Here is a 115,343-nt window from a genome sequence, read left to right as displayed (position 1 = left end):
AGAGTGAATCCTTTTTATGCGTTTAATTCGTGAGGAAAACGGATGTGCATGGGCAAAATGAAATGTGCTAAAAATAACCTTGTAAGTGTATTCATGATAGGGATTTCGTTATCCCAAAATTTGTGTTAGGATAGTACATATTATAACGACCATCAGGCTGTATAACCTGTAGGGTCACGACCATTTAAGGGGGATCTATCGTAATGCCAGCAGACAATCTTCAGAAATTATGCTCAGAGTCCAGAGAAAAGTTGAAATCTGCTATTTCGATTATGGAAACGTTTTTGAATGAACATGCTTTATCCCAATTGGTAACGGAACAGGACGATGAAACCGTTCATTTTTACAAAGGATTTCTGTCGGATGTTCGCCATTTGCTTGTATTTTCTGAAGTTTCCTATGAGAAGCTAGGTGTTGTACAGCGTCGCCCTAATTTTGATATCGATTTTGCCGAGAAGGCTTTGTATAATTTGTATCACCGCTGTGTTAACAGTTTCTTCTATCCCAAAAATGAAAGTTATTCCGAAGATGGTCGTTACGCCTATACTGGACAGGATGCGATTCGTTTCCGGAAGAAGCCGGTTCGTCCTGCCCGTGATGTCATTATGAACATTACCAAGATTTATGAAGAGCTCCGTGATGATCTTGCTTACTACGAAAGCGATTATTTAACGGAACGTCGGATGCAATCAGAGAAAAGCCACGCCTAGCATATAAAGGAATACGTAAGAGATGCCAACCATTGGCATCTCTTTTTGCGTTTCGCTCCTTAGGCACCAACTGACAATCGTTCTTGTGCATACCGGCAGTAAACTAAGGAAAAAATGTTGACGAGGTGATGCTAAAATGGCCAACGAAGCCAAACCATTAGTGAAGTGCAGTGTCAGCAATTGCCATTACTGGGGAGAACAGAACTTATGTCATGCCGAGATGATCATGATTGAAATTGACCGTCATGCGAATGTGAAACTCAATGAAGAGTATGGAGCAGAGCCTTATGTAGACGACCATCAGGATGTTGCTGACAAGTCTTCCGAGACCTGCTGTTTGACCTTCAAGCCGAAGGGCTGACGGGAAATAAGCCGGATAAAGTCCGGGTGCTGGGCACTTTAGGATGATGGAAATGGAGGAAGCTAGTTTATGGATAAAAAACATCGCAAGCATAAAATGAAGGTTGTTGAAGGCAAGCGAAACAGGGTAGACTTCCCGCGCAAAGATCACCGTGAAGAATATGCAGCCGAGGTTGCTCCCCCTATGGATGCCTCGGCACGAAGAGTAGACGAGGATAAGGCAGACGTGTCTACGGGTCGCACCGTCGGATATGTGGGCTTGGTATTAGGCATTGCCTCGTTGTTCATGTGGTCGGTAATTCTGGGGCCAATCGCAGCCGTTGTTGGATATTACGCTTACAGCAAAGGCAGCAGAACGACAGGCGCGTGGTCGATCGGACTCGGCATATTGGCAACGCTCAGTTATTTTATCTTGATTCCTTTCAGTAGATAATTCATTTTGTAATGATGAAAATATGGGCGGGTCAACTAGTGAGAACGGTTGATTCGCCTTATTTTTTTGCCAAATAGGTATAGCAGATTGTTCCAGTTCCATGATAAAATAAAGGACAAGTTTGAAATTTTGCTGCAGAAAGTGAGTTAAACGATGCAAATAGATCCGATATCATGGAAGCAAATGACGGATATACCACAGATGAATACGAATTCCACCGAGTCGGCAACCGGATTTGTCAATGTGCTAAGCAGCCTGCTTACCGAAGATTCCGCCTCCAAGCCGGTTGAACGTTCGATTACCCAGCTTGCGCCTGGCGTAACCTTTAAGGATGGACTGTTATGGCAGCAGCTGGGTGCTGTGGATGAGTCCGCTTCGTCTTTACCAATCGAGGGGGCCGTGCATGACACGGGGGCAACAAAGCCAACGACCTTTGAGGATTTAATTACGGCGGCCGGGGAACGATATGGAGTGCCGGTATCGCTGATCAAAGCGGTCATTGATGCGGAATCTTCCTTTAATCCGAATGCCGTGTCCTCCGCGGGAGCCAAGGGGCTGATGCAGCTGATGGACGGAACAGCAAGGGGACTTGGGGTAAGCAACCCTTTTGATCCGGCTCAGAACATCGAAGGCGGTACTAAATATCTGTCCAATCTGATTCAACGGTTTGGCGGAGAAATGGCTATGGTACTTGCAGCGTATAATGCAGGTCCAACCCGTATCGCGAATATGGGTGTATCCAGTGATGAAGAGCTGATGTCTCTTGCTCATGAATTACCCGAGGAAACCCAGGCATACATTGGTAAAGTCATGAATGCACGATCCAAATACACTTTATAAACCCGCAAGGGGATAAATAGTAACCTGATAGAGGATCAAACGATAAACGCCACTTTGTCCGATCTAAAGATGGAGTGCGGCTTTACCGTTTGGTCTTTTTGTGTAAATATAAAGGTCTGGACTAAGTTTTAAAACGTGCGATGCGTATGATGGAAAGGGGAAATTACCTTGATATATTGGGACCACGCTGCAACGACCCCTCCCTATGATGAAGTAGTGGACACGATGGCGGAAGTGATGAAGATGCATTATGCGAATCCGTCAGCACTTCATCGTTCAGGCGAGGCTGCCGCTAAACTGCTGAAAAAAGCAAGAGAGGTGAGTGCAGCCGCGCTGGACGTTCAGCCGACGGAGATCGTATTCACATCCGGGGCAACCGAAGGCAATAACATGGCGATAAAAGGGGCTGCGATGCAGTATAGCAGCCGGGGCCGGCATATCATCACAACGGGGACAGAGCATCCTTCCGTATATGAATGCTGCAAGCAGCTGGAAACACTCGGATGGGAAGTGACCTATCTGCCGGTTGATCACGCCGGCGTGGTGGATCTGGCTGCCCTGGCGGATGCTGTGCGCAAAGATACCGTGCTTGTCAGCATCATGCATGTCAATAATGAGACAGGGGCCGTTCAGCCGCTGACTGAAGTGGGGCGTATCGTCAAGGAGCGGAATTCAAGAACGCTGCTCCATATCGATGGCGTACAGGGATTTGGAAAGCTGCCGGTGACACTTTCCCAGTGGCAGGCCGACTTATACAGCCTGTCTGCACATAAATTCAACGGTCCGAGAGGAATGGGCGTGCTGTACGTCAAGCAAGGCGTGCAGTTGTTCCCGTTGGTATCGGGCGGATCGCAGGAGAATGGGCACCGGGCAGGAACGGAGAATGTTGCCGGAGCAGTAGCGATGTCGAAGGCCATGCGATTATCCAGAGAACGTCAGCCCGAGCATTATGCAAGGATGACGGAATTAAGGGAGCTTTTGCTTCAGGGCATCGAAAAAATTCCGGGATTGGTCTTAAACAGCAGCGAGCAGAATGCACCTCATATCATCCATTTTTCGTATCCGGGATTAAAACCCGAGGTGATGGTCCATGCTCTGGAAGAGATGGGGATGCTCGTATCGACCAAATCCGCTTGCTCCTCTAAATTAAGCGAACCGAGCCGGGTCCTGTTAGCGATGGGGAAGGACATGAACGTTGCTTCCTCCGGAATCCGCATCAGTCTTGGCAAAGAGCATCAGCTGGGCGATGCAGCGCGACTCGTCGAAGTCTTGGCTAAAGTTTGCGGGAACCTGCGTCCCATTATAGAAAGAGAGGGTAACCGAAGATGATGACTTACGATAAACTGCTGCTTCGCTTTGGCGAATTTACCCTAAAAGGCAAAAACCGCAACCGATTCGAGAGATCGGTATTGAATCATATTCGAAGCGTGCTAAAACCGTTTCCGGGAGCGAAAATCGTTAAGGAGTACGGCCGCTTGTACGTCGAGCTTAACGGGGAGTCTCCCGAGGCTCTGATCCATGTCCTTAAAAAAGTATTTGGCCTTGTGTCCATCAGTCCGGTACGCGTATGTCCTTCCGAGCTTGACCGCATTATCGAAACAGCGGTTGATTTTATGGGGCAGAAGGAACTAGCAGACCCGTCGACCTTCAAAGTCAACGCGAGAAGGGTGTGGAAACAATTCCCTCACTCCTCGCAGGAGATGAACCATTTAGTCGGATCGCCATTGCTGCGAACCTATCCCCAGCTTAAAGTAAAGGTAAAGCAGCCCGATATGGAGCTTCGTGTGGAAATTCGGGAGAACGAGACTTATCTGTATTATGAAGTGATTCCCGGCGCCGGCGGGTACCCGATTGGTACGAATGGGAAGGCAATGCTGCTCCTCTCGGGCGGGATTGACAGTCCTGTAGCGGGCTGGTCGGCTATGCGCAGAGGGCTTGAAATTGAGTGTGTTCACTTCTACAGCTTCCCTTACACCAGCCAACTAGCGAAGGAAAAGGTAATGGAGTTAACAAGGCTGTTATCGGGCTACACGGGCAAAATCAAGCTGCACCTCGTTCCGTTTACCGATGTACAGACTTCATTTGTCGGCATCGGCCAGGATAATCTGATCATTACGTTTATGCGCAGAGCGATGTTACGGATTGCTTCCTCGCTTGCTGAGCGGGAAGGGGCATTGGCGATCGTGACGGGGGACAGTCTCGGACAAGTCGCCAGTCAGACGCTGCCGAGCATGAATGTGATCGGCAGAGCTACCGAGCTGCCGCTGCTGCGGCCGCTCGTCATGATGGATAAGAACGACATCATCAATATCGCGATGGACATCGGCACATTCGAGACATCGATTTTGCCGTATGAGGATTGCTGTACGTTGTTTGTGCCTAAATCGCCCACCACGAATCCGAATTTGAAGATCATCGAGAAGGTGGAGGCTTCCATTACGGAGCTTCCTGCACGGATCCAGGCAGCGATTGAAGGTACGGAGACCGTGATCATAACCCCGGATAGTACAATCGGTGAGCTTGGCGAGAAGCATGCGGAGCCCGTGGTAAACGAAGACTGGTTTTAATCGAGTATCGAACGAAGGTCAACATGATGTTGCGGCGAAGCGAACGAGTGTGCACCGTTCGATGATCTGCTAACTTAAAACACCCCAAGGCTTCTCAGAAGCCTTGGGGTGTTTTGTTCTACTCATAGATTTTGGTTATGACTGGCTGGATGACTGACGGCGCCCAGCGGATCTTTTTTTCAGATGTCCTGCAGTCAGAACACCGATAATGATGGCAGCAATGAAGAGATATTTAATGATCTGGTGCGCTTCGAAATATCCCAGAAAGTGCTTTTCCTCGGTAATCATGGAGGACGCCGTGTACGCAAGTACCGCAGAACCTACATAGATAATCCATGGGAAACGGTTGATCAGTTTGATAAACAGCGTGCTGCCCCATACCACGATAGGTACGCTGATGAGCAGGCCCAGCGTTACAAGGATCATATTGTGTTTGGCTGCGCCGGCGACGGCAATGACATTGTCCAGGCCCATAGCGGCATCCGCTACAATGATGGTACGAATGGCAGCACCGAGGCTTTTGCCGGCCTTTATATTGCCGTGATCTTCATTGTCGTCGGTCATCAGCTTGTAGGCAATGCCGATCAGGAGTACGCCTCCCACAAGCAGCAGCCAAGGGATGTTAAGCAGCCAGACAACGAGGATGGTGGCAATGATACGAAGAATAACAGCTCCGGCAGTGCCGTAGATAATTGCTTTTTTCTGGGTTTCCTTCGGAAGATTGCGTGCTGCAAGACCGATTACAATGGCGTTGTCCCCGGCCAGGATCAGATCCAAGAATACAATGTTGATTAATGCAAGAAAAAATTCAGCGGTTGTGGTTTCCATGAATGTCACTCCTCTTAGAATACGGTTCCACCACTTAAACAAAGTGGATTTATTATAGGCCTATTTTTCCCGATGTGCAAGCATAGCCTGGACAATTACCACATATGTGTAGAGTGGGGGTGTTGTTCTGGTGGAGACGATTTTTTTGTTGGGACAGATCTTGATGATCAATCTTGTGCTCAGTGGCGACAATGCCTTGGTCATCGCGATGGCCAGCAAAGACCTTCCGGAAATACACCGCAGACGGGCGGTCTGGATCGGGACTGCAGGGGCTGTTCTCTTACGGTGTATTCTGACTTTTTTGGCGGTTTTGCTGCTAAAAATCCCTTTCTTACAGGCTGGCGGCGCCTTACTGTTGATCTGGATCGCAGTCAAACTCATGATGCAAAAGGAACATGACCATGCAAACTTGGCCAAAGCTTCAACGATATGGGCCGCAGTCAATACGATATTGATTGCCGATTTCGTGATGAGCCTGGATAATGTCTTGGCCATTGCGGGGCTGGCAAAAGGCGATCTCGCCTTAATTGTCATCGGAATATTATTAAGCATTCCCATCGTTGTATGGGGAAGCGGAATGATCTCCAGCCTGCTTCGCAAGTTTCCGGTGCTGCTTTACATAGGTGCCGGTATTCTAGCTTTTACAGCAGGCGAAATGCTCATACAGGATTCCCGCGTAGGGCTGCTTCTGGCTTACTGGATGCCTTATGCCCACAGTCTGCTGCCGATTGTCATTGCAGGAGCTGTCATTCTCATTGGCGGATTACAGACGGTAAGACGGCCTAGCACGTAACGGGGTTTTATTTAAACAACCCATTGGCGTAAGGGAGTGCGTGGAAAGATGGATGACTGTTTCGTGCAGTTGTCCATTTTTTGTTGGGTTCAGGCAGGTATATGGGACGGGCCAAGGTTATTTCAAGTGGAACAAGCTCGGGATATGGTTTTTTTTGTCGGTTTGGGCTAAAATTAACGTAACTGCTTCTTTTAGAAACCGCTATTTTTGGTGATACATATATTGAAGAGAGAGGGTGATCAAATGTCCTCCAGAAAAGATTTGGCGCTGGGTATTTTCATCGTTGCTGCTGGAGTTGTTATTTTGCTCGGTAAGCTTGGTGTGTTTGGATTTCTGGGAAGAACGTTATGGCCGCTCGTCCTGCTGCTGCCGGGTATTTTTTTGCATATCATGTTTTTTGGTCGCCGTGCCTCTGCCGCAATTCTCATTCCAGGCGGAATTCTGACGGTATATGGCCTTCTGTTCTTCATATGTAATATTGGGGGATGGGGGCTGATGGCTTCTTTATGGCCTGTCTTGATTCTTGGCGTGGCTGTCGGCTTGTATGAATATTATCTGTACGAGAGCCCGCGACCTGGCGCAGTTCTGCCGGTTGCGCTTGGACTGACGGTGCTTTCCGTTTTGATTTTCATCTTTACCTGGCTGGAGACTGGGGCGTTCTACATTATTGCCCTGATCTTGATCGCAGCGGGCATTTGGATGATCTTCGGCCGCAATCGTTCCGGGCGCAATAATAAATGGAGCAGAGGTTGGTAATTGGTAAGAGGTAAAAGTTGCTGGAAGTTTTCTGAAAAGACTTGATTTTCCCGCTCGTTTACCTATATTATAGGATGTATGTTGAAGCGTCGGCATGTCGTCCGGCGCTTTCTTTGTGGCTCATTCGAACAGAAGGGATTTGAGATATATTTATGCAATCAAGAGATCAGATTCGCAACATTGCCATTATTGCTCACGTTGACCATGGCAAAACAACACTTGTAGACCAACTGCTGCAGCAGTCCGGTATTTTCCGGGAGCATGAGACACTGCAGGAACGCGCGATGGACTCCAATGATTTGGAGCGCGAACGCGGAATTACCATCCTAGCCAAGAATACGGCTATTACGTATAAAGATTTCTTGATTAACATTGTAGATACGCCTGGACACGCCGATTTCGGTGGTGAAGTTGAGCGTATTATGAAAATGGTCGACGGCGTTCTGCTCGTTGTTGACGCTTATGAAGGATGTATGCCTCAGACCAAGTTTGTGCTTGGTAAAGCACTTGCACATAACTTGACTCCAATCGTCGTTGTGAACAAGATTGACCGTCCGGCCGCCCGCCCAGCAGAAGTGATCGATGAAGTGCTTGATCTGTTCATTGAACTTGGAGCGAATGACGACCAATTGGACTTCCCCGTTGTATATGCATCAGCCTTAAACGGTACTTCAAGTATGGATCCAGAGAAGCAAGATGATAACATGCTTGCTCTTTATGAAACCATTATTGACCATATCCCTTCCCCTACTGAGAAAGTGGACGAGCCTCTCCAGTTCCTCGTTACCTTGATGGATTACAATGAATATCTGGGCCGTATCGCCGTCGGCCGCGTGAACCGCGGTGTAATTAAGCAAGGCCAACCGGTAACCGTTATGCTTCGTGACGGCTCCACCAAGAATGCCCGTATCGAGAAGCTGTTCGGCTTCCAGGGACTGAAGCGGATCGAGGTTGCCGAAGCAGGCGCCGGCGACATCGTGGCTATCGCAGGGATCAAAGATATCAACATTGGAGAGACCATTGCGGATCCACAGCATCCGGAGGCACTCCCTGTCCTTAAAATTGACGAACCAACCCTGCAAATGACGTTCCTTGTTAACAACAGTCCTTTTGCCGGACGCGAAGGCAAATGGGTAACATCCCGTAAGCTGCGTGACCGTCTCTTCAAAGAACTGGAAACGGACGTAAGTTTGAGAGTGGATGAGACGGACAGCCCTGATGCTTATATCGTATCGGGACGCGGTGAGCTTCACCTCAGTATTTTGATTGAGAATATGCGTCGTGAAGGCTATGAGCTTCAAGTATCCAAGCCGGAAGTTATCGTTAGAGAAATTGATGGCGTCAAAATGGAGCCGATCGAACGTCTTATGATCGATGTACCAGAAGAAAGCATGGGTTCGGTTATGGAAAGCCTCGGAACACGCAAGGCTGAAATGGTGAACATGGTGAATAACGGAAATGGACAAGTGCGTTTGGAATTCCTGATTCCTGCTCGTGGACTTATCGGTTACCGTACCCATTTCCTGACTCTGACACGCGGTTATGGCATTATGAACCACGCATTCGACAGCTACGGTCCGCTTATCGGCGGTCAAGTGGGTGGACGTCACCAAGGCGTGCTGGTTTCCACGGAGAACGGATCTTCAACGTTCTATGGCATGATGTCGGTGGAAGACCGCGGAACCCTGTTCTTGGAACCGGGGACTGAGATTTATGAAGGCATGATCGTCGGGGAGCATACCCGCGATAACGATATCGTCGTTAATATTTGTAAAGAGAAGCAATTGACCAACGTTCGTTCGGCAACGAAGGACGACACGGTTAAATTGAAAACACCGGTTATTTTCTCACTGGAGCAAGCACTTGAATACTTGAACGATGACGAGTATTGTGAGATTACGCCGAAGTCCGTTCGTCTCCGCAAGAAGATTTTGAACAAGAGTGAGCGCGAACGTGCAGAAAAACATCGTAAAATGGCGCAAGCAAATCTATAATAGATAGAGATCTACTTGTCCAAAAGGAGTGAACCTATCATGCAAGAATGGTTTGCCGCGCACCCACTCATCTCTTATATCGTGATTTTTGTGCTGATCACCTACGTTTACAACAAGGTATTCCGGGTGAAGCAGAAGCTTCCTCTGTTGAAGGAGATTCTCCTGTATATCTTGATGGCCTTGGGTTCGGCGATACTGCTTGTGTTTCAGATTGATAAGCTGCCGATTATCCAGTGCTTGTTAGTAGCTGTGGCATTGATGCTGATGGTGCGTATTCGATATTTTGTTGAAGATCGTCAGAAGAAGAAGGCTCAAGCCGAGCCGAAGTCATAAGCTTTGTAGAATTTTAGCAGCTCAGGTAACAACAATACGGCAACTTTTTGTCAGTCCCCATCGTTTATAAGAGAGAGAAGTCAACCATGGTCCGGTAAATGCTTCGAAATTTGAAGCGTTTATCGGACATTCATCTAATTTGAATGAAATCAGGTGTTATGATATGAATCCTACTCATACCAATCTCCCTCCGAGAGCCAAAAGTGGGGGGAAGGGCAAGAAACAGCCAGTTCCAAAAAAGAAAAAAAGCGCATGGAAATCATTTTTTAAATTCATTCTGATCGTCTTGTTAATCGCAGTTCTGGCTGCAGCAGGTTATGCCGGATACTTGTACATCAAGGGCAATGAGATCATTGAAAAAAGCGGGATCGACAAACCTGTAGCTCCAGGGCAATCCGCTAAGGAAAAACCGATTACGGTGCTTCTCTTGGGAACGGATCATCGCCCGGAAACGGGGACTTACTTGACGGATGTGGTCATGGTCGCCACCATGCATCCGGAAACCAATACGTCGACGCTGGTTTCTCTGCCGCGGGATACGCTCATTGAACTCGATGGATATAAAGCGACGAAGCTGAACGCTTATTACCCAAGGTTTAAAGCGGCCTACAATGCTGCCGAGAAAAAGGAACCGGGCAGCGGCATTCCGGCTGAAGAAGAAATGAAAGTCATGATGAGCAAGTACCTTGGCGTTAATATCGACTATGTAACGGTAATCGATTTCCAGGGATTCCGTGACGTTGTGGACACCTTCGGGGGAGTGGATGTTAACGTTCAATACAATATGTGTTACCGCGATACTGCGGACAAGACCGACATTAACCTCACTGTGGGTCCTCAGAAGCTGGATGGCAAGAAGGCGCTGGATTATGTTCGTTACCGTAAATCCAGTGACAGCTGTTCGCCGAGAACGAAGGAATCAAGCGATTTTGAGCGTAATGCCCGCCAAAGCGAAGTATTGCATTCCCTCCTCGATAAGATGAAATCGCTCGGGGGCGTTGCGAAGGTAGGCAATGCTCTGGATGCGGTCAGCGATAACATGACCACCGATTTCGAGCAGGAGCAGATCCGAAATTTGCTTGCGACTTATTATGATATTGGAAAAGATGACGTCAAATTCATGCCGGTCACAGGCAATTGGAAGAGTCCTTATGTGTATATAAGCAGCAGCGAGCTGGACGCGGCCAAACAAGCGCTGCAAGACGAGCTTGCCGGCAAGCATAACGCTGGCGGGCAGGGGACAGAAGCGGAATCTGCAACAACTCCGTGACAATTGAAGGCAAGTTTTATTGTATGCTATAATACAATGTATCAGATGGAGATCATTGTACAGGAGGCCGAAGGCATGTCCTACCTTATGATGCATACGACACACCCATTGATCTGTAATCGGCAGACGGATTACCTTGCCCATGCATTTGTGCGAGCAGATTCCATTTGGGGATGGGAGCCTTTCAGATGTCATCCTTCTGATTCCATGTCTTCTCAGGCGTGTTCATTCGACATGGGTGTCCATTTCACACCAAACAGACAACAAAACTCTGAATATGATAGGGGTCATGTCTCTGACGAAGCAGAAATGCTCGCTAGTGGCGTTGTTATGACCTTAAAAAAAGCCCAGTGTGCTTCACTGGGCTTTTTTTGTATGAAATTTGGAGATGGGTGACGGACAAACTCGGGTTATGACCGGATTTGTCTTCCGCTTATAGGCGGGTTTACGCTCAACATGGGTCTATTTATTATGGTGTGGATTGGCTGGTGCGTTGCTTCGGTTATTCGGCTTTACTGTTTGTGCACCGTTATCTTGTGCATTACGATCTCGAGGTGTTACATCTTTAGGCAGCTGAGGAATGATGCGGCCCACGATGTCAGCGAGTTCACTGGCAAGTCCTGAAATGGGGTTTCCTTCCTGAATATGCCGGCCAAGATCGGCAATCCGGTTTGTAACGTCTAAATCAGCCGTAACAAGTGCATTGGCACCTGCCGGATCGGATTGAAGGGCTTCAGCGACTGTGTATTTAATGGTTCCGACTTCTGCCCGATCTAAATTTCCATCTACATTAAGTCCAACAACAGCCGTATTTCCCATGACAACACAGTTGGCGTTTTTTACGCCGGGCACACTCTCGGCTAGTGATTTTAGGTGATTTGCGGTTGTAGCGTCAACTTGTCCGTTGTTATCATTTGCGTTGCCGACTCGTCCCGTATTCGCATTATCCGGAGCCCAACCGTCTACATTGTTAGTGGTATAACCTCTGTTCCCATTCATGTTGGGAACATTGTTAGCAGTAGTTCCATTGGTTTGATTACGAGGAGAGGGTGATGCATTCTGATTGGCGGTCCCGCAGCCTGCGAGCAACAACACCGCTAGTATTATGGATAGAGCAGCTCTCATGGATTGATCTGTCCTTTCGTAGTAGAGTTCACTAAATTACTCCAGTCGCTACGCTTATTATGTCCGGGACGGAAAGGTTTATGTGTGTACCTGATGAAGAAGCAGTGGAGGGATAAGATGAAAAAAATATTTGTGCTGGATACGAACGTATTGCTGCATGATCCTCAGTCGATCTATGCATTCGAGGAGCATGAAGTCATCATTCCTGCGGTGGTTCTTGAAGAGATTGACTCAAAGAAGCGAAATGCTGATGAAATCGGCCGCAACGCCCGAACGGTCTCCCGATTGCTCGATGGGCTAAGAGAACATGGTCATCTTCATGACGGGGTTCTTCTGGAGAATGGCGGGACATTGAAGGTAGAGCTTAATCATCGCAGCTTCGTCAAGGTACAGGAGTTATTTAGCGAAGCATCCAACGACAACCGAATTTTGGCTGTCGCGTTAAATTATAAATTGGAGGAGGAGCCGAAGGAGGACGGAAGCCGCGTCGTTCTGGTCAGCAAGGATGTGCTTGTTCGAATTAAAGCGGATGTGCTCGGACTCACAACACAGGATTATTTATCGGACCGTACAGCCGATCCAAGTGAATTGTATCCTGGATTCTCTACAGTAAAGGTACATCCTTCGGTGATCGATGAATTTTACAGCTATCGTTACTTGCCGATTAAACCTCTTCAATTGCCTTATCCGCTTTATCCGCATGAATTTGTTATTCTGAAGGATGAGATGGGGACAGGAAAGTCAGCTCTCCTTCATGTGAATGAGGATGCAACTAGATTGGAGCCCCTCCATTTAAGCAATGAACCTGTATGGGGCATCAGCGCCCGTAACGCCCAACAGCGCATGGCGATTGAACTTCTTCTGAATGACGATATTCCGCTTGTCACCATTACCGGGAAAGCCGGAACGGGAAAAACCTTGTTGGCGTTGGCAGCAGGCCTCTCCAAGGTGGAGGATGAGCATAAATACAAAAAACTGCTGATTGCCCGTCCGGTTGTTCCGATGGGGAAGGATATCGGTTATTTGCCTGGCGAAAAGGAAGAGAAATTAAGACCATGGATGCAGCCGATATATGACAATCTGGAGTATTTGTTCGACACCAAAAAATCGGGTGATATTGATAAAATATTGATGGGACTCGGCAGCATCCAGGTGGAAGCACTGACTTATATCCGGGGCCGCTCGATACCAGGTCAGTTCATCATTGTGGATGAGGCGCAAAACTTATCCCGTCATGAGGTTAAGACGATTGTATCCCGGGCGGGAGAAGGGAGTAAGGTGATCCTGATGGGAGACCCGGAGCAGATTGACCATCCCTACCTGGATGCTGTGAGCAATGGGTTGACCTATGTGGTTGAACGCTTCAAGCAGGAAAATCTGAGCGGGCATATTACGCTGACAAAAGGGGAACGATCCAAGCTGGCTCAGCTGGCTGCAGACTTGTTATAATCATATATTTCCCGAGAAATGATTACGGCAAAATAACTTGCAGGATAAAGACTGTTCAAGATTCATAGGACAGTCTTTTTTCCTTCCTAGCGTTATTAGTAAAATCTGGACTAGATTATTAACAAAAAAGATAGGACAAGAGCACTAGAAGTTTGGTAAAATAAGGACATGCGACTATTTGAAGGAGTGAAGATGGGATATGAAGCGGAAGAAGTATTGGTTCTTATTTGCCATTTTACTGTTGTCTTTATCCAGTTTATCTCCCAGCTTTGACTTCACTCACCATACTAGACGAGAGCCCCCGGGGGATGAACCTAGTCCTCCGTTGCAAAGGCCGGAGGTACCGGAGACCGATCTGGGTCCGATCAAGGTCGGTGTTCAGTTAAACCCGGATGAACTGAGACAACTAAAAGCTCTTAATGAGCGTTATATGGAAGAGACCGGTGCTGAGATTGAAATTACGCCTCTGGAGATCAGTGAAACACACAAAGAGTCGTTTCTGCTCGAGATGTCTCTTGGTGAAGGTCCTGATATTGTATTAACGGATTCACACTTTATTAAAGCGCTTGCAATGAATGGATGCTTACTGCCCGTTGATTCTTCCCAGGGCACGATGCCGGGTGAAGACATCTTAAATGGCCTTCTGCCACCGCTGCAGTGGAACGGATATCAATGGGGAATGCCGTTTGATATAGACCCCTATATTATGACCTGGAAGACCAAGGGGAAGGACGGCGAACCATTTAAAGTGCCGGAGAGCCGTCAGGCATGGCAGGAGTATTTGAAGCTGAATAAGGTAAGCCCTGCCCTCTCATTTGATTGGAATGATCCTTACGCGTTCGGTGCGGCGGTTCATTTGCTCGAAGGTGATCCCTCCAAGCCGGATCATGAGGTGCTTGATATGCTGATTCGTAATCACGGAACACGGGCAGAATCCGTGCAAGACGCGACGGATGCAGAGGATAACGGCCAAGCGTCGACCACCTCCGGTAAGGCGGAAGCAGCCGTGGTGATTGAGCCGTATTCGAGCTTTTCAGATCAAGACACCGATGGAGTGTCGCTTGCATTGGCGATGGGGAAGGCGCAACTGGATACGCCCGTTGTCCGAACCCGAAGTTTTGCGGTAGCCGCACACACGGAATCATCGTCGCTTGCCATGAAATGGATTACGTATATGACTGGCAAAGAAATGCAGCGCGAATGGAGCAGAGCGGCAGGAACGCTTCCCGTTATTTCTGAGTTGTATGTCACGGGTACCAACCTAAGTGAGCGGGGCATTTGGCAAAAAGCAGCCGTTCCAGCCCAAGTGCTGCTCTCTCGAAACGAGCCGGCAGCATTGGATTTCGGCGATTCGGAAGGCTTTCAAACGTACAGCGAAGCAGCGAATCGATTGCTGCATGGCGAAATCACGATAGAAGAATATAGAGAATTGTACAAGTCTGCTCAACCATGAAAGAAAAAGCTGCCCAGCGAGGGGCAGCCTTTTTTCTATAAATCCAGCTCCATTTTGACCACTAATCGTTGTTCTTGGCTGGAGACCTGCGTTGCTTTTAAGAAAGACACCAACTGCTTAGGATAAAAGTTCATGTCGAATTCTTCCTGCAGCGCCTTGCGTGTGGTGTCAGGCAATTCCAGCCGATTGAACACAAGTTTGTCGACTTGAAACATGATGGCATTCTCCGGTTCGTTAATCACGGTGTATTTTCCTTCAATCAGCAGCGACAGATTTCCGCTCTCACCTGAAGCTATTACTTTTCCATTGTCAAAATGGAAAGCAAAGCTGTTAAAGATTTCATCTTCAGATCTTAAAAATGCGTTGAGATCATCCTCATGGATATCGATGGTGTACTCCTTGCCGTTTGTTTTCAACATATTCTTGCTTCCTTGGACGAATTGCGGCAGATTTTCCATGGCGCTAGCCAGAGCCTGGAAGTGACGCTTTACTTCGTACAGCCCCACGTTCTCCCAGTAGAGGGTGAATTCCTCAATCAACTTCTTCATAGCATCCGGGTTGCCGCTGGCTGTCAGTGCTCCGTTAACCTGCTGTTCAAGCGCCAGCACCCGTTCACGCTGCTTGACAAGGCTGTCTTTCACTTCGGCGAGCTGAGCTGTATTGCGTTCCGCTTCAGCCTGAGCGGAGGCAAGTGAGCGGTACTGATTGTTATATACCGCAAGGGTATCCCGGTCGTTTTGAATGATCATATCGTAAAAGTCCATGACCCGGAAAAAACCGGCTACGTCTTTTGCAGACAACAGCATGAAGAATAAATGATCCCGTTCACCCATGTAATAAGACCGAAGAACAGCTCCCGCCCGATCGCGGCGGTCTTCGATACGCAAGCCCATATCCTGAATTTTGATTTGCAGTTCGCTCTGGAGAAGCTGCAATTCGGCGATGCGTTTGGTTATCCGTTCGATTTCATGATCAATCTCGACGATGGAGAGGCTGTCCTCCAGAAGTTTGCGGGCCTCTTCCGAATCAGGCATAACCGGGCTTAGTTCCTGCTCGGAATATACGGAAGCGGGCGTCCCTATGAAGCAGAACAACAGGGTTATACACAGCATGACCGGGAGGAGAGGTTTTTTTACTCGTACATTCAAACGGGAGTCCTCCTTGAATGGTTGTTAGTCGAAAGGAATCCAACCGCTGTTTGTCCCTTCATTTTAACCAATATATGACGTATACGACTCAATTATCAACCTTTAGGCATTAAAAAAGCGATCCGGCAGCTAAAGCACCTGATCGCTCTTTTAAGTACTCTCGTTCTCTAATTGCAAGGAAAAACCACCAGCGTTCCTCAGTTTGTCCAAGTTGAGCCGGCGGATTTCAAGCATCGCTTGCATGGTTTACCTATTAGAGTGGTTTGCCCATAATGAAGACCGTCCAATAGCTAAAGCCTGTGAAGGTCACGATCATATAAGCCCAGAAGAGAAGAATATAGGTTCTCTCCGTGAATTTCAAATATCCCAGGATCACGAAAAATGCAGTCTGCAGGAAGAAAAGCAGTGCCATTTCAATATGATCTCCGGCAAAGGCCATCAACCCGATGGTCAGGGTAAAAAAGCCAAGGACTCGAAACATCCGTGCCACGATTATATCCTCCTCTCGTATGTACGCACATAATGCTGCTATGAACATTATAGCGTTATGGGAAAAACGTGTAAACGCCTAACTCGAGAAAACCCTTTATTTTTTATTATTAACCAGAAACATGACATTGAATTCGCGAATAAATTTGGACGAATCTTCCCTTTTCCCTTCGTAAGAGTATGATCTGTAATCAAAATGGAAATACATTTTAGTATCAAATAGATTCTATGAACTCTATGAGAGGCATAGAAATGAATTAAGCAGTTTTTATACCCTATTCAGCAGCCGATTTACGGTATTGAAGACGGTTATTTTAGGATGTCGTTAGGAGGGTTTTATGGTATGTCAGCAGTGAGACAGGATGCATGGAGTGCAGAGGACGACCTGATATTGGCGGAGGTGACCCTTCGTCATATTCGTGAGGGCAGCACCCAATTGGCTGCCTTTGAGGAAGTGGGAGAAAGAATCGGCCGGACATCGGCAGCTTGTGGGTTTCGTTGGAATAGCTGCGTTCGCAAGAAATATGAGGATGCTATCAGCTTGGCGAAATCTCAGCGTCAAAAGAGAAGTTATTATAAAAAACAGCCTTCGGTAAGCGGACCGCAGGTTGCCGGCTTGGCTGCTCAGGAACTGGAGCACGATGTCTATAAGAATGATGGTGCAAGTGAAGAGACACTGTCCATCGATGCCGTTATCCGTTTCCTTCGGCAGTGGAAGGGCGGGCTTCAGGAAAGTTCACGTCAGTATAAATTGCTCGAGAAGAATTTGCGTGAAAAAGAGGAGGAGCTTTCAAGGCTCCGCAGTGAGAATCAACGGTTATTGAAGGAAGTCAGCGAAGTGAAAACGGACTATCATGTGGTCAATGACGATTATAAGGCACTGATTCAGATTATGGATCGGGCACGCAGGCTTGCTTTCTTAAATGAAGAAGACGAGGAACTGAAGACGCGCTTCAAAATGGACGCAAACGGTAATCTGGAACGAATTGAATAGGTAAAGGTTATCTTGCTCTAGCCGTAACCCGCATTAGTGCATTTCATGCGCTTTGGCGGGTTATTTGTGCGTATAGGAGATTGTTCTGATATATACTAGGACTAGTACTTCGTGTTCGATTACAATAATGGGGGATTATCATGAATATCCATATTATCGGAGCTGGCTCATTGGGGCTATTATATGCGGGCAAACTTGCGGCGTCAGGCTGCCGTGTCACGTTATGGTGCCGCAGCGAGGAGCAGGCGGACAAGCTTCGGGCTTCCGGCATAACCATCGAGGACATGGGTCAACACCAGGTCGTTGACGCCCATACTTTCTCGATCTGCTCATGGTCATCCTTTTCCGAGTCGGGTGGCGCGGCGGATGCGGATTATCTTTTCCTCATGATGAAGCAGCAAGGGATCGAAGAGATGGCAACGGAGATGCTGGCTCTATTTGGGCAAGATCACCGCAGACTCCTATGTTTTCAGAACGGTACAGGCCATTTGGAGCGGCTTCAAGGCCTGCTGCCGATGTGGACGATCTACGCAGCCATTACTACGGAAGGGGCCAAGCGTACAAGCAGCGTCTCTGTTTTGCACGCCGGTCAGGGAACGACGACAATCGGCAAAATGAAACCTGCCGGGAGCCCATTCGATGCTTTCTCTCAAGAAGATCATGAAATTGAGCTTGTTAAACAGCTGAATAGAGCAGGATTTGAAGCTTTTTTGTCGAATGAAATGGAGGAGATGATTTATCGCAAACTGCTGATGAACGCAGTCATTAATCCTTTGACTGCATTGTGGCGGATTCCTAACGGAGAGCTGTTATCTTCCCCTGAACGAGTCAGGCTTATGAGGCAGTTATATAATGAAGGGATCGCCGTATATGACGCGGGTGGAATTCCTTATGGAAGCGGGCTGTGGGAATGGATTGTATCTGTCTGCCAATCGACTTCAGGTAACACGTCTTCCATGCTTAAGGATGTAATGGACGGCAGAACGACGGAAGTTGCCTGGATTAACGGCAGTATTGTCCGTTTGGGTCAAAAATATGGCGTTTCAGTGCCAACACACGAGCTGATAACGCAGCTCATCGAGGGGATGAATACATAGGGGGTCTTAGCATGGGTTTCTTGCAGGGGCTGTTTCACACATTAAGTCTTTTTCCGTTCATTCCGTTTTTACTGGTTTATTTCATTGTCTTGCAACGAAATAAAAATCGAAAGCAAGCGCTGGAGCTGGCCATGGATGTCACCACATTTTTTATGCTGTTTTCGGTCTCCGCCTTGTTTAATAATACATTCCAGTCCAAATTCGGTTTCTATCTCATTCTCCTCATGCTGCTCATTGCAGCGGGGCTGATCGGCAGTGCGCAGAACCGCTGGAAAGGCAAGGTTAACGGTAAAAGACTGCTGCGCGCCGTGTGGCGTCTCGGGTTTGTCAGCATGAGCTTCGGGTACATAGTATTCACATTTTTTGGCATCCTCTCCTACATAATTAAGATGATGTAAGAACAATCTAATAACTAGAATTATATGATAAATCTGTTTGATCATTGGGTCAGGCAGATTTTTCAATTTATTGATTTCTGGATTTTTTTGACCACTGGTTGTATAATCGATAAGCATATACCTAAAATCTATGAGGGGGATACCGCAAGATGAAGAAACAAAAGAAATTACTGCTTCTCATGACGCTAATTCTTGCTTTCAGCTCAGTTTTGGCCGCGTGTGGAGCTGACAAGAACGAAGGCGCCAATAACGGCGGAACGGCGGACAAGCCTAAAGAGCAAGTCTTCCGGATGAACCTTGCTTCCGACCCTCCTACATTGGATCCGGGCTTGGCTCAGGATAACACGTCGAACACGGTAATCAGTGCTGTGTTTGAAGGTTTGGTTCGCAAGGGTGCAGATGGTTCTGAAGAGGCCGGCGTAGCCGAAAAATGGGATATTTCTGAAGATGGATTGAAATATGTCTTCACCCTTCGCAAAGATGCCAAATGGAGTAACGGCGATGCAGTAACGGCAAAAGATTTTGAGTATGCATGGAAACGCGTACTTGATCCGAACTTTACTCCTGCATCACCATATGCGTATCAGCTCTATTACATCAAAAACGCTGAAGCTTACAATCTTGGAGAGATCAAAGACGCCAATGAAGTCGGCGTAAAAGCAACCGATGATTATACGCTCGAAGTTACGCTGGCAAACCCAACGCCATACTTCCTCAGCTTGATGTCATTCCAAACTTATTTCCCGATTCACAGCTCCGTTGAAGGTAATGCTTCTTGGGCAACCAAACCGGAAACGTTGATCGGCAATGGTCCGTTCAAAGTTTCACAAATGACCAAAGGTCAAAAGATCGAGCTTGTGAAGAACGACCAATATTGGGATAAGGATTCAATCAAACTTGAAAAAGTTCAAATGAGTATCGTGAACAGCTCTGCAACGGAACTTTCAAGCTACCGTAACGATGAATTGGATTATGCAGGACATCCAACAGGAAATATTCCGACGGATCAGCTGAATGCGATCAAGAAGGAATTGGGCGATGAACTGATGATCAAAGGGATTTCATCGACGTATTTCTATATCTTTAACACAACAGAAGAACCATTTGACAATGTGAACATCCGTAAAGCATTTGCCATGGCGATTGATCGTAAGGCGATCGTAGAGAAAATCACGCAAGGTGGACAGCTTCCTGCCTTTGGATTTGTTCCTCCTGGCATCAAGGGTGAGTCCGACGAGTACCGTAAAGAGGTAGCGGATTCTTACTTCGATGAAAATCTTGAAGAAGCTAAGAAACTGCTCGAGCAAGGTATGAAGGAAAAAGGCTATACCACATTACCGGAAGTTACTCTGATCCATAACTCCGATGACAACCACAAGAAAATTGCGCTTGCTATTGCTGATATGTGGAAGAATAACCTCGGTGTTACTGTGAAGGTACAAAACCAAGAGTGGGGCGTATTCCTGAAGAACCGTACGGATTTGAACTATCAAATTGCCCGTTCCGGTTGGGGAGCAGATTATAACGACCCGATGACTTATATCGATATGTGGACATCCAACGGTGGTAACAACGATACTGGCTTCAAGAACGAAGAATATGACAAACTTGTGAAGGATGCTTATGCAACTAGCGATAACGCTAAACGCATGGAGCTGATGTCCAAAGCTGAGAAAATTCTCGTTGAAGACAACCAAGTTGTAATGCCGATCTACTATTACTCTAGCGTGTCCCTGGTTAAACCATGGGTGAAGAACCTTCATCTGGATTATAAGGGTGATATCGATTTCACACGTGCATATATCGAGTAGTCTTTTGTAAGCCATTTATAAAAGGTTACGGTTCGGGATATATATGTGGGGCATTTAAACCTCATATATATCCCGATTTTTTTGTATGAGCACAAGGTTTCCAAATCTTGTGTCCGTTGGTGAAAGTTAAGGGATGCCAGTTCCGTTCTAGAATAATACAATTATATAGACGGCTTGGTTTAGAACAACTGATCAGGAGGCTAGCGAAATGCTGAGGTATGTGGCGAGTAAGTTTTTTTATATGCTTGTATCGTTGTTCATACTGATCTCAGCCACTTTTTTTCTTATGAAAGCCATACCGGGCGATCCGTTTATGGGAGAGAAAAAGCCATCGCCTGAAATTTTGGCGAGGCTGATGGAGCAGTATGATTTAGATAAACCGGTATTTCAGCAATATACGAAATACTTGGGCAATATCGTTCAGGGTGACTTTGGTTTGTCTATGAAGAAACAGGGGCAATCCGTCACTGATATTATTGTTGATACATTTGGCCCTTCACTCCGATTGGGTCTTATCGCGATCGTAGTATCCGTTATCGTGGGTGTCCTGCTGGGGATGCTTGCAGCTCTGTATCACCGCAAGCTGATTGACAACATCGCCATGATTATCTCGGTTCTCGGCATCGCAGTACCGAGTTTTGTACTCGCGTCATTGTTGCAATTCGTTCTCGCAGAGAAAGCGGGCATTTTCAATGTCATGGGTTTTGAAGGACCGCTAGACTATGTGCTTCCTGTAATGGCCCTATCTGCTCAACCGATTGCATTTATCGCGCGATTAACGCGATCCAGCATGCTGGAAGTACTGCATTCGGATTATATCAAGACGGCGAAGGCCAAGGGTCTTAACTGGTTCGCCATTATGTTCCGTCACGTTATCCGTAACGGCATCTTGCCGGTCGTAACGTATGTCGGCCCAATGACAGCGAACATCATTACCGGTTCGGTCGTTATTGAACAGATCTTCGGTATTGGCGGCATAGGCAAGCAGTTCGTTGAAAGTATCACAAACCGCGATTATACAGTCATTATGGGGATTACCATATTCTACGGCATCTTGCTGATGCTGGCGCGTTTCGTTACAGATATCGTGTATGTATTTGTGGATCCACGCATTAAATTGACCGGCGGAAAGGAGAGGTAGACATGGAGAAAGAACAACGTATGCCTCATCCTGCGGCACTCAACTTGAAGCCTGAAGATTTTCAGAAGATTGGTCCTGATGAGAAACAATCCGAGGTAATACAGCGTGAAAGTTTGTCCTCCTGGAGAGATTCCTGGGAAAGATTGCGCAAGAACAAGCTTGCTATGGCGGGCTTGGTTATTATGATTCTGATTGTCATCATGGCCATTATCGGCCCGATGATCTCTAACTATGATTATGAAACGAATGATTTGATGAATACGAATATGCCGCCTTCATCAGAACATTGGTTTGGAACCGACGATCTGGGCCGCGACGTTTTTGTACGTACCTGGATGGGAGCTCGGATTTCCTTGACCGTTGGTCTTGCAGCAGCTGCGATTGACTTGATGATTGGTGTAATATATGGCGGCATCATGGGTTATTTCGGTGGCCGTGTCGATGAGTTCATGAATAAGTTTGCAGAAATTTTGTATTCCATTCCTTATCTGCTCGTTACGATTTTGCTTCTGGTTGTATTTGAACCAAGTTTAGGAACGATCATACTCGCCTTAACCATCACCGGGTGGATTAACATGTCCTGGATTGTGCGGGGCGAGATTATGCAGCTTAAGAGCAGAGAATATGTCCTCGCTTCACGTTCGATGGGTGCGGGCACTGCGCGTCTATTGTTCCGGCATTTGATTCCGAATGCAATGGGGCCGATTATCGTTACATTGACCCTGTCGGTTCCAAGTGCGATCTTTGCCGAGGCTTTCCTGAGCTTCCTTGGTCTTGGAGTTCAGGCACCGGTTGCTTCATGGGGCTCCATGATTAATGATGCCCTGTCCGGATGGATGTACTATCCATGGCGGATGTTATTCCCTGCTCTATTTATCAGCTTGACGATGTTAGCATTTAACATTTTCGGTGATGGATTGCGTGATGCCCTTGATCCGAAATTGAAAAAATAGGAGGTGGGAAGGTATGGAACCGATCTTGCAGGTGAAGGACCTCAACGTATCGTTTCGTGTTCGCGGCGGTGAAGTAAAGGCAGTCCGCGGCATGAATTTTGAAGTCGGCAAGGGGGAGACGGTTGCCATCGTCGGTGAGTCCGGAAGCGGTAAAAGTGTTACCGCCCAGACCATTATGCGATTGATTCCGTCCCCGCCCTCAGAAATAAAAAAGGGTGAGGTCATTTTCCAAGGACAAGACCTTCTCAAAAAAACGAATAAACAGATGGAAGCGATTCGCGGTAAGGATATTGGGATGATTTTTCAGGATCCGATGACGTCGCTGAATCCGACCATTAGAATAGGTAAACAAATCACGGAGGTGCTGATTAAGCACCAGGGGATGTCTTTCTCCGAAGCCAAAAAGCACGCCATTGAAATGCTGAAGCTGGTAGGTATCAAAAATGCGGAGGAGCGCTTCAATCAGTATCCGCATGAATTCTCCGGCGGTATGCGGCAGCGTGCGATGATTGCCATTGCGCTTGCATGTAAGCCGACCCTGCTGATTGCGGACGAACCGACGACAGCACTCGACGTGACCATTCAGGCACAGATTATGGATGTTATGAAGGAAATGCAGGAACGCTTGGGCACCTCGATCATTCTGATCACGCATGATCTCGGCGTTGTGGCCGGCATGTGTGACCGTGTCATCGTGATGTATGCAGGTGAAGTGGTGGAAACGGGAACGAAATGGGAGATTTTCAAAAATCCGCAGCATCCTTACACCAAAGGATTGCTTCGTTCCATGCCGCGTCTGGATCAGAAGAAAGACGAACCGCTGATTCCGATTATCGGAACACCTCCGGACCTTATTAAACCGCCTGTAGGCTGTCCGTTCGCCGCCCGCTGTGATGAAGCTATGCGAATTTGTGAACGAGTGGATCCGGGCGCAACAGAATTCAGCGACACGCACATGGCGCGCTGCTGGAATCTGCATCCGATGGCGAAGGAGGCGCAAGGTTCATGAAGGATAACCACTTGATTGAGGTAAAGGGCCTGAAGAAGTATTTCAACGTAGGCAAAGGCCAGGTTCTTAAAGCGGTTGACGATCTGAACTTCTATATTCGTGAAGGCGAAACGCTTGGCATGGTGGGTGAGTCGGGTTGTGGTAAATCAACAGCAGGACGGACGATTCTCCGTCTCTATGAACCCACGGCTGGAAGCGTTAATTTTAACGGAACGGATATTTACAAGCTGTCTCCGGGCAAGATGAAGGCGATGCGCCGCGATATGCAGATGATCTTCCAGGATCCGTATGCCTCGCTGAATCCAAGATTTACGGTGTCGGATATTATCGGAGAAGCTTTGGATATTCACGGAATGGCCGGCAGCCGGGCTGAACGCAAGAAGCGGATTGAGGAACTGCTGGATATGGTCGGCTTGAATAGTGACCACTCCACACGTTACCCGCATGAATTCTCGGGCGGTCAGCGTCAACGGATCGGGATTGCACGTGCTCTTGCGGTAAACCCTAAATTTATCATATGTGACGAGCCGATCTCGGCGCTTGACGTTTCGATTCAGGCGCAGGTGGTCAACCTGCTCAAGGATTTGCAGGATCGTCTTGGCCTGACCTATCTCTTCATTGCGCATGACCTGTCCATGGTCAAGCATATCAGTGACCGGGTAGCGGTTATGTACTTGGGCAAAATGGTGGAACTGGCAGACAGTGAAGAGCTGTATGCGAATCCGATCCATCCTTACACTAAAACCTTGCTGTCCGCGATTCCGATTCCGGATCCGGAAATTGAGGCTAACAAAAAGCGTCTCAAGCTGGAAGACGATACGCAGGGTCCGATCTCGGCCGCCAAAGGCGAAGACGGAACGGTTCAACTGGACGTGAAGGATTCGGAATTGGTTGAAGTGTCCAAAGGACACTGGGTTGCAAAAGCCTACGCTTGAGTAAACGAACCTCAATATGAGGAAGCTGCTTCAAGAATAGCCGCTGGCATCGTGCCGGCGGCTATTCTTTTCCTTTGACGCAGAATGCCAACATTCGGTACAATCAAGAAAGGCAAAATGATATAGAAGAAATTAAATTCCATGCACAATCTAGATTTGGTTGCGACGTAGAATAGGAGGCATACCTCATGAATATCGTTCCGGAACCATTATCCCTCGCTTCGCGTCTCGCTCAGGATTATATTCATCATTTCGACCGGGTAAGCGGGTTCTACGGTGAAGATTACCGCGGCGAGCACAGCTATGCAGAACGGGTACAATGGCTGGATCTTTCGGAAGACAAACGAATTCAGCGTAAAGCGCTGGCGGATTGTCTTCGGACGTACAATCAGAAACACAATGATCATCCCGCTGTACATAAATCCCTTCAACTTCTGGAGCAGCCAGGAACGGTTACCATGGTTGGTGGACAACAAAGCGGTTTGTTCACCGGACCACTGCTTGTCATATATAAAGCAATTACCGTCATTCAAGCGGCCCGCGAAGCGGAAGAGCGCTTGAATCGTCCTGTCGTGCCTGTATTTTGGATCGCCGGGGAGGACCATGATTGGGATGAAGTCAACCATACGTACTTTCTGAGTCAGGATCAGCAGCTGTCCAAGATCAAGCTTGATGCCAAGGACGGACTCAGGACGTCGGTTAGTTATACCGACGTTGCTGCGGAAGATTGGAATGCGATGCTGGCAGCACTCCAGACCCAGTTGGCAGACAGCGAATATAAGGCCGATCTGCTGAAAATGGCGAAGGAATCGCTTCACGGTTCGGCTGGGCTCAGCGAGGCATTCGCTAAACTAATCAGCTGTATGTTCGGCAAATATGGGCTAATACTCCTGGATTCCGCCGACCCGGGACTTCGGGCGTTGGAAGTGCCCATATTCGAATCGCTGATTACCCGCAACGAAACCCTGGGACTTTCGTACCAGCAGGCGGCAAGGGATATCGCGGGACGGGGTTACGAAGTCCAGGCTGATGTATCCGAGAATGGGGCCAACTTGTTCTACTTGCATGAAGGCAGACGCTTGCTGCTTTACCGAGAAGGACATGTATTCTCAGACCGGAAAGGCATCGTTAAGCTGACGGAAGAAGAACTGCTTCAGGATTTGCATCAGCATCCTGAACGCTTCAGCAACAATGTGCTGACCCGTCCGATCATGCAGGATTCGCTGCTGCCCGTTCTCGGGACGATACTCGGTCCAGGCGAGATTTCCTATTGGGCGATTACACGCTATGCATTTACCGACTTGGGTTTGCAGATGCCGTTGATCATCCCGAGAATGTCATTCTCCATCGTAGATGGAACCGTCCATAAGCTTATGGAGAAATACGGATTGTCCTTCGAGGATGTTCAGCTTCGCTTGTCTGAAAAGCGTGAGGCTTGGCTTGCCAGCAAGGATGAGTTGAATCTGGAAGAACGATTCAGTCAAACCCGGGAACAATTTGAAGCATTGTATCAGCCTTTAATAGAAGATCTTGGCAAAATGCAAAGTGGACTGTTAAAATTAGGTCTAACCAATAAAGATAAAATATTGGAGCAGATGGATTACCTGTTAAGTAAATCCCGGAATGCCTTGGAACAGCAGCATGAGGCCGCACTGGCACAGTGGAAGCGCATTGAACAGACACTGCTGCCGGAAGGGAAACCTCAGGAGAGGGTGTACAACATCCTGGAATACATGAATCGTTATGGATTGAATCTGGTGGATCGCCTGATGGAAATCCCTTACGAAGCTTCGGGCATTCACAGGGTCATTTACGTATAACGATCAGGAATTCAATCATCAGATCATAGGAGGCTGTTAAATGAGCTCATCATCAATACAAACCAGCAATATTACCGACTTGAAACTGGCACCGGAAGGTCATCTGAAAATTGATTGGGTCCAGGCACATATGCCGGTACTGAACCGGGTGCGTGAACAATTCGAGAAAGAACAGCCATTCAAAGGATTGAAAGTCGCCATCTCCTTGCATCTGGAAGCCAAGACCGCATATCTGGCGAAAGTCATTCAGGCTGGCGGAGCCGAAGTGACGATTACGGGCAGTAATCCGTTGTCCACTCAAGATGATGTATGTGCCGCTTTGGTAGAAGACGGGATCACGGTGTTTGCCAAATATAACCCGGATCCTGAGGAATACAAGCAGCACCTCATTTCAACACTGGAAACCAGACCGGATCTGATCATCGACGATGGCGGGGATCTCGTAACGATCCTGCACTCCGAGCGTACGGATCTGCTTGAAGGAATTCGAGGCGGAGCGGAAGAGACAACGACAGGCATCCTGCGCCTGAAATCTTTGGAGAAAGAAGGCTCTCTGAAATTTCCGATGGTTGCCGTGAATGATGCATATTGCAAATACTTGTTTGATAACCGTTACGGTACCGGACAATCAGTCTGGGATGGAATTAACCGGACGACCAACCTGGTGGTTGCAGGCAAGACGGTCGTTGTCGTAGGGTATGGCTGGTGCGGCAAGGGCGTGGCCATGCGTGCCAAAGGCCTTGGAGCCAACGTCATTGTGACCGAGATTGATGCGATTAAGGCCGTTGAGGCTTATATGGACGGCTTCCGCGTTATGCCAATGCGCGAAGCAGCCAAATTGGGAGACTTCTTTGTGACCGTCACGGGTAACCGCGATGTCATCAGTGGGGAAGACTTTGATGTCATGAAGGACGGTGCCATTTTATCCAATGCCGGTCACTTCGACGTGGAAGTCAATAAACCGGATTTATCAGAACGTTCTCAATCGGTTCGGACGGTTCGGCGCAATATCGAAGAATATCATCTGAAAGATGGCCGTAAGATTTATTTGCTTGCCGAAGGCCGTTTGGTAAATCTGGCGGCAGGTGACGGACATCCGGCAGAAATTATGGATATGACGTTTGCGCTTCAGGCCTTGTCGCTCAAACACGTGAATGATCAGTACAAGAGCATCGGTAACCGCGTAGTTAATGTTCCTTACGAATTGGATGAACAGGTTGCCTTATACAAACTGGAAAGTCTAGGTATTGCCATCGACAGCCTGAGCGCTGAACAGAAGTCGTACTTGGACAGCTGGGCTCAGCACTAAACAGCAGCAGCTTTAGATCATTTCCAAACCTCCTTTCCATCCCCGAGCGGGATGAAAGGAGGTTTTTTATGCGATTGTTCTGAGAGAAAGTTCCAAAAAAACAACTAGTCGTTAGAAGGTATTTGATTCTTGACGCCGAATCTATTATCCTAAAGTGGTGGAAAGTGGTGCAAAGTGGGGAATCGGGGTTAAGGGGTGGAGTGCCTGATGTTCATGGGGGAGTTTCAACATAGCATCGACGATAAGGGGAGAATCATTATCCCTGCTAAGTTTCGTGACCTCCTGGGCACCTCGTTTATCGTAACCCGCGGATTGGACAATTGCCTCTTTGTATACCCCAAAGATGAATGGGCCATCATGGAACAGAAGCTCAAATCCCTCCCACTCATGAAGTCGGATGCACGCGCATTTACACGGTTTTTTTTCTCCGGGGCGACGGAATGTGAATGGGATAAACAGGGAAGGGTAAATTTGCCGGGCAATTTGCGCGAGTTCGCCAAGCTCGAGAAGGAATGCGTCGTCATCGGCGTATCGAGCCGAGTGGAGATCTGGAGCAAGGAGCAGTGGCAGAATTACTATCAGCAGTCGGAGGAAGCATTCAACGACATTGCTGAGAAGCTGGTAGACTTTGATTTTGATTTATGACAAGCGTAGGAACATCGTATTGAAATGGACAAGTTACACTTAAAATCATGAATGAGACACAATGGAGGGCTGCAGCTTTGTTCCATCACATCACAGTGCTTAAGCAAGAAGCGACAGAAGGGCTGCGCATCAAACCAGACGGTATATATGTTGACTGTACGCTCGGGGGAGCGGGGCACAGCTCGCTTATTGCTTCCCAACTAAGTTCAAAAGGCCGGTTAATCGCATTGGATCAGGACGATTGGGCATTGAATAACGCCCGGGAAGCCATGAAGCCTTATGTGGACCGGATTACTCTCGTCAAAACCAATTTTCGTGATTTGGAGGAGGTGCTCCGAAACGAAGTGGAGGTTGACGAGAACGGGCAGCCGCAAGTTGACGGTATACTGTTCGATTTGGGCGTATCCTCACCGCAGTTCGATGAAGGGGAGAGAGGGTTTAGTTACAATCACGATGCCCCGCTGGATATGCGGATGGATCAGTCCGCTGAGCTTACCGCAGCCAAAATTGTAAACGAATGGCCGGAACAGGAAATCGCACGAATATTGTATGAATACGGCGAAGAGAAATTTTCAAGGCGAATTGCCAAGGTCATTGTTGAAAGAAGGGCACAGAGTCCTATTCAGACAACCGGCGAGCTTGTCGAAATGATTAAGGAAGGGATTCCGGCCGCAGCTCGGAGAACGGGCGGCCACCCAGCTAAACGAAGCTTTCAAGCGTTTCGCATTGCAGTAAATGATGAGCTTGGCGCATTCAAAGACGCGCTTCACCAAGCTGTGAGATGTCTTGCACCAGGAGGAAGAGTCTCGGTTATCACATTTCACTCGCTCGAAGACCGAATATGCAAACAGATTTTTAACAGCTATATTCCCAAGTGTACGTGCCCCCCGGATTTTCCGATGTGTGTATGCGGAGGCGGCCAAGGTGATCTGAAGCTGGTTAACCGCAAACCGCTGATCCCATCGGCGGAAGAGATTGAGAGTAATCCAAGGGCGCGTTCGGCAAAACTGCGGATTGCGGAGAAACTGTAGAAACATAAAATCCCTGAAAGAAGGAGAATCAGCTATGGCTTACACGCGCGGCAATTTAGCCGTACAGGAGAGACAGAAGGAAACGCAGCAGTCCGCTTATCTTGAGAAGACAAAAGTCGTCAAGCGTCGTTCCCAGCTTCCGCAAAAAGAAAAGCTGTTGTATTTGTTGTCCGTGGTGTTTGTGGTAGCCATCATGGGCGTCATTGGCATGAGTCATGTTCATTCCTATGATTTGAACCGGCAGATCCATGATACCGACAATAAAATAGTCAAGGCGAAACGAGATATTGATCAGCTTCAGGTGGAAAAGCAAACACTGGAGACGCAAATATTGGACAAGGCGAAAGAGTTGGGGTATGTCCCTATTGAGGACAACCATACGATCCAGCTATCACCCGTCTCGGGGTCATCCGAGACACAGAATTCGGACTCGGGACAAAATGATTGAAGTGTGAGGTTTTGACCGATGATAAAAAAAATCAAACTGCGTACCGTGCTAATAGGGGGATGTATAACCCTCTTTTTTGCTTTATTGATTGGTCGGGTGTTTTGGCTGCAGGTGATCGATAACGACTTCTGGAAGGAACAAGCTTTATCGAAATGGTCGCGAAAACAGGATCTTCCGGCCACGCGAGGAACGATTACGGACCGGGACGGCGATATTCTTGCTATGGACGCGCCTGCCTTTACGGTCATTGTGAACCCTGCGGTCATTCAGGCTAACGGCTTGGAGAATGAGGTAGTTAAAGGGCTGCATGAGATTCTTAGCAAGGATGAGGACGAACTCCGTGAACTGGTTAAGGCTAAAGACGATAAGGGGGAATACCTCAAGGGCCGCGAAGTCCGCAGCGAAGGATGGAAGATTGACCAGGAGAAGATGGAAGAGGTTAAAGCGTTTAGTGAAAGCTTGAATCAAAAATTAAAGGCTGCCGGTAAAGTTCCCGATTCGGGCATAGGCTTTCAGCGAGAGTCCAAACGATTTTATCCCAAAGAGACATTGGCTGCACATATTTTGGGTTATACCGATCGTCAGGGTAAGGGAATCGGAGGCATTGAGCAACGTTATGATGAGTTCCTGAAGGGAACCGACGGATTCGCTTCTTACAAGAGTGACAAGAAGGGGGTCAAGCTGCCGAGTGAAGACGATTTATACCAGCCTGCAATAAATGGGAAAAATTTAGTGCTGACGACCGACGATACAATCCAGTATTATATCGAGGAAGCGATGCGCGACACGTATAACCAATATAAACCAATCAGTATGACGGTAATCGCAGCGGATCCGAACACGATGGAAATACTGGGGATGGCCAACATGCCGACTTTTGATCCCAATACATATTCGGAATGGAATCAAAAGAGTTTTATCAATCATGCCGTAAGTTCAAGATATGAACCTGGCTCCACCTTTAAAATCGTAACCCTGGCAAGCGCCGTGCAGGAAAAGCTGTTTAATCCGAATGCTGCCTACCAATCCGGTTCCATTCGGGTAGGGGGAAGAACCCACCGAGACATTAATAGCGTAGGGTGGGGGCCGATCTCTTATCTGGAAGGTGTTAAGAGGTCCAGTAACGTGGCCTTTGTTAAGCTTGGATTCGAAATGCTGGGCAAGGAGCGTTTCACCAATTACATCAAGGAGTTTGGGTTTACGGAGAAGACCGACATCGATCTTCCGGGTGAGATTCTGGGTAGTCTTAATATGACTTATGATTCCGATATTTCAACCATGACCTACGGTTATGCCGTTTCGGTAACGCCCATTCAGCAAATCGCTGCGATCTCGGCCGTAGCGAATGGCGGTAAATTGATGAAACCGCACATGGTGAAGGAAATCGAGGATCCGAATACGGGCAAGATTGAGAAGATTGAGCCGGAAATGATTCGGCAAGTTATTTCTCCAGAAGCAGCCAAAGAGACAGGTAAGTATCTGGAACAGGTTGTTGCGGACCAATCAATTGGTACGGGTAGAAAAGCGTATATCGATGGTTACCGTGTAGCAGGGAAAACAGGAACCGCGATTAAATCCAATGGCGGATACGCAGATCGTTCCAAACAAATTGTTTCATTCATCGGCTATGCACCTGTGGAAAATCCGAAGATAGCCGTACTGGTCATTATTGACGAAGCGAATGATGAACAAGGTGGCGGTGCATTGGCTGCTCCGATATTTAAAGAGATTGTATCAAAGACACTAACATACTGGGGTGTCCCTAAATCGAATACGACCCAGCAATCAGACAAGTCCAAAACAGCGACGATTCCGGATAATGCTCGCATATCTCCTAACTTGAAGGGCATGAAAGTCAGCGAAGTGAAGACCAAGCTGCTTGACGAGGGCATGACTTTCGAAACGCTGGGGAGCGGCAGCACGGTTAAGCAACAGTATCCGCCTGCTGGTGTGCCTTTGAGCAGCGGACAGAATATCTATCTAATCACCGAGGACAATGCATCCATGGAAATCCCGCACTTACAGGGGGAATCCCTCCGGGATGCCATGGAAGTACTCACCTTGATGAAGGTGAAGGTAAGTGTACAAGGTGAAGGCTACGTTGCTGAACAATTGGAAACGACCGAGAATGGTCAGCGAACCGTACATTTGACCCTCAAATCGGCTCAAGAGTTGATAACGGGAAAGAGCAGTTCCGATGAAACTTCCTCCGTTGGCACCGAAAATGCGAACGGGGAAGAAACCGGTGGAAAAGAGTCGGAAGGAACTGCCGATAACGATGCCGAGGCAACCGACCAAGGGCAAGGCAATACAGAAGGGGAATAGCTTGTTCTAACCCGGGTTTGTCCCGAATACTCATGTGAAGAACGCATATCATGAGCTTTCGGGTTCAAACAGGGAGGGAAGCTTAGGTGAAAGTATCCAAGGTATCGCAGCGGAGAAGACTGCTCTGGAGCCTGCTGCTGCTGCTCCTGCTGTTCTCTGCACTGATCATCAGACTGGCTTATGTGCAGATTGGGAAAGGCGCGGAGCTGTCGGCGAAGGCGGAGGATCTTTGGCGCCGCGACATTCCGTTTGCGGCACAGCGTGGTGAGATTTTGGATCGTAACGGAACCGCATTGGTTACGAATATAACGACACCGACCATTTGGGCGATTCCCGTACAAATCAAAGATCCGGACCATACGGCCGAAACCTTGGCTGGGCTTATCAGCATGGACAAAGCCGATATCAAGAAAATCATTACGAAACGTTCGAGGTTGGAACGGATAAATCCCGGTGGACGAAAAATTACGATGGAGCTGGCTCAGGAAATTCGTGATTTGAAGCTGCCGGGTATCGTTGTTGCTGAGGATAACAAACGGTATTATCCCTATGGCGATCTCGCAGCCCATATTTTGGGGTTCACGGGGGCCTACAGCCAGGGACTTACCGGCTTGGAAGCCATGCATGACGATAAGCTGAAAGGCTTCGAAGGCGGAATATCCTATCTGTCCGATGCAGGCGGAAGAATCATGCCGGGCTCCTCGGAAAAGTATGTCGAGCCTCGTGATGGTCTGAACCTGGAGCTAACGATCGATAAATCCATACAGTCCATTATGGAGCGGGAGCTTGACCAGGCCATGGTGAAGTATCAGGCGAATGGGGCATGGTCGATTGCCATGAATCCCAAGACAGGCGAGATTTTGGCGATGGCCAGCAGGCCGGGTTATTCTCCAGCCAATTACCAGGAGTTTTCAGCCGAGACGTACAATCGCAACCTGCCGATCTGGATGACCTATGAGCCGGGCTCGACGTTCAAGATTATTACGCTTGCCGCTGCCCTTGAAGAGGACAAGGTCGATCTGAAGAACGACCACTTCTTTGACAGTGGAGCGGTAGAAGTCGGTGGAGCGAGACTGCGCTGCTGGAAAAAAGGCGGCCATGGCAGCCAGTCCTTCATGGAGGTTGTCCAGAACTCCTGCAACCCGGGCTTTGTGGCGTTAGGTCAGAAGCTGGGCAAGGAAAGCCTGTTCCAGTATATCCGCGATTTTGGTTTTGGGGCGAAGACGGGCATCGATTTGAACGGTGAAGAGAATGGCATCCTGTTCAAGCTTGATAAGGTCGGTCCTGTTGAGCTGGCAACAACGGCATTTGGGCAAGGGGTATCGGTTACGCCGATCCAGCAGGTTGCTGCAGTGTCCGCCGCCATTAACGGCGGCAAATTATTTAAGCCGCATGTGGCCAAGGCGTGGGTCAATCCGGAGACGGGCGAGACAGTCGAGGAAATCAAGCCGGAGCTCGTCAGACAAGTCATTTCGGAAGAAACGTCCAAGCAAGTGCGCGAGGCACTCGAAAGCGTCGTTGCAAAAGGGACCGGACGCCCGGCCTTCATCGACGGTTATCGTGTCGGAGGGAAGACGGGTACCGCCCAGAAGGTTATTAACGGCAGATACTCCTCAACCGAGCATATCGTATCTTTTATCGGATTCGCACCTGCCGATGATCCTGAGATTGTGGTGTACACAGCGGTAGATAACCCGAAGGGCATTCAGTTCGGTGGAGTCGTGGCTGCTCCCATCGTCCAGAACATCCTGGAGGATGCGCTGCATTACATGAATGTTCCGCCGCGCAAAGACCAGCTTGCCCGTGAATACAAATATGGCGAGACGCCAACCGTGACTGTGCCGAACCTGGTCGGAGCGACCGTTCAGGATCTGTATGAGGACCTGAATATGAATTTCATGCTGGCCAAGTCCGGAACCGGCAACACGGTCATTTCCCAGGCACCGAAGCCGGGAAGCCGGGTGGAGCGAGGATCCACCATTCGGATTTATATGGGTGAAGATCCGGAGGAATCCAAGCACGAACATTAAGGCATCATCCGATTCACGAGTGAGGACGGATGGTGCAGATATATAGAGAGAGGGATAACAAATGAAATTGAAGCAATTATCATCCGTATTGGCTGCTGCTGTTATCGAGGGGTCCGGAGATGTTGAAATAACAGGGATTGAGACAGACTCGAGACAAGTGAAGGCGGGGGATTTGTTCATTTGTCTGCCGGGCCATACGGTAGATGGACACCAGTTTGCAGCCCAGGCTGCAGACCAAGGCGCTGCGGCCTTGGTCGTTGAGCGGAAGCTTGAGATAGACCTTCCGCAAGTCATTGTGAAGGACAGCCGCTTTGCGATGGCGGGTTTGGCGAATGCCTTTTTTAATCAGCCAAGCTCCCGCATGAAGATGATCGGCGTGACCGGAACGAACGGCAAGACCACAACAACGTATTTGATTGAGTCGATCATGAACGATTACGGTTTGAAGACCGGGTTGATCGGCACCATTCAGATGAGATACGACGGCCGTTCGTTCCCGATGCCGAGAACGACGCCTGAGGCGCTGGAACTCCAGCGTTATTTGAACGATATGGCGAACGCAGGCACCGAGTGCTGCGTAATGGAGGTATCCTCGCACGCGCTCGAACAGGGGCGGGTGAAGGGAACGGATTTCCGGACAGCTATATTCACTAACCTGACGCAGGATCATCTGGACTATCATCATACGATGGAAGAATACCGCGGGGCCAAAGGGTTATTTTTCTCCCGGCTGGGCAACGCTTTTGCCAAGGATGAATCGTCGCGCAAATATGCCGTCCTGAATGCGGATGATGAGGCTTCAGCTTATTTTGCCAAGCAGACCGCGGCGGAAGTGATTACCTATGGTTTGGGAGACGATGCGGATATACGGGCAAGCAACATCTCGATCACCGCTCAAGGCACCTCGTTCCATGTGAATACATTCCGCGGCAGTGCGGATATTTCGATTCGAATGGTAGGGAAATTCAACGTGTATAACGCGATGGCGGCGATTGCTGCCGCGCTTCTTGAGGGAATCCCGCTCGAGGATATTAAGAACAGCCTGGAGTCCGTACCCGGAGTTGACGGCCGCGTTGAGGTCGTGGATGAAGGTCAGCCGTACGCCGTGATCGTGGATTATGCGCATACGCCGGACGGGCTCGAAAATGTACTGCGAACCGTTAATGAATTTGCTGAAGGCCGGGTGCTTACGGTATTCGGCTGCGGCGGTGACCGGGATCGGACCAAACGGCCGATCATGGGTAAAATTGCTGCGAAATATAGCGATGTTGTATTCGTGACTTCCGATAATCCCCGTACGGAAGACCCGGATTTGATCCTGAAGGATATCGAAGCCGGCTTGATTGAAGACGGAGTGTCAACAGAAAGCTACAAGCTCATCGTTGATCGCCGGAAAGCGATCGAAAAGGCTATTGAAATGGCAAGCCCGGGCGATGTAGTATTGATTGCGGGGAAAGGTCATGAGACCTACCAGCTGATTGCGGGCGAAGTGCTAGATTTTGACGACCGCATCGTAGCCAAAGACGCGATAAGGGGCAGACAATAGTGATCCATAAATCATTAAAGAGCATCGCCGACATGTGCGGCGGGACGCTCTCACGTAACCAAGATGACAACATTATCATTCAAGGGGTCGGTACCGACTCCCGAACCATACAGCCGGGAAATCTGTTTGTTCCGATTGTGGGCGAGAAATTTGATGGGCACGAGTTCGCGGAGAGCGTGCTCGCCAGCGGAGCTGGCGCAGTGCTCTGGCAGAGAGATCATCAACCGATTCCCGACCTCCCGCTCATTCTCGTTGAGGATACATTAACGGCGCTCCAGTCGCTTGCGGCGGCTTATTTGTCCGAAAGCAGCGCAAAGGTGATCGGCATTACCGGCAGTAACGGGAAAACCACAGTGAAGGACATGGTCTCCGCACTGCTTGAAACCACGTTTAACGTTCACAAGACGCAAGGCAATTACAACAATCATATCGGTCTTCCGTTAACCGTACTCGCGATGAAGGAAGATACCGATATGATCGTGCTTGAGATGGGCATGAGCGGACGTCACGAGATAGAACTGCTTTCGACCATTGCGCGTCCGGATATGACGGTGATTACCAACGTAGGGGAAGCGCATATGCTTCAGCTCGGCTCGCGTGAGGAAATCGCCCGCGCCAAGCTTGAAATCATCAGCGGCATGAAGCCGGGCGGCTTGCTGATCTATCACGGGGACGAACCGTTGATCCGTCAGGTGCTTGCTGAAGAAACGACGGTGAAGCCAGAAGGACTGCGAACGTTTACGTTTGGCAATCAAGAAACCAATGATGATTATCCGACGGGACTCATGTTCCATGCAAAAGGAATCATATTCACTTCGAACCGGCATGCGGGCGAAGGCTTCAGCCTGCCGCTTCTCGGCCGTCATAATGTAGTCAACGCGCTGGCGGCGATGGCTGTAGCGGCCCATATGGGAATCGGCGATGAAGCGATTCGCAGCGGGTTTGCCAATCTGAAGCTGTCGAGCATGCGGATCGAAGCCGTGGAGACTGCGTTCGGGGTCACCGTGCTGAACGATGCTTACAATTCCAGTCCTACCGCGGTTAAGGCGGCATTGGACGTGCTTGGGGATATGAAAGGCTACCACCGACGAATTGCCGTTCTCGGGGACATGCTGGAACTTGGTCAGCGGGAAGAGGAATTCCATGCCGAGATTGGAGATTACTTATCTCCGGACAATGCGGATTTTGTGTTCACCTACGGCCCATTGTCGCTTCACACGGCGAGGAAAGCGAAAGATCGCTTCCCTGAAGGGGCTGTGCTTCCGTTTACGGATAAAGAGAGACTGATCGAAGCCTTGCTGGAGCGGGTAACGGAGAAGGATATCGTATTGGTGAAAGCCTCGCGCGGCATGAGGCTGGAACATGTGGTTGACGCCTTGAAGGCCCTGCCTGGCGGCAACAACGGAGTGAGGGGGTGAGCAGATGGACTTTCAATTGCTGTTATTGACAATCGGTGTAGCGTTTGTGCTTGCGGTGATATCGGCTCCGCTGCTCATTCCGCTGCTGCGGCGGATGAAGTTCGGCCAGCAGGTCAGGAGTGACGGTCCGCAGAGCCACTTGAAAAAAGCCGGAACGCCAACGATGGGCGGCGTTGTGATTTTGCTTGCTTTTACACTGACTTATATTAAGTTTTCTCCTGTCGATACTGATTTCTATGTGATGATCGTAGCGACGCTCGGTTTCGGTTTGATCGGCTTTCTTGACGACTATATTAAGATCGTATTTCGCAGATCATTAGGACTCACGGCCAGGCAGAAGCTGTTTGGACAGCTTCTGTTTTCCGGTATTATGTGCTGGCTGTTGATCTCCAACGGGCATAGCACGGCGATAAGCGTTCCAGGGATGGATTGGTCCTTTGATTGGGGGCCTTGGTTCTACTATCCGTTTATCGTGGTCATGATGCTGGCGATCAGCAACGCGGTCAATTTTACCGATGGAGTGGATGGTCTTCTGTCCGGTGTCAGCGCGATTGCCTTCGGCGCTTATGCCATTGTGGCCATTCAGTCTACTTCGTTCGCGGCGGCATTTTGTGCAGCGGCGATGATCGGTGCGGTTCTCGGTTTCCTGGTATTTAACGCTCACCCTGCCAAGGTGTTCATGGGAGACACGGGGTCTTTAGGAATCGGGGGTGCTATTGGCGCCATTGCGATCGTTACCAAGAGTGAGCTGCTGTTCCTCATTATTGGCGGGGTATTCGTCATTGAGATGTTATCCGTTGTGCTTCAGGTGGTCTCCTTCAAAACCAGAGGCAAACGAATATTCAAAATGAGCCCGATCCATCACCATTATGAACTATCCGGGTGGTCGGAGTGGCGCGTCGTCTTTACATTTTGGGCCGTGGGACTGATACTTGCGGGACTCGGACTTTATATCAACAAGGGGTTGTAACATATGAAGCAGCTAGATGATTATCGGGATAAGAATATCGTCGTACTGGGACTGGCCAAAAGCGGAGTACAGGTAGCTAAAGTGCTGCATCAAGCCGGTGCCTCCGTCATTGTGAACGATAGAAAGGAAAGAGAACAGTGTCCTGAAGCTTCGGAGCTCGAGGCTTTGGGTATTTCTGTTATTTGCGGTGGACATCCCGATGATCTTATTCATCCCGGTGTGACGCTTCTTGTCAAAAATCCCGGGATTCCGTATTCCGTCCCGCCTGTCCAAAAGGCGCTTGAGCTTAAGATTCCTGTCGTGACCGAAGTTGAAATCGCCTATCACCTGTGTGAAGCTCCGATGATCGGCATTACGGGCTCGAATGGCAAAACAACGACGACAACCTGGGTAGGCAAAATGCTGGAAAGCGCAGGTCTTTCCCCGATTGTAGCCGGTAATATCGGCACGCCTCTATCCGAGGCTGCAGCAGAAGCAACGGAAAACAACTGGATGGTTGTTGAGCTGAGCAGCTTTCAGTTAAAAGGAACAGAGAAGTTCAGGCCGCGCATTGCCTGCCTTCTCAACATTGCGGAAACGCATCTTGATTACCATGGCGGTATGGATGATTATGTTGCATCCAAAGCCAAGCTGTTCGCTAACCAGACTGCGGATGATACCGCTGTGCTCAATTGGGATGATCCCGTGTGCAGAAACCTTGTTCCGTATATCAAGGCGCGCATCGTGCCTTTTTCGATGAGTGAGAGCCTTCGTGAAGGGGTTCACGTAATGCCGCCATATGTTGCCGGTGCTCAGGACTCGATTGAAGACGATCAGGGACGTACCCTGATTTATACAGATGGCGAAGGGTTTACGCATGAGATCATCCGTGTGGAGAACATCGGACTGCCCGGAAGATTTAATGTAGGGAATGCATTGGCGGCCTGTGCGATTGCGATAGCGGCCGGCGTTGCTCCCGATAAGCTGGAAGATGCTTTGTCCAGCTTCCGCGGCGTTGAACACCGCTTGGAATACGTTGCCGAACTTCAGGGCGTATCCTATTACAACAACTCGAAGGCAACGAACTCCAAGGCGACGCACATGGCATTGACTTCGTTCAAGGAGCCTATCGTATTAATCGCAGGTGGGCTTGATCGTGGGTCGGATTACGAGGAATTGATTCCTTCCTTGCAAGGAAGGGTGAAAGCCATTGTGCTTCTTGGCGAAACGAAGGAGAAAATCGCGAATGCTGCTGCCAAAGCCGGATTAAAGGACATCATCCTCGTCGATAATGGAGAGGACGCCGCCGCGACTTTGACCTCGGCTGTCCAGAAGGCTGCCGGGCTGGCAGAGAGCGGGGATATTGTTCTACTATCACCCGCATGTGCGAGCTGGGACATGTTTCCTTCCTATGAGGTACGAGGACGCATTTTTAAAGAGGCGGTGCATAACCTTTAAGTAGGGGGGTGGATAAGCCCCTACTAAGGATGTACGAGGTGGCCTTTCCATGAACAAGAACCGCCAGGCGCCCGATCTGTGGCTGCTTATCTGTATTTTGGCCCTGCTGGCCATCGGAATCGTCATGGTATACAGTGCAGGATCCGTCCTCGCTTTTCATGACTACGGCGATAAGTTTTATTTTGTGAAGCGTCAGCTGTTTTTTGCCTGTCTGGGGCTTGCTGCCATGTATTTCACATCGAGGATCGACTATCGGGTTTGGAAGAAATACAGCAAGATTGTACTGCTGGTCTGCTTTTTTATGCTGATTATCGTACTTATTCCAGGGGTCGGCGTTGTTCGCGGCGGAGCCAGAAGCTGGCTCGGCATCAGCTCGTTCGGCATTCAGCCCTCCGAGTTTATGAAGCTGGGCATGATTCTGTTTCTATCGCGCTGGCTTAGTAAGCAAGATTATGATATTACGTCTTTTACCAGGGGGCTTTTGCCGCCGCTTGGTTTAATCGGACTGGCCTTCGGATTGATTATGCTGCAGCCTGATTTGGGTACGGGTGCCGTTATGCTCGGAGCTGCGATGATGATCGTATTTACCGCAGGGGCACAGATGAAGCATCTGGGCTTTCTCGCATTAGGCGGGGTAGCCGGTTTCATTGGCTTGATTCTGGCAGCCCCTTACCGGCTGAAGCGGATAACCGGATTTCTCGATCCATGGTCCGATCCGCTTGGCGCAGGCTATCAGATCATCCAATCCCTCTATGCCATAGGGCCGGGCGGACTTGGCGGACTCGGACTTGGCATGAGCCGTCAGAAGTACGCTTATGTACCTGAACCGCAGACTGATTTTATTTTTTCGATCTTGGCCGAAGAGCTTGGGTTCATTGGCGGTTTGATTGTCCTGCTCTTGTTCGCTGCCTTGGTGTGGCGGGGCATGAGGGTGGCCATGACCGTATCCGATGGTTTTGGAAGTTTGCTGGCTGTTGGTATCGTAGGCATGGTCGCCATCCAGGTCGTTATCAATATCGGTGTCGTTATCGGTTTAATGCCGGTGACAGGGATTACGCTGCCGCTCATCAGTTACGGAGGCAGCTCACTGACGCTGATGCTGACGGCGCTGGGCATTCTATTAAATATTTCCCGTTATGCGAGGTGAAGGGTATGCGTGTCGTATTGACCGGCGGCGGAACGGGGGGGCATATTTACCCCGCCGTTGCCATTGCAAGACAATGTGAAAAGGAAGATCCGAAAACGGAGTTTTTATATATCGGAGGCCAGCGGGGTCTCGAAAGCAAGCTGGTACCCCAAGAGAAGCTGCCGTTTGAGAGCATCGATATCACGGGGTTCCGGCGCAAGCTGTCGCTGGATAACGTGAAGACCATTATGCGTTTTTTCAAAGGCGTGAAGCGATCGAAGGCCCTCCTGAAGGAGTTTAAACCCGATGTTGTGATCGGTACCGGAGGTTATGTGTGCGGTCCGGTGGTTTATGCAGCGGCCAAGCTCGGAATACCGACCATGATTCATGAGCAGAATGCGATCCCGGGCCTCACCAACCAGTTCCTCAGTCGATATGCGGATACGGTTGCCGTCAGCTTTGAGGGATCAGAGTCTTCTTTTCCTAAAGCCAAAAGAACGGTATATACAGGAAATCCACGTGCGACAACGGTATTATCCGCCAATCGTGAACGTGGATTTGCTACGCTCGGCATTCCGATGGACAGCCAGGTCGTACTGATCGTCGGCGGAAGCCGGGGGGCCAAGGCGATCAATAACGCGATGATCGGGATGGCGCCGTTCATACAGAAGCTGCCGGGCGTACATTTTGTGTTTGTTACAGGCGATACTTATTTTGAGAACACGCGGGAATCTATCCTGTCGCAGCTCGGTACCATGCCGAATCAACTTCATATCGTGCCATACGTTCATAATATGCCGGAAGTGCTTGCGGCTACTTCGCTGATTGTAAACCGTGCAGGAGCTTCATTCCTGGCGGAGATTACATCGCTTGGCATTCCATCCGTACTTATACCTTCACCTAACGTCACCAATAACCATCAGGAGGCGAATGCGAGGCAATTGGAGGAAGCGGGCGCATCCAGCATGATTCTTGAAAAGGATTTGACGGCTGAATCGCTGTTCGGAAAGCTTGAGGAGATCATGACCAGTCGCTCTACAAGAGAGGCGATGTCCGCGGCTTCGAAAAAGCTCGGCAAACCGGATTCGGCTACCGTCATTGTTCAAGAAATCCGCCGGTTAACCGGCAAACGCTAAAACGGCTGGGCGATTGTCACACACCTATGGAGCCTGACATAAGATACTCTATAATCGTGACACACCCATGAGGCCGGCATTACTGACAGCGGCCATCTCTTCATCAAGTTGAAGGAATGGCCTTTTGGTTTTGAAAGTCAAGGGGAGGTTTATTTAAAATGCAGCAGTGGAAATCGCTACTATCAGAGGCCAATATCGGAACAGTGTTATGGAATGAACCGCTGGCAAAATACACGACGTGGAAAATAGGCGGACCAGCCGATTGCCTAATTATTCCTGAGAACAAGGAACAGCTCAGGGAACTGGTCACTCTTCTCCATGCCCATCACATACCTTGGACACAATTGGGCCGCGGTTCTAACATGTTGGTTGCCGATAAAGGCATTCGGGGAGCGGTCATCAAGCTGGGCCAGGGATTTGAAGAGCTTCATTTTGACGGAGAGACGGTTACTGCAGGCGGCAGTCTGTCTTTTGTCAAGCTCAGTGTTCTGGCCGGAAAAGAAGGATTATCCGGTCTTGAATTTGCCGGAGGCATTCCTGGATCGGTCGGAGGGGCCGTCTACATGAATGCAGGTGCCCATGGGTCTGATGTGTCACGCATATTCAAGTCCGCTGACATTGTACTGGAAACAGGGGAATTGGTTACGTATGCTGCGAAAGATATGGCGTTTGATTACCGACACTCCATTCTGCATGAACGAAAAGGGATTGTGACTGAAGCGGTATTTGGGCTCCGTCAAGGAGACCGCAAAGAAATTTCAGCTGTTATGGCCTCCTACAAGGACCGTCGCCGGCGTACACAGCCGCTCCAATCCGCAACGGCAGGCAGTGTGTTTCGCAACCCGCCCGGCGATCATGCCGCGAGGTTGATCGAGGCTGCCGGTCTTAAGGGCCTACGGATCGGGGGCGCAGAAGTTTCTTTACAGCATGCCAATTTCATTGAGAACACCGGTCAAGCGACAGCAGAGGACGTGCTCGCTTTGATGGAACGCATCAAGGAAACCATCTCGGAAAAGAACGGAATTCATATGGTGCCTGAGGTGTACGTTCTGGGCGAGCGGTAAACTCGGAGGTGATACATTGGACAAATTGGTGATTGAGGGTGGAAGGCCCCTATCAGGAACCATTCGTATCCATGGCGCAAAAAATGCAGCTTTACCTATTCTAGCAGCAAGTCTTCTGGCAGAAGGGACTGTAAGGTTAAGCAATGTCCCGCACCTGCTGGATATTGAAGTGATGCTCAGCATTCTCAGCCGTCTTGGCTCCAAATGCAAGCATGAGCTGGAGACGGTTACCGTGGATACCTCGTCTGCCAATTCGTTTCATGTCCCGGAAGATTTAATGAAGCAGATGCGATCCTCCATCTTTTTGATGGGACCTCTGCTGGCCCGTTTTGGTGAAGTGACGATCTATCAGCCTGGAGGCTGCGCGATCGGAGAACGCAAGATCGACCTCCATCTTCAGGGGCTGCAGGCGCTTGGTGCGGAAATCGAGGAGAGTAACGATAAGATCCATTGCAGGGCAAGCCGGCTGGTCGGGACTGATATTCATCTGGATTTTGCCAGCGTAGGGGCAACGGAGAACATCATGATGGCAGCAGCAACGGCGCTTGGCACAACGGTGCTCACCAATGCCGCCAGAGAGCCTGAAATTCAGGACCTTCAGCATTTCCTGAACAAGATGGGAGCGAACATTATCGGCGCAGGAACGGATACCATCACGATCCATGGGGTGGAGCGTCTGGAGCCTTGCGAGTACGAGATCATACCGGACCGGATCGTAGCTGGCACCGTCATGATAGCAGCGGCAGTTACCCGCGGTAGTGTAACGCTTACGAAGACCAATCCATCTCATTTAACTTCCCTTATACATGTGCTAAAGCGCGCCGGTGTTCAAACCAGTATATGCAATGATATAATAAACATAAGCTGTATGAGCCGTCCTAAAGCGGTAGAACGTATTGTGACTTCACCGTATCCTTCGTTCCCGACGGATTTGCAATCCCAGGTCATGGTCCTGCTGTCCTTGGCGGACGGATTTAGCGTGATGAAAGAGACGGTATTCGAAGGACGGTTCAAGCATGTGGAGGAGCTCTCCCGTATGGGAGCGGACATTTCCACGGATCTGAACTATGCGTTCATACGCGGCGTTCAGAGAATTTATGGAGCTACTGTGGAGGCAACCGATCTTCGGGCTGGAGCGGCGCTCGTCATTGCCGGTTTGGCCGCGCAGGGAACGACCGTGGTGGAGCAAGTTCACCATATTGATCGCGGTTATGATCGTATTGAAAACATGTTCCAAGGTTTAGGCGCACGGATCTATCGTCAATCCCCGGTGCCAAAACCGCTTGATTTAGCCAATTGAGGTCCTGGGCTTCCCCTCCGAAAAAGGAGGGGATCACAGGTCTTTATGGAGAGAGTGGATATGTCCAAGACACATATGCCTGTCCTTAAGCAGGACAAGCCCAAACCGAAAACAGCCAAAAAAATCATATGGATACTTTTGCTGCTGTTCGTAGCCCTGCTGACGATTCTGTTTTTCCGGTCGTCTGTCAGCCAAGTTACCGAGATTCATTTTACAGGCAATACGTTTAATACAAATGAGCAGCTTATCAAGCAAAGCGGACTCCATATCGGAGACCAGTACTTTGGCGTTGAACCGAAAGATGTGCAGGAACGCCTGATGAAGCTGGGAACGATTAAGTCGGCTGAAGTGGTCAAGAGCTTTCCGGGCGAAGTCAGCATCGTAGTGACGGAGCATCCTACGGTGGCCTACGAGTTGTCCGAAAGCGGGGAACTTCAAGCCATACTGGCCAGCGGCACCTCGGTTCCCGTTACAGCGAGCGGCATCGCCGTTGAGAAGCCGATTTTGACCAATTGGGACCCGGACGATCCGAACAAGGCCGAGCTTAGCGAAGTGCTTGCCGAGATTTCGGGCAGCCTGACCTCCGATATCTCGGAAATCATGCCGTCGCCGACGTTATCTTTTCCGGATCGGATCAAGATGTATACACGTTCCAAGTTCGAAGTCATTACTTCGGTTGCCTTGCTCCGTGACAAAGTAGAGTACCTGAATCAGGTTACCGAAATGGAGCGGCCGGGTGTCATTACGATGCTGGAAGCGGACTCTTACGTGCCGTTTGTAGAAGAAGTTGAAGAAGGCACGGAAGAAGGGCAATAACCCCCTACTCAGGGGTTGGAATAAATGGTACAATTGAAAGTATTGACAACTTGTTTCGGCACTTCTTTTTTGAATGACTTTTACGGCCTGTTATAGCAAATGTTGGCAGTAAAAAAAATGTTGAAAAAAGAGGGAAAGACCTACGAGTGTTGAATAAGTAGAAATGTATTCTTTATTATCAAAATTAATTTGCTAAAAACAGGAGGTGCCAGGGCTTGAGCAACAATGACATCATTGTTAGTTTGGACATCGGTACATCCAAAGTTCGTGCTATTATTGGGGAAGTTAATAATGGAACCTTTAATATTATTGGAGTTGGATCTGCCGACTCGGAGGGAATTCGCAAAGGTGCAATTGTAGATATCGACCAGACCGTACAATCCATTCGCAGCGCTGTTGATCATGCGGAGCGTATGGTCGGTATTCAAATATCCGAAGTATATGTCGGCATTTCTGGAAATCATATCGGACTTCAATCCAGCCATGGAGTTGTGGCAGTATCGAACGAGGATCGCGAAATTGGTGAAGAGGACATCGACCGCGTGCTGAAAGCAGCGGAAGTCGTGGCGCTTCCTCCGGATCGTGAAATTATCGATGTGGTTGCTAAACAGTTTGTAGTTGACGGTTTGGAAGGAATCTCTGATCCGCGAGGAATGATCGGCGTAAGGCTAGAAGTTGAAGCGACGATTATTACTGGCGCCAAAACGGCAATACATAACCTGTTACGTTGTGTGGAGAAATCAGGTCTAAAAGTGAAGGATCTGGTGCTGATTCCGCTTGGAGCCGGGCAGCTAGCCTTGTCCAAGGATGAGAAAACGATGGGTTCGGTGCTGGTTGACGTCGGGGCGGGCTCAACCACCTTGGCCGTGTTCGAGGGAGGCAGTATTGCCGCAACTTCGACGCTGCCGGTTGGTGGAGATTTCGTCACGAATGATATTGCATATGGCCTGCGAACGCTGACGGATCAAGCAGAGAAGGTTAAACTGAAGTACGGATGCGCACTGATCGAGAGTGCCGCACAAGAAGTAACGTTTAAGGTAACTAGAATTGGAAGCAATGTGGACAAGGAGTTCACGCAAGAAGATTTGGCAGCTATCATAGAACCTCGCGTTCAGGAAATTTTCCAATTGGTGCGCCAAGAAATCAAGCGCTTGGGTTACAGTGAGCTTCCTGGTGGTTATATACTTACTGGGGGCACTATGTCCATGCCTGGTGTGCTGCAGGTGGCACAAAATGAGCTGGCGACTTCCGTACGGATTGCGGTTCCCGATTTCATCGGTGTTCGTGATCCGGGATACTGCAGCGGAGTCGGCATCCTCCATAATGCAATCCGGAACGTACGTGTACGCAATACAGGAGGAAGCAACAACAACAGCGGAAATAGCAAGAAACCGGTGAACCGTGCTAAGCAGCAAAATCCTGTCGCAGCAACTCAGGAGACCAGCCAGAAGCCGGGATTTATTGAACGCCTGAAAAAGATGTTCAGCGAGTTTATATAGCGGATTCATTCGACTGTGGACGTGCCATCCACGCACATTGAGGGGGAGATGGATTAGATGTTGGAATTTGATTTTGAAATGGAGAGCTTAGCTCAAATAAAAGTAATCGGAGTAGGTGGCGGCGGAAGCAACGCGGTTAACCGAATGATTGAAAATGGTGTGCAAGGTGTTGAATTTATTACGGTCAATACGGATGCTCAGGCACTCCACCTTGCTAAATCCGAACATAAACTGCAAATCGGGGACAAGCTGACTCGCGGTCTTGGTGCCGGCGCCAATCCTGACGTAGGCAAGAAGGCGGCGGAAGAATCCCGCGATTTGATCATGAACACCCTGAAGGGTGCCGATATGGTATTCGTTACGGCCGGTATGGGCGGCGGAACCGGAACGGGTGCTGCTCCTGTCATTGCTGAAATCGCCAAGGAATGCGGCGCACTGACCGTAGGCGTGGTGACTCGACCGTTTACGTTTGAAGGACGCAAGCGCTCTTCTCAGGCTGAGCTTGGCATTGAAGCTCTGAAAGAGAAGGTCGACACGCTGATTGTCATCCCGAATGATCGACTTCTCGAAATTGTCGACAAGAAAACACCCATGCTGGAAGCCTTCCGTGAAGCGGATAATGTTCTTCGCCAGGCAGTCCAAGGCATCTCTGATCTAATTGCTGTACCGGGTCTGATCAACCTTGACTTTGCCGACGTGAAAACGATCATGACAGAACGCGGCTCGGCCCTGATGGGTATCGGATTGGCTACTGGTGAGAACCGTGCCTCCGAGGCTGCCCGCAAGGCGATCATGAGCCCGCTCCTTGAAACCTCTATCGAAGGTGCGCGCGGTGTGATCATGAATATTACGGGAGGAACCAATCTCTCCTTGTATGAAGTGAATGAAGCGGCCGAGATCGTAACTTCAGCTTCCGATCCGGAAGTGAACATGATCTTCGGTGCGATTATTGAGGAAAACATGAAGGATGAAATCAAGGTAACGGTGATCGCTACCGGCTTTGAAGGCAAGCCTTCTCCAATCCCTCCTGGACGTCGTCCTGTGCCTCAAGGGGAACAGCAGCAGCAACAGCAGCCGGCAACGGACAAGAGTAATGTGAATCTGAAGCCATTTGGCAATCAGAACAGCAATGATCAGCTTGATATTCCTACTTTCCTTCGCAATCGTTCCCGCAATAATGATTAAAATCAGTAAGCCTGTGCTTCGTCATCATGATGAAGACAGGCTTATTTTTGTAACCCAACCTCGCCATCTTCCTTTCACTTCATTGTCAGGACCATACGGCTGATGCTGTCACACTTTCACGAATAAGAGCCCCATGCGAAATTACAGTGGACTTTAAAGATTTTCCCCAAGCATTCCTTCCTAGAAAAGAGATCGCTGATAACGCCAAGAGGTCTGCTCTTGGTTCTCGGCTCTAAAAACTGCCCTTCATCGACAAAAAAAGTCTGTAATCCGCCCACAGGTTTAGACAGACTTTGAATTCTATTCTTCTTATACTAGTAACATCTCCCATTGCCCAGAAAACAACAGAAGGATAACCGAAGTGATTCTTCGACTAGGCAGGTGAATAACCTGGTTGTTTATATTGATCTCATATTTTTGGCAAACCTCGTCATTGACGGCATTTTGCTGGCTTTGACCGCCTGGATGCGCAGGGTCAAGCCAAGGTGGTGGAGACTTGTATTATCCTCTGTGGTAGGCGCGTTGTATGTCGTCATGATGTTTGTCCCGCAACTCTCATTTTTGTTTACCTTTCTCATCAAATTTGGACTTTCGTTGATCATGTTGTGGATCGCTTTCGGCTTTGCAAGCTTACAGAGTTATCTGCGGAATTTGGGAGCATTTTATATGGTGAATTTTGCCGCGGCCGGAGGCATTATCGGTGTTCATTACTTGCTCCAAAATTCGGGAGAATTGTTCAGCGGGATATGGTATACGACATCGGGAGGGCTATCGTTTGAATTGAAGGTGGGATTCTGGTTTGCGTGCATTACCTTTTTTGTAGTTGTATTCGCGTTTAAAGCCGTTCAGACCACGAAACGCAAAACCGAGAACCGGGAGGCCTTATTGGGAGAGGTGTCCGTATGGATCGGCAGCGCCAAAATATCCTGTGTGGGGCTGCTCGATACTGGTAACCAATTGAGTGATCCCTTAACGCGCACGCCGGTTATGGTGATGGAAGCAGCACTGTGGGAAGCCCACCTGCCCCAGGGATGGAGCAAACAGTTGATGGAGGGGGAACCGGACAAATTAATTATGGGGCTGGCGGCAGAGGAATTTGAATGGCAGGACCGTCTGCGGCTTGTTCCGTACCGCGGTGTCAACCGGGGGGCTGCTTTCATGCTTGCGTTGAAGCCCGACAGGGTACGGATCGAACTGGGAGGATTTGAATATTCGGCATCCAAGGTGTTGATTGGTCTTGATGGCGGGACGCTCTCGGGTGACAGGGCATACAGGGCCATCATCCATCCAGCGTTGACGGAAGGAGAAGGTACGCCGAAGATAAATGCACATTCCGCCGATATGGACGCACCGTCGCACAATGGGGGAATCGGTTCGGAACCAGGTGAAGCCAAGAATGCAGGATGATACGATGAAGCCATTTTCATAGTGTTCGCGTGTTGCCATCCTTACGGCCGAACGTTAAGGATAAGTCTTTGAAAACCTTTATGTCATTTCCGGAACATGCCGGACTAGAAGAATTAAAATTACGCTTACGAAGTCAGTTATCCCTACGGGAAAACGTTTAGGAGGATAAGAGATGCCCGTTAAATGGAGATTAGCATTGCAGCTGCAGTATTATCGCGTACTTTTTTTGCTAGGCCTAAAGAGTCAGGAAATCTACTATATCGGAGGAAGCGAGGCACTCCCGCCGCCGCTTACGAAAGAGGAAGAGGAGTTCTTGCTCAAGAAGCTGCCTACCGGCGATGCGGCCACCCGTGCCATGCTTATCGAACGTAACCTGCGTCTGGTTGTTTACATTGCCCGCAAATTCGAGAACACCGGCATTAACATCGAGGATTTGGTATCGATTGGTGCCATCGGTTTGATTAAGGCGGTGAATACCTTTGATCCGGAGAAAAAAATCAAGCTGGCTACATATGCCTCGCGCTGTATTGAAAACGAAATTTTGATGTATTTGCGCCGGAATAACAAAACCCGCAGCGAGGTTTCTTTTGACGAACCGCTGAATATCGATTGGGACGGCAATGAATTGCTCTTGTCCGATGTATTGGGCACTGAAAATGATACCATCTACCGTAACATCGAGGAGCAGGTCGACCGGAAGCTGCTGCAAAAAGCACTTGATAAATTAAGCGACCGGGAACGCATGATTATGGAGCTTCGTTTTGGTCTTCAGGACGGCGAGGAAAAGACGCAAAAAGACGTGGCAGACCTGCTTGGAATCTCACAATCCTACATTTCCCGATTGGAGAAGAGAATTATTAAACGGCTCCGCAAAGAATTCAACAAGATGGTGTAACTGGAAATCGTAAGGAATAAAATAGCCCCCCTCGGAGATAATGTACAGTAATGTTTCTCCTTGGGAGGTTAGTCATCATGACGCGAAACAAAGTTGAAATTTGTGGTGTGGATACGTCAAAACTGCCTGTTCTGACGAATGTGGAAATGAGGGAACTGTTTCATAATCTGCAGCAGAATAATGAACGATCGGCTCGAGAAAAACTGGTGAATGGCAACCTGAGACTGGTGCTCAGCGTCATCCAAAGGTTTAACAATCGGGGAGAGTTTGTTGATGATCTGTTTCAGGTAGGCTGCATCGGATTGATGAAAGCCATCGACAATTTTGATTTATCGCAAAATGTTAAATTTTCCACTTATGCCGTACCGATGATTATCGGAGAAATACGTCGATACTTAAGGGACAATAACCCGATTCGCGTCTCCCGGTCACTGCGTGATATTGCTTACAAGGCACTTCAGGTCAGGGATCAGCTGACAAATGCGAACTCGCGTGAACCGACGATTTTTGAAATTTCCGAAGCGCTGAACGTGCCCAAGGAAGACGTTGTTTTTGCACTTGATGCTATTCAAGATCCCGTTTCGCTGTTTGAGCCGATTTATCATGACGGTGGCGATCCGATTTATGTGATGGATCAAATCAGTGATGATAAGAACAAGGATGTGTCCTGGATTGAGGAAATTGCTCTCCGGGAAGCGATGCACAAGCTCGGACAACGCGAGAAAATGATTTTATCCATGCGGTTTTATGAAGGCAAGACCCAGATGGAAGTTGCGGATGAAATCGGCATCTCCCAAGCTCAAGTGTCCCGCCTGGAGAAGTCAGCGATCAAGCAGATGCAGAAGCACGTCAAAACTTAAGAAGACCAGCAATCAATCGAACAGATAACGATCCCGTTTATGGGATCGTTTTTTTAATTTTAAATAAGCTATTTTACCCAAGCGGCTCATATATTGAACAGAGGGATATGGATGAACGAAAATGGATGGACGGCTAACCTTCAAATACATCTAAGGTGTGATGCGCATGATACCTGATAATCAAATGGTGGGGAAAAAGATGAAAATTTCCGATTTTCAAACGAAGGATGTTATTAATATCATTGATGGCAAGCGGCTCGGACAGATCAGCGATCTGGAGCTGGACTTGAGGCAGGGCCGGATTGAAGCGATTGTGGTGCCAAGCTACGGTAAATTTATGGGGCTGTTCGGCGGAGGGAGTGACCTGATCATTCCGTGGCGGAATATCGTCAAGATTGGCTCGGATGTCGTCCTTGTCAAAATGGAGGAATTGCGAAGAACGCCCGATGATCCGGAATCGGTGGAATACCTTGAACGGCCGGACCGGCGATCCTTCTAAACAGACAGATCGGTTAATGTGTCTCCGGCGCAGGTTTTCTGTTACACTGGTCATAGAGGTGGGATGCTCATGGAACCGTTTGTTAGGCAAGATCAGCAGACACCGAGTCTGTTTGTGCTCGAAAAATGGAGTGGGGGATCGGGAAGCGCCGCACTCACGGCCGGTTTTACAGGCCGGCATGGCGGCGTTAGCCGTGCCCCCTATGACAGTTTGAATTTAGCTTTTCATGTCGGCGACGAGCCGGGTGACATTGTAGAGAACCGGAAAAGGACCGCTGCCGCGCTTGGCTTTTCTCTGGAAGACTGGACTTGCGGTGAACAGGTCCATGATGTTCAGATTGGCGTGGTTCAGGATAAGGACAGGGGCAGAGGGAGCTTGGACCGAGCCTCGGCTTTCCAAGATACGGATGGACTTGTAACTAATGTTCCCGGCGTTTTATTGACGTCTTTCTATGCCGACTGCGTGCCGCTTTATTTTTGGGATCCGGTTACGGGTGCTGTTGGTTTGGCTCACGCTGGCTGGAAGGGGACCGTGGGAAGCATCGCCAAGAAAATGGTGGACAGGATGGCTGTGGAATACGGAAGTCTGCCTCAGCACATCCACGCAGCGATTGGTCCATCCATAGGCGAGTGCTGCTACGAGGTGGATGATCGGGTAATGGATCGTGTCCGCGATATGGGGATAATGGAGTTTATATCCGAGGAAGTTACAAATTCAGCTGTTTATATCGACAAGGGACAAGGGAAATACATGCTGAACTTGAAAGAAATAAACAGACACATTATGATTAAAGCAGGAATATTGGCGGAACATATCGAATGTACATCATGGTGTACAAGCTGCAATCATGATCTGTTCTTCTCTTATCGTAAAGATGGAGGGACTACGGGTCGTATGGCAAGTTGGATCGGGATGAGAAAGAGGTGAGTCGTCCCTTGAGTTTGAAGGAACGTATCGATCAAGTAGAACAGCGAATAACGGAGGCTTGCGCAAGAAGCGGCAGGGACCGGAGTGATGTAAATATAATTGCGGTCACGAAATATGTCTCCTTGGATATGACAGCTTCGGTACTGGATCAGGGACTGCAGCATATCGGCGAGAATCGCTGGCAGGATGCCCAAGCGAAGTGGAACGCTCTTGGAAACCGCGGCACGTGGCATTTCATCGGCCATCTTCAGACCAATAAGGTTCGGGATGTCATTGATAAATTTCAATATATTCATTCGCTCGACCGCTTATCCTTAGCCCATGAGCTGGAGAAGAGAGCTGCTGCGCTCAATTTGCAGGTATCCGCCTTTATGCAGGTCAATATTTCGGGTGAGGAATCCAAGTATGGCTTGCCTCCTGAGAAAGCAGCCGAGTTTTTGAAGGAAATCAACAGTCTTTCACACGTAAAGGTGACCGGACTCATGACCATGGCTCCATACGAATCATCGGCGGAGCAGACGCGTCCTGTATTTCGTGGTTTAAGACAACTAAGAGATGAGCTGAACGAGCAGGCGCTTACGGCGGAGCCATTGACCGAATTGTCCATGGGCATGTCCAATGACTTTGAAGTAGCCATAGAGGAAGGGGCGACCTGGGTGCGTCTCGGCTCGATTTTAGTAGGGAAAGAGGAGGATTGACGATGGGCGTGATGAACCGGTTTATGAATTTCTTGGGACTGCAAGAGGAAGAAGAAGTTGTGGAACGCGAGGTTCTGGCCTCGCAGGAAGAGCCGGTGGAGGCAACGCCGTTTGATCATCGGAAGAACCAAAAGAGCGGTAATATCGTTAGCATTCATTCACAGAAGAACGTTAAGGTGGTATTAGTGGAGCCTCGTTCATATGATGAAGCACAGGAGATTGCAGATCATCTGCGGTCCTTCCGAACCGTTGTAGTCAACCTGCAGCGTGTGAGGAATGATCAGGCGTTGCGCATTATCGATTTTCTTAGCGGAACCGTTTATGCGCTTAGCGGCGGAATCTCGAAGGTGGGCGGTAACATCTTCCTATGCACGCCGGATACCGTGGAGATCCAGGGTTCGATCTCGGAGATTCTAGCAGATGAGCATGAATATAACAGAATGAGGTGATTTAGGCTTTGACCTACGAAATTATTAGCGTTGTTAGCACGCTATTCCGTATTTACTTCTACATGATTTTGGTTTATGTTTTGATGTCTTGGCTTCCGAATGTGAGAGAAAGCTTTGTCGGAGAATTGCTGGGCAAGTTGGTGGAACCGTATTTAGCACCATTTCGCCGGTTTATTCCCCCGATCATGGGGATGATTGACATTTCGCCCATTATTGCATTGTTTGTGCTCCAGTTAGCGGAGCGAGGCGTATACGCTATTCTCGGATATCTCCTGTAAGCAGGTGAATGAGCGATGAAACTAGACATCTACGATCATTTTCACAAGGATGAACGGGAGTTTGTGGACCGGGCTTGGGAATGGGTTGTCAATGCCGGACAATACCATGAAGCGAAGCTGACGGATTTTCTGGATCCTCGCCAGCGATTCATTCTGGAATCGCTCGTGAATCGTCATCCGGACGTGCATGCCATGTTTGATGGCGGACATGCTGATTCAGAACGCGTCCGGGCGCTGATTGCTCCGGATTACCGAGAGCTTGAAGGCGAGGATTTAAAGATGAAGGTGCTCAGCATCTCTTCCGGAGACCAGAAGTTTCTGGAGCTGGAGCATGGCGACTACATGGGTTCGATTTTGGGTCTTGGCATTAAGAGATCGAAGATCGGAGACATCCATGTGCTCGCGGACGGCTGTCATGCGGTCGTTGCCGACGATATCAGCGCGTTCCTGCATCTGAATCTCAGCCAGGTCCACCGGGTGCACGTGATGACGGAATTGCTGCCGCTGGACAAGCTTCAGGTTGCCCGCACGAATTTCGAAACGATGGATATTACGGTATCTTCCATGAGACTCGACGGGATCGCCAGTGATGCCTACCGAATCAGCCGTACGAAAATCGTGGTGCCGATCAAGGCGGGCCGATGCCGCGTGAACTGGAAAGTGGAAGAGGATCCCTCAACGAATTTAAAAGAAGGCGATGTCGTTTCCATCCAAGGATTTGGACGGTTTAAAGTTTTGGAGACAGGAAGCCTGACGAAAAAAGGGCGGTACCGTATCAAGGTTGGGAAATATGCCTGACCTTTGAAGGAATTGCCGTTTTTTTGTCGAATGAGTACAAAGAGTTATTCAAAATAACAATAGATTTACCGATAAATCGTAAATGACCGCTATTGTCTTCAAGGACTGGTGGTTTGGCTAACACAGCGGATGAACCGTCCTGTAAGGCCCATATATTTAGGAGGTGCACACCATGCCATTGACGCCGCTTGATATACATAACAAGGAATTTGCCCGTCGAATTCGGGGTTATGATGAGGACGAGGTCAACGAGTTTTTGGATCAGATTATTAAGGATTATGAAAGTGTGATCCGGGAGAACAAAGAGTTGGGCAACCAGCTTATTGCGATGCAAGAAAGACTGGATCATTTTTCGAATATTGAGGAAACCTTGTCTAAGACCATCATTGTCGCCCAGGAGGCGGCGGATGAGTTGAAGAACAACGCGAAGAAGGAAGCTCAGCTGATCATTAAGGAATCCGAGAAGAATGCAGACCGGATCATTAACGATGCGCTCAGTAAATCCCGCAAAATCGCGCTTGAGGTGGAAGAGCTGAAGAAGCAGGCTTCCATCTACCGCACCCGCTTCCGTTCCTTGGTTGAGGCGCAGCTGGAGCTGTTGAAACAAGAAGGCTGGGAGACGCTCGAGAACCGGGAACCGAGTCTTGAACCAAAAGAGGTATACTAGACGGATATCCGGTTGACTTTTTCCGCGAAAGAGTCTATAACTAATAACATATTGTTGATTCATACAAGAATTCGTTGATGGGAATAGTACGCGAAGGATCTGTCCCTCAGAGAGCCGGCAGTTGCTGAAAGCCCGGCGTTCAGACCAAGCAGAAGATCATCCCGGAGAAGTGAAGCTGAAGCGTTTAACCGCGTGCGTAAGCTGAACCGTCAGCCGAACGTTACATCGGACCTTGCCTATTACAACAAAGGCATGGACATTGAGGTGTCGCTTGTACAGGCTTTTTAGCAAAAAGTCGGTTAAGCGAAATTAGGGTGGTAACGCGAGAACAGGTTCTCGTCCCTTGGGGGATGAGGCCTTTTTTTATTTTCACAGAACATTTACGAAAAGAGTGAAAGGAAGATCTGCATGAACAGAGTAGACGTCAAGGAGAAGGCGCGGGCAAGAGAGCTGCGCATCTTGAACAAATGGAACGAGGAGAACACGTTCAAGAAATCAATCGAGCTGCGGGCCGGTAAGCCGAACTATGTATTCTACGAAGGTCCGCCAACTGCAAACGGCGCGCCTCATATCGGTCACGTGCTTGGCCGGGTCATCAAGGATTTTGTGGGCCGTTATCAGACGATGAAGGGCTTCCATGTCGTTCGGAAAGCGGGCTGGGATACGCACGGACTTCCGGTAGAGCTTGGCGTAGAGAAGCAGCTGGGCATCTCCGGCAAGCAGGAGATCGAGAATTATGGCGTTGAAGCCTTTATCAAAAAGTGCAAAGCCAGCGTATTTGAATATGAGCATAAGTGGCGCGAGCTGACTGAAGCGATTGCTTATTGGACCGATCTGGATCATCCGTACATCACGCTCGAGAACAACTATATCGAGAGTGTATGGAACATTTTGGCGACGATTCATGATAAAGGGCTTCTGTACCGCGGTCATCGCGTAAGCCCATACTGCCCTTGCTGTCAGACCACGCTCAGTTCCCACGAAGTGGCTCAGGGTTATGAGGATGTTAAAGACCTCAGCGCAACGGCGAAGTTTAAGCTGCATGACAATGAAGAGTATGTATTGGCATGGACGACTACGCCTTGGACGCTTCCATCCCACGTGGCGCTGGCCGTTAATCCGGATATGGATTACGCCCGCGTTGAGCAGGAGGACGGCATCTATATCGTGGCTAAGAATCTGGTAGAGGATGTTATGAAAGGCGACTTTACCGTTCTATCGACGCTGAAAGGTTCCGAACTCGTCGGCAAAACTTACGATCCTCCGTTCCCGTATATAAAAGCCGAGAAAGCGAATCTCATCGTCGGCGCATCCTTTGTTACCGATGCAAGCGGTACGGGGATTGTGCACATGGCTCCTGCGCATGGTGAAGACGATTATCGCGTATGCCGCGAGAATGGCATCAGTTTCGTGAGTGTCGTGAACGGCCAAGGTCGTTATACCGATGAAGTGACGGATTTTGCCGGACGCTTTGTCAAAGATTGCGATCTGGACATTGTGAAGGCATTGTCTGAAAAAGGACTTCTGTACAGCAAAGAGAAGTACGAGCACAGCTATCCGTTCTGCTGGCGCTGTAAATCCCCGCTGCTCTATTATGCGATGGAGAGCTGGTTTATCGAAACGACAGCCGTTAAGGATCAACTTATCGCGAACAACAATGAGGTAACCTGGTATCCGGGCCATGTGCGTGAAGGCCGCTTCGGCAAGTTCCTTGAAGATCTGGTGGATTGGAATATCAGCCGGAACCGTTATTGGGGAACGCCGCTCAATGTATGGGTCTGCGATTCTTGTGAAGGGCAATTCTCGCCGCACAGCATTGCGGAGCTTCGCGCCAACGCGGTAGGTGAGGTAGCGGAGGATCTGGAGCTGCATAAGCCTTATGTGGATGAAGTGAAAGTGAAATGCCCCCACTGTGAAGGCGGCGTGATGGAACGGACCTCGGAAGTCATTGACGTATGGTTTGACAGCGGATCGATGCCGTATGCACAATACCATTATCCATTCGAGGACAAGGAGAAATTCGAACAGCAGTATCCTGCCGATATGATCTGCGAAGGGATCGATCAGACGCGCGGATGGTTCTACAGCTTGCTCGCCGTATCGACTCTCTTCACGGGTAAAGCGCCTTATAAAGCGGTTATGGCCACAGGTCATATCCTTGATGAGAATGGACAGAAGATGTCCAAATCCAAAGGCAACGTTATCGATCCTTGGGAAATCATCGAGGAATACGGCACGGATGCGTTCCGATGGGCTCTGCTGGCTGACAGTGCGCCATGGAACAGTAAACGATTCTCGAAGGGAATTGTAGGCGAAGCTAAATCCAAGGTTGTGGATACGCTGGTCAATACTCATGCATTCCTGACCCTGTATGCCGGTATTGACGGCTATGATCCGAAGGAGCATGAGTTCAAGGGATCGGACCATAAGCTGGACCGCTGGATTCTGTCCCGTCTGAACAGCTTGATTCAGGTGGTTGATAAAGGACTGGCCGTGAATGACTTCCTGAATGCGGCAAAAGCAATCGAAGCTTATGTGGATGAGCTGAGCAACTGGTACATCCGCCGTTCGCGTGACCGTTTCTGGGGCAGCGGACTCGGAGAAGATAAGCTGGCGGCTTACGGAACGCTTACACATGTGCTGTTGACCCTCTCCAAGCTGATGGCTCCATTCACGCCGATGCTGTCTGAAGATATTTTTGTGAATATGGGCGGAGGAGAAAGCGTACATCTGGCCGACTTTCCGCAAGCCGACGAAGCGTTGATCGACAAGGCGCTCGAGCAGGACATGGAGACGGCAAGACAGATCGTGGAGCTTGCGCGTAACGTCCGCAACGAGACAGGGATCAAAACGCGTCAGCCGCTGTCTGAGCTGATTGTGTCCATGGATCGCGAGTTTGATCTCTCCGGTTATGAAGATATCATCAAGGATGAGATCAATGTCAAAGTGATTGAGGTGGAGACCAGCGATAGTGGCTTCGTCGATTTCACACTGAAAATGAACCTGAAAGTCGCAGGCAAGAAATACGGTAAAAATATCGGGTTCCTGCAAGGGTTCCTGAAAGGCATGAGCAGTGACGAGACCCGCAAGGTGGTTCAAACGGGCGGCGTGAACGTTACATCGCCGGAGGGTGAAGAATTACAGATCACGTCCGAAGAGCTGCTGGTGGAGAAAAAGGCGAAGGAAGGTTTCGCATCGGCTTCAGGTTATGGTTTAACCGTGGCACTCAATACGGATATCACGCCAGAGCTGGAGCAAGAAGGCTGGGTTCGCGAAGTGGTGCGTGCCGTACAGGATACGCGTAAGAAACTGGATCTGCCGATCGAAAAGCGGGTTAATTTGACTCTGGATACAGATGATGAGCTTAAAGCTGCGATCACCGCATTTGAAGATGTACTGCGCGAGAATGTCCTTGTAAACGATTTGCAATTCGGACAAAGCGAAGGCATGGAGCGGGTTGAGCTTGGCGGCAAAACCATCGGCATCCACATCGCCTAAGTATTAAATTGGTTAGTAACCACTGCCATTATCAACAGGGGCAGTGGTTTTTTCTTGTTCAAATGAGGGAACGAATATCTTCAAGGGCGTTCTTACGAACGAATGAGATGCTTCCAATAGATGCATAATAATCAGCGAATTCAAATTTAATGATAAGCAGGCAACGAGCACACATGATAGTGGAGCTGCTCTGGATCTAATTTATCTGATGTCGATTTGTATAGGCAAAGGGGCGGTAGACATGGCGGAGAAGCCGGATGCTGGGGTGTCAGCTGATCAAAAAAAGTCAATGGAGAAAGAGCGGGACCAATTGAGCGCCATACACCGTATGACTACGGACATTGCACAGCAGCTGGAGAAGGCCCGAATCGCAGAATACACCCAGCTGCTAAATCGGCCATGGAAATTGATATGGACCAATTTGCTGGCGGGGTCAGCCCGAGGTGTGGGAATCGCGATTGGTTTTACCTTTTTTGCGGCGACCATTATATACGTCCTACAGGCGCTTGGCGCGTTGAACTTGCCTATTATCGGCGACTACATTGCGGATATTGTGCGGATTGTTCAGCGTCAGCTTGAACTAACGTGAGTTTGTCCTATATGAATATGTAATGCCCGGCAGCGCTGCATCCAATTTGTTATGCTGCCGGTCGTAAAAACTTATTTAGCTGAATGATTCATCATCAGGGTCGCCATGGGGATCTAACAGGTAGCTTCCTTCGCCCCGGTTTAGGTAATCGACATATTGCGGACTTCGTACGATAAACACTTCGGAGCCATCGATATTGGTTGCAACGAAATTTTCATACACTTCAACGAATCCACCTTGATCATCGCCATTCTCGATATCCATCTCGTTATAGCTGTCAATTTCGTTGCCTTCGGCCAGAGCAGGGGAATTGGAATTCCCCCAGCTTTCAACGATCTGCCACGCGTCTTCGCCGTCAAACGCAGCATATTCATGCTCGTCCATACTGGATTTTCCAAAAGCGGGAGCAAGGACTTCCTCTTCAACCGGACGATCGCGGGAAACTCGTTCACGAGGCGTATCTTTTACACAATATTGCGTATCCGGAAGAACCTCCAACCGCTCGTACGGAATGGGCTGGCCGCAGGTAAGGCACACGCCGTAACGGCCGTGATGAATCGCTTCAAGCGAAAAAATAACCCGCTGCAGTTCCTGATCCACCCTGTCCTGGAGTGCAAGGTCTTTTTCTCTTTCATACATCTCGCTTGCCAAATCGCCAGGATGGTTATCAATATGGGACAGCTCGCCAGTCATATCTCTCTCTGATTCCCCCAGCCCATGTTGGTCGTTATATACCATGCGCCGTTCAAGCTCAACCTTTCGATCCATCAGCTTTTGTTGCAAATTATTGAGTTGCTCCTGAGTTAGATGCGACATGTCAGGCTCCTTTCATGGTCCGAAGTTGACCTTCTGGTTCATATGTATAGAGTGCACCCATTGAGATGGTTTTACTGACGGAAAATGTTCTCGCCATTGGACAGGAATGGACGGTTTCTGAGCCGCTGTGCTACAATAAGACGAGTTACTGACCGATCAGCGAAGGTGATCGCCTGATTGGAGAAGACAAGAACGGAGTGACATAAACAAGTGGTGTATTATTTGATTGCATTTGTTTTATTTCTTATTGATCAGGGAACCAAGTACTTGATTGCCTCGAGGCTTGAGCTTTATGAACAGATTCCTGTGATCGGAGACTTCTTCCTGATTACGTCCAGCCGAAACCGGGGTGCCGCGTTTGGCATACTGCAGGATCAATTATGGTTCTTCATTGTTGTGACGCTAATCGTTGTGGGCGGGATAGTCTGGTACCTCCGGAAGGTATCGAAAGAAGGACGTAAGCTGCTGCCTACGGCTCTTGCGCTTGTACTGGGCGGGGCACTTGGAAACTTCATCGATCGCTTGTTGATGGGAGAGGTTGTCGATTTCCTGCAATTTAATTTTGGCAGCTACACCTTCCCGATTTTTAATATCGCCGATTCTTGTATCGTCATCGGTGTGGGATTGATCATATTGGACACGCTTCTGGAAGGAAGACGCGAGAAGATACAGACAACAAGTGAAGTTTCTGGCACAGAAGGGAATGAATAATGTTGCAAGACGGTATGGATACTGATACGGAATGGACAGGCGAAACGGGGCACGAATCGGAAACCTGTGAGTGGACGGTGGATGCCGAATCTGCCAAAACCCGCATAGATAAATACATAACGGAGAACCTTGGTGAGGATGTTTCACGCTCCCAGGTGCAGTTATGGATTACGGATGGACATGTCATCGTTAATGAAGGTCCGGTTAAGTCCAATTACAAAGTGAGTCAGGGTGACCGCATCCTGCTGAAAGTTCCTGAGCCATCGGCAGTAGAGATTATTCCGGAGGACATCCCGCTTGAGATCGCGTTTGAAGACGTGGATGTGATTGTTGTAAACAAACCTCGAGGGATGGTTGTCCATCCGGCTCCGGGACATTCGTCGGGTACACTTGTGAATGCGTTGATGTTTCACTGCAAAGACTTGTCGGGAATTAATGGGGAGCTTCGTCCTGGCATCGTCCATCGGATTGACAAAGATACAACCGGTCTAATCATGGCAGCGAAGAATGATAAAGCTCATGCTTCTCTTGCCGGCCAACTGAAGGATCACAGCGTGAACCGCCGTTACTTGGCCTTGGTGCACGGCAACATCAGTCATGATCAAGGCACCATTGATGCCCCTATCGGCCGTGACGCGCAGGATCGTAAACTGTATACCGTCACGGACCGGAACAGCAAACATGCGGTTACTCATTTTACCGTTGTGGAACGGTTCGGGGATTACAGTCTTCTCGAGCTGAAGCTGGAGACGGGACGTACGCATCAAATCCGCGTGCATATGAAGTATATCGGCCATCCTCTCGTAGGTGATCCTGTATACGGCAAGAGCAAGGGGATTAAATTAAACGGTCAGGCGCTTCATGCCGCCATTTTGGGCTTTGTCCATCCTTCGACCGGGGAGTATATGGAGTTTTCGGCACCGATGCCGAATGATATGGAAGAACTGCTGACGATTCTAAGGGGCCGCTAGCGGTTCCTTTTTGCATTTAGATGTTTTGGGTCCCCGCAAAGTATTTGGAGAAAGCATCGAAGTATTGGCTCTACTTTGTGGGGCTATTTTCCTTGCCATTTTATCCAAGGAATGTTATAGTGACGATAACTTTGATGAAGGAGGTGAGCAGGATGAATATCGAGATGGTTAACAACCGTATTAGCCAGCTGCCTATAGCTATGGCTGGCATTGTTCATGCATTTCTCTACAACGGGAGAGGTCTGTCCAATTTTAATGATACGGTTTGTACCATCGCGAGAAGTCACCTGCCTGCCTGCACGGATTAAGCCTATTTAGGCTTACCATTCTTAAGGGTCCGCGGAGCTTGCTCTGTGGGCCCTTTTTGCGTTTGCAGTCCGGGTCTTCTCCCTAATCTATACGCTTTAGCGAACAGGTTGACTGTTCGCAGCATACAGGAGGAAACCTAGAATGAATATGATCAATGTACAGAAACTGACGCAATATCACGGTGCTCATCTGGTACTGGACCAGATATCGTTTGAAATACAGGAAGGCGAGAAGGTCGCGCTTATCGGAAGGAACGGCAGCGGAAAGTCGACGCTGATGCGCCTGCTTGCGGGTCTCGATCAGCCAAACGAAGGGCAGCTGGCCATAAAGAAGGGGGCAAAAATCGGATATTTGGAGCAGATTCCGAGCCATATGGATTCCTGGACGGTGCTGGATGTACTTGAACAGGGGTTGAGTCACTTAAAGGATTACCGAGCGGAAATGACGGAGCTTGAGAGAAAAATGAGTGACCCGGACATTGCCGGAAATGCTGGGCAGCTCGATCGAGTGCTGCGGAAATACTCAGCCCTTCAGGAACGCTTTGAAACAGAGGGCGGCTATGAGCTGGAAGCAAGCATCGACAAAATCGCTACCGGGCTGCAAATACCCAAGAGCGAATACGGACTGGCCTTTGGCTCGTTGTCCGGTGGAGAACAGACTCGAGTCGTGCTGGCATCGCAGCTGATCGTACAGCCGGATTTGCTCCTGCTCGATGAACCGACCAACCATCTGGATTTGGCACGCACGGAATGGCTGGAGGAATTCTTGCGCGAATATCCGGGAACCTGCGTCATGATCTCTCACGACCGATATTTTCTGGATCGGGTCGTGTCCAAAACGATTGAGCTTGAAGATGGCGAAGCTTTCACTGCGCAAGGTGGCTACACCACGTTCATGAACGATAAGGAAGAGCGTTTGCTGCAGCAGTTCGCCGACTACCAAGAACAGCAGAAAGTAATCAAGAAGATGAAGGAATCCATCAAGCAGCTTGAAGAGTTCGGCCGGATTGGCGGCAATGAGAAGTTTTTCAAGCGCGCGGCTTCCATGAGGCGAGCACTGGAGCGAATGGAGCGGGTCAAGAGGCCCGTACTGGAACGCAGACAGGCTGATTTTGAACTGAATCCTCAAGATCGTTCCGGTCGCCGCGTGGCATACTTTGATCAAGTTAAGGTTTCCTATGGGAATCAGGCGGTGCTGAGAGGCGCATCCGGTCTAATCGAATTCGGCGAAAAAATTGCACTGATGGGCTCGAACGGCAGCGGGAAAACAACGCTGTTCAAAGTGCTGTTGGGTGAGCTGACGCCCGATTCCGGTTCGCTTGAATGGGGTTCGCGTGTCGATGTGGGTTATTTGGCTCAGCAGGAGGAACCGGACAATCCGAAGGAAACGGTGCTTCAATATTTCCGGGAGAAGGCCGGAGTTGAAGAGGGGGAAGCTCGAGGGATATTGGCAAGGTATCTGTTCTATGGTGCGGCCGTGTTCAGATCGGTGGGGCAGCTGTCCGGCGGGGAATGGACACGATTGAGGCTCGCGCTGCTCATCCATCAGAAGCCGAACCTGCTGCTTCTGGATGAACCCACGAACCATCTGGATATTGCCTCCCGCGAAGCGTTGGAGGATGCGCTGCAGGGGTATGCGGGGACCGTTCTTGCCATTTCCCATGACCGTTATTTCGTGAATCAAGTGTCTCGTAAAGTATGGGATTTGAATCAAGGGAAGCTGACTGTCTATCATGGAAATTATGATGATTTCCGGGATAAGAAAGACCGGCTTGACGCGGAATTGCAGGCAAGGGAGCTATCAGCGGGATTTGATGTTATTCCCAAACAGAAGGTGATCCAGCAGGCCCAAGCGAAGGATAGCTCTGCTCAGCTTTCCAAACGCGTAAACCCGGATCGCTCTTCCGCCGAAAGGTCCAAATGGTTGGAGGAGGAGATTGCTCGTCTAGAAACCCGTATCCGGCAGCTTGACGGCTGGCTTGAGATGGAAGGCGACGATTTACACGAGGATACGGATCTGTCACTGCTCGAGCAGCGGTGGAACGAGCGGGAGTCGCTATCCGCGAGTCGTGACGAGCTTCTCGCGGAATGGCTGGAGCTAACTTAAGTGTGTTTTCAAATAGGAACACCATAGGATCTACCAGCTCCACCCAGCCGAAAAAGTACAAATCATTTGATATATAATGCATGGCTCCCGTTGTGATTTTCCTGCATATTTAGGATGAGTATGAAAGCTAGAGTAGGAGATGAATACAAATCATGAGTATGGATAAGTATCAGGAAACGTACATTCAACAGAGCTTTGCCAACCGTATCGGCGGCGCTAATTATGGCAAAGATACAGCCATTTATAAATTCGAGAAAATCAAAAGAGCGAAGGCAGCTGCGAAGCAGGAACATCCTGGGACGGAGCTGATCGATATGGGGGTTGGCGAGCCGGATGAGATGGCCGATGCAGGCATCGTGGCGAAGCTGGCAGAAGAAGCAGCGAAGCGGGAAAACCGGGGCTATGCGGATAACGGAATTCCGGAGTTCAAGGAAGCAGCTGTTCGCTACTTGAAGAATGTATTTGGGGTTGAAGGCATTGATGCCGCTACAGAAGTTCTGCATTCCATCGGTTCCAAGCCGGCACTGGCCATGCTGCCGTCCTGCTTCATTAACCCTGGGGACATCACCATCATGACGGTTCCTGGATATCCTGTACTCGGTACGCATACCAAGTACTTGGGCGGTGAGGTTTACAATGTGGAGCTGAAAAAAGAGAACGGATTCCTTCCGGATCTCAGCTCGATCCCTGAGGACATTGCCCACCGTGCCAAACTGCTCTACCTGAACTATCCGAACAACCCGACGGGTGCCAGCGCAACGGTCGAGTTTTTCACCGAGGTTGTCGAGTGGGCCCGCAAGTATGGTGTTGTTGTTGTCCATGACGCTCCTTATGCAGCGCTGACTTACGATGGCTTGAAGCCGCTCAGCTTTCTCTCCGTCCCCGGTGCGAAGGATGTTGGCGTGGAGCTTCACTCCCTGTCCAAATCTTACAATATGACGGGATGGCGCATTGGCTTCATCGCCGGTAATCCGCTTGTGGTTAAAGCGTTTGGCGATGTGAAGGACAACAACGATTCAGGACAATTTATAGCCATTCAAAAGGCTGCCGCATACGGTCTGGACAATCCGCAAATTACGGAGAAGATCGCTGAGAAGTATTCCCGCCGCCACAACATGCTGGTAGACGTGTTGAACGGGCTTGGTTTTAAGGCCGAGAAGCCGAAGGGCTCCTTCTTCCTCTACGTTGAAGCTCCAAAAGGCGTTAAAGGCGGGCGCCGCTTTGAATCCGGCGAAGATTTCTCCCAGTATCTGATTCGCGAGAAATTGATCTCCACCGTGCCTTGGGATGATGCGGGACATTTCGTACGCTTCTCCGTTACCTTCATTGCTGACGGTGAGGAAGAAGAGAAACGCGTCATTTCCGAAATTCGCAGAAGACTTAGCGATGTTGAATTTGAATTTTAATGACATGTTATAAACTCCGCGTAGTACGTGACATCATTCGACATGATTGCTGTTGACAGCTCCTGTAGGGTCTGTCATAATGAAATCAATCGAATAGCACCTTTAAATCAGTCCCGTGAGGCTGGCAAGGTAACGTGAACCGAGGTTCATTAACAGGAGGCATAGTTCTGTCTGCGGATAGATGCTGCGCTTTCCACACTATCTCTATGAGATCAACTCCTTGTCCAGCCGGGCAAGGAGTTTTTTTGTGTGTAATGAACTCACGGATCGTCTGAACTAAAAAGGGCTAATCAAACGTTTAGAAGGAGGACTTAAGGATGAGCAACGAACAGCATGTGATTATGGACGAGACGGCCATCCGCCGCGCCCTAACGAGAATTGCCCATGAAATATTGGAAAAGAATAAAGGGATTGAGGACTGCGTCCTGGTCGGCATCCGCACACGCGGCGTGTTCCTTGCCCAGCGGATCGCTGAGCGAATGAATGAGATTGAAGGTACGCCGATTCCATGGGGAGAGATCGACGTGACTTCCTACCGCGATGACCGGGACAGCAAGGGAGCCGCTGCTGAACGGGGAGAAGGAGCGAAGCTCAGCCTTGCACATCTGAACATTCATGACAAGAAGGTCATTTTGTTTGATGACGTGCTGTACACCGGACGGACGATCCGTGCTGCAATGGACGCCCTGATGGACTGCGGACGGCCAAGAATGATACAGCTTGCGGTTTTGGCAGACCGGGGACATCGCGAACTGCCGATCCGGCCGGATTATATCGGAAAGAACGTTCCTACCTCCAAACACGAGGAAATTACGGTGGCATTAACCGAAATCGACGGCAAGGACGAAGTGACCATTAGCCAAAGAGAGGAACGATAATCATGACAACAGCCATTTCATTGAAAGAACGCAGCCTCTTAGGTTTGAAGGATATTAGCAGAGACGAAATCGGATCGATCCTGAATCGGGCGGCATATTGGGAAGCGCAGTCCGAGAAAGTGGTGCCGGTACTTCAATCGAAATTTGCGGTTAATATGTTCTTCGAGAACAGCACCAGAACGAGATTTTCGTTTGAAATGGCTGAGAAAAGACTCGGTGCTGAGGTCATGAACTTTGCGGCGGCAGCATCCAGCGTCGAGAAAGGCGAGTCGATCTACGATACGGTTAGAACGCTGGAATCCATGGGAATCGACGCGGGCGTCATCCGGCTGAAGCCAGCCGGAGTACTGCAGGAGCTAGCGGAGCGGATCTCGATTCCGCTGGTCAATGCGGGCGACGGCAACAATGAGCACCCCACGCAGGCGCTGCTTGATCTTTATACGATGAAGAAAAGCTTCGGCGAGCTTAAGGGATTAACGGTATCCATCATCGGAGACATCAAGCACAGCCGGGTTGCTCGTTCGGACCTGTGGGCCCTGCAGAAATTCGGTGCCCATGTACAGTTCTGCGCACCGGAAACGATGCAGGCTCCGGAGCTGGCCCGGTATGCACCTTACGTATCGATGGAAACGGCACTCAAGGCGGATGTAGTGATGATGCTGAGAGTTCAACTGGAACGGCATAATGAAGGAGTATTCAAATCCAGCGCGGAATACCGGGAACAGTACGGTTTGACGGAAGAGCGGGCGGCCAAGCTGTCGGGGCACACGATCATTATGCATCCGGCACCGGTGAACCGGAACGTAGAAATCGACGACGCGGTCGTGGAAAGCGCAAGATCGATGATATTCAAGCAGATGGCGAACGGAGTGCCGATTCGCATGGCAGTCATGGAACGGGCGATGGTCTGATTGAAAACGCGGAATACGGTTTACAGAATGAATAAATATTAATATTTATACACAAATATGAATTTTTATTATACAATATACTAAGAAGCGAGCGGTGCTTCTGCTGCGGAGGGGAACCAAGATGCAAATGCAAGTGATAAAGAATGCCAAAGTGATCAATGAACAAGGACAGCTCGAAGATAAACATATCGTCATTGCAGACGGATTGATTCATTCGGTTGCGAGTGATATCGCAGCCTTGCCGGAACCGGGCGATAACGTTCAGATAATCGATGCCGAGGGGAAACTGGTCACACCGGGATTCATCGATATGCATGTGCACTTGAGAGAGCCGGGATATGAGCACAAGGAAACGATCGAGAGCGGCAGCCGCTCGGCAGTCAAAGGCGGCTTTACAACCATTGCCTGCATGCCGAACACAAGACCGGTGACCGATACGCCGGAAACGGTGAAGCTTGTGCTGGATAAGGCTAGCGAGGCTGGTCTTGCGAAGGTGCTGCCCTATGCAGCCATTACGAAGAACGAGCTGGGCCGCGAACTGACGGACTTTGAGGCCTTGAAGGCCGCGGGTGCAATCGGGTTTACGGACGACGGCGTTGGTGTGCAGAACGCACAGATGATGAAAGATGCCATGAACAAAGCGAAAGCGCTGGGCATGCCGGTCATTGCGCACTGCGAGGATGACTCGCTGGTAAAAGGAGCTTGCGTGACCGAAGGCAAATTCGCTCAGCAGCACGGCCTGAAAGGAATACCAAACGAGTCGGAAGCGATCCATGTTGGACGGGACATTCTGCTGACCGAAGCCACCGGCGTACATTACCACGTATGCCATGTGAGCACAGAGCAGTCCGTACGCTTGATCCGCCAGGCAAAAGCGATTGGCATCTCGGTAACGGCCGAGGTATGCCCGCACCATCTGGTTCTCTCTGACGAAGATATTCCCGGCCTGGATGCCAACTGGAAGATGAACCCGCCGCTGCGCACCCCGCGTGATGTGGAGGCTTGTATAGAAGGTCTGCTGGATGGAACGCTCGATATGATCGTAACGGATCATGCACCGCACAGCGCGGAAGAGAAGGCGAAAGGCATGGAGCTTGCACCATTCGGTATCGTGGGATTCGAAACAGCCTTCCCGCTGCTCTATACCAAATTCGTCGCAACAGGCAAATGGGATCTCGCCTTGCTCGTGAAGCGGATGACCAGCGATCCGGCAAGAGTATTCGGTCTTGCAACGGGCGTGCTGGAGGCCGGTAAAGCAGCGGATCTGACCATGATTGATCTCGATGCAGAGAAAGAAGTGAATCCGGAAGAGTTCGCAACGAAAGGCCGCAACACGCCATTTACGGGCTGGAAGCTGAAAGGCTGGCCCGTGATGACTTGGGTGGACGGCGAAGTGAAATGGTCAGAGCAAAACGGATTTTGAGTAACACGTAGGCAAAAGACTTATAAAATAAATTACACATAGATGACAGGAGTGATCGGGATGCAGGCAAGATTGTTACTGGAGGACGGAACGCTGTTCAGCGGAAAATCCTTCGGCGCGGATGCTGAAATGACCGGAGAGGTTGTTTTCAATACAGGAATTACAGGATATCAAGAGGTGCTGAGCGACCCGTCTTACTGTGGACAGATCGTGACCATGACGTACCCTTTGATCGGAAACTACGGCATCACGCGGGATGACTTTGAATCCATCCGGCCGTTCGTCCACGGATTCGTTGTTCGTCGTCATGAGCCTGTTCCTAGCAACTGGCGTGCAGAATATAGCGTTGACAGCTTATTGAAGGAATATGGCATTCCAGGAATCAGCGAGATTGATACACGGATGTTGACCCGGATCATCCGTCACTACGGTACGATGAAGGGCATTCTGACAACTTCCAACAAGCCGGTGGAAGAACTTAAGGAAATGCTCGGCGATACGACGATCGCCGAACTCCGCAACCAGGTGGCAAAAACCTCTACACCGCAAATGTTTACAAGCCCGGGCTCCAAGGAGCGGATCGTTTTGGTTGACTTCGGTGCAAAGAGCGGAATTCTGCGCGAACTGACTTCCCGCGGTTGTGATGTGATGGTCGTTCCGCATGACACGACGGCTGATGAAATCCGCAGACTTCACCCGGACGGCATTCAGTTGTCCAACGGCCCTGGGGACCCGAAGGATGTTCCTTACGCGGTGGACATGGTCAAAGAACTGCTTGGCGAATATCCGATCTTCGGCATCTGCCTGGGGCACCAATTGTTTGCACTGGCTGCGGGCGCGGACACCGAGAAGCTGAAATTCGGACACCGTGGCGGGAATCATCCGGTAAAAGAGCTTGCCAGCGGACGCTGCTACATCACTTCCCAAAACCACGGATATACCGTCAACGAAGAATCCATCACAGGGACGGATCTGGAAGTCACGCATATCAACAATAACGATAAAACGATCGAAGGCTTGAAGCACTCGAAATTCCCTGCCTTCTCCGTGCAATATCACCCTGAAGCTGCACCTGGTCCGCAAGACAGCAGCTATCTGTTCGATCAATTCCTTGAGATGATAAGAGACCATAAACAGAATGAAATCCGGAAACCGCGCCAAGCGGTTCTGGCCGCAGCCGTGAAAGGAGCTCATTAATATGCCTAAAAATGATACATTGAAAAAAATTCTCGTCATCGGCTCCGGTCCGATCGTCATCGGGCAAGCAGCGGAATTTGACTACGCTGGAACACAGGCTTGCCAAGCATTGAAAGAAGAAGGTATCGAGGTTGTGTTGATTAACAGCAACCCGGCAACCATCATGACCGACACGAACATGGCGGATAAAGTATATATCGAGCCGATCACCCTCGACTTTGTTACACAGATCATCCGTCAAGAGCGTCCGGACGGATTGCTCCCGACGCTTGGAGGACAAACGGGCCTGAATATGGCGGTTGAGCTTGCACGCGCCGGTATTCTGGAGCAGGAGAATGTGAAGCTGCTCGGAACGCAGCTGGAGTCCATCGAGAAAGCGGAAGACCGCGACCTGTTCCGTGATCTGATGCGCGAACTCGATCAGCCCGTACCGGAAAGCACGATTGTAACGACCCTGGAAGAGGCGCTTGACTTCGCAAATGAGATTGGTTATCCGCTGATCGTGCGCCCGGCCTACACTTTGGGCGGCACCGGCGGCGGTATCTGCGCAACCGAAGAGGAACTGCGTGAAACCGTCAGCTCCGGACTTCGCTACAGCCCGATCACGCAATGTTTGGTCGAGAAGAGCATCGCGGGAATGAAAGAAGTTGAGTATGAGGTTATGCGCGATGCGAATGATAACTGCATCGTGGTATGTAACATGGAGAACTTTGATCCGGTCGGCGTTCATACCGGCGACAGCATCGTCGTGGCGCCAAGCCAGACCCTATCCGATCGCGAGTATCAAATGCTCAGATCCGCATCGCTGAAAATCATCCGCGCCCTGAATATCGAGGGCGGATGCAACGTGCAATTCGCGCTGGATCCAAACAGCTATCAATATTATGTCATCGAGGTAAACCCTCGGGTCAGCCGCTCTTCCGCCCTTGCTTCCAAGGCAACGGGCTACCCGATCGCGAAGATGGCAGCAAAAATCGCGATGGGTTACACCCTGGACGAGATCGTCAACCCGGTAACGGGACAGACTTATGCTTGCTTTGAGCCTACGCTGGATTATATCGTCAGCAAAATTCCGCGCTGGCCATTCGACAAGTTTATTCACGCCAACCGGAAGCTGGGAACTCAGATGAAGGCAACCGGCGAAGTGATGGCGATTGGCCGCACCTTCGAAGAGTCGATCCATAAAGCGGTTCGTTCTCTGGAGATCGGCGTGCACCGCCTTTACTTAAAAGGTGCTGACGAGCTGAGCGATGAAGTGCTCCAGCAGCGTCTGATCAAAGCCGACGATGAGCGGATGTTCCTGATCGCGGAAGCGTTCCGCCGGGGGTATGGACTTCAGCAGATCCAAGACCTGACGAAGATCGACTGGTGGTTCCTGGACAAAATCGAACGCCTGATCCAATACGAAGATCACATTCGCAGCGAAGCGTCACTGACTTACGAAACGCTGTACGAAGCGAAGCGACTCGGCTTTACGGATCGCGCCATCGCTGAGCTGCGCACGGAAGGTAAAGCCAGCACGCACACAACCGAGGAGTCGATCGGATTCCTGCGCCGCGAGCATGGATTGCGCCCGGTTTACAAAATGGTGGATACTTGCGCCGCGGAGTTTGAAGCAACGACGCCGTATTACTACTCGACGTACGAAACGGAGAATGAAGTCATCGAATCCGCCAAGGAGAAGGTCATCGTGCTGGGCTCCGGACCGATCCGGATCGGTCAAGGGATCGAGTTCGACTACTCCACGGTGCACGCCGTATGGGCAATCCAGAAGGCTGGATACGAAGCGGTTATCATTAACAACAACCCGGAGACCGTCTCCACTGACTTTAATACGTCGGACCGTCTCTACTTCGAACCGCTCTTCCTTGAAGATGTCATGAATGTCATCGAGCAGGAGAAACCGATCGGTGTCATCGTACAGTTTGGCGGGCAGACAGCAATTAACCTCGCTGAGCCGCTCAGCAAAGCGGGCGTGAAAATTCTGGGTACCAGCCTGGAAAGCATTGACGAAGCCGAGGATCGTAAAAAATTCGAAGCGCTCCTGTCCAGACTGGAGATTGCCCAGCCGAAAGGAAAAACCGTGACTTCGGTTGATGATGCTGTAGAAACCGCGCAATCGCTGGGTTACCCTGTTCTGGTAAGACCATCTTATGTACTCGGTGGACGCGCCATGGAGATTGTATACTCTGACAGCGAGCTGCTGAGCTACATGAAAGAGGCGGTTAAGATCAACCCGGACCATCCAGTTCTGATCGACCGTTACATGATGGGTAAAGAAGTGGAAGTCGACGCGATCTGCGATGGCGATACGGTGCTGATTCCAGGCATCATGGAACATGTAGAGCGCGCAGGCGTTCACTCCGGTGACTCGATTGCGGTATATCCTCCTCAGTACTTGTCCCAGGACCTGAAAGACAAGATTACCGAAATTACGATCAAGATTGCCAAAGAGCTGAATACACGCGGACTTGTTAACATCCAGTTCGTTATCTATAAAAACGAAGTGTACGTGATCGAAGTGAATCCGCGTTCTTCCCGGACGGTTCCGTTCCTGAGCAAGGTTACAGGCATCCCGATGGCCAACCTGGCAACACAGGCGATCATGGGCAGCAAGCTGAAGGATCTTGGATACGAGGAAGGCATGTGGCCGGAAAGCGAACATGTATCGGTTAAAGTGCCGGTGTTCTCCTTTGCTAAACTTCGCCGCGTTGAGCCTACCCTTGGACCGGAAATGAAATCCACCGGTGAGGTTATGGGCCGCGACGTGAAGTATGCCAAAGCGCTGTACAAAGGTCTGATCGGTGCAGGCATGAAAATTCCTTCAACGGGTGCCATTATCGCTACCATCGCAGATAAAGATAAAGCCGAAGCTGCGGCACTGCTGAAAGGCTTCCATAAGCTTGGTTATAAAATCATCGCCACAGGCGGCACGGCAGCAGCATTGAAAGAAGCGGGGCTTGATGTGACCACCATCCATAAGCTGTCCGAGGGAACGCCGAACATTCTGGATATGATCCGCACAGGTGAAGCGAATTTCGTCTTCAACACATTGACCAAAGGGAAAACGCCGCAGCGTGACGGATTCCGAATCCGCCGTGAAGCGGTAGAAAACGGTGTGGTATGTATGACCTCGCTCGATACGGTTCGTGAGCTTCTCACGATGCTGGAGACCATCAACTTCTCTTCTGAAGCGATGCCGGTTTAATCGAGAAGGAGGGATATAGATGAACACCAGCTACAACGAAATGGCGGGCCGCCTGATGGTGGCCCTGGATTACCCGGATGCCGAACGTGCGAAAGCATTGGTACGTCAGCTGGAAGGTATCCCGTGTTATATGAAGGTCGGCATGCAGCTGTTCTACGCTGCCGGTCCTGATTTTGTCAAAGAATTGAAAGCCAAAGGCTATTCCGTGTTTCTGGACGTGAAGATGCATGATATTCCGAACACGGTAAAAGGCGGGTCGGACAGCGTAACGCGGCTGGGTGTGGACATGTTTAACGTCCATGCCAGCGGCGGCGCTCTTATGATGCAGGCGGCAAAAGCCGGGGCGGAGGCCGCAGTGGCGGACACCCCGGGTCTTGCCATGCCTACCATCATAGCTGTAACCCAGTTGACTAGTACGAGTCAGGATGTCATGAATAACGAAATCGGCATTCCGGGTTTGGTAGCGGATGCGGTCGTACGATATGCGAAGCTTGCTCAGCAAGCGGGGCTGCATGGCGTCGTCGCTTCATCGCTTGAAGTGGAGGCCATTCGATCCGCATGCGGCCAAGCGTTTAAGACCGTTATACCGGGTATCCGTCCGGCTGGTGCGGATATCGGAGACCAGGCTCGGGTTCTTACACCAGGGGAAGCCATTCGCAAGGGCAGTCATTATTTGGTTGTCGGCCGCCCAATTACGGAATCCCCGAGCCCGAGACAAGCTGCAGAACAGATTATTGAGGAGATGATTCAAGCATGAGTACACTCGCGAATATTCCACATCAGATCGCATCTTATTTGCTGAAGATTGAGGCCGTTTCCCTTAGACCTCATCAGCCGTTTACATGGACGTCGGGAATAAAATCCCCGATCTACTGTGACAATCGCTTGACGATGTCTTATCCCGAGATTCGCGACTACATTGCTGAATCGTTCGCAGCCGTCATCCGGGAGCAATATCCGGAAGCCGAGGCCATTGCCGGAACGGCCACAGCCGGGATTCCGCATGCGGCCTTTGTATCCCAGAAAATGAACCTGCCGATGTCCTATATTCGGGACAAAGCAAAGGGTCATGGCAAGGAAAACCTGATTGAAGGCTTGATCAAGCCGGGACAGAAGGTGGTTGTGATCGAGGATCTGATCTCCACGGGCGGCAGCTCGCTTAAAGCGGCACAAGCGGTTAAGGATGCAGGGGCCGAGCCGCTGGCGGTACTGGCTATATTCAGCTATCAGCTGGATAAAGCGGTACAAGCCTTCGCCGAAGCCGGGATTCCGCTGCAGAGCTTGTCCAACTACGGTGCGCTGATTGATGTAGCGCTATCCGAGAATCGGATTCAGGAACAGGATGTGGAGCTTCTTCAATCCTGGAGATCGAATCCTGCGTCCTTTGGCATGTAAACAACTTAAACCAGCTAGGAATCAGGCTGTCGTCTTTGTGAGTTATCGCAGAGCGACAGCTTTTTTTATACCGAGGCCGAAGATATCCTTGATGGGCGCCGGGTTGACAGCGGTAGGCCGGATCGTTACATTAGGACTGTAAGCGGCTGTAGCCAGCCATGATGTCCTTATGCTGATATAGAAGGGATATAGTCTAACAGATGAATGCAAAGAAAGAAGCGGTGCTTGAAGCCGGGAAGCGGCTGTTCATGGAGCAGGGGATTTTGCATACGAGCATGGAGCAGATTGCCGAAGCTGTCCCGGTTTCCAAGATGACGATTTATAACTACTATCAGAGCAAAGAGGGCTTACTGGATCATGTCGTGGACCGGATGGTCGAGGAGCTCATGGCGATTTACCGCGATATCATGGATCAGGCAAATGATCCGCTTGAGGCGTTAACCGTCTTCTACAAGGATCAGCACAAATTTTCGGCGTTTGTATCGCAGAAATTTGTGGCGGATCTGGCCAAATTCCCGGAGCAGATGGACAAGCTGCTTCAATTCAACCAGAAATTCGTTGTTCCGGAATTTGAAATGCTGATCTTTAAAGGTCAGCAGCTTGGACAGATACGGAAAGATATCTCTCCCCAGGTATTGGTCGCGTTCCTTACTTTTATCAAGGAATTTACGGCACGGAATGAATGGTACCATGGTCTGGGAAGCCTGAACGCGGTCAGTGAACAGCTGATGACGATTCTTTATCACGGTATTATCCAGCAGGAAGATCCGTCTAATCTAACATGAGAACAAAAACATTCCAGAGGTGATCTCGACCCGGGAATGTTTTTTTATGAAATTTTATGGCTGAACGGTTTGAAAACCGGCTGATTTGGGTATATGTTCCTATAAATTTAGGGCCACGACTTGGTAGAGGGGAAGGAGATGTCTCACCTATAATAGTAATGATAACCTCAAGATTAATGACAAAATAGGCGGGGCTGACCGTAAGGAGGAGAGATCTTTGGAAATTCCGTCCAGGATCCAACTGACCGGCAAACAATTCTTTGTACTAACCGGCATTGTCGGTGCGCGGGCTGTCATTGGGTTAGAGGACCCTTTTCGCGGAACGCTGGCCGAGGAGATGCCTGTAGAAGTGGCTAAGATTGAGCAGGAGCTGCAGGAGAAAGGCTTGATTGATACGGCTGATAACGAGCCGGTTCTTGTGCAGGAACTGCTGGAATACATAGAAGTATGCAGCCGGACCCTGCTAACGATACATATGAGGGTGTCCGGTTCCGACGAAGGGCAGAAGGAGTGTTTCATTTATTACAGTTCAAGCCTGGTGGTAAAGGCCGATATTGAAAGCGGGCCTGACGGTGCGAGAGCCTATGTGCTGGAAGCGCTGGGAACCCCTTCGGAAGCTTGGCTTAAAATCATCCGTCACCTGCAGCTGGAGGATAGGAAGAACCGTGATACAGCTCCATTGGCTATGCCTAAAGGCTGGTTCCAGCAATGGATGAGTGCCGAGCAAGGGGAGCAGGAGCCTCGGAAGTACTTGCTTGCACAAGGCTGCCCGGAATCCGTCGTTTCCGCCTTGGCCGATTGCGTCACCGATCCGGAGAGATATGCTGCCTTCACGGCGTACTATTGTCCGGATCTGAACTGCAGAATACAGGGAATCGAACTGTTGAGAGGAAAGCATTCCAATTGGCTGATTCGCAATGAAGGCGAACAGGATCAAATTTGGGGCGCGACGGTAACTGAGATCATCCGGGAACTCGGCGCAGTCATCGAGCGTATTAAGTGAGAAACGTAGCATCCTGATCCCGCATACTGTAATTTTTGCCTTCTCGATCAATGACATGGAGGATTGTTAGATATGACCAAAATACGTGTGGTACCCGAAATGCTGAACCAGCAAGGAGCAGCGGTATCTGATATTGCACGGGAAGTCCAGCAGCTCCAGGAACGCATGCAGCAGCGTATCCAGAGCATGTCCTGGGAGTCGCGTCATCGTGCCCAGGTCGAACAGCGCCTGGCCCAATGCAGGGCTGCCTGCCAATCGGTGGTAGGCCGTCTGGAGCAGAATCGAGGGCAGCTGGTGAAAAAGGCGGGGGATTTTTCGCAGACCGATCAATCGCTCGGGAACAATCTTACCTTCGGCAAACAATCGATTGCCCAGGTTAGTCCGCATCTGCTGCTTCAGGCGAGTCTGGCACAGAACGGGAATAAGAAAACGGATCCACCCGTGACGGCAGCGGGCGTTGAATTCAATGCGCTTGCGCCTTTCGGCGGAACGGCGGATCAATGGACCGGTAACCCGCTCGCGTCCGCCGGCGTACTGTTCGGTACGGTAACCGCGTCCGGGACGATGTACAAATACTGGGATATGTACCGGAACGGCTTTGGCGTGTGGCTTGAGAAAGACAAGCGCGGCAATATGCGAGCCAATGTGACGAACGGCATGCTGGCCAATATCCGCAAAAAATCCTATGCCGAGTACAATTGGCGGAATCACCCCCGAATTCCAAAATACGTCCTTCCCGGCGCAGCCGTTAAAGACTCGCTCAGCTGGAAGGGGGGCAAGCTTGGTTATGCAGGCATCGCCATGCAAACGGTGGGGAATCTGGTCACGAATATCAACGACAATAAGAGCGGGGCAAAAATAGCCGGAGACGCCGTTGTGGACGTGGGTGTCGGCGTGGGAACCGTCGTGGCTTCCGCAGCGGCTGGCGCCAAGGCAGGAGCCCTCATTGGAACAGCGGTAGGCGGTCCCATCGGCACTCTTGCGGGTGCGGCTATCGGCTTCGGCGTGTCGGTGGGCGCTTCCTATGTCATGGACGGCATCAAGTTCACGGATTTTGACGGGGACGGGAAAAAGGATACTGTCACCGAAGGATTGAAAATGGGGGCAGAGAAGCTAGGTTCTACGATAGCCGGATGGTTCAAATAAGGGGAGTGTCAAAGATGAGCACGAAGATTTCAGAGGAAGAACAGTTTCATTTCCGGTTAATCCCCGCCGAGCAAATTCGGGGCGGTATCGTATGTTTTTTATTTATAATGCTCATCCCCGCACTAGTCACGCTGGCAGCGCCGATGATGTCGGTTTATTTTTATGCGGCGGCGGCGGTATGGGCGGTTATGCTGCTGTGGGGGATTGGTCTGAGTGTAAATCCGTACCGGTCTGAGGTCGGTTTTGTGCTGTACTTGGGGATATACGGATTGGCGCTGGCGGTCACTTGCCAGCTTGCTATACTGAAAATGATGTATGACATGGCCAGAGTTGATTCCATCGGGTATGGGCTTAGCTCGATCGCGGTGATGCTGCTGCTGCTCGTTGTGTTTTATGTTTTGCATTTCAGAGCGCTGCAGCAAGGGACGTACCAGTCCATGGAGCGCAAAGGCGGCGTCGGAAAAGCGGGCAAAGCCGCCTTGCTGTTAGCGGCCATCGGTTACACAGGGTATTACGTCGTGGTGGCGGTAACCGGCGATCTTGGCGGATTTGTGATGGGCATGGCGGCCTTTTCCGTTCTGTTGATTCTCGGTCTGTACATGGCGGTTGTGTTCATTCATCGGTATAGGTTCATCCAAAATAATATGGATAAGCTAAAAGCTCATTATCCTGTACTGGGATTGCCGAAGGAGCAGCGGAACGCCGCGTTTCTGAACAAAATGAATCAGGGCCGCACGACGGCGGCACCGCACCGGAAGAGCAAGAAAAGGAGAGGGTAATTATGACGCAGCAGCTGCTGCCGAACGGATCGATTGTCATTTTGAAGGAAGGCGAGAAAAAGCTGGTGATCTATGGGCGCAAGCAAATTCTGGCGCTAGAGGAGCCGCAATTGTTCGACTATCTGGCTTGCCCGTATCCGGAAGGGTATGTGAGCCCGGAGTTTGCCTACGTTTTTAATCATGAGGATATCCAGGAGATTATATTTACCGGTTACCAGGATGAAGAGGAAGAACAGTTTCAGGCCGTACTGGCTGAGACGAAGGCTACATAACAAACGAGAGTATATCCATAAAGGGAGGAGCGTGAGGTAGATCCATGTCAGGACGTATAGAGGTATCCCCCGAGGAGCTGCGTCGGGCTGCGGCAGACATTCGAAGCGGGAGTGACTACGGCGGGGAATTGGTCGCCCGATTGTCCCAGGTCATTGAAACGTTGAATGCCGAATGGGAAGGCGTTTCCCAGCAGCGGTTTCGTACGGAGGCCGAGGAGACGAAAGCGCAGCTGATGAATTTTATCCAGATGATGAATTCGATGGAGCAGGAGCTTATGAGCATTGCTGCCCGGTTTGCGGAGGCTGACGGCCAATAGGCACGGTTTACTTAAGGTGACAATCAATCGTATTCGTATCCCGATGTGGTACGAGGTATGGCTGATTGTTTTTTTATCGGAAAATCATGGAGAAGTTTGTTAGGCTGCGGTTTTTTTGTGGAAGTTTGGACATAATATGACAGCACCACATTATCATTCGGGCAAGGAGTCGCATAGGATGAACTGGGTATATTACGGAAAGCTGTATACAAGCAAATTTCAGGCAGGGTGCTTTGCTAAACGTTTGGAGCAGGATGGCTGGCTGTTCGGATACCATGACCCGCGGATGGTGGAGGTTTACCGTTCCAAAAAGGGCCGCTATGGCGTGCGGTTTATGCCTTGAGGAAATTCCATTAAAACAGCACTTGACTTGATGCAGGGTAATGGTGTATATTTATTCTTGTCGCTGTTTGATACAGCATTGACGCGGGGTGGAGCAGTTCGGTAGCTCGTCGGGCTCATAACCCGAAGGCCGCAGGTTCAAATCCTGCCCCCGCAACCAATTTTTAAACGATGTATGTATGACGTCCTTATGTTTATGTGTACATGTATGTTCAGGGCCCTTAGCTCAGTTGGTTAGAGCGGTCGGCTCATAACCGACTGGTCGGGGGTTCGAGTCCCTCAGGGCCCACTTTATCGAAGACCCTTGCGATGCAAGGGTTTTTTGCTGTTTATAGGGCTGTTATGCGGAGAACAATAATAGGGTACATATAAAGCCTCAATAGAGAGAGAAAGGGATATGTTTTCTCCATATCCCTCTCAGCCATTGGATCATATGAAGAATGGAAGCAAGAATATAGCACTAATGGGAAAAGGAATACGGCGCTGCAAGAAACGACGACGAGGGAAGAAGCCTGGATGGAAACCGAATTGTCTGTAGGTTGATTCCTGTGCAGGCATCCCTCGCATCTCCTCAATCATTTCATCCGTTGGAACAGCAAGAGTGACATACTCATTATCGACATGAGTAATAAATCCATCATAAGAGTGACCATCTGTTGTATTAATTCCAACATATTGATTCATCAATCTCCAACATAATTGTTTATAATCAGTTTCCATAGTTAACCTCCTTAGGTAAATGTAATACAACATCAGTCTATGGACTATAACCTGAACTGCTCACGACACTTGCCTAGTATCATATTTATGGGCAAATCCCAATTAGGGATATAAATAATTGAAAAAGGCTTGTTCTATGAACTCACACAAAAAAACGGCAAACTAAGAAGTGGAATTAAGTCTTAGTTTGCCGTTTTCTTTTTTGAACTAACGTTTCCCGTTAGGTAGAAATAGCTTTTTCTAAGAACGTGCAACTTAATTAAACGAAAAACGCTCCAGCGATAATAACCAGCAAAATAAATAGGACCAACACTGTACCGACTGAGCCTCCACCATAAGCCCCTCCAACTCCGCTCATTGCACATCCTCCTCAATTTTAAGATACATAACAGGGTATGCATAAAAGAACTGGCGGTGAAGGCGACCCGGCAAAGGCTGTAAATCGAAACTTAATTGTAGAACAATAATGATTTCGCTTGTTAATTTTCCTGCCTCAGATGGCAAATAAGCCGGAGAGGCTTTTTAATTTTTTTACCCTAATTGATCTTGATTTTTATTGTCCGATAGCATATTGAAACATGTCATCCCCATATACTCTGCTATCAAGCAAATATCAATGGTTGTCTTATTAAGTGGCCCGAAAGGTGGGATATGGGTTGTCGGATCCTTTTGTAATCAGATCATTAGATGAGATACGTTTTTGGTCACGCATAATGAAAGAACATTCCTTTTTTCTTCGACTAGGATTTAGGTGCGAGGACACGCAGTTAATTAATGAGGCAAATCAATTTCATAAAATCTTTGAGGATATTGAAAGAAGATCACATTCATTTCAAGCAGATACTGATCCCCAAATCATTAGACAGTTTAATTCAGAAGTTCACAATGCGGCTGCACACATTTGGGCATTTAAGAGAAAGGTACTTGGGCTTATATTACGGTGCCAACTTCCCGGGGGTACAAATTTTCCTCTGCTTGTAGATCATGTTAGCCGAGAAGCAAATTATTTTAAAAATCGGCTAGAGGAACTGAATAACGGGAGACTTGAACCATTACCAGATGCGATTATCGATGAAAATGTCTTTTTCCTAAAAATCATGGCTGACCATGCAAAATTTATAGGTCATCTACTTGATCCATCCGAGCGAAAATTAGTGGAGCAAGCTAGGGAGTTTAGCCAAGACTTTGATACGCTGATGTTTCAAGCCATTGACTTAAGTTCCATGCGTCCACAATCGCAAACCCATCCATTACTAAGTCAATTTGTGGATGAAAACCGTGTTTCAGTCAAATCATTGCGAGATTTTAAGAAGACTGCACGTGACTTAATTGAGGAGTGTCGAATCAAAAGTATCATTCACCCTTTATTAGCAGATCACGTTTTTCGTGAAGCTGAACGTTTCTTATTTATTCTTGACATGTTCGATCGTTCATTGTCTGGCATGAAGGTAAACAAGAAAGAAATCATGCATTGATATAAGGGAGGTATAACTAAACCAGCTCCAAGTGGCGTTCCACACGTCCATAACTATCATGCCCAATTTGAAACTCCCGATTGAACTTATCATGGACGGTCGGCTCTTAGAAGATAATCTAAAAGCCAATAATATACGACCAGATTGGATGGCCGTCGGCTCATAACCGACTGGTCGGGGGGGCGAATTCCTGAGGGCCTACTTTATCGAACACCCTTGCGAATGCAAGGGTTTTTTGCTGTTTAAAGGGCTGTTTAGTTGAGCGGAAAAAACTATGGTGAAGAAGTAGGGTCCTTTTTTGCATTTTGAGAAGCGACTATTTTTCGTCCTTGCTTCTCGAATTTATGTAAATGAGTATGCATACAAAAAATGCAGGGCCAATCGAACCAGTAATGATCCTCATCAACCGCGTTTCGCCAAAATCAAATAGTATATGCCCAATGATGTATAATGCTAATAGAACAATAACCCACCGAAGTATTGTTTTTTTCATTAGCTCACTCCTTATTTAAAACAATTATACTCGAAACAGCAGAACAAACTGTTTTTTTAACTGCTTGATTAACCTGAGGGGCTATCTTGTTCAATGATCGAGGTATCTCCACAATGCAATTACTTCAGTACAGGTTCTTCTCGGTTTAGCTTCTCCCGGAGATCGAGGATTCCTACAAGCTAGATTTGTAATCGGGGGCGACTTACGGTACATTTTAATGGAGTCGTTGGGGACACGCTATTTATACGGCTGCTGCTGGTTGGATGCAGCTCATATTAGTATCTAGGATGGGGGATCAAGGTGTCAGAATGGGTATTGAATCAGTCTTGGGGATTGCCGGTCTTACTCGCCTTCTTGGTGATCGTATTTGTATTTGAGTCCAGGAAAGCCTTCAAGGCATATAAAGAAAAAAGACGTTTTGAATTGGGATGGTCTCTATTGTTTGCGCTTGTGGCTTTATTGGCGATGATCGTCCTGGTGGCTTACTGAATGTAATTCTGTAACAAGCCCTATACATACAATGTTAACTGTTAACATCAAGTCGTAAGAAACAGCCAAAGGAATCGAAAATACAGTATAAATAAGACCCAGCACCGTGGCACTGGGTTTGTTTCTAAAGATGAAGGCCATCGTTTTATAGAGCTCTTTGGAATGGTCTATCTATCAAAGATATAGATGATTAGTACGTGTTTGTGTTTAATTTGCCCAAAATGGAAAATGGTTAGAACAAAGCAGCGACTAAAGAGGGCCAGCGAATGGCCCTCTTTAGCAAGAATGATAATATTGTGATTCTTCTGAAGCGATCCTACAACGCCTTTATTTACTTTACAACGATGATGATGACTACTTTCTTTTGTTTACGACAAGACATAGAAATCACCTCCCGTTGCTAGATAATTCAACATATTCAAATATCGTAAGCTGGCTTGGGTTTCTACTAAAAATAGTTAAATAGAGTATATGGTTTAGTAGTTTTATTAGTCGCCATTTGTATTATTACTGACAAATAAGTGGATAGCCTGAAGGAAAATAAAAAAAGCAAGACCCCGCCAGAAGCTTACGGCGGGGTCTTGCTCAATGATTGGCTGTAAACGTTGAGGAAGGCAGTTACCCTTCGTCAACGCTCATTCATGACGGCTTCCGTAGCCGCCCAGGCTCTGCCGGCGCGCATGGCCAGGAAGAAGCAGAGGATGAGGACGATGGACGCGGAAATGTAGGGAAAGTTGATGTCCACATCAAACAGGTACCCTGCCACCAGCGGTCCGGCAATATTCCCCAGACTGGTGTAGGCCGAGTTCAAGCCGGCCACGTAGCCCTGCTGATCCTTCGCCAGTTTGGACATTTGCGTACCGATGGCGGGACGCAGGATGTCGATCGACAGGAAGACCAGGAAGGTAACGAGGAATATCAGCCAGTATTTATGCACAAACAGGGTTAACAGGATACAGATCCCCGCGGTAAGCAAACTGAGTGTAATGACTCTTTTCTCACCGAACCGGTTCAGGATCCAACCGAATATCGTCGCTTGCACGACGGCACCCGCAATCGATCCGAACGTGATGATCATGGCAATATCTTTAGGGGTGAACCCGAATTTATGATCCACAAACAGGCCGAACACCGTTTCGTAATTGGCAAGACCGAACGAGAGCACAAATACAATAATCAAACTCAGGAAATAAGGTTCCCTGAAAGAACGCACCAACTGGACAGCCAGGCTCTCCTTCTTCCGTCCCAGTACGGTAGGTGCTTCCTGCTTGGCGGATGATTCCGGAAGCAGCAGCAGCGTGACCAGCGCAGCAATTCCTCCCGCAACGGCCGCGGCGTAGAAAGGAACGCGAATGCCAAACTCGGCGATAAATCCACCGATGCCCGGTCCGATGATGAAGCCTGTCGTAATCGCAGCATTAATGAACCCCATACCCCTGGCGCGTTCCTCATTCGAAGTCACATCAGCCGTGTAGGCCATGACAGCGGGCATAATCAGTGCAGCGCCGATTCCGCCCAGCATTCTCGAGGCGAACAAGAGCGGCGGTGTGCTGGCAGCTCCGAACAACCATTCCGATACGGCGAACACAATCATGCCGGAGATGATGATTTTTTTACGTCCGATGGTGTCGGACAATCTTCCCGCAAGTGGCGAGAATAACAGCTGTGTTAATGAAAAAGCGGCAACGAGCATACCTACCGTGCTTCCGCTAATATGCAGTTCCGTCATATAGGTTGGCATAATAGGTATGACGAGCCCGATCCCGGTGAAGACTAGAAATATATTGAACATGAGGAGCAGAATGGCTCCATTGTTTCGCATCAGTAATGACATGATGATTCCTCCAAAAATAAAAGACGATTTAATAAGGCCATGATGAAAATGATCGTCATTCGATTGATTATATACTGAACGTTCGGTTTATAATAGAGCATGAAAAAAGGGGCCTGTTTTTCATGATTTCTTTTCAATGCCATGCAGAAATACTTTGATGGCGGCATGATAAAGGGAAAGGGCATTTTCCACCTTAGTTATACGGGACATCTGGCTTAAGCCAACAATGAGGCTCTCAAAGATGACGGACAGCTGCTCCACATTATGATTCTCAAACTCCCCGCGATCCATCCCTTGCTGCAGCAATTTCTGATTGAATTCCAAATGGCTCCGGATAATCTGGACGATTCGTTGCTCTACTTCCTCGGTAACAGCTCCATTGCTGTTCATAAATTCATCAAGTGCCTTGGAGAAGGGGTGGTTCAGATCATCAAACACCAATTGTTCGGCTATTCCGTACAGCTTGTCGACGGTGGTGATGTAATGCTGCTCTTTACTGTTCCATTTCTGTTCCCACTCGAGGTCCCATTCCTCGATCAGATACAGAAACAGCCCTTCCTTGCTCTTAAAATGATAATAGATATTCCCTTTGCTGCTTCCGGTGGCTTCAACGATCTCCTCTATAGACGTTGATTTGTAACCCTTCTGCATAAAAAGCGCCTTGGCGGCTTCGGCTATGCGTCGCTTGGTATCTTCGGTTTGTTGTTGTTTTTTGTTCACGCATGCACCCCCTCATAACCCTCGGCCATATTCAAAATTTATATACTGAACGTTCGTTCTGTATCTTATCAGATGAAATTGATAAGTTCAAGAGAAAATTGGACTGTGTGTTTCGAATCCAGCAGCTTCAAAAATAACCGTTACCATTAGGAGGCAGCGGTTATTGCAGAACGTGGCATCTGTTTCATTAATGGTTAACTTCAATGAACTTACGCGTTTTCTCGTGATAGGAGAGCAGCTCCGAAACGGTCACAAACTCGTAGCCTCTCTTTTGCAGCTCCGGTAAAATCACTTTGAGAGCCTCTACCGTCTGTGTACTGCTTGGCACAAAGTCGTGCATCAGTACGATGTCTCCATTGTGAGCATTATCCAGCACTTTTTTGACAATCCGGTTAACGCCGGGCTTTCGCCAGTCCAGCGTGTCCTGGTGCCATGACCATAATACGGTCAGCATACCGAAATCCTTGCTCGTTCGAACAATCGCTTCATTATAGCTGCCTCCGGGTGGACGAAAGAGAGCGGTTCGAATGCCGGTTGCATGAAAGATTGCATCCTGCGTCCGGTTCAGTTCGCTCGTTAACTTGCTGACGTTAATATTGTGAAAGGGAGGATGGGAGTAAGAGTGATTGCCGATCTCATGTCCTTCATGCAGCTCTCGCGCTACGATCTCAGGGTGTTTCTCCACCCGGCTGCCAACAACGAAGAAGGTGGCCTTGGCGTTATATTGCTGTAACAGATCCAGAATTTGAACGGTATTCTGCTCGTCCGGGCCATCGTCAAAGGTAAGGGCAATTACCTTGTTGTGTGTGGGGACTTCCCATACAATCTCGCCGCGTTCTTCATAATAACCCCTGCCTTTGGAAGTGGATGGCGCACGCTCGGCGTTGACAACATTCGGGTAGCAAATGGAGGCGGAGATAGCGAACAATATGATGGTTGAGAGTTTTTTCATGGTGGGCGGTATCCTTTTCTCTGCTGTTCTAGTCTTCGCATATAACAATGCAAGCCTATTTATCATTTGGTGATAACGGTAAAATTATTCTTTATGACAAACTGAAGCATTTGAATCGATGAATTAGAGCGGCGGCTCGAAGCAATCGAGAATGAGGCCTAGATGGGGGTGATGCGAAAAATTATGAGTTTCATATATTGACATCATATGGTTGGACATGGTATTATCAATTTTGTCGCTAAGACGAAATGTGCACACCTAGATATCGGAATGAGATCGCAACCTATTGCGAATTCAACGCGTACCTTAGGCTATGGAAGTGAACGTGAACGACGCTAGGAACATGCGCGGATAAATATGCCGGGGTGGCGGAATTGGCAGACGCACAGGACTTAAAATCCTGCGGTAGGTGACTACCGTACGGGTTCGACCCCCGTCCTCGGCATTATAACAGCGTCTGGTAAGATGCAAAATAAGTCGGCCCCTGTATGGGTGCCGGCTTATTTTTTAAATCGACACAAGGTCAATTCATGATGAGTGTTGTTATTGGATTCAAAATGAACGGAAGTTGTAATGGTGTTCCGATTATAGAAATCGCATTCTTTTATGATTCCATGCTGGCCTGTGTGAGGAGGAGAGAGGAGACATGCGGATGTTTAACAATGATTGGGACCTTATTCTGCAGGGAGAAATGGATAGGCCTTATTTTCAAGATTTGATGGAACGGGTGGACGAGGAATACCGGCGAAGCACGGTGTATCCCCCCAAGGAAGATATATTTCGGGCTCTTCAGCAAACATCGTACCAATCAACCAAAGTCGTTATTTTGGGACAAGACCCGTATCACGGTCGTAGGCAGGCACAGGGACTGAGCTTTTCCGTCTCGCCCGGGGTTGCGATTCCTCCATCTTTACGAAATATACATAAGGAGCTTGCTTCGGATCTGGGAATCTCGATTCCCAATCACGGCTCCTTACAATCGTGGGCGGATCAAGGAGTACTGCTTCTCAATGCAGTGCTTACGGTTCGCGAAGGCGAGCCGAACTCACATAAAGGGATCGGGTGGGAGAAATTCACCGACACGGTCATTACGAAACTGAATGAACGTGATCAGCCAATGGTTTTTATATTATGGGGAAGTTACGCACAGAAGAAAGGTTCCTTCATAGACCGAAGCCGGCACAAGGTGCTTGAGTCCAGTCATCCGAGTCCGTTTGCAGCACATAAAGGATTCTTCGGTAGTCGTCCATTTTCAGCATCGAATGCTTTTTTAATGCAAAAGGGTATGGATCCGGTGAATTGGGACATCCCGAGCGCACCGGGCGATGGAGATGAATAATCCGCGAGAGGTGACCTTCATGAAGCATTGGATTGGTCGTCATGTAGTCATTCAGCGTTTAGACGGGGCGAAAAGCACGGTTGAAGGTGTGTTGAAAGGGTGGGATCCCGTTCAGGAAAAAGTGATTCTAGGCCCGGGTGAGCTTGTAATACCGTTTCGAGCTATTCATAGAATTATGCCGAGAAACGCATACCCGGCCTTGAACTCCATCGGTTATGTCGTGAATCATACCATTCAATTCGATAATGCCGTCTATTTTGGATCTTCTGTGATGATATGGAGGGACAATCGACTGGTGTCATCACAGGCCATCCTGACTTCTCACGACGAGGATACCGTTACCCTGTCAAACGGGATGATTTTGCGCAAGGACGAGCATGATTTTGTGGTTCGATCCCTGCGCGGCAATGCGTGATTCTTTTACATAAAGGATGTCCCCAGCAGCCATCGTGAAGTTGGCGGGGACATCCTTTTTTTTGCAAATGGAATTTGTTTGTCTCCAGTAACTCGAGTTTATTATGCGTCCTCTACTTTTTCGGCAAGGAACAGTTCGTAAATCCGTACCACGATAATTTTGACGATCATGTAGGCTGGAATGGCGAGCAGGATGCCAAGCAGCCCGAAGAAATCGCCGCCTACAAGTATGAGGACAATCGTGGTCAACGGGTGAATATCAAGCTGTTTCCCGTAGATAACCGGTGTCAGAATGTTATCTTGGATCTGCTGCGCGATGACAATAACAACAACGGACCATATCGCGATGGAAGGAGATTCGATAAATCCGATAATGACGGCAGGAATGGTCGCCAGCAGCGCACCGATATACGGAATGAAATTCAAGAAGAAGGAGATCACCGTTAAGAGCAGCGAATAGGGCAGCCCGATGATCAGAAATCCGATATAGATCATGATGCTAAGTATAAGATTCAGGATCACTTTGCCGATAATAAAATTGCTGAGTGCCGTATCGATCTCACCCAGCACTTCGCTGCCGTCACGGCGGTATCGTCTTGGCAGGACACTGAGCAGCCTGGGCGGAAGCTTGCTGCCTTCCTTCAGCATGTAGTACAGAATGATCGGAATCGTAGCAATAATAACGACAACGCTGGATACAACGGTGATCAGGTTATTGATGGAGTTGCTGATCCAGGTAATAATCCGATTCATGTACTCCGTCAGTGAGGTAGACAGCTCGGATTCCGTTGGTATATAGCGTGACCAGAATCGATTCTGCTGCAGCTGGTCGATCTGTTCCTGTACACCCTCTACCAGAAAGGGGGTATTGCTGATAAAATTTTCGATCTGTTCGCGGAGTGTCGGCCACACCACGATACCGAAGATGGCGCAGAGACCGGCAAATACGAAATACAGCATCAGGACGCCAATGGATCGTTTGATTTTCCGCCGCTCCAGGTAGTCGACGATCGGCCTGAGCAGATAATAAAAGAAGCCGGCCATCGCGACGGGAACGATCAGCATATTGAACATGGAGACGATTGGCCGGAACAAAAAGCTGATTTCGGATCCTAGATAAATGATCAAGAGCAGTGCGATTATGCCAAAGCATGTCCTGAAATATTTGCTCTGCATCATGGGCAAATCCCTCCATAACAACGAATAGGTAAAATACATAGATACCATGTAACATTTGTATTTAACCAATTTGGGGGGATTTGAAATCACCAGATTATGTTATCAGTTTCGTATGGTGACCCGGGTATGGATGGGCACGAGGGAGGCCAGCTCCATCACATCCTCGTTGTACATCCGAATGCAGCCATGGGAAACGGAGCGGCCGATGGATGAAGGGTCGTTTGTGCCATGGATGCCGTAAGGGGGTTTGGACAACCCTAACCAGTAGGCTCCGAAAGGTCCTCCGGGATTCGGCTGCTTGTTGACGATGGTGTAACTGCCTGGCGGCGTCTGTGTAGCCATTTTTCCAATGGCGACCGGGAACGTACGTACCACGATGTCGCCATCCAGCAGATGCAGCTGAAAATCGGATAAATCGACAATAATGCGGTATTGGGGCATCTTAATCCATCTCCTTCATGATTCATGCTATGAATCAGGGCGAAGACCGGCCCCTAAATTGACCTAAAATAGGCAAATTACACCTTCATGACTTGGTAGAAATTTCACCCATTGATGACGGCCAACCGATGTTATATTTAGGATAAGCATTAACAATGTTTACATCAGGAAGGGGAAACCAATGTCTCCTGCTAGGTTTTATCAAAAATATATTAAAAATAATATGTTTACCAAAATGCTGCTGTTAATCTCTTTGATTGCGGTGGTTACCATTGTCTCCTTGTCGTACATCATGTATTACTTCTTGTTTCAATCGGCCGTTCGCAGCGAACTGGACATTCAGCGAAGAGCGGTAGAGCGGGTGGAGCGGCAATTGAATCAAAAATATGAGAATGCGCAGTCCTATGTAAATGACTTGTACCGCAACAGTTCTCTAGGCCTTGACACTTCCTATTTCCTCATGAACTCGTTTAATGAGTACATGGCCAAGCGAATGGATCGGATCGCGGGCGGCGGGCAGTCCAATTCGGACAGCGTGGTCGCTTATTTCAAGCAGAGGCTGGACGATGACCCGGATATTGAGAATATCATGCTGTACAGCGCGGAGAAACAGTATGTGTATGTATACAAGCAGGGCAGCATGACAAGGCTCTATCAGGCGAATGCCACACATTCATACATCCCCGACGTGATGGCGCTCGAAAGCCAGAGCGTCACATTGCCGAATCTCTGGATTCGCAAGCTGGCCGGAGAAGTGAATTTGCCGTTATTCTCGATCCGGAGCCCGATTAATGATATGACCACATACAAGAATCTGGGGCAGCTGGTTATTTTATATCGAACGGAAGCACTGGATGCCGTCCTGAACAGCGGGGACGATCCCTTGAAGGGATCCGTACTGGTCTTGTCGGGTGACGGCCGCGTGATGTTTGACTCCTCCGGTAAATATTACGGCGAGAAGTATCCTTATGCTGACCGGCTGCTGAATTCCAAAGAAACCGTGACCCTCGATGAAGAATCGTATATTACAACGGCAGCTCACAATCAGGCAGGTTATACGGTGGTTGGAATCACACCTAAGCGTGAGATTGCTGAGTCCTTCCATGGCCTGCAAAACACCATCATCATTGTTGCCCTGCTGTGCATCGTGATTGCGGTATCCATTCCTTCGCTGACGATCGTCAATTACTCCAAGCGTACCGATAACATTATCCGCTTTATGCGCAAGGTAGAGAAGGGGGAATTCGTTGCCCGGATGCAGGATACCAAGGAGGATCAGCTAGGGCAAATCGCAGGCAGCTTTAATGAAATGCTGGATGAGCTTACCCGTTATATCGACAAGGTGTATAAAGCAGAGATTAACCAGAAGAATGCGGAGCTGTCCGCACTGCAGGCAAGAATTAACCCCCATTTTCTATACAACACGCTCGAAGTGATTCGAATGAGAGCACTCTCGCAGGGGGCGCAGGATGTCGGCGATATGATCTACAGCTTGTCGATGCTGTTCAAGAATATCGTACAGCATAAGTCCCATTATACGCTGAAGGATGAGCTGGAGGCGTGCAGGCTCTATCTGGAGCTGTTTCGCATTCGCTATAAGGACAAGTATATATACAAAATGCATTGCGACGATCAAATCAAACATGTGCCGATGATCAAAATGTCGCTGCAGCCGCTGATTGAGAATTATATCGTTCACGGCCTGCGCAGCGATCAGGATGACAATTGGCTGACGATTAACGCGATCCAGCAGGATGATGATGTCGTGATCGAGATTAAGGATAACGGGAAAGGGATCGAGCCGGAGCAGCTGGAAGAGATCAAATCGCGGCTGGACATGGCCGAATCAAGTGAAGAATCGTTTGGTCTGCGGAGTGTGAATGAGCGATTAAAGCTGACGTTTGGAAGTTCGTACGGAATGGACATCCAGAGTGAGCCGGGTAACGGAACGACGGTGACAGTGAAATTTCCGGTGGCAGAAGGGAAGCTGAATAACGATGTATAAGGTATTTATCGTGGACGATGAGCCGTTCATTATCGAGGGATTGGTTGATGTCGTGGATTGGTCGAAATATGGCATTGAGGTGGTCGGTCATGCGGAGAATGGTCGTCAGGCACTTGAGAAGATGGCGGTCATTCCGGTTGACATTCTCATAACGGATATATCGATGCCTGTGATGACGGGACTTGAATTGATCGAAGGCGCACGAAAATTAAACCGTAATCTGAAGGTGATTATCCTGAGCGGATTCGACGACTTTGCCTATTTGAAGGAAGGCATGCGTCTTGGGATCGAGAATTATTTGCTCAAGCCGATCAATCTGAAGGAATTGGAAGAAACGATTGCCAGCACAACGGATAAAATGAACAAATCCAGAAGAGAAATGAGACTGGACGAGTACGACATTAACATATTGCGAAGCAATATCCTATATCGCTGGATCACGGACCGGATTGAGCCGGAGGAGCTGGAGGAGCGGGCGACCCTTCTGGGGCTGAGTCTGAATTTGCCTTACGTCATGGCGTCTATTCTGAGAGCGGATTTCACGCCGCTGGAGAGCTGTCTGTATCAATTAATGGACCAGGAGCCGGGCGTCCTGTATTTCCGGGACAACGACGGCGATCACGTGGTGATTTTTATGATGAAAGATCCGGACACGGAAAAAGCGAGAGCCATCCGGCTCCTACAGCAGGTGCGCGAGTACTGCTATGAAGAGGAGCTGTCCATCTCGCTTGGCAGCGTGGAAAGCCTCGGCGGTAATTATAAGGACAGTTATCTTCACGCCAAGGAGGCACAGGAATACTATCTCGTTCTGGAGCAGCCTTCCTACGTGGATTATGTTGATGTTCAAGCCAAGAAGGGAGAAGCGGCGGAATCCTATTCCGTACAGTGGCCCGAATATGCCAAAGGCATCGCCGGAAGGGACAAGCAGGTGCTGTTTGATTTGATCGACAGTGATTTTGACCGGCTTCGCCATACGCAGGGGATGATACCGACAACACTCAAGAGCATTGCGGTCGAGATGGTCATTCGCCTGAAACTGGAGCTGAACGATATTCAATATACTGCAGCCCCTGATTTTGTGAAAAATACGATTACCGATATTATGGATTCCGTATCGATCGACGATCTGATTACGGCCGTGAAGGACGGGGTCGGCGGGCTGGTCGATTCGCTCAACAATGACGTGAAGAGCCCTGTCATCCAGCAGATTCTGCATCATATCCAGCACCATTATAACGAGGATTTGTCGCTGAAGGTGTTAGGCGCCCAATATCATATTCATCCCGTCTATCTGGGGCATCTGTTCCATAAAGAGACCGGAGAGAACTTTACGGAGTATATTAACCGGTACCGGATTGAAAGAGCCAAGGAGCTGCTCCGAAACTCTTCAACGAAAGTACAAGATATCGCAAAAAAGGTAGGTTATTGGGAAACTGGTTATTTCTATAAACAGTTCAAAAAATTTGTCGGCGTATCGCCGAGGGATTTTCGAGGAATGCTCTGATTGATTTAATCAGAGTTTTTTTTCTTTATTTTCACCATAATACCTTTAATTTTTCGCCTATGTGAAACTGCTTTCATGGGATAACCTTAGAAGTGTAGAGACACAAGGATTCAAAAGGGAGGATAAACATGAGTAAATCGAAAAAGAAATGGCTCCTGCCGCTAACGCTTCTATTGTCCGCATCCATGCTGTTGTCGGCATGTGGGGGTAATAAAGAGAGTGCAGGAGATGGCGGGGGAACTGCCGAGAAACCGGTTGAGCTGATCTGGTACACCATCGGAACACCTCAAAAGGATGTCGACAAGGTTGAAGAAGAAATCAATAAATACACGGCTGAGAAGATTGGTGTAACCGTTGACATGAAAATGATCGACTTCGGTGATTACAACCAGAAGATGCAAGTCATGGCAGCTTCCGGCGAACCGATGGATATCCTGTTCACAAGCTCATGGGCGTTTGACTATGTGCAAAATGCACGTAAAGGCGCATTCATGGAATTGGACGGGCTGATCGAAAGCCATGGACAAGGCATTAAAGACGCGATTGACCCTGCGTTCCTGGAAGGTTCCAAGGTTGACGGTCACAATTATGCGATTCCGGCAAACAAAGAGCTTCCTGCTCAAGAAGCATGGCGCTTTAATAAAACATTGCTTGATAAATACAACCTCGATATTTCGAACGTGAAATCGATGGAAAGCTTGGAGCCACTGCTGAAAACGATCAAGGAAAAAGAACCAAACGTTGTTCCTTTGGCGATCAGCAAAGACTTCGGTCCATTGCTTCCGTTTGACTACATCATCGAAAAAATGCCAATGGCCGTATACCTGGATGACAAGGAAGAGCTGAAAGTCGTGAACTTCCTCGAAATGCCGGAAACGATGGACATGCTGAAATTGATGAACAAGTACTACAAAGCGGGATACATTTCCCCAGAAGCAGCTACAACAACTTCGACGCAAGATCTGATGACTTCCGGAAACTGGTTCACGGATCGTGCGGCAACGCAGCCGTTCGCAGACAATCTGTGGAGCCAAAGCTACGGCTATCCGGTCGTATCCACTCCGGCTGGCGACGCAACAATCTTTAACTGGTCGGTAATGGGTTCGATGCAAGCGATTTCCGCTAACTCGAAATACCCTGAGAAAGCCATGGAGTTCCTGAACCTGCTGAACACAGACGTATATCTTCGCAACCTGGTTGATTCCGGTATCGAAGGCGTGCACTACAAAAAGCTTAGCGAGAACGTAATGGAAAACTTGCCAGAATCGAAAAACTACGACATGCCTACCTTCGCGCTTGGTAATGTCATGCTGACTTACTTGAATCCTGAGGATCCTGAGAACAAATGGGAAGAGTTCAAGAAGTTTAACGAGTCCGGTCAGGCTGCTCCGCTTCTCGGTTTCAACTTCGATCCAACCAAAGTATCCACAGAGCTCGCAGCTGTCAACAACGTAAAAGAAGAGTTCTGGGCGCCGCTGATGACAGGTACCGTGAATCCTGAAGAGTTCCTGCCAAAAGCGAATGAAAAGCTGAAAGCTGCTGGTCTGGATAAGATCATCGCTGAAGCACAAAGCCAAATTGATGCTTGGAAAGCAAGCAAGTAATAACAATGCATGAAGCGGTTCTCTAGTCCCAAGGACAGCAGATACCGCTGCAGCATGAACAAGGACGGGGCGGCGGATGTTCACCGCCCTTCTTTTGTTCATTTCATGCACATCACGAGGAGGGGTAAGCGTGAGAGCGATCGGACAGTTTTTCAAAAATATTATGACGAATAAGGCCATGCTGTTCATGGTTTTGCCGGGGACCCTGTGGTTTCTCTTATTCTCATATTTGCCTATGTTCGGGACTATTATTGCATTTAAGGAATACCGCTTTAGCCGTGACGGGTTCTGGGCAAGTATCGTTAATAGTGAATGGGTAGGGTTCCAAAACTTTAAATTCCTGTTCAGTACCAACGATGCTTACATCATTACGCGCAACACCGTTCTTTATAATTTCGTGTTCATCATTTTGGGTCTCATTCTATCCGTAGCGCTGGCTATCGTATTGTCTGAAATCGTGAATAAGAAATTGGCGAAAGTCTATCAAACCGGTATGTTTCTGCCGTATTTCTTGTCTTGGGTTATCGTAGGTTATTTTGCATTCAGTTTCCTGAGCATGGATAAAGGGATGCTCAATCAGATTTTGGGCTGGTTTGGCATGGAGCCGGTTCAGTGGTATTCCGAAGCCAAGTATTGGCCGATATTCCTGACGTTAATCAGTTTGTGGAAATCCGTTGGTTATAACAGTGTCGTTTATCTGGCGGCGATTATGGGGATCGACAAATCCCTGTACGAAGCGGCCATGATTGACGGAGCGAACAAATGGCAGCAGATTAAAGCCATCACGCTTCCGATGCTGAAACCGCTGATGACCATTTTGACTCTTCTTGCGATCGGTAAAATCTTCTACGCAGACTTTGGTCTCTTCTATCAAGTGCCAAGGGATTCGGGAACCTTGTATTCCGTAACGAACGTCATTGATACCTATGTATATCGTGGTCTGAAAACAACAGGCGAGATCGGAATGAGTACTGCTGCGGGTCTGTACCAGTCGGTAGTCGGATTTATTCTGGTTATGGTATCGAACTATGTCGTTCGTAAATATGACAAGGATAACGCATTGTTCTAATCGATCAATCTACCAAGAAGGGGGTATGTGATGTGTTCAAATCTAAAAGCAAGATGAAGGATTTCCATCAGCTTTCATCCGGGTGGAATGTCGTATTCAACCTGATTGCCGGTATTTTCGCGTTCCTGTGTGTATTTCCGTTCCTATTCGTTATGATCATTTCATTTACAGATGAAGGCTCACTGGCCCGTAACGGATACCAAATCTGGCCGGAGAAATGGAGTCTTGAGGCTTACAAATATGTATTCCAGACAGGCGATACGCTTCTTCGTTCCTACGGCGTTACGATTTTTGTCACGGTAGTGGGTACGCTGATCAGTTTGTTTATTATTTCGCTGTATGCCTATGCTGTCTCCCGTAAAGGGTTCAGATACCGGAACTTCTTCTCGTTCTTTGCATTTTTCACGATGCTGTTTAACGGGGGTCTGGTACCGACTTATATCGTTGCAACGCAATTGCTCGGCCTAAAAGATTCGATCTGGGCTTTGATCCTGCCATTGGCGGTCAATGCTTTCTATATTATGATTCTTCGAACCTTCTACAGCACCAGCGTTCCGGATGCCATCATTGAATCCGGTAAAATCGACGGTGCGAGCGAGTTTAAAATTTTCTACAAGCTGGTATTGCCGCTATCCCTGCCGGGTCTGGCAACCATCGGGTTGTTCAGCACCTTGGGGTATTGGAACGACTGGTTCAACGCATTGCTCTACATTGATGATCCGAACCTGGTTCCGCTGCAATCCATGCTCATGCGGATTGAGACCAGCATGCAGTTCATCCTGCAGAACTCTCAGAATTCATCACTTAGCATGGCCGCTTTGCAGAGCATGCCGCAGGATACTTCGCGGATGGCGATGGTCGTTCTGGCAACCGGACCGATTATTCTGGCCTATCCGTTCTTCCAGCGCTATTTCATTCAAGGTCTGACCATCGGCGCGGTTAAAGAATAAATTCTTCATGTACCGGAGGGTATGAGATGACATATAAAGATTCCAGTAAAACCATTACGGAAAGAGTGGAACATCTTCTTGGCCTGATGAACCTGGAGGAAAAGGTTGGGCAGCTGATCCAGCCGTTCGGCTGGAAGACCTATGAAGTGAATGAAGGCCGGATTACCTTAACGGATTCATTTAAAGAGCAAGTGAAAAATGGCGGCGTCGGATCCCTTTACGGGACCCTACGCGCCGATCCATGGACCGGTGTAACACTTGAGACCGGTCTTTCTCCGCGTGAAGGAGCGGAAGCCGTCAATCACATCCAGCGCTACGCTATTGAGCAATCGCGTCTGGGTATTCCGATCCTGATCGGGGAGGAATGCTCGCATGGGCATATGGCCATCGGCGGCACGGTCTTCCCGGTGCCGCTGTCTATCGGGAGCACATGGAACGTGGATTTATACCGCGATATGTGCCGTGCCGTCGCGCTGGAAACACGCAGCCAGGGCGGAGCGGTCACCTATTCGCCGGTGCTCGACGTCGTGCGCGATCCAAGATGGGGACGTACCGAGGAGTGTTTCGGTGAAGATCCATACCTGATCAGCGAATATGCGGTCGCATCGGTCGAAGGCCTTCAAGGCGAGTCCCTGGACAGCCCGAGCAGCGTTGCGGCGACGTTGAAGCATTTTGTGGGCTATGGCAGCTCCGAAGGCGGAAGAAATGCCGGACCCGTGCATATGGGCACGCGCGAGCTGATGGAAGTGGACATGCTGCCGTTCAAGAAAGCCGTGGAAGCGGGAGCTGCATCCATTATGCCGGCCTATAACGAGATTGACGGCGTGCCGTGCACCGTCAATACCGAGCTCCTTGACGGCATTCTCCGCAAGGAGTGGGGCTTTGACGGCATGGTAATCACCGACTGCGGTGCCATCGATATGCTGGCGAGCGGCCATGATACCGCTGAAGACGGAATGGATGCCGCCGTTCAGGCCATTCGTGCCGGCATCGATATGGAGATGTCGGGCGAGATGTTTGGCAAGCACCTTCTGAAGGCAGTCGAGTCAAATAAGCTGGAAGTCTCCGTATTGGACGAGGCTGTACGCCGTGTATTGACGTTAAAATTCAAACTTGGATTGTTCGAGAATCCTTATGTGGATCCGCAGGTAGCCGAGGAAGTGATCGGCAGCGAGCAGCATGTCGGACTTGCCAGGCAGCTTGCGGCGGAAGGCATCGTTCTCCTTAAGAACGAAGCAAAGGCCCTGCCGTTATCCAAGGAAGGCGGCGTGATTGCCGTCATTGGACCTAATGCCGATCAAGGATACAATCAGCTTGGGGACTATACTTCTCCTCAGCCGCCGGCAAGCGTGACCACCGTACTGGACGGAATTCGTGCGAAACTGGGGGATGAAGCGAAGCGTGTATTATATGCTCCGGGCTGCCGCATTAAGGACGATTCCAGGGAGGGCTTTGAATTGGCATTAGCTTGTGCGGATCAGGCCGATACCGTGGTCATGGTACTGGGCGGTTCCAGCGCACGCGACTTTGGCGAAGGCACGATCGATTTGCGCACAGGGGCATCAAAGGTTACGGATGACGCTTTAAGTGACATGGATTGCGGCGAAGGCATCGACCGGATGACGCTCCAGTTATCTGGCGTTCAATTGGAATTGGCCCAAGAGATTCATAAGCTTGGAAAGCGGATGATCGTTGTGTATATCAACGGCCGGCCAATTGCGGAGCCGTGGATCGACGAGCATGCCGATGCCATCCTTGAAGCGTGGTATCCGGGTCAGGAGGGCGGCCATGCGGTAGCGGACATTTTGTTCGGCGATGTGAATCCGTCCGGCAAACTGACGATGTCGATACCGAAGCATGTCGGACAGCTGCCGGTTTACTATAACGGCAAGCGGTCGCGCGGTAAGCGTTACCTCGAAGAGGATTCTCAGCCGCGTTATCCGTTCGGATACGGGCTTAGCTATACCGAATTCAGTTATTCGGATATTCAGATTACTCCTGAAGTGATCGGAACAGACGGTACGGCCGTTGTTTCTGTGAACGTTACAAATAGCGGTGACCGCGAAGGCTCCGAAGTTGTACAATTATACGTAAGCGATGCTGCCAGCAAATATACGAGACCGGCGCGTGAGCTGAAGGGCTTCCAGAAAATTTTCCTGCAGCCTGGAGAGCGCTGCAAAGTGGAATTTACCGTCGGTCCGGAACAGCTTCAATATATCGGTCAAGATTACCAGCAGGTGGTTGAGCCTGGGCTGTTCCGTATGATGATAGGCAGACACGTGAACGATACGCTGAGTGCAGATCTGACCGTACAGGAGGGTTAAATGAATGGAACGGATTCGACGCTTTATACGCGAACTGTCGGAGCGGCAGTGGCTCGAGTCGACGGAGCTTCGAGATTGGAACATTACCCGGACCACTTACATGGTTCCGGGCGTGTACGAAGATACGGCCCCTTATGCTGAAGGACAAGTTTTCAACAGGTTCCCGAGTACGCAAGGGACAACCTACTTTTTTCGGAGAAACCTTGAATTGCCCACGCACTGGGTGGACGGTGCGATCGGACTTGTGTTCCACTCCGGGGGCGAGGGCTTACTGCGCATTAATGGCGCATCTTATCAGGGATTAGACCGGAATCATACTTTCGTCAAGCTCGATCCGAAACGCACCGGCATGAATATGGAGCTTGAGATCGAGTTGTACGATCCGATTCCGGAGCCGGTGGACCCGCTGAATCAGCAGGCTGTCATACAGCCTCCGATTACTAGGGTGCAAAGCATGCTCGTCAACGTAAATGTTCCGGTTCAGAGCCTGATGTACACCGCAACCGTGATTCGGGATTCGCTTATCCTGCTGCCGGATAGCGATATGCGGCGCATCCGTTTATTGGAGGCGCTGTATCAGGCGATGGACCGCTTTGTCAGCCTGGATGACGCCGCCATCCGGGATGGCGCTCAGGTAACCGGGATTGAGCAAGATCTGAAACAGGCGGTTACTGCCATTGGCGGCCATGCCGAAGGCACCGAGCATATGGTGGGTCAGTCGCATATCGACATCGCCTGGCTGTGGCCCGTCCGGGAAACCGTGCGGAAAACCAGCCGGACCTTCTCCAGCATGGATGCGCTGATGAATGAGTATCCCGAATTTAAGTACGCGCAGAGCCAGCCTTTGCTGTACCAATTCCTGAAGGATCACGATCCCGAGCTGTACGAGAGAGTGAAGGCCAGAATCAAGGAGGGACGCTGGGAGCTTGTCGGCGGGATGTGGGTCGAACCGGACCTGAACATTCCGAGCGGGGAGTCCCTCATGCGTCAAATGCTGTATGGGCAACGCTTCTATCAAGAAGAGTTTGGCTTGACATCTCATATTGAATGGCTGCCGGATACGTTCGGATACTGTGCATCCCTGCCTCAGATCTTGAAGCATGGCGGCATTCGTTATTTCATGACAACCAAGCTTGGCTGGAACGATACGAATGTGTTTCCTTACGACCTGTTCCATTGGGTTGGGATCGATGGAACACCGATGTTATCCTATCTCAATCACGGCGTGAACGAAAACACGCTGCCAAAAGATGTTCACGAGCATTGGCAGTCCTACCGCCAAAGAGCCGTTCATCCGGAGCAGATGCTGCTTTATGGACATGGTGACGGCGGAGGCGGCGTAACCCGCGAAATGTTGGAATATATCGACCGTGCCGAGCTTATGGTGGGTCAACCGGCCAGCAAGTACAGCACGGCTGCCGAGTTTTTCGGCGGGATCGAGGAAACACAGCCGAAGCTGCCGAAATGGCGCGGGGACTTATACCTTGAGCTTCATCGCGGTACCTATACAACGCATGCGCGGAACAAGCGTCATAACCGGAAAGCAGAAATCCTGTACCGCGAGGCGGAGCTATGGAATTCGGTGGCATTTCCGTCGATGGACAATGAGAAGCGGCAGGCAATTATGAGCGAGCTGCATGACGGCTGGAAGTTGATTTTGCTGAATCAATTTCATGATATTATTCCGGGCTCTGCCATTACGGAGTCTTACGTCACCTCTGAGAAGGAATACGCAGAGGTGTTCCAAAAAGGAAACCACAGCCTCCATGTTGGGCTTCAGGTATTGGCGGATCAGGTCGATACAGAAGGGGAAGGCATTCCGTATGTCATCTTCAACGGACTTGGATGGAGCAGAGATGCCGTCATTTCGATTGAAGGAGAGCAGGGACTCGCCCCGTATGATTCAGATGGAGCGCTGCTGCAGTACGATGCCCAAACCGAAGAGAACGGTAAAGTCTCTCACCGCTTGAATGTTCATGTTCAAGGCATCTCGGCTTTGGGATACAAGACCATTTGGTTAAAGCAGCCGGCAGGAAACAAAGCGGTGGCGGAGAATTCTACTACAGTATTCGCAGATTCCTGGGAAACGGATTTTTATAAGGTCAGCTTCAATGAGCGCGGCGAAATCACGAGCCTGTGGGATAAAGAGGCTCATCGGGAAGTGGTCAAGCCGGGCGAAGCCGCGAACCGCTTCCACTTCTTCCATGACCGTCCGACGCTGTGGGACGCATGGGATATCGATACCCGTTACGAGGAGCAATTGGCCGGAGAGGCGGAGCTGATCGAGAAGAAGCTGGTGCATGCGGGTGAGGTACAGGATGTGCTGCGTTTCCGATGGCGCATCCATAACTCGGAGATCATGCAGGACATGATTTTTTATCATCATGACCGGCGGATCGACTTCAAGACGTTTGTCAGTTGGAATGAATCACATAAACTGCTGAAAGTCGGCTTCCCGATCGGGGTCGTTGCCGATAAGGCTACTTATGAGATTCCGTTCGGAACCATCGAGAGACCGACCCATCGCAATACAAGCTGGGAGCAGGCGCAATATGAAGTCTGCGGCCACCGTTTCGCGGATGTGTCGGAGCATGGATACGGCGTCAGCCTTATCAACGACTGCAAGTACGGGTATGACATTCAGGATAGCACCATCCGGTTGTCGCTGCTGCGCGCGCCGAAATGGCCGGATGTCACGGCGGATTTGGGAGAGCATGAGTTCACGTATTCCCTGTATCCGCATAACGGAGACTGGAGAAGCGCCGGAATCGTCCGTAAAGCAGCCGAGCTTAATCATGAGCTTCCATGCGTAAGAACAAGCTCGAATAAAGGTTCTCGGCCTGCTGTTCAATCGTTTATTCCGTTCGAGAGCCACCATGTCATTCTGGATACGGTTAAACCGGCAGAAGACGGTTCAGGGTATATCCTTCGGATGTATGAATCCGCCGGGGGCAGAGGCGAAGCTGCACTGAGCTGGCCTTATCCTTATGAGAGCATCCATTTATCCAACGCCTTGGAAGAAGAACTCGAACAACTGGATATCGCGGAAGGAAGGTTAACCCTTCCATTCTTGCCGTATGAGATCAAAACCATCAAATTGACTACACATCATACTTAATCAAAGGAGCCAGAACAACCATGGAACAATTCAGACTCCCCAAAATACCAATGCCGGAGCTTGAGCTGCCGCAATCGATTCAGGCGGTTCTGCAAGAGGCTGAAGAAAAGCTTGCGCACCGTCCGAAGCTGCTTCAGCTGTTCAAGAACTGTTTCCCGAACACGCTGGAGACAACAACCAAACTGATGGAGGATGGCACGACATTTGTGATTACCGGTGATATTCCGGCCATGTGGCTGCGCGATTCGGTAGAACAGGTGATCCATTACATTCCGTTTGCAAAAAATGATCCGCAGCTGCAGCGGATTTTAAGCGGATTGATCAAACGCCATTTTCAATATATTCATATCGATCCTTATGCCAATGCCTTTAATGAATCGGCGAATGACTGGCATTGGAACACAACCGACGAAACCGAAATGTCCCCATGGGTATGGGAGCGCAAGTTTGAGATTGATTCGCTATGCTTCTCCGTTCGCCTGGCTTACCTGTACTGGAAGGAAACCGGCCTGACGGATGTGTTTGACGCCAACTTCAAGTCGGCTATGATCAAGATCATCGAGCTGTTTAAAACCGAGCAGCACCATCTCGAGAAATCGCCTTACCGTTTCACGCGGGATAACGGAATTCCAACGGATTCCTTGCGCAATAACGGGCTCGGCATGCCGGTGAATTATACGGGCATGATTTGGTCCGGCTTCCGTTCAAGCGATGACGCTTGCGATTTCCACTACAATATTCCAGGCAACATGTTTGCCGTTGTCGCTCTTCGTCAAATGCAGGAATTCGCGGAATGGGTATTCCGGGATATGAAGCTGCTGGATGAACTGAAGCGTCTCGAAGCCGACGTGGATCATGGGATTCAGTTGTACGGCATTTACCGCCATCCGGAGTTTGGACCGATCTACGCCTATGAAACGGACGGATACGGAAATTACTGTTTGATGGATGATGCGGGAACACCTGGTTTGATGTCCATTCCTTATCTGGGGTACTGCTCTGCCGATGATCCGATCTACCAAAACACCAGACGGTTTGCACTCAGTAAAGAAAATCCTTTCTATTACGAGGGCGCTGTTGCCAAAGGCATCGGCAGTCCGCATACGCCGCCGGATTATATTTGGCATATGGCCTTGTCCATGCAGGGAATTACGGCACAGACGGCAGAAGAGAAGCTGGAGATGATTGCATTGCTGGAAGCGACCGATGCGGATACCGGATTTATGCATGAAGGTTTCCATGCCGACGATCCGAAAGTCTTCACCAGATCTTGGTTTGCCTGGTCCAACAGCCTCTTCTCGCAATTGGTGTACCAGGCGATGAAAGCAGGGATTCTATGAGCGGGCGCCTGATTGTATTCTATGATCCGTCCTTTCCGGCAGCAGAAGCTGCCGGTTTGCCGGCTAGCGTCGCGGCTCTGAATGCATTCGATGCGGTGTACGGCGCCGAGGACCTCGCTGAAGCGCTGGCATCGTCAGGCGGACAAGGTGCAACCTTTGTCAATTTGCACGCGCCTTATTTTCCGAAATCCGCCTGGAGAGCGATTCTGGACTTTCTGAGAAACGGCGGCGGCTTGGTCAGCGTTGGCGGCGCACCCTTCAAGCGTCCTGTCCGTAAGGAGGACGGCGCTTGGGTGGTGGAGCACGAACAGACGGCGTACCACCAGCAGCTTCATATTCATGAGGTGCTGCCCGTGGACAGCGGGCGCGTCGACCATTTGATAGCAAGCGACGTGATACCGCTGATGGAGAGCAGCCGGGAGCGATTATCCATCAGCGATACGTGGAACCTGGTTCCGCATGTTACCAAAAGCAGTGACCTGCCGCATCAGATGGGATCGGCAGGACCGATGGATACCCGGATTTATCCGCTTCTTAAGGGGAGCACGGCGAAGGGGAGAGAAGTCGCCGCTCCGGTTGTTCTATGGGAAAACGTCGGCGGACCTTTCTTGGGCGGACGCTGGCTGTTTGTGAATCAGCCTCTCTCGACCTCTTTCTGGGAACAGGGTGGCGGAGAAGAGGTCCGCAGCTGGGCGGCATTCTGCGCGAAGGGGATTACCGAGCTGTGGATCAAGCCGAATTATGCGGCCTACGAGTCCGGTGAGCGTGCGATCCTGACCCTGCAGGCACAACGGCTTGGCCGGAATCTGCCCGTACAAGAGCCGCAGAGCTGGACGTTCCGCATCTCCGTCAAGCACGACCAAGATGACTCCTTATCATGGCATCATTCCGTGACGGTCGATGTGACCGGACAATTTCATGTAGAGCGTATTCCGGTTATGCTGGATATCAAGCCGGGATCCTATCGCGTGGTGTGCGAGGCCGAAGGACCGGATGGGGAAATCCGCAGACTGAGACAAGGGTTCTGGGGAGCAGATCCCGAGCTTTTGCAGGCGGGTACGCCCGTAACCTGCAATCGGGATTACTTCATCAAGGACGGTCGCCCGCTGCCTGTTGTCGGGATGACTTACATGACGTCGGATGTCGCGCGTAAGTTCCTGTTCCTTCCGAATACGGATGTATGGGATCGCGATATGGCGCAAATGCGTAATGCCGGCATCAACTGGATCCGTACCGGTATCTGGACCGCATACCGCAATATCATGCAGGTGGACGGGCATGCATCCGAAGAGGTTTTGCGTTCGATCGACGCCTTCCTGTTAACCGCGAAAAAGCATGATTTGCAGGTAACATTCACCTTCTTCTCCTTCACGCCGGAGACTTGGGAAGGCCAAAATCCTTACCTCGACCCTCGAAGCGTGGAAGCGCAGAAGCGTTTCATACGTTCCATCATTACTAGACATAAAGATACGAAGAATGTGGACTGGGATCTGATTAACGAACCATCCATGTTCGATCCGCCGCAGATTTTCTCGGACGGTCCGCGCTCCGCGAAGGATCCATTTGAGAGACAAGCTTATATCGACTGGCTGAAAAAGCGTCATGGTTCGATTGAACGTTTGCAGGAACGCTGGAATATGACAGCGGATCAGCTGCCGGGTTTTGACTCCGTGGTTCCTCCGGAGCCTCAAGTCATTAATTTTGACGTTCAAGACATGCATCAAGGGAAAAAAGGCGCGCAATGGCTCGATTATGTCCTGTTCTCCATGGACATGCATAACCGTTGGGCCAAGGAATTATATGATGATATCAAAGAGGTATGCCCGGATCATATGGTTACAGTCGGACAGGACGAGGCGCTTGGCGCACAGCGTCCATCTCCGTTCTTCTATGCCGAAGCCGTAGATTATACGACGGTCCATTCCTGGTGGTTCAACGACTATTTGATCTGGGACGGCATCTTTGCCAAAACGCCGGATAAACCGAACCTGATTCAGGAAACGGGCATCATGTACGTGGAAACGCCGGACGGCCGGGCGAAGCGGAGCGAAGCCGAGCTTCGGAACCTGCTGGAGCGCAAGTATGCTTACGCTTTCTCCACAGGGGGCGCAGGAGCCATTCATTGGATCTGGAACACGAATTTCTACATGGATAATGCCAATGAATCGCATATCGGAGCCGTCCGCGCTGACGGCACGGAGAAGCCGGAAGCGGATGTGTCGTATGATTTCGGCGCCTTCATGGAAGGCATCCGGGACATGTTTAAAGGCCGGAAGCTGGAAGAGACCGCGGTCATTTTCCCTTATTCCAACGATTTCTCTAACCGGAAGCTTGCTTTTGAAGCAACGACGAAGGCGACGCGGGCGCTTGCTTACGAGCTGAACGTGCCATTCCGTGCTGTCGGAGAGTATGATTTAAGCTCGCTGCGTAACCAACCGGTGAAGTTCATTATTTTGCCGAGCGCGCACAATGTAGATGACCAGGCTTTTGCTGAGCTGATGGATATCGTGAAGGAAACGGGAGCTACGCTCCTCCTGACAGGTCCTATTGGTCTGGATGCATATTGGCATCCGGTCGATCGAATGACGGAGGAACTGGGCGAGCGGAAGCTGGCGAATGTGCGCCGGGAAGAAAGCTTGCGCATTGGGGAACGCGCTTGGTCTGCATCGTATGGTCATCGGAAGATTGCCGAGCTGAGCAAAGAAATTCCGGCAGGCAGCGGGGCGAAACCGGCCGATGCAGCCGGCGACTCCATCGTGGACGTGAAGCTTGGGGCAGGACGTCTTCTCTGGAGCCCGCTTCCTGTAGAATTAAATGATCGAATCGACACCATCGCGGCTTTATATCGGTATGCTTTGGAGCTATCTGCTGCCGATACAGGGCTGATCTGGAATCAAGGCGGAGAACATTCCGGCGTTTATGGACGCAAGGTAACGTTTGAAGAAGGAGCTCTCTTCGTATTCGGCTCGGAGCAATCATGGGATACGAACGTTGAGGTGAAGGATCCTTCAACAGGCCTCATCTATTCATTCGTTCTGGAAGCGGATCGTTCAGTCTTGTTCGCAGTAGATGCGAGCGGTGACCTGTTATCGGTGTACCGTCCGGATGAGGTCGAAATCACGGTATCGAAGGGCTAACATAAGGGGGACTTAGCAGAGATGGATCAATCCAGAAAAGCACATATTATTTCGCATACTCACTGGGACCGCGAGTGGTATTTACCGTATGAAAAGCACCATGTGCGGCTGATCGAGCTCATGGACAGCTTGCTTGAGACGATGGAGAAGGACTCGGAATACCGCAGCTTTTTCCTTGATGGCCAGACGATTATTATCGAAGATTACTTGCAGGTGAGACCGGAGAAGAAAGAGCAGCTTGAGAAGCTGATCTCGGATGGACGCATCATTATCGGTCCGTGGTACATTCTGCAGGATGCCTATCTGACAAGCAGTGAAGCCAACGTGAGAAATATGCAGATCGGGCACCAGGATGCCGAGCGTTATGGCACGGTTGCCAAAATCGGTTATTTCCCGGACACATTTGGACTTACGGGCCAAATTCCGCAGTTGATGCTGCAGTCCGGCATTGATAATGCCTTCTTTGGCCGGGGCGTGAAGCCAACGGGCTTTAACAATACCGTCTCCGACAGCGGCTATGAGTCCTCATTCTCAGAGCTGATGTGGGAAGGTCCGGACGGCTCCAAGGTGCTGGGCATCCTGTTTGCCAACTGGTACAGTAACGGTAACGAGGTTCCCGTTGATGAAGCGGAAGCGAAGGCATTCTGGGACCGCAAGCTGGCGGATGCCGAGAAGTATGCTTCCACGCCTGAGCTGCTCTATATGAACGGGTGTGACCATCAGCCGATACAGACCGATCTTCCGGAAGGCATCCGTACAGCGAAGAAGCTGTATCCGGATACGGAGTTTATTCATTCCAATTTTGACGATTACCTGAAAGCCGTTCGCGAGAAGCTGCCGCAGGATCTTTCCTCCGTAAAAGGAGAGCTGCGCAGCCAGCGTACCGATGGATGGGGAACGCTCGTGAATACCGCTTCGGCACGCGTATACCTGAAGCAGATGAACCAGCGCGGTCAGACCATACTGGAAAAAGTGGCCGAGCCGCTTGCATCCTACGCCAGTCTGCTGGGCAAAGAGTATCCGCATCATCTGTTCACCTATGCGTGGAAGACGCTGATGCAGAATCATCCGCATGACAGCATTTGCGGCTGCAGCGTGGACGAAGTTCACCGCGAGATGGTTACCCGCTTTGAGAAAAGCGCACACGTGGCCGAAAATATCGTGGACGACAGCGTTCGCGTCATTGCAGATGCAGTTGACACGACCGCCTTCGATCAGTGGGGATCCGATCCGCTGCCGCTTGTTGTATTCAATACGACAGGATGGAGCCGCAGCGGTACGGTCAGCATCGAGCTGGACGCGAAACGGCTTTATTTCCGGGAAGGTTACTCTTTGGAGGAAACCAGCCGCCGAATGAAGGAAATCGATTTGTCCGGCCGTGTGCTGGTTAACGCTCAAGGTCAAGCTGTACCTTGCACCGTTGAGGATCTGGGTCTTCAGTTCGGGTACGATCTGCCGGACGACCGTTTCCGCCAGCCGTATATGTGCCGCCGTGTGAGACTTACCTTCGAGGCAAGCGCGATTCCTGCAATGGGCTTGACCACGTATGCTTGGGTGAAGAGCGATGTGAAGCCTGCCGAGGTAGAATCCTTAATCAGCAAGGCCAATGTGATGGAGAATGAGCTGATCAAGGTCGAGATCCAAGGAGACGGCTCCTTCTCCTTGACGGATAAAAAGAACGGACAAGTATACCGCGATCTGGGCGTCTATGAAAATACCGGAGATATCGGTAACGAATATATGTACAAACAGCCGGATGGCGAAGCTGCATTGACTACGAAAGGCCAAACCGCCCAAATTTCGGTTCTGGAAGATACGCCTTACCGCGCGTCCATTGAAATCGTTCATAACTGGTCCATTCCGGCTATGGCGGACAGCAAGCTGGATGAAGAGCAGCATGAGCTCGTATATTATCCGAACCGCAAAGCGCAAAGATCGAGCGAGATGGTGCCAATGCGCATTCGTACCGTGGTCAGTCTGAACCGCAGCGGCAAAGGAGTGGAGATCGAAGCCACGATGGATAATCAGGCGAAGGATCATCGGGTGCGCGCATTGTTCCCAACGGATCTGCAGGCATCGTCCCATAACGTGGATTCCATGTTTGAAGTGGCGACACGGGATAACGAACCTGCTGCCGAATGGGAGAACCCGAGCTATACGGCTCACCAACAGGCTTTCGTTGACGTTACGACAGCTACTGCAGGATTGACGGTGGCTAACCAGGGCTTGAATGAATATGAAGTCCTGCGTGACGGCCGGAATACCATCGCTGTTACATTGCTTCGTTCCGTAGGCGAGCTCGGGGATTGGGGGTACTTCCCTACGCCTGAAGCTCAGTGCATCGGCGTTCATACGGTACGTATGGAGGTCATTCCGCATCAAGGCGACGGCATGAAGTCAGGCGCATACGCGGAGGCTTACCAGTTCCAGATCCCATGGACGGTTGCACAGACCGGAGTCCATGCCGGGGCTGTCGCATCGACATCTGCACCGCTTGAATGGAGCCATGAAGAACTTGCGTTCTCTTCCCTGAAGGTGAATCCGAAGACCGGTGATCTGATGCTGCGCTGGTTCAATATGGCAGGCACGGATACAGAGCTGAAGCTGAAATCTTCTCTACCTTCCCAGGGCGTTTATAAGAGCTCTATTCTGGAAGTAGAGGGAGCGGTTCAAAGCTTTGATGATCAAGAAAGCTTCACGCTGGCGGTTAAGCCTCACGAAATCGTGACACTGGGCGTTAAAGTTTCGGTCAAGTAAGCATTTATTATCTAGCACTGGGAATGATGAACGTCCCAGCCCAGTAAAGCCCGATTCCGAGATTACAGGGATCGGGCTTTGCTGTCTTGCATAATGATAGGCAGCATCTCAAAAATGGGATAGTGGATAATGGAGGAATGACATGAAGATTCATTTTGATAACCTGCCGGGGAAATTGCTTGAAGGGATCAGCGAACTCTCGGAAATATTGGACATCCGAATCACAGAGGGAGAGGGCTTACAAATTCGGGCCATTCAAGCGAAAGGACCGATTCAGGTGTCATTGAAGGATGGGCAGGGGACGATCCGTTACCAAGAAACCATACACTTTTTCCGTGCCATGGGTGTGTTTCTGGAGCAGGCCAGGGAGCGAGCGCAATTCGAACTAACGGAGGAACCGAAGTTCGACTTTAACGGCACGATGCTCGACGTTTCGCGCAATGGCGTTCTCAAGGTCCCGGTGATCAAGCAGTTTATCCGTTACATGGCCCTGATGGGGCTGAACGGGCTGATGATGTATACGGAGGATACCTATGAGGTGGAAGAGCAGCCCTACTTTGGATACATGCGCGGCCGGTACACGGCTTCGGAAATGAAGGAATGTGACGATTACGCAGAGCTGTTCGGCATCGAGATGATTCCGTGCATTCAGACACTGGGGCATTTGCAGCAAGCGCTGAAATGGGGGTATGCCGCGGATATCAAGGATCATCCCGATATTTTGCTTGCAGGCGAGCCGAAGACGTATGCTTTTATCGAGCAGATGATCACCGCTGCATCCGGCATGTTCCGTTCCAAACGAATTCATATCGGAATGGACGAGGCGTTTCAGGTCGGCCTTGGGAAGTATTTAAAGCTGAATGGAAATCAGGACCGGTTTCAGATCATGAATGATCATGTCAGTCGAGTGCTGGCCATCACCGAGCGTCTCGGACTCCAGCCGATGATCTGGAGCGACATGTACTTTAATTTGCTGGCCAACGATTATCAGGGGGCGCTGTACAACGTGGACGCGGATTTCTCGGACGATAACATGAGCCGCATTCCCAAAGGCGTTCAATTCGTGTACTGGGATTACGGACGTAGGGATGAACAGGGTTATGAGCGGCTGTATGAGAAGCATATGAAGCTGGGCTCCAAGCCGATTTTTGCAGGCGGCATTCATATGTGGAACAGCATCAGTCCGAACAACGGCAAGACGTGGATGACCAGCCATCCTGCCCTGCGCGCCGCCAAAACGAAAGGAATCCGCGAAGTCATCGCCACCGCCTGGGGGGATAACGGCAACGAAACCAACCACCTGGTCGTTCTTGCGGGCCTGCAGCTGTTTGCCGAGCATGGGTACGGAGACGATATCAGTGACGAGCTTCTGGGAAGACGGCTTGCGGCTTGCACGGGCATCGATCTGTTCGGATCGCTGAACACGCTGAAATATATGGATGAGGTTCCCGGCGTATCGGAGGGAAACCAATGGATGGCCAATCCCTCGAAGTATTTGCTGTGGCAGGATCCTTTGCTGGGACTGCTGGACAAGCATGTTGAAGGTGAAGCGGAATCTGTGCTGCCTGGACATTATGCCGAGCTGGAGAAGCAATGGAGGCACTGTAAGGAGCAGTTTCCGGCACCGTTTAGCCGCTTGTATGATTTTTATGAAAAATTGGCGTCGGCACTCATTATCAAAAGCACGTTGGGCGTTACACTCAGAAGGCTGTACCAGTCAGGAGAAAAGGAGTTGCTGGCCGAACTTGCTAACGCCGCAGCTTCCCCGTTGTCCGCATTAAAGCAGCGCATCGAGACATTGCGCATTTCGCACCGGGCGCTTTGGATGGACACGTACAAGCCATTTGGCTGGGAAGTGCTGGATCTCCGCTACGGAGGACTGTTAGCACGAATCTCCTCCACGAGGGACCGGCTTGCGGATTATGTGGAGGGACGTATCGAAGAGATTGAGGAGCTTGAGGTGGACCGGCTGCTGTTCGATCAGAATGGTCTTACCGACAAGCCGCTGGAGGTTAACGTGACCTATCAAGCTGCCGTGACCGCATCCTGTTTTCTATAATGAAGAAGCTGCTCTTCCTAGGTCTTTAGCGGACGGTTGGAGGGCAGCTCTTTATTTTACTCGGCTTAATTATTGATTCTTCTCTTGGATCTGGTCTTTCTCGTAAGCAATCAGGGTGATGTCTTTGCCTGTAAGCTCGGTAATCTTGGTCTCAGCGTCTTCAATCGCCTTCAAGGTACCTTCATTCCCATTGAGTGAGGCGATTTTATATTCCTCCGAATGGATGTCCATGGTAAACTCCCCCCTTAGATGGTTAATTCATGTTATATAATGTATAAGGTATCCTTTAGAATAAAGTTACATACTTGGGGGTGTGATTCATGATTCAATTTGAAGGGCTGCACCATGTTAGCTTGGCGGTTCGCGATCTGAAGAAAGCAAAGGTGTTTTATTCGGAGGTGCTGAAGTTTCAGGAGCTGCCGCGCCCACCGTTTGCCTCCAAGGGTGTCTGGTACGCTGTCGGAGACCAGCAGCTCCATCTGCTGGAGCATCCGATCAGTGATACGCTGCGGGAGCGTGGGATCGATACGACGGACGGGCATTTCTCGATCTGGGTGAAAAGTTACCGCGAAACGAAGGAATGGCTGGACCGAATGGACGTTGAGTATGTAGCTAATCCCGACAGCGTTGCTGGCTTTGCGCAAATTTTCGTGCTGGATCCAGACCGCAATATTATTGAATTCGGAGCGGAGTATGGATCGTAAACGTCAAATTTTAAAAAAGCCAGACACATAAACGTGTTTGGCTTTTTGCTCTTATTTTTGGATGAGGACGGGGGTGTTCATTTTCACCTTGTCGTAGAGCCAGCGAACGTCTTTATTATGCATCCGTATACAACCTGCCGACACGTACTTGCCGATCGAATTCGCGTTGTTGTTTCCATGAATGGCGTACGCGTAGCTAACTCTGCCGTTCACTTTCACATTAATGCCGAGCCAGCGGTCCCCAAGCGGATTACGCGGGTCTCCTCCCTTGATGCCTTCCTTGTAGTAAGGTCTGTTCTTCACTTTTTCGTGGATTTTGAACAGGCCTTCCGGCGTATAGGAGGGCTTTTTGCCTGTGGCGACGGGAAACGTTTTTATGACCTTGCCTTTTTCGTAATACGTCAGTTTGTTGGTGGATTTATCAATGACGATAAACTGTGCGTACTTGGTGTACTTACTGTCCAGCTTCTGTCCGGTAGCGCCTTGGGATACGGCGGGGAAAAAGAAAACCAGCAGTAAGGTGAAGATCAGTATGCGGCTAATGCCCTTAATGATGTCCGATCACCTCTTTTCGTTCTCCCCCATATATATGCAGCTATTCGCGAATGTTGACGGAAATGTGCATAAGCCGAAAAATAGAACAAGTTGTTTTCAAAGAGAAATATAAGGAGGGGGAAGGAACATTCTATCTAACATGGATCGTGGCTTGGCTGTACACAAATACCTCCTGAAGGGATTTCTTCAAGAGGCTTTTCGTGTTTACTACGGATGTCTCTTGAAAACGACATTAATGTCGTTTATGATGAAATGAGTTAAAAAAACGACACTGATGTCGTTTATGATGAGGTGAAGTTCGTGGAATCGATATTCATGATAAAGGTCGGGGGAGGAATGACTTATGTGTCCACGGGTTAGTGAGGAATACAAACGGGAGAAGAAACTTGAAATATTGACGGCAGCCAGACGGGTCTTTATCAGAAAGGGCTATACCCGCACGGTGATGCAGGACATTATGGATGAAGCGGGTATGTCCCGGGGGGCCGTTTATGCGTATTTTGATAATGTGGAGCATGTTTTTATAGAGGTCCTGCGTTTTGATGACCAAGAGACGCTCCGTTTTTTTGAACCGGATCCGCAGTATCCGATATGGAATCAGTTGATGGACTGGGTTCGGAAACAGCAGGGTGATATTTCGCTAATCCAGCATTCGCTTGTATTGGCCAGGGCTGAATTTTTCCTGTCTTCCTCTTATGTTCATGCCAAGAAGGATTATCCCTATTTAACCGAACGTTATCAGCTGACCGTTGAGGCCATGGGCCGGGTCATTCGGAAGGGGCGGGAGCAAGGGGAGTTTCGGCCCCGATTGGAACCGGAAGCCATAGCGCGGTATATGATCTCGTTTCTGAACGGGCTCATGCTGGATACCTTCCAGCTCGGACCGACGGTGACTTGCGTGCCGGAGCAGCTGGAAACGTTTATTCAATCTCTCTGCGCAATGTTAAATCCTATAACAATAGAATTATGATTATAGAAAGGGTGCTTTTTGAATGCTATTTGATTCTGCTAGATTGACTTGTCGAAAAATGACGTTGAATGACGCGGAGCTGTATCATACTTGGCGGAATGATCTCGAAGTGATGCAATCCACCAGTCCCTGCCTGGATGCTTATCAACTGGAGGAAACAAAGGACTTCGTTCAGCATGTGATCCTGGGCTCTTCCTCCTCGAAGAGCTATCTGATCCTGTTGAAGGAAACGGGCAGACCGATCGGCATTATGTCATTGATTCATATCGATACCAAGAACCGGAATGCGGAGTGTATCATCGACATTGGCGAAAAGACCTATTGGGGCAAAGGGTATGGTTTTGAAGCGATGACGCTTTTGCTCGATTATGCTTTTTTGGAGCTGAATCTGCACAGGGTGAACTTACGGGTATTTTCCTTCAACCATAAAGCAATTAAGCTGTATGAAAAAATCGGATTTGTCCACGAAGGCAGCTCCAGACAAAGTTTGTATCGGAATGGCGTCTGGCATGACATCGTGCATATGGGGATACTGCAGAGCGAGTATGCGTCAAAAGGTTGATTTTCCTTCACTTCCATAATAAGGTAGGTATGTGAAGACAATGAGAGAATGGGAGAATGGGAGAATAATATCATGTCCGAAAATGAAGTGTTATTGATTCAAGACCTGCGCATGAAATATGATAACCGATATGTATTGAACGGGATTGATCTGAAGGTCAACCGCGGTGAGATGATAGGATATATCGGTCCGAACGGGGCGGGGAAGAGCACGACGGTAAAAATTATGCTCGGGCTGGTTGAGGGGTACACGGGGACCGTCCGCATATTCGGTCAGGATATTTCCGACGGGAATATCGATTATAAACGGAGAATCGGATATGTCCCCGAGGTGGCGGAATTGTACGATCAGTTAACCGCTGCCGAGTATTTGACTTTTATAGGCGAGTTGTACGGACTTACATATGATGCAGCGGATTATAAGGCGAAGCAATTGATGGACTGTTTTGACATGGAAAAGGCCTATCACTCACGGATCGCTACCTTTTCAAAAGGAATGCGGCAAAAGGTGCTCCTGATCTCGAGCCTGCTGCATGACCCTGATCTATTGTTTTTGGATGAGCCCTTAAGCGGGCTGGATGCGAACAGCGTGATGGTGGTCAAGGAAGTATTGGCCCAGCTCTCGGCCCAGGGAAAGACGATTTTTTATTCCTCACATATCATGGACGTTGTTGAGAAAATCAGCAGCCGGATCATCCTGCTCGCTGACAGCCGGGTGGTGGCGGACGGAACATTCAAAGAACTGCAGCAGCATTCCCATGAGGGGTCGCTGGAAGAGGTGTTCAATCAGCTGACGGGCTTCAATGACCATGCCAGCATCGCTGAACGGTTCGTATCGATCGTTCGGGAGGGAAGTTGACATGGCCGGATCGGAATCATCATTTCGAATGCTGAAGCTGTTGGATCGATTTCAAGGGGTAATCTCGAGAATGGGCGTTGACTATGAAACGCTGCGTCGGATCCTGCATGTCAAGCTGCTCATGGACTCGAGGCGGGCACCCGTCATATTATCTTCAAACAGCCGGAAGGCGGAAGAACAGGACAAGAATCTGTTTGTCAGCTCCCTCTGGTTGTATGGCTTAATCGGGCTTGTCCTGAC

General features: G+C 49.6%; 106 protein-coding genes, 3 tRNA genes and 1 other annotated feature (1 of these 110 only partly in view). Of the genes, 95 read left to right on the top strand and 14 right to left on the bottom strand.

Annotated features, from left to right (window positions below; all coding sequences use genetic code 11):
* The first annotated feature begins 203 nt into the window (after positions 1–203).
* The 6 genes from ACETK5_RS19015 (at position 204) to thiI (ending at position 4,910) form a co-directional block, all read left to right on the top strand.
* Entirely contained in the window at positions 204–710 is a 507-nt protein-coding gene (locus ACETK5_RS19015) for a YpuI family protein (RefSeq protein ID WP_100535927.1), read from the top strand.
* Between the two features lie 136 nt (positions 711–846).
* On the top strand, positions 847–1,071 hold the full coding sequence (locus ACETK5_RS19010; protein WP_006209042.1) for a DUF1540 domain-containing protein: 225 nt from the start codon (positions 847–849) through the stop codon (positions 1,069–1,071).
* Between the two features lie 69 nt (positions 1,072–1,140).
* Entirely contained in the window at positions 1,141–1,503 is a 363-nt protein-coding gene (locus ACETK5_RS19005) for a hypothetical protein (protein ID WP_100535928.1), read from the top strand.
* Positions 1,504–1,656: 153 nt separating this feature from the next.
* Positions 1,657–2,343 (top strand): lytic transglycosylase domain-containing protein, encoded by a 687-nt coding sequence (locus tag ACETK5_RS19000; RefSeq protein WP_100535929.1) that lies wholly within the window; start codon positions 1,657–1,659, stop codon positions 2,341–2,343.
* 168 nt (positions 2,344–2,511) lie between these two features.
* Positions 2,512–3,672: a cysteine desulfurase family protein gene (locus tag ACETK5_RS18995; RefSeq protein WP_100535930.1), complete on the top strand. Its 1,161-nt coding sequence runs from the start codon at positions 2,512–2,514 to the stop codon at positions 3,670–3,672.
* Positions 3,672–4,910, top strand: a complete 1,239-nt coding sequence (gene thiI / locus ACETK5_RS18990; protein WP_100539285.1) for a tRNA uracil 4-sulfurtransferase ThiI — start codon at positions 3,672–3,674, stop codon at positions 4,908–4,910. Before ACETK5_RS18995 ends, thiI begins: the two co-directional genes overlap by 1 nt.
* A 135-nt stretch (positions 4,911–5,045) precedes the next feature.
* Here thiI and ACETK5_RS18985 read toward each other — a convergent pair whose 3' ends face one another.
* Positions 5,046–5,738, bottom strand: a complete 693-nt coding sequence (locus ACETK5_RS18985) for a TerC family protein (protein WP_100535931.1) — start codon at positions 5,736–5,738, stop codon at positions 5,046–5,048.
* A 130-nt stretch (positions 5,739–5,868) separates the two neighbouring features.
* Between ACETK5_RS18985 and ACETK5_RS18980 the strand changes: the two genes are divergently transcribed.
* From ACETK5_RS18980 to ACETK5_RS18955, 6 genes are all read left to right on the top strand, one after another.
* On the top strand, positions 5,869–6,531 hold the full coding sequence (locus ACETK5_RS18980; RefSeq protein WP_394057133.1) for a TerC family protein: 663 nt from the start codon (positions 5,869–5,871) through the stop codon (positions 6,529–6,531).
* A 243-nt stretch (positions 6,532–6,774) separates the two neighbouring features.
* Positions 6,775–7,287 (top strand): hypothetical protein, encoded by a 513-nt coding sequence (locus ACETK5_RS18975; protein WP_100535933.1) that lies wholly within the window; start codon positions 6,775–6,777, stop codon positions 7,285–7,287.
* A gap of 152 nt (positions 7,288–7,439) precedes the next feature.
* Positions 7,440–9,281, top strand: coding sequence for a translational GTPase TypA (typA, locus tag ACETK5_RS18970; RefSeq protein ID WP_071222960.1), 1,842 nt, complete (start codon positions 7,440–7,442; stop codon positions 9,279–9,281).
* Between the two features lie 39 nt (positions 9,282–9,320).
* Positions 9,321–9,614 (top strand): YlaH-like family protein, encoded by a 294-nt coding sequence (locus ACETK5_RS18965; RefSeq protein WP_100535934.1) that lies wholly within the window; start codon positions 9,321–9,323, stop codon positions 9,612–9,614.
* Between the two features lie 163 nt (positions 9,615–9,777).
* The gene (locus ACETK5_RS18960; protein ID WP_100535935.1) at positions 9,778–10,884 is read left to right on the top strand and encodes an LCP family protein; all 1,107 of its coding nucleotides are present in this window, start codon (positions 9,778–9,780) and stop codon (positions 10,882–10,884) included.
* Positions 10,885–10,929: 45 nt separating this feature from the next.
* Positions 10,930–11,280 carry a hypothetical protein gene (locus ACETK5_RS18955; RefSeq protein WP_165789599.1) on the top strand — a complete coding sequence of 117 codons (351 nt, stop codon included), beginning with the start codon at positions 10,930–10,932 and terminating at the stop codon, positions 11,278–11,280.
* Positions 11,281–11,346: 66 nt separating this feature from the next.
* Here ACETK5_RS18955 and ACETK5_RS18950 read toward each other — a convergent pair whose 3' ends face one another.
* Positions 11,347–12,009 (bottom strand): YhcN/YlaJ family sporulation lipoprotein, encoded by a 663-nt coding sequence (locus tag ACETK5_RS18950; RefSeq protein ID WP_100535937.1) that lies wholly within the window; start codon positions 12,007–12,009, stop codon positions 11,347–11,349.
* 117 nt (positions 12,010–12,126) lie between these two features.
* On the opposite strand from ACETK5_RS18950, the gene ACETK5_RS18945 reads away from it, so the two are divergent.
* On the top strand, positions 12,127–13,458 hold the full coding sequence (locus ACETK5_RS18945; RefSeq protein WP_100535938.1) for a PhoH family protein: 1,332 nt from the start codon (positions 12,127–12,129) through the stop codon (positions 13,456–13,458).
* A 199-nt stretch (positions 13,459–13,657) separates the two neighbouring features.
* Complete coding sequence (locus tag ACETK5_RS18940) at positions 13,658–14,911, top strand: extracellular solute-binding protein (protein WP_100535939.1); 1,254 nt, start codon at positions 13,658–13,660, stop codon at positions 14,909–14,911.
* Between the two features lie 35 nt (positions 14,912–14,946).
* On the opposite strand, the gene ACETK5_RS18935 is transcribed toward ACETK5_RS18940, so the two are convergent.
* On the bottom strand, positions 14,947–16,059 hold the full coding sequence (locus tag ACETK5_RS18935; protein ID WP_100535940.1) for a coiled-coil domain-containing protein: 1,113 nt from the start codon (positions 16,057–16,059) through the stop codon (positions 14,947–14,949).
* A 253-nt stretch (positions 16,060–16,312) separates the two neighbouring features.
* A complete protein-coding gene (locus tag ACETK5_RS18930) occupies positions 16,313–16,549 on the bottom strand; it encodes a DUF2626 domain-containing protein (protein ID WP_006209059.1) in 237 nt (78 codons plus the stop codon).
* A 342-nt stretch (positions 16,550–16,891) separates the two neighbouring features.
* On the opposite strand from ACETK5_RS18930, the gene ACETK5_RS18925 reads away from it, so the two are divergent.
* The 38 genes from ACETK5_RS18925 to ACETK5_RS18740 all read left to right on the top strand — a co-directional run bounded on the left by ACETK5_RS18925 (position 16,892) and on the right by ACETK5_RS18740 (position 59,556).
* Complete coding sequence (locus ACETK5_RS18925; protein ID WP_100535941.1) at positions 16,892–17,542, top strand: RsfA family transcriptional regulator; 651 nt, start codon at positions 16,892–16,894, stop codon at positions 17,540–17,542.
* A gap of 140 nt (positions 17,543–17,682) precedes the next feature.
* Positions 17,683–18,639, top strand: a complete 957-nt coding sequence (locus ACETK5_RS18920; protein WP_100535942.1) for a ketopantoate reductase family protein — start codon at positions 17,683–17,685, stop codon at positions 18,637–18,639.
* Positions 18,640–18,650: 11 nt separating this feature from the next.
* Positions 18,651–19,037, top strand: coding sequence for a DUF3397 domain-containing protein (locus ACETK5_RS18915; protein WP_100535943.1), 387 nt, complete (start codon positions 18,651–18,653; stop codon positions 19,035–19,037).
* 149 nt (positions 19,038–19,186) lie between these two features.
* Positions 19,187–20,848 carry a peptide ABC transporter substrate-binding protein gene (locus ACETK5_RS18910; RefSeq protein ID WP_100535944.1) on the top strand — a complete coding sequence of 554 codons (1,662 nt, stop codon included), beginning with the start codon at positions 19,187–19,189 and terminating at the stop codon, positions 20,846–20,848.
* 208 nt (positions 20,849–21,056) lie between these two features.
* Positions 21,057–21,989 (top strand): ABC transporter permease, encoded by a 933-nt coding sequence (locus tag ACETK5_RS18905; RefSeq protein WP_100535945.1) that lies wholly within the window; start codon positions 21,057–21,059, stop codon positions 21,987–21,989.
* Between the two features lie 2 nt (positions 21,990–21,991).
* Positions 21,992–22,942, top strand: a complete 951-nt coding sequence (locus ACETK5_RS18900; protein WP_100535946.1) for an ABC transporter permease — start codon at positions 21,992–21,994, stop codon at positions 22,940–22,942.
* Positions 22,943–22,955: 13 nt separating this feature from the next.
* Positions 22,956–23,951, top strand: coding sequence for an ABC transporter ATP-binding protein (locus ACETK5_RS18895; RefSeq protein ID WP_076320625.1), 996 nt, complete (start codon positions 22,956–22,958; stop codon positions 23,949–23,951).
* Entirely contained in the window at positions 23,948–24,886 is a 939-nt protein-coding gene (locus tag ACETK5_RS18890; RefSeq protein ID WP_100535947.1) for an ABC transporter ATP-binding protein, read from the top strand. The genes ACETK5_RS18895 and ACETK5_RS18890 overlap by 4 nt, the downstream gene beginning before the upstream one ends.
* Positions 24,887–25,074: 188 nt before the next feature.
* A complete protein-coding gene (bshC, locus tag ACETK5_RS18885; RefSeq protein ID WP_100535948.1) occupies positions 25,075–26,706 on the top strand; it encodes a bacillithiol biosynthesis cysteine-adding enzyme BshC in 1,632 nt (543 codons plus the stop codon).
* 40 nt (positions 26,707–26,746) lie between these two features.
* Positions 26,747–28,015, top strand: coding sequence for an adenosylhomocysteinase (locus tag ACETK5_RS18880; protein WP_100535949.1), 1,269 nt, complete (start codon positions 26,747–26,749; stop codon positions 28,013–28,015).
* Positions 28,016–28,222: 207 nt separating this feature from the next.
* Positions 28,223–28,660, top strand: a complete 438-nt coding sequence (mraZ, locus tag ACETK5_RS18875) for a division/cell wall cluster transcriptional repressor MraZ (protein WP_009590832.1) — start codon at positions 28,223–28,225, stop codon at positions 28,658–28,660.
* A 77-nt stretch (positions 28,661–28,737) separates the two neighbouring features.
* Complete coding sequence (gene rsmH, locus ACETK5_RS18870; RefSeq protein ID WP_100535950.1) at positions 28,738–29,691, top strand: 16S rRNA (cytosine(1402)-N(4))-methyltransferase RsmH; 954 nt, start codon at positions 28,738–28,740, stop codon at positions 29,689–29,691.
* A gap of 34 nt (positions 29,692–29,725) precedes the next feature.
* Positions 29,726–30,139 carry a cell division protein FtsL gene (locus tag ACETK5_RS18865; RefSeq protein WP_100535951.1) on the top strand — a complete coding sequence of 138 codons (414 nt, stop codon included), beginning with the start codon at positions 29,726–29,728 and terminating at the stop codon, positions 30,137–30,139.
* Positions 30,140–30,157: 18 nt separating this feature from the next.
* Positions 30,158–32,464 (top strand): penicillin-binding transpeptidase domain-containing protein, encoded by a 2,307-nt coding sequence (locus ACETK5_RS18860; protein WP_326112435.1) that lies wholly within the window; start codon positions 30,158–30,160, stop codon positions 32,462–32,464.
* An 86-nt stretch (positions 32,465–32,550) separates the two neighbouring features.
* Positions 32,551–34,494, top strand: coding sequence for a stage V sporulation protein D (locus tag ACETK5_RS18855; RefSeq protein ID WP_100535953.1), 1,944 nt, complete (start codon positions 32,551–32,553; stop codon positions 34,492–34,494).
* A 61-nt stretch (positions 34,495–34,555) separates the two neighbouring features.
* Positions 34,556–36,040 carry a UDP-N-acetylmuramoyl-L-alanyl-D-glutamate--2,6-diaminopimelate ligase gene (locus ACETK5_RS18850; RefSeq protein ID WP_100535954.1) on the top strand — a complete coding sequence of 495 codons (1,485 nt, stop codon included), beginning with the start codon at positions 34,556–34,558 and terminating at the stop codon, positions 36,038–36,040.
* Entirely contained in the window at positions 36,040–37,458 is a 1,419-nt protein-coding gene (locus ACETK5_RS18845) for a UDP-N-acetylmuramoyl-tripeptide--D-alanyl-D-alanine ligase (protein ID WP_100535955.1), read from the top strand. The genes ACETK5_RS18850 and ACETK5_RS18845 overlap by 1 nt, the downstream gene beginning before the upstream one ends.
* Positions 37,459–37,462: 4 nt before the next feature.
* The gene (gene mraY / locus ACETK5_RS18840) at positions 37,463–38,428 is read left to right on the top strand and encodes a phospho-N-acetylmuramoyl-pentapeptide-transferase (protein ID WP_100535956.1); all 966 of its coding nucleotides are present in this window, start codon (positions 37,463–37,465) and stop codon (positions 38,426–38,428) included.
* A 3-nt stretch (positions 38,429–38,431) separates the two neighbouring features.
* Positions 38,432–39,865, top strand: coding sequence for a UDP-N-acetylmuramoyl-L-alanine--D-glutamate ligase (gene murD / locus ACETK5_RS18835; protein ID WP_100535957.1), 1,434 nt, complete (start codon positions 38,432–38,434; stop codon positions 39,863–39,865).
* Between the two features lie 49 nt (positions 39,866–39,914).
* Entirely contained in the window at positions 39,915–41,012 is a 1,098-nt protein-coding gene (spoVE, locus tag ACETK5_RS18830; RefSeq protein WP_100535958.1) for a stage V sporulation protein E, read from the top strand.
* A 5-nt stretch (positions 41,013–41,017) separates the two neighbouring features.
* Positions 41,018–42,127 (top strand): undecaprenyldiphospho-muramoylpentapeptide beta-N-acetylglucosaminyltransferase, encoded by a 1,110-nt coding sequence (gene murG / locus ACETK5_RS18825; protein ID WP_100535959.1) that lies wholly within the window; start codon positions 41,018–41,020, stop codon positions 42,125–42,127.
* Between the two features lie 158 nt (positions 42,128–42,285).
* Positions 42,286–43,191: a UDP-N-acetylmuramate dehydrogenase gene (gene murB, locus ACETK5_RS18820; protein WP_100535960.1), complete on the top strand. Its 906-nt coding sequence runs from the start codon at positions 42,286–42,288 to the stop codon at positions 43,189–43,191.
* 16 nt (positions 43,192–43,207) lie between these two features.
* Positions 43,208–44,491 carry a UDP-N-acetylglucosamine 1-carboxyvinyltransferase gene (gene murA, locus ACETK5_RS18815; protein ID WP_071222989.1) on the top strand — a complete coding sequence of 428 codons (1,284 nt, stop codon included), beginning with the start codon at positions 43,208–43,210 and terminating at the stop codon, positions 44,489–44,491.
* Between the two features lie 60 nt (positions 44,492–44,551).
* Positions 44,552–45,307 (top strand): cell division protein FtsQ/DivIB, encoded by a 756-nt coding sequence (locus ACETK5_RS18810; RefSeq protein ID WP_100539286.1) that lies wholly within the window; start codon positions 44,552–44,554, stop codon positions 45,305–45,307.
* 215 nt (positions 45,308–45,522) lie between these two features.
* Complete coding sequence (gene ftsA, locus ACETK5_RS18805) at positions 45,523–46,806, top strand: cell division protein FtsA (protein WP_100535961.1); 1,284 nt, start codon at positions 45,523–45,525, stop codon at positions 46,804–46,806.
* Between the two features lie 57 nt (positions 46,807–46,863).
* Entirely contained in the window at positions 46,864–47,991 is a 1,128-nt protein-coding gene (gene ftsZ, locus ACETK5_RS18800; protein ID WP_100535962.1) for a cell division protein FtsZ, read from the top strand.
* Between the two features lie 390 nt (positions 47,992–48,381).
* Positions 48,382–49,398, top strand: coding sequence for a sigma-E processing peptidase SpoIIGA (gene spoIIGA / locus ACETK5_RS18795; protein WP_243390838.1), 1,017 nt, complete (start codon positions 48,382–48,384; stop codon positions 49,396–49,398).
* A 172-nt stretch (positions 49,399–49,570) separates the two neighbouring features.
* Complete coding sequence (sigE, locus tag ACETK5_RS18790) at positions 49,571–50,293, top strand: RNA polymerase sporulation sigma factor SigE (RefSeq protein WP_071222992.1); 723 nt, start codon at positions 49,571–49,573, stop codon at positions 50,291–50,293.
* A 77-nt stretch (positions 50,294–50,370) separates the two neighbouring features.
* Positions 50,371–51,153, top strand: coding sequence for an RNA polymerase sporulation sigma factor SigG (gene sigG, locus ACETK5_RS18785; RefSeq protein ID WP_006209087.1), 783 nt, complete (start codon positions 50,371–50,373; stop codon positions 51,151–51,153).
* Between the two features lie 199 nt (positions 51,154–51,352).
* A complete protein-coding gene (locus ACETK5_RS18780; RefSeq protein ID WP_243390607.1) occupies positions 51,353–51,652 on the top strand; it encodes a YlmC/YmxH family sporulation protein in 300 nt (99 codons plus the stop codon).
* A 69-nt stretch (positions 51,653–51,721) separates the two neighbouring features.
* On the top strand, positions 51,722–52,579 hold the full coding sequence (pgeF, locus tag ACETK5_RS18775) for a peptidoglycan editing factor PgeF (RefSeq protein WP_100535964.1): 858 nt from the start codon (positions 51,722–51,724) through the stop codon (positions 52,577–52,579).
* 8 nt (positions 52,580–52,587) lie between these two features.
* Positions 52,588–53,277, top strand: a complete 690-nt coding sequence (locus ACETK5_RS18770; protein WP_100535965.1) for a YggS family pyridoxal phosphate-dependent enzyme — start codon at positions 52,588–52,590, stop codon at positions 53,275–53,277.
* Positions 53,278–53,279: 2 nt separating this feature from the next.
* Complete coding sequence (locus ACETK5_RS18765) at positions 53,280–53,726, top strand: cell division protein SepF (protein ID WP_009589651.1); 447 nt, start codon at positions 53,280–53,282, stop codon at positions 53,724–53,726.
* An 8-nt stretch (positions 53,727–53,734) separates the two neighbouring features.
* Positions 53,735–54,004, top strand: coding sequence for a YggT family protein (locus tag ACETK5_RS18760; RefSeq protein WP_100535966.1), 270 nt, complete (start codon positions 53,735–53,737; stop codon positions 54,002–54,004).
* Positions 54,005–54,019: 15 nt separating this feature from the next.
* Positions 54,020–54,802, top strand: a complete 783-nt coding sequence (locus ACETK5_RS18755; protein ID WP_100535967.1) for a YlmH family RNA-binding protein — start codon at positions 54,020–54,022, stop codon at positions 54,800–54,802.
* Between the two features lie 172 nt (positions 54,803–54,974).
* A complete protein-coding gene (locus ACETK5_RS18750) occupies positions 54,975–55,469 on the top strand; it encodes a DivIVA domain-containing protein (RefSeq protein ID WP_100535968.1) in 495 nt (164 codons plus the stop codon).
* Between the two features lie 65 nt (positions 55,470–55,534).
* Positions 55,535–55,816: a binding site (T-box leader), on the top strand.
* 61 nt (positions 55,817–55,877) lie between these two features.
* Positions 55,878–58,967: an isoleucine--tRNA ligase gene (gene ileS / locus ACETK5_RS18745; protein WP_100535969.1), complete on the top strand. Its 3,090-nt coding sequence runs from the start codon at positions 55,878–55,880 to the stop codon at positions 58,965–58,967.
* Between the two features lie 241 nt (positions 58,968–59,208).
* Positions 59,209–59,556 (top strand): DUF5665 domain-containing protein, encoded by a 348-nt coding sequence (locus tag ACETK5_RS18740; RefSeq protein ID WP_100535970.1) that lies wholly within the window; start codon positions 59,209–59,211, stop codon positions 59,554–59,556.
* Between the two features lie 75 nt (positions 59,557–59,631).
* On the opposite strand, the gene ACETK5_RS18735 is transcribed toward ACETK5_RS18740, so the two are convergent.
* On the bottom strand, positions 59,632–60,372 hold the full coding sequence (locus tag ACETK5_RS18735; protein WP_100535971.1) for a TraR/DksA C4-type zinc finger protein: 741 nt from the start codon (positions 60,370–60,372) through the stop codon (positions 59,632–59,634).
* A 210-nt stretch (positions 60,373–60,582) separates the two neighbouring features.
* Between ACETK5_RS18735 and lspA the strand changes: the two genes are divergently transcribed.
* The 21 genes from lspA (at position 60,583) to ACETK5_RS18630 (ending at position 79,820) form a co-directional block, all read left to right on the top strand.
* Positions 60,583–61,083 (top strand): signal peptidase II, encoded by a 501-nt coding sequence (gene lspA / locus ACETK5_RS18730; protein ID WP_100535972.1) that lies wholly within the window; start codon positions 60,583–60,585, stop codon positions 61,081–61,083.
* Positions 61,083–62,054, top strand: coding sequence for an RluA family pseudouridine synthase (locus ACETK5_RS18725; RefSeq protein ID WP_100535973.1), 972 nt, complete (start codon positions 61,083–61,085; stop codon positions 62,052–62,054). Before lspA ends, ACETK5_RS18725 begins: the two co-directional genes overlap by 1 nt.
* Positions 62,055–62,206: 152 nt before the next feature.
* Positions 62,207–62,362 carry a hypothetical protein gene (locus ACETK5_RS18720; protein ID WP_164817395.1) on the top strand — a complete coding sequence of 52 codons (156 nt, stop codon included), beginning with the start codon at positions 62,207–62,209 and terminating at the stop codon, positions 62,360–62,362.
* Between the two features lie 142 nt (positions 62,363–62,504).
* Complete coding sequence (gene abc-f / locus ACETK5_RS18715) at positions 62,505–64,469, top strand: ribosomal protection-like ABC-F family protein (RefSeq protein WP_100535974.1); 1,965 nt, start codon at positions 62,505–62,507, stop codon at positions 64,467–64,469.
* A gap of 152 nt (positions 64,470–64,621) precedes the next feature.
* Complete coding sequence (locus ACETK5_RS18710; RefSeq protein ID WP_394057117.1) at positions 64,622–65,875, top strand: LL-diaminopimelate aminotransferase; 1,254 nt, start codon at positions 64,622–64,624, stop codon at positions 65,873–65,875.
* Positions 65,876–66,192: 317 nt separating this feature from the next.
* Positions 66,193–66,753: a bifunctional pyr operon transcriptional regulator/uracil phosphoribosyltransferase PyrR gene (gene pyrR, locus ACETK5_RS18705; protein ID WP_100535976.1), complete on the top strand. Its 561-nt coding sequence runs from the start codon at positions 66,193–66,195 to the stop codon at positions 66,751–66,753.
* Entirely contained in the window at positions 66,753–67,664 is a 912-nt protein-coding gene (locus ACETK5_RS18700; RefSeq protein WP_272868143.1) for an aspartate carbamoyltransferase catalytic subunit, read from the top strand. The genes pyrR and ACETK5_RS18700 overlap by 1 nt, the downstream gene beginning before the upstream one ends.
* 121 nt (positions 67,665–67,785) lie before the next feature.
* On the top strand, positions 67,786–69,087 hold the full coding sequence (locus tag ACETK5_RS18695) for a dihydroorotase (protein WP_100535978.1): 1,302 nt from the start codon (positions 67,786–67,788) through the stop codon (positions 69,085–69,087).
* Positions 69,088–69,147: 60 nt separating this feature from the next.
* The gene (locus ACETK5_RS18690) at positions 69,148–70,284 is read left to right on the top strand and encodes a carbamoyl phosphate synthase small subunit (protein WP_100535979.1); all 1,137 of its coding nucleotides are present in this window, start codon (positions 69,148–69,150) and stop codon (positions 70,282–70,284) included.
* 1 nt (position 70,285) lies between these two features.
* Positions 70,286–73,492: a carbamoyl-phosphate synthase large subunit gene (carB, locus tag ACETK5_RS18685; RefSeq protein WP_100535980.1), complete on the top strand. Its 3,207-nt coding sequence runs from the start codon at positions 70,286–70,288 to the stop codon at positions 73,490–73,492.
* 19 nt (positions 73,493–73,511) lie between these two features.
* On the top strand, positions 73,512–74,249 hold the full coding sequence (gene pyrF / locus ACETK5_RS18680; RefSeq protein WP_100535981.1) for an orotidine-5'-phosphate decarboxylase: 738 nt from the start codon (positions 73,512–73,514) through the stop codon (positions 74,247–74,249).
* Positions 74,246–74,887: an orotate phosphoribosyltransferase gene (gene pyrE / locus ACETK5_RS18675; protein WP_100535982.1), complete on the top strand. Its 642-nt coding sequence runs from the start codon at positions 74,246–74,248 to the stop codon at positions 74,885–74,887. The genes pyrF and pyrE overlap by 4 nt, the downstream gene beginning before the upstream one ends.
* Before the next feature lie 200 nt (positions 74,888–75,087).
* Positions 75,088–75,672: a TetR/AcrR family transcriptional regulator gene (locus ACETK5_RS18670; protein WP_100535983.1), complete on the top strand. Its 585-nt coding sequence runs from the start codon at positions 75,088–75,090 to the stop codon at positions 75,670–75,672.
* 217 nt (positions 75,673–75,889) lie between these two features.
* The gene (locus ACETK5_RS18665; protein ID WP_326112417.1) at positions 75,890–76,675 is read left to right on the top strand and encodes a hypothetical protein; all 786 of its coding nucleotides are present in this window, start codon (positions 75,890–75,892) and stop codon (positions 76,673–76,675) included.
* 72 nt (positions 76,676–76,747) lie between these two features.
* Positions 76,748–77,821: a WXG100 family type VII secretion target gene (locus ACETK5_RS18660; RefSeq protein ID WP_100535985.1), complete on the top strand. Its 1,074-nt coding sequence runs from the start codon at positions 76,748–76,750 to the stop codon at positions 77,819–77,821.
* Positions 77,822–77,835: 14 nt separating this feature from the next.
* The gene (locus ACETK5_RS18655) at positions 77,836–78,600 is read left to right on the top strand and encodes a hypothetical protein (protein ID WP_100535986.1); all 765 of its coding nucleotides are present in this window, start codon (positions 77,836–77,838) and stop codon (positions 78,598–78,600) included.
* A gap of 2 nt (positions 78,601–78,602) precedes the next feature.
* Positions 78,603–78,872 carry a DUF4176 domain-containing protein gene (locus tag ACETK5_RS18650; protein ID WP_100535987.1) on the top strand — a complete coding sequence of 90 codons (270 nt, stop codon included), beginning with the start codon at positions 78,603–78,605 and terminating at the stop codon, positions 78,870–78,872.
* A gap of 44 nt (positions 78,873–78,916) precedes the next feature.
* Positions 78,917–79,189 carry a WXG100 family type VII secretion target gene (locus ACETK5_RS18645; RefSeq protein ID WP_071223018.1) on the top strand — a complete coding sequence of 91 codons (273 nt, stop codon included), beginning with the start codon at positions 78,917–78,919 and terminating at the stop codon, positions 79,187–79,189.
* Positions 79,190–79,367: 178 nt separating this feature from the next.
* Positions 79,368–79,532 carry a hypothetical protein gene (locus ACETK5_RS18640; protein WP_164817394.1) on the top strand — a complete coding sequence of 55 codons (165 nt, stop codon included), beginning with the start codon at positions 79,368–79,370 and terminating at the stop codon, positions 79,530–79,532.
* Between the two features lie 82 nt (positions 79,533–79,614).
* Positions 79,615–79,691: transfer RNA gene (locus ACETK5_RS18635), tRNA-Met, on the top strand.
* 55 nt (positions 79,692–79,746) lie between these two features.
* Positions 79,747–79,820, top strand: a tRNA-Ile gene (locus ACETK5_RS18630).
* Between the two features lie 140 nt (positions 79,821–79,960).
* Here the strand turns inward: ACETK5_RS18630 and ACETK5_RS18625 are convergent.
* Positions 79,961–80,251: a phosphatidylinositol kinase gene (locus tag ACETK5_RS18625; RefSeq protein ID WP_100535988.1), complete on the bottom strand. Its 291-nt coding sequence runs from the start codon at positions 80,249–80,251 to the stop codon at positions 79,961–79,963.
* Between the two features lie 259 nt (positions 80,252–80,510).
* A complete protein-coding gene (locus ACETK5_RS18620) occupies positions 80,511–80,609 on the bottom strand; it encodes a YjcZ family sporulation protein (RefSeq protein WP_207797436.1) in 99 nt (32 codons plus the stop codon).
* Between the two features lie 298 nt (positions 80,610–80,907).
* Between ACETK5_RS18620 and ACETK5_RS18615 the strand changes: the two genes are divergently transcribed.
* Together ACETK5_RS18615 and ACETK5_RS18610 are read left to right on the top strand one after the other, a co-directional pair.
* Positions 80,908–81,726, top strand: a complete 819-nt coding sequence (locus ACETK5_RS18615; RefSeq protein ID WP_100535989.1) for a DUF2935 domain-containing protein — start codon at positions 80,908–80,910, stop codon at positions 81,724–81,726.
* A gap of 793 nt (positions 81,727–82,519) precedes the next feature.
* Positions 82,520–82,708, top strand: a complete 189-nt coding sequence (locus ACETK5_RS18610) for a hypothetical protein (RefSeq protein ID WP_071223022.1) — start codon at positions 82,520–82,522, stop codon at positions 82,706–82,708.
* Positions 82,709–83,336: 628 nt separating this feature from the next.
* On the opposite strand, the gene ACETK5_RS18605 is transcribed toward ACETK5_RS18610, so the two are convergent.
* From ACETK5_RS18605 to ACETK5_RS18595, 3 genes are all read right to left on the bottom strand, one after another.
* Entirely contained in the window at positions 83,337–84,542 is a 1,206-nt protein-coding gene (locus ACETK5_RS18605; RefSeq protein WP_100535990.1) for an MFS transporter, read from the bottom strand.
* A gap of 120 nt (positions 84,543–84,662) precedes the next feature.
* A complete protein-coding gene (locus ACETK5_RS18600) occupies positions 84,663–85,262 on the bottom strand; it encodes a TetR/AcrR family transcriptional regulator (RefSeq protein ID WP_100535991.1) in 600 nt (199 codons plus the stop codon).
* 187 nt (positions 85,263–85,449) lie between these two features.
* Positions 85,450–86,214: a polysaccharide deacetylase family protein gene (locus tag ACETK5_RS18595; RefSeq protein ID WP_100535992.1), complete on the bottom strand. Its 765-nt coding sequence runs from the start codon at positions 86,212–86,214 to the stop codon at positions 85,450–85,452.
* 359 nt (positions 86,215–86,573) lie between these two features.
* Between ACETK5_RS18595 and ACETK5_RS18590 the strand changes: the two genes are divergently transcribed.
* From ACETK5_RS18590 to ACETK5_RS18580, 3 genes are all read left to right on the top strand, one after another.
* Positions 86,574–86,659: transfer RNA gene (locus ACETK5_RS18590), tRNA-Leu, on the top strand.
* Positions 86,660–86,866: 207 nt separating this feature from the next.
* On the top strand, positions 86,867–87,553 hold the full coding sequence (locus ACETK5_RS18585) for a uracil-DNA glycosylase (protein ID WP_100539287.1): 687 nt from the start codon (positions 86,867–86,869) through the stop codon (positions 87,551–87,553).
* Between the two features lie 19 nt (positions 87,554–87,572).
* Positions 87,573–87,968 (top strand): hypothetical protein, encoded by a 396-nt coding sequence (locus ACETK5_RS18580; protein WP_100535993.1) that lies wholly within the window; start codon positions 87,573–87,575, stop codon positions 87,966–87,968.
* Positions 87,969–88,069: 101 nt separating this feature from the next.
* Here the strand turns inward: ACETK5_RS18580 and ACETK5_RS18575 are convergent, their stop codons facing one another.
* Together ACETK5_RS18575 and ACETK5_RS18570 are read right to left on the bottom strand one after the other, a co-directional pair.
* Entirely contained in the window at positions 88,070–89,146 is a 1,077-nt protein-coding gene (locus ACETK5_RS18575) for an AI-2E family transporter (RefSeq protein ID WP_100535994.1), read from the bottom strand.
* Between the two features lie 102 nt (positions 89,147–89,248).
* Positions 89,249–89,587, bottom strand: coding sequence for a L,D-transpeptidase (locus tag ACETK5_RS18570; protein ID WP_394057110.1), 339 nt, complete (start codon positions 89,585–89,587; stop codon positions 89,249–89,251).
* Between the two features lie 181 nt (positions 89,588–89,768).
* Here ACETK5_RS18570 and ACETK5_RS18565 point away from each other — a divergent pair, with 181 nt between their 5' ends.
* The 11 genes from ACETK5_RS18565 (at position 89,769) to ACETK5_RS18515 (ending at position 111,454) form a co-directional block, all read left to right on the top strand.
* Positions 89,769–91,592, top strand: coding sequence for a sensor histidine kinase (locus tag ACETK5_RS18565; RefSeq protein WP_100535996.1), 1,824 nt, complete (start codon positions 89,769–89,771; stop codon positions 91,590–91,592).
* Entirely contained in the window at positions 91,585–93,096 is a 1,512-nt protein-coding gene (locus tag ACETK5_RS18560; protein WP_100535997.1) for a response regulator transcription factor, read from the top strand. The genes ACETK5_RS18565 and ACETK5_RS18560 overlap by 8 nt, the downstream gene beginning before the upstream one ends.
* Positions 93,097–93,224: 128 nt before the next feature.
* Positions 93,225–94,700, top strand: a complete 1,476-nt coding sequence (locus ACETK5_RS18555) for an ABC transporter substrate-binding protein (protein WP_100535998.1) — start codon at positions 93,225–93,227, stop codon at positions 94,698–94,700.
* A gap of 139 nt (positions 94,701–94,839) precedes the next feature.
* Complete coding sequence (locus tag ACETK5_RS18550) at positions 94,840–95,769, top strand: ABC transporter permease (RefSeq protein WP_165789694.1); 930 nt, start codon at positions 94,840–94,842, stop codon at positions 95,767–95,769.
* A gap of 53 nt (positions 95,770–95,822) precedes the next feature.
* Positions 95,823–96,719 (top strand): carbohydrate ABC transporter permease, encoded by an 897-nt coding sequence (locus ACETK5_RS18545; protein ID WP_164817402.1) that lies wholly within the window; start codon positions 95,823–95,825, stop codon positions 96,717–96,719.
* 26 nt (positions 96,720–96,745) lie between these two features.
* Positions 96,746–99,043, top strand: a complete 2,298-nt coding sequence (locus ACETK5_RS18540; protein ID WP_100536000.1) for a glycoside hydrolase family 3 N-terminal domain-containing protein — start codon at positions 96,746–96,748, stop codon at positions 99,041–99,043.
* 4 nt (positions 99,044–99,047) lie between these two features.
* Complete coding sequence (locus ACETK5_RS18535; protein WP_100536001.1) at positions 99,048–102,161, top strand: alpha-mannosidase; 3,114 nt, start codon at positions 99,048–99,050, stop codon at positions 102,159–102,161.
* Positions 102,162–102,181: 20 nt separating this feature from the next.
* Entirely contained in the window at positions 102,182–103,501 is a 1,320-nt protein-coding gene (locus ACETK5_RS18530; RefSeq protein ID WP_100536002.1) for a glycoside hydrolase family 125 protein, read from the top strand.
* Positions 103,498–106,638: a beta-galactosidase gene (locus ACETK5_RS18525; protein ID WP_100536003.1), complete on the top strand. Its 3,141-nt coding sequence runs from the start codon at positions 103,498–103,500 to the stop codon at positions 106,636–106,638. The genes ACETK5_RS18530 and ACETK5_RS18525 overlap by 4 nt, the downstream gene beginning before the upstream one ends.
* A 21-nt stretch (positions 106,639–106,659) precedes the next feature.
* Positions 106,660–109,395 (top strand): alpha-mannosidase, encoded by a 2,736-nt coding sequence (locus ACETK5_RS18520; protein WP_100536004.1) that lies wholly within the window; start codon positions 106,660–106,662, stop codon positions 109,393–109,395.
* Positions 109,396–109,537: 142 nt separating this feature from the next.
* Positions 109,538–111,454 carry a beta-N-acetylhexosaminidase gene (locus tag ACETK5_RS18515; protein ID WP_100536005.1) on the top strand — a complete coding sequence of 639 codons (1,917 nt, stop codon included), beginning with the start codon at positions 109,538–109,540 and terminating at the stop codon, positions 111,452–111,454.
* A gap of 69 nt (positions 111,455–111,523) precedes the next feature.
* Here ACETK5_RS18515 and ACETK5_RS18510 read toward each other — a convergent pair whose 3' ends face one another.
* A complete protein-coding gene (locus tag ACETK5_RS18510) occupies positions 111,524–111,685 on the bottom strand; it encodes a hypothetical protein (protein WP_394057105.1) in 162 nt (53 codons plus the stop codon).
* 89 nt (positions 111,686–111,774) lie between these two features.
* On the opposite strand from ACETK5_RS18510, the gene ACETK5_RS18505 reads away from it, so the two are divergent.
* Positions 111,775–112,158 carry a VOC family protein gene (locus ACETK5_RS18505; RefSeq protein WP_100536006.1) on the top strand — a complete coding sequence of 128 codons (384 nt, stop codon included), beginning with the start codon at positions 111,775–111,777 and terminating at the stop codon, positions 112,156–112,158.
* 51 nt (positions 112,159–112,209) lie between these two features.
* Here ACETK5_RS18505 and ACETK5_RS18500 read toward each other — a convergent pair whose 3' ends face one another.
* Complete coding sequence (locus tag ACETK5_RS18500; RefSeq protein WP_233355172.1) at positions 112,210–112,536, bottom strand: L,D-transpeptidase; 327 nt, start codon at positions 112,534–112,536, stop codon at positions 112,210–112,212.
* On the opposite strand from ACETK5_RS18500, the gene ACETK5_RS18495 reads away from it, so the two are divergent.
* From ACETK5_RS18495 to ACETK5_RS18475, 5 genes are all read left to right on the top strand, one after another.
* Positions 112,468–112,677, top strand: a complete 210-nt coding sequence (locus tag ACETK5_RS18495) for a hypothetical protein (protein WP_243390609.1) — start codon at positions 112,468–112,470, stop codon at positions 112,675–112,677. The genes ACETK5_RS18500 and ACETK5_RS18495 overlap by 69 nt on opposite strands.
* A 379-nt stretch (positions 112,678–113,056) precedes the next feature.
* A complete protein-coding gene (locus ACETK5_RS18490) occupies positions 113,057–113,683 on the top strand; it encodes a TetR/AcrR family transcriptional regulator (RefSeq protein WP_100536009.1) in 627 nt (208 codons plus the stop codon).
* A 22-nt stretch (positions 113,684–113,705) separates the two neighbouring features.
* A complete protein-coding gene (locus ACETK5_RS18485) occupies positions 113,706–114,245 on the top strand; it encodes a GNAT family N-acetyltransferase (protein ID WP_100536010.1) in 540 nt (179 codons plus the stop codon).
* A gap of 72 nt (positions 114,246–114,317) precedes the next feature.
* Entirely contained in the window at positions 114,318–115,103 is a 786-nt protein-coding gene (locus ACETK5_RS18480; RefSeq protein ID WP_100536011.1) for an ABC transporter ATP-binding protein, read from the top strand.
* Position 115,104: 1 nt separating this feature from the next.
* Positions 115,105–115,343, top strand: partial view of a hypothetical protein gene (locus ACETK5_RS18475; protein WP_100536012.1) — the start only. 1,393 nt of this gene lie beyond the right edge of the window; only the first 239 of its 1,632 coding nucleotides appear in the window; it begins with the start codon at positions 115,105–115,107; its stop codon lies beyond the right edge, outside the window.

The sequence above is a fragment of the Paenibacillus ilasis genome (assembly GCF_043195395.1).
In the GTDB taxonomy this organism is placed as follows: domain Bacteria; phylum Bacillota; class Bacilli; order Paenibacillales; family Paenibacillaceae; genus Paenibacillus_AQ; species Paenibacillus_AQ lautus.
Note: the sequence above shows the minus strand (reverse complement) of the source record. Positions and strands in the feature narration are given on the sequence as shown.

Excerpts from the sequence above, each read along its gene's own strand:
- ACETK5_RS19015 (WP_100535927.1), top strand. The coding sequence starts at position 204 with ATGCCAGCAGACAATCTTCAGAAATTATGCTCAGAGTCCAGAGAAAAG.
- ACETK5_RS19010 (WP_006209042.1), top strand. The coding sequence starts at position 847 with ATGGCCAACGAAGCCAAACCATTAGTGAAGTGCAGTGTCAGCAATTGC.
- ACETK5_RS19005 (WP_100535928.1), top strand. The coding sequence starts at position 1,141 with ATGGATAAAAAACATCGCAAGCATAAAATGAAGGTTGTTGAAGGCAAG.
- ACETK5_RS19000 (WP_100535929.1), top strand. The coding sequence starts at position 1,657 with ATGCAAATAGATCCGATATCATGGAAGCAAATGACGGATATACCACAG.
- thiI (WP_100539285.1), top strand. The coding sequence starts at position 3,672 with ATGACTTACGATAAACTGCTGCTTCGCTTTGGCGAATTTACCCTAAAA.
- ACETK5_RS18985 (WP_100535931.1), bottom strand. The coding sequence starts at position 5,738 with ATGGAAACCACAACCGCTGAATTTTTTCTTGCATTAATCAACATTGTA.
- ACETK5_RS18975 (WP_100535933.1), top strand. The coding sequence starts at position 6,775 with ATGTCCTCCAGAAAAGATTTGGCGCTGGGTATTTTCATCGTTGCTGCT.
- typA (WP_071222960.1), top strand. The coding sequence starts at position 7,440 with ATGCAATCAAGAGATCAGATTCGCAACATTGCCATTATTGCTCACGTT.
- ACETK5_RS18965 (WP_100535934.1), top strand. The coding sequence starts at position 9,321 with ATGCAAGAATGGTTTGCCGCGCACCCACTCATCTCTTATATCGTGATT.
- ACETK5_RS18960 (WP_100535935.1), top strand. The coding sequence starts at position 9,778 with ATGAATCCTACTCATACCAATCTCCCTCCGAGAGCCAAAAGTGGGGGG.
- ACETK5_RS18955 (WP_165789599.1), top strand. The coding sequence starts at position 10,930 with ATGGAGATCATTGTACAGGAGGCCGAAGGCATGTCCTACCTTATGATG.
- ACETK5_RS18950 (WP_100535937.1), bottom strand. The coding sequence starts at position 12,009 with ATGAGAGCTGCTCTATCCATAATACTAGCGGTGTTGTTGCTCGCAGGC.
- ACETK5_RS18945 (WP_100535938.1), top strand. The coding sequence starts at position 12,127 with ATGAAAAAAATATTTGTGCTGGATACGAACGTATTGCTGCATGATCCT.
- ACETK5_RS18940 (WP_100535939.1), top strand. The coding sequence starts at position 13,658 with ATGAAGCGGAAGAAGTATTGGTTCTTATTTGCCATTTTACTGTTGTCT.
- ACETK5_RS18925 (WP_100535941.1), top strand. The coding sequence starts at position 16,892 with ATGTCAGCAGTGAGACAGGATGCATGGAGTGCAGAGGACGACCTGATA.
- ACETK5_RS18920 (WP_100535942.1), top strand. The coding sequence starts at position 17,683 with ATGAATATCCATATTATCGGAGCTGGCTCATTGGGGCTATTATATGCG.
- ACETK5_RS18915 (WP_100535943.1), top strand. The coding sequence starts at position 18,651 with ATGGGTTTCTTGCAGGGGCTGTTTCACACATTAAGTCTTTTTCCGTTC.
- ACETK5_RS18910 (WP_100535944.1), top strand. The coding sequence starts at position 19,187 with ATGAAGAAACAAAAGAAATTACTGCTTCTCATGACGCTAATTCTTGCT.
- ACETK5_RS18905 (WP_100535945.1), top strand. The coding sequence starts at position 21,057 with ATGCTGAGGTATGTGGCGAGTAAGTTTTTTTATATGCTTGTATCGTTG.
- ACETK5_RS18900 (WP_100535946.1), top strand. The coding sequence starts at position 21,992 with ATGGAGAAAGAACAACGTATGCCTCATCCTGCGGCACTCAACTTGAAG.
- ACETK5_RS18895 (WP_076320625.1), top strand. The coding sequence starts at position 22,956 with ATGGAACCGATCTTGCAGGTGAAGGACCTCAACGTATCGTTTCGTGTT.
- ACETK5_RS18890 (WP_100535947.1), top strand. The coding sequence starts at position 23,948 with ATGAAGGATAACCACTTGATTGAGGTAAAGGGCCTGAAGAAGTATTTC.
- bshC (WP_100535948.1), top strand. The coding sequence starts at position 25,075 with ATGAATATCGTTCCGGAACCATTATCCCTCGCTTCGCGTCTCGCTCAG.
- ACETK5_RS18880 (WP_100535949.1), top strand. The coding sequence starts at position 26,747 with ATGAGCTCATCATCAATACAAACCAGCAATATTACCGACTTGAAACTG.
- mraZ (WP_009590832.1), top strand. The coding sequence starts at position 28,223 with ATGTTCATGGGGGAGTTTCAACATAGCATCGACGATAAGGGGAGAATC.
- ACETK5_RS18865 (WP_100535951.1), top strand. The coding sequence starts at position 29,726 with ATGGCTTACACGCGCGGCAATTTAGCCGTACAGGAGAGACAGAAGGAA.
- ACETK5_RS18860 (WP_326112435.1), top strand. The coding sequence starts at position 30,158 with ATGATAAAAAAAATCAAACTGCGTACCGTGCTAATAGGGGGATGTATA.
- ACETK5_RS18850 (WP_100535954.1), top strand. The coding sequence starts at position 34,556 with ATGAAATTGAAGCAATTATCATCCGTATTGGCTGCTGCTGTTATCGAG.
- mraY (WP_100535956.1), top strand. The coding sequence starts at position 37,463 with ATGGACTTTCAATTGCTGTTATTGACAATCGGTGTAGCGTTTGTGCTT.
- murD (WP_100535957.1), top strand. The coding sequence starts at position 38,432 with ATGAAGCAGCTAGATGATTATCGGGATAAGAATATCGTCGTACTGGGA.
- spoVE (WP_100535958.1), top strand. The coding sequence starts at position 39,915 with ATGAACAAGAACCGCCAGGCGCCCGATCTGTGGCTGCTTATCTGTATT.
- murG (WP_100535959.1), top strand. The coding sequence starts at position 41,018 with ATGCGTGTCGTATTGACCGGCGGCGGAACGGGGGGGCATATTTACCCC.
- murB (WP_100535960.1), top strand. The coding sequence starts at position 42,286 with ATGCAGCAGTGGAAATCGCTACTATCAGAGGCCAATATCGGAACAGTG.
- ACETK5_RS18810 (WP_100539286.1), top strand. The coding sequence starts at position 44,552 with ATGTCCAAGACACATATGCCTGTCCTTAAGCAGGACAAGCCCAAACCG.
- ftsZ (WP_100535962.1), top strand. The coding sequence starts at position 46,864 with ATGTTGGAATTTGATTTTGAAATGGAGAGCTTAGCTCAAATAAAAGTA.
- sigE (WP_071222992.1), top strand. The coding sequence starts at position 49,571 with ATGCCCGTTAAATGGAGATTAGCATTGCAGCTGCAGTATTATCGCGTA.
- sigG (WP_006209087.1), top strand. The coding sequence starts at position 50,371 with ATGACGCGAAACAAAGTTGAAATTTGTGGTGTGGATACGTCAAAACTG.
- ACETK5_RS18780 (WP_243390607.1), top strand. The coding sequence starts at position 51,353 with ATGAAAATTTCCGATTTTCAAACGAAGGATGTTATTAATATCATTGAT.
- pgeF (WP_100535964.1), top strand. The coding sequence starts at position 51,722 with ATGGAACCGTTTGTTAGGCAAGATCAGCAGACACCGAGTCTGTTTGTG.
- ACETK5_RS18765 (WP_009589651.1), top strand. The coding sequence starts at position 53,280 with ATGGGCGTGATGAACCGGTTTATGAATTTCTTGGGACTGCAAGAGGAA.
- ACETK5_RS18755 (WP_100535967.1), top strand. The coding sequence starts at position 54,020 with ATGAAACTAGACATCTACGATCATTTTCACAAGGATGAACGGGAGTTT.
- ACETK5_RS18750 (WP_100535968.1), top strand. The coding sequence starts at position 54,975 with ATGCCATTGACGCCGCTTGATATACATAACAAGGAATTTGCCCGTCGA.
- ileS (WP_100535969.1), top strand. The coding sequence starts at position 55,878 with ATGAACAGAGTAGACGTCAAGGAGAAGGCGCGGGCAAGAGAGCTGCGC.
- ACETK5_RS18740 (WP_100535970.1), top strand. The coding sequence starts at position 59,209 with ATGGCGGAGAAGCCGGATGCTGGGGTGTCAGCTGATCAAAAAAAGTCA.
- ACETK5_RS18735 (WP_100535971.1), bottom strand. The coding sequence starts at position 60,372 with ATGTCGCATCTAACTCAGGAGCAACTCAATAATTTGCAACAAAAGCTG.
- ACETK5_RS18725 (WP_100535973.1), top strand. The coding sequence starts at position 61,083 with ATGTTGCAAGACGGTATGGATACTGATACGGAATGGACAGGCGAAACG.
- ACETK5_RS18720 (WP_164817395.1), top strand. The coding sequence starts at position 62,207 with ATGAATATCGAGATGGTTAACAACCGTATTAGCCAGCTGCCTATAGCT.
- abc-f (WP_100535974.1), top strand. The coding sequence starts at position 62,505 with ATGAATATGATCAATGTACAGAAACTGACGCAATATCACGGTGCTCAT.
- ACETK5_RS18710 (WP_394057117.1), top strand. The coding sequence starts at position 64,622 with ATGAGTATGGATAAGTATCAGGAAACGTACATTCAACAGAGCTTTGCC.
- pyrR (WP_100535976.1), top strand. The coding sequence starts at position 66,193 with ATGAGCAACGAACAGCATGTGATTATGGACGAGACGGCCATCCGCCGC.
- ACETK5_RS18695 (WP_100535978.1), top strand. The coding sequence starts at position 67,786 with ATGCAAATGCAAGTGATAAAGAATGCCAAAGTGATCAATGAACAAGGA.
- ACETK5_RS18690 (WP_100535979.1), top strand. The coding sequence starts at position 69,148 with ATGCAGGCAAGATTGTTACTGGAGGACGGAACGCTGTTCAGCGGAAAA.
- carB (WP_100535980.1), top strand. The coding sequence starts at position 70,286 with ATGCCTAAAAATGATACATTGAAAAAAATTCTCGTCATCGGCTCCGGT.
- pyrF (WP_100535981.1), top strand. The coding sequence starts at position 73,512 with ATGAACACCAGCTACAACGAAATGGCGGGCCGCCTGATGGTGGCCCTG.
- pyrE (WP_100535982.1), top strand. The coding sequence starts at position 74,246 with ATGAGTACACTCGCGAATATTCCACATCAGATCGCATCTTATTTGCTG.
- ACETK5_RS18670 (WP_100535983.1), top strand. The coding sequence starts at position 75,088 with ATGAATGCAAAGAAAGAAGCGGTGCTTGAAGCCGGGAAGCGGCTGTTC.
- ACETK5_RS18660 (WP_100535985.1), top strand. The coding sequence starts at position 76,748 with ATGACCAAAATACGTGTGGTACCCGAAATGCTGAACCAGCAAGGAGCA.
- ACETK5_RS18655 (WP_100535986.1), top strand. The coding sequence starts at position 77,836 with ATGAGCACGAAGATTTCAGAGGAAGAACAGTTTCATTTCCGGTTAATC.
- ACETK5_RS18650 (WP_100535987.1), top strand. The coding sequence starts at position 78,603 with ATGACGCAGCAGCTGCTGCCGAACGGATCGATTGTCATTTTGAAGGAA.
- ACETK5_RS18645 (WP_071223018.1), top strand. The coding sequence starts at position 78,917 with ATGTCAGGACGTATAGAGGTATCCCCCGAGGAGCTGCGTCGGGCTGCG.
- ACETK5_RS18640 (WP_164817394.1), top strand. The coding sequence starts at position 79,368 with ATGAACTGGGTATATTACGGAAAGCTGTATACAAGCAAATTTCAGGCA.
- ACETK5_RS18625 (WP_100535988.1), bottom strand. The coding sequence starts at position 80,251 with ATGGAAACTGATTATAAACAATTATGTTGGAGATTGATGAATCAATAT.
- ACETK5_RS18620 (WP_207797436.1), bottom strand. The coding sequence starts at position 80,609 with ATGAGCGGAGTTGGAGGGGCTTATGGTGGAGGCTCAGTCGGTACAGTG.
- ACETK5_RS18605 (WP_100535990.1), bottom strand. The coding sequence starts at position 84,542 with ATGTCATTACTGATGCGAAACAATGGAGCCATTCTGCTCCTCATGTTC.
- ACETK5_RS18595 (WP_100535992.1), bottom strand. The coding sequence starts at position 86,214 with ATGAAAAAACTCTCAACCATCATATTGTTCGCTATCTCCGCCTCCATT.
- ACETK5_RS18585 (WP_100539287.1), top strand. The coding sequence starts at position 86,867 with ATGTTTAACAATGATTGGGACCTTATTCTGCAGGGAGAAATGGATAGG.
- ACETK5_RS18580 (WP_100535993.1), top strand. The coding sequence starts at position 87,573 with ATGAAGCATTGGATTGGTCGTCATGTAGTCATTCAGCGTTTAGACGGG.
- ACETK5_RS18575 (WP_100535994.1), bottom strand. The coding sequence starts at position 89,146 with ATGATGCAGAGCAAATATTTCAGGACATGCTTTGGCATAATCGCACTG.
- ACETK5_RS18570 (WP_394057110.1), bottom strand. The coding sequence starts at position 89,587 with ATGCCCCAATACCGCATTATTGTCGATTTATCCGATTTTCAGCTGCAT.
- ACETK5_RS18565 (WP_100535996.1), top strand. The coding sequence starts at position 89,769 with ATGTCTCCTGCTAGGTTTTATCAAAAATATATTAAAAATAATATGTTT.
- ACETK5_RS18560 (WP_100535997.1), top strand. The coding sequence starts at position 91,585 with ATGTATAAGGTATTTATCGTGGACGATGAGCCGTTCATTATCGAGGGA.
- ACETK5_RS18555 (WP_100535998.1), top strand. The coding sequence starts at position 93,225 with ATGAGTAAATCGAAAAAGAAATGGCTCCTGCCGCTAACGCTTCTATTG.
- ACETK5_RS18545 (WP_164817402.1), top strand. The coding sequence starts at position 95,823 with ATGAAGGATTTCCATCAGCTTTCATCCGGGTGGAATGTCGTATTCAAC.
- ACETK5_RS18540 (WP_100536000.1), top strand. The coding sequence starts at position 96,746 with ATGACATATAAAGATTCCAGTAAAACCATTACGGAAAGAGTGGAACAT.
- ACETK5_RS18535 (WP_100536001.1), top strand. The coding sequence starts at position 99,048 with ATGGAACGGATTCGACGCTTTATACGCGAACTGTCGGAGCGGCAGTGG.
- ACETK5_RS18530 (WP_100536002.1), top strand. The coding sequence starts at position 102,182 with ATGGAACAATTCAGACTCCCCAAAATACCAATGCCGGAGCTTGAGCTG.
- ACETK5_RS18525 (WP_100536003.1), top strand. The coding sequence starts at position 103,498 with ATGAGCGGGCGCCTGATTGTATTCTATGATCCGTCCTTTCCGGCAGCA.
- ACETK5_RS18520 (WP_100536004.1), top strand. The coding sequence starts at position 106,660 with ATGGATCAATCCAGAAAAGCACATATTATTTCGCATACTCACTGGGAC.
- ACETK5_RS18515 (WP_100536005.1), top strand. The coding sequence starts at position 109,538 with ATGAAGATTCATTTTGATAACCTGCCGGGGAAATTGCTTGAAGGGATC.
- ACETK5_RS18510 (WP_394057105.1), bottom strand. The coding sequence starts at position 111,685 with ATGGACATCCATTCGGAGGAATATAAAATCGCCTCACTCAATGGGAAT.
- ACETK5_RS18505 (WP_100536006.1), top strand. The coding sequence starts at position 111,775 with ATGATTCAATTTGAAGGGCTGCACCATGTTAGCTTGGCGGTTCGCGAT.
- ACETK5_RS18490 (WP_100536009.1), top strand. The coding sequence starts at position 113,057 with ATGTGTCCACGGGTTAGTGAGGAATACAAACGGGAGAAGAAACTTGAA.
- ACETK5_RS18485 (WP_100536010.1), top strand. The coding sequence starts at position 113,706 with ATGCTATTTGATTCTGCTAGATTGACTTGTCGAAAAATGACGTTGAAT.
- ACETK5_RS18480 (WP_100536011.1), top strand. The coding sequence starts at position 114,318 with ATGTCCGAAAATGAAGTGTTATTGATTCAAGACCTGCGCATGAAATAT.